At 70.9% G+C, this 113,046-nt stretch carries 111 protein-coding genes and 4 pseudogenes (2 of these 115 only partly in view); 50 read left to right on the top strand and 65 right to left on the bottom strand.

The genetic code is table 11. The features are described from left to right. The 5 genes in view from amrb99_RS07245 to amrb99_RS07225 are tightly spaced (at most 15 nt apart) and all read right to left on the bottom strand, a layout consistent with a single transcriptional unit that may run on beyond the window. Positions 1 to 1,209 carry the 5' portion of an alkaline phosphatase D family protein gene (locus amrb99_RS07245; RefSeq protein WP_190853797.1) on the bottom strand. 339 nt of this gene lie to the left of the window's left edge, so 1,209 of the gene's 1,548 nt are visible here — the first part of the coding sequence; it begins with the start codon at positions 1,207 to 1,209; the stop codon falls past the left edge of the window. Positions 1,210 to 1,221: 12 nt separating this feature from the next. Continuing rightward, positions 1,222 to 2,532, bottom strand: coding sequence for a sugar ABC transporter substrate-binding protein (locus tag amrb99_RS07240; protein ID WP_190853795.1), 1,311 nt, complete (start codon positions 2,530 to 2,532; stop codon positions 1,222 to 1,224). A 15-nt stretch (positions 2,533 to 2,547) separates the two neighbouring features. Continuing rightward, positions 2,548 to 3,357: a carbohydrate ABC transporter permease gene (locus tag amrb99_RS07235; protein WP_190853792.1), complete on the bottom strand. Its 810-nt coding sequence runs from the start codon at positions 3,355 to 3,357 to the stop codon at positions 2,548 to 2,550. A 9-nt stretch (positions 3,358 to 3,366) separates the two neighbouring features. Then, complete coding sequence (locus amrb99_RS52995) at positions 3,367 to 4,407, bottom strand: sugar ABC transporter permease (protein WP_206699846.1); 1,041 nt, start codon at positions 4,405 to 4,407, stop codon at positions 3,367 to 3,369. Next, positions 4,404 to 5,717 carry a glycoside hydrolase family 36 protein gene (locus amrb99_RS07225; RefSeq protein ID WP_190853789.1) on the bottom strand — a complete coding sequence of 438 codons (1,314 nt, stop codon included), beginning with the start codon at positions 5,715 to 5,717 and terminating at the stop codon, positions 4,404 to 4,406. The genes amrb99_RS52995 and amrb99_RS07225 overlap by 4 nt, the downstream gene beginning before the upstream one ends. A gap of 170 nt (positions 5,718 to 5,887) precedes the next feature. Here amrb99_RS07225 and amrb99_RS07220 point away from each other — a divergent pair, with 170 nt between their 5' ends. Next, positions 5,888 to 7,075: an ROK family protein gene (locus tag amrb99_RS07220; RefSeq protein WP_190853787.1), complete on the top strand. Its 1,188-nt coding sequence runs from the start codon at positions 5,888 to 5,890 to the stop codon at positions 7,073 to 7,075. Between the two features lie 890 nt (positions 7,076 to 7,965). On the opposite strand, the gene amrb99_RS07215 is transcribed toward amrb99_RS07220, so the two are convergent. Both amrb99_RS07215 and amrb99_RS07210 read right to left on the bottom strand, forming a co-directional pair. After that, positions 7,966 to 8,754: a serine hydrolase gene (locus tag amrb99_RS07215; RefSeq protein WP_190853785.1), complete on the bottom strand. Its 789-nt coding sequence runs from the start codon at positions 8,752 to 8,754 to the stop codon at positions 7,966 to 7,968. Between the two features lie 1,309 nt (positions 8,755 to 10,063). After that, the gene (locus amrb99_RS07210) at positions 10,064 to 10,831 is read right to left on the bottom strand and encodes a hypothetical protein (RefSeq protein WP_190853783.1); all 768 of its coding nucleotides are present in this window, start codon (positions 10,829 to 10,831) and stop codon (positions 10,064 to 10,066) included. 620 nt (positions 10,832 to 11,451) lie between these two features. On the opposite strand from amrb99_RS07210, the gene amrb99_RS07205 reads away from it, so the two are divergent. The 4 genes and pseudogenes from amrb99_RS07205 (at position 11,452) to amrb99_RS07195 (ending at position 17,121) form a co-directional block, all read left to right on the top strand. Continuing rightward, positions 11,452 to 12,552 carry a hypothetical protein gene (locus amrb99_RS07205; protein ID WP_190853781.1) on the top strand — a complete coding sequence of 367 codons (1,101 nt, stop codon included), beginning with the start codon at positions 11,452 to 11,454 and terminating at the stop codon, positions 12,550 to 12,552. 200 nt (positions 12,553 to 12,752) lie between these two features. After that, positions 12,753 to 13,006 (top strand): annotated as a pseudogene (locus amrb99_RS50730) (transposase family protein); the annotation flags it as partial. 1,365 nt (positions 13,007 to 14,371) lie between these two features. Continuing rightward, on the top strand, positions 14,372 to 14,737 hold the full coding sequence (locus amrb99_RS07200) for a hypothetical protein (protein ID WP_190853779.1): 366 nt from the start codon (positions 14,372 to 14,374) through the stop codon (positions 14,735 to 14,737). Beyond that, a complete protein-coding gene (locus amrb99_RS07195) occupies positions 14,734 to 17,121 on the top strand; it encodes a tetratricopeptide repeat protein (RefSeq protein ID WP_190853776.1) in 2,388 nt (795 codons plus the stop codon). The genes amrb99_RS07200 and amrb99_RS07195 overlap by 4 nt, the downstream gene beginning before the upstream one ends. Here amrb99_RS07195 and amrb99_RS07190 read toward each other — a convergent pair. Further along, the gene (locus amrb99_RS07190; RefSeq protein WP_347256578.1) at positions 17,118 to 17,654 is read right to left on the bottom strand and encodes a hypothetical protein; all 537 of its coding nucleotides are present in this window, start codon (positions 17,652 to 17,654) and stop codon (positions 17,118 to 17,120) included. The two genes, amrb99_RS07195 and amrb99_RS07190, sit on opposite strands and share 4 nt — an antisense overlap. Next, a complete protein-coding gene (locus amrb99_RS52990; RefSeq protein ID WP_347256579.1) occupies positions 17,627 to 17,890 on the bottom strand; it encodes a hypothetical protein in 264 nt (87 codons plus the stop codon). The genes amrb99_RS07190 and amrb99_RS52990 overlap by 28 nt, the downstream gene beginning before the upstream one ends. A gap of 346 nt (positions 17,891 to 18,236) precedes the next feature. Between amrb99_RS52990 and amrb99_RS07185 the strand changes: the two genes are divergently transcribed. Then, a complete protein-coding gene (locus amrb99_RS07185; RefSeq protein ID WP_206699859.1) occupies positions 18,237 to 19,685 on the top strand; it encodes a serine/threonine-protein kinase in 1,449 nt (482 codons plus the stop codon). Positions 19,686 to 20,766: 1,081 nt separating this feature from the next. Then, the gene (locus amrb99_RS07180; protein WP_190853771.1) at positions 20,767 to 21,084 is read left to right on the top strand and encodes a substrate-binding domain-containing protein; all 318 of its coding nucleotides are present in this window, start codon (positions 20,767 to 20,769) and stop codon (positions 21,082 to 21,084) included. Here the strand turns inward: amrb99_RS07180 and amrb99_RS07175 are convergent. The 3 genes from amrb99_RS07175 to amrb99_RS50720 form a co-directional block, all read right to left on the bottom strand. Further along, entirely contained in the window at positions 21,081 to 21,692 is a 612-nt protein-coding gene (locus tag amrb99_RS07175; RefSeq protein WP_190853769.1) for a helix-turn-helix transcriptional regulator, read from the bottom strand. The genes amrb99_RS07180 and amrb99_RS07175 overlap by 4 nt on opposite strands. A gap of 120 nt (positions 21,693 to 21,812) precedes the next feature. Beyond that, a complete protein-coding gene (locus tag amrb99_RS50725; RefSeq protein WP_190853766.1) occupies positions 21,813 to 23,171 on the bottom strand; it encodes a HAMP domain-containing sensor histidine kinase in 1,359 nt (452 codons plus the stop codon). A gap of 613 nt (positions 23,172 to 23,784) precedes the next feature. Beyond that, on the bottom strand, positions 23,785 to 24,090 hold the full coding sequence (locus tag amrb99_RS50720) for a hypothetical protein (RefSeq protein ID WP_241755316.1): 306 nt from the start codon (positions 24,088 to 24,090) through the stop codon (positions 23,785 to 23,787). A gap of 576 nt (positions 24,091 to 24,666) precedes the next feature. Here amrb99_RS50720 and amrb99_RS07160 point away from each other — a divergent pair. The 8 genes from amrb99_RS07160 (at position 24,667) to amrb99_RS07130 (ending at position 30,824) form a co-directional block, all read left to right on the top strand. Further along, complete coding sequence (locus amrb99_RS07160) at positions 24,667 to 25,626, top strand: RNA polymerase sigma-70 factor (RefSeq protein ID WP_347256571.1); 960 nt, start codon at positions 24,667 to 24,669, stop codon at positions 25,624 to 25,626. A gap of 274 nt (positions 25,627 to 25,900) precedes the next feature. Beyond that, complete coding sequence (locus tag amrb99_RS07155) at positions 25,901 to 27,571, top strand: MFS transporter (protein ID WP_206699845.1); 1,671 nt, start codon at positions 25,901 to 25,903, stop codon at positions 27,569 to 27,571. A gap of 125 nt (positions 27,572 to 27,696) precedes the next feature. Beyond that, complete coding sequence (locus amrb99_RS49985; RefSeq protein WP_206699844.1) at positions 27,697 to 28,017, top strand: FAD-binding protein; 321 nt, start codon at positions 27,697 to 27,699, stop codon at positions 28,015 to 28,017. After that, the gene (locus amrb99_RS49980) at positions 28,014 to 28,277 is read left to right on the top strand and encodes a hypothetical protein (RefSeq protein ID WP_206699843.1); all 264 of its coding nucleotides are present in this window, start codon (positions 28,014 to 28,016) and stop codon (positions 28,275 to 28,277) included. The genes amrb99_RS49985 and amrb99_RS49980 overlap by 4 nt, the downstream gene beginning before the upstream one ends. Continuing rightward, positions 28,274 to 28,981, top strand: coding sequence for an FAD-dependent oxidoreductase (locus amrb99_RS07145; protein ID WP_241755314.1), 708 nt, complete (start codon positions 28,274 to 28,276; stop codon positions 28,979 to 28,981). The genes amrb99_RS49980 and amrb99_RS07145 overlap by 4 nt, the downstream gene beginning before the upstream one ends. Further along, on the top strand, positions 28,978 to 29,124 hold the full coding sequence (locus tag amrb99_RS49975; protein ID WP_206699842.1) for a hypothetical protein: 147 nt from the start codon (positions 28,978 to 28,980) through the stop codon (positions 29,122 to 29,124). The genes amrb99_RS07145 and amrb99_RS49975 overlap by 4 nt, the downstream gene beginning before the upstream one ends. Positions 29,125 to 29,368: 244 nt before the next feature. Next, positions 29,369 to 29,932 carry a hypothetical protein gene (locus tag amrb99_RS07135; RefSeq protein ID WP_190853760.1) on the top strand — a complete coding sequence of 188 codons (564 nt, stop codon included), beginning with the start codon at positions 29,369 to 29,371 and terminating at the stop codon, positions 29,930 to 29,932. 271 nt (positions 29,933 to 30,203) lie between these two features. Beyond that, on the top strand, positions 30,204 to 30,824 hold the full coding sequence (locus amrb99_RS07130; protein WP_190853758.1) for a dihydrofolate reductase family protein: 621 nt from the start codon (positions 30,204 to 30,206) through the stop codon (positions 30,822 to 30,824). 54 nt (positions 30,825 to 30,878) lie between these two features. On the opposite strand, the gene amrb99_RS07125 is transcribed toward amrb99_RS07130, so the two are convergent. Together amrb99_RS07125 and amrb99_RS07120 are read right to left on the bottom strand one after the other, a co-directional pair. Further along, the gene (locus amrb99_RS07125) at positions 30,879 to 31,124 is read right to left on the bottom strand and encodes a hypothetical protein (protein WP_190853756.1); all 246 of its coding nucleotides are present in this window, start codon (positions 31,122 to 31,124) and stop codon (positions 30,879 to 30,881) included. Next, complete coding sequence (locus amrb99_RS07120; RefSeq protein WP_190853753.1) at positions 31,124 to 31,501, bottom strand: hypothetical protein; 378 nt, start codon at positions 31,499 to 31,501, stop codon at positions 31,124 to 31,126. Before amrb99_RS07120 ends, amrb99_RS07125 begins: the two co-directional genes overlap by 1 nt. 232 nt (positions 31,502 to 31,733) lie before the next feature. Between amrb99_RS07120 and amrb99_RS07115 the strand changes: the two genes are divergently transcribed. The 4 genes and pseudogenes from amrb99_RS07115 (at position 31,734) to amrb99_RS52985 (ending at position 33,973) form a co-directional block, all read left to right on the top strand. Continuing rightward, positions 31,734 to 32,174 carry a MarR family transcriptional regulator gene (locus tag amrb99_RS07115; RefSeq protein WP_190853751.1) on the top strand — a complete coding sequence of 147 codons (441 nt, stop codon included), beginning with the start codon at positions 31,734 to 31,736 and terminating at the stop codon, positions 32,172 to 32,174. Continuing rightward, positions 32,075 to 32,617, top strand: a pseudogene (locus amrb99_RS52250) (SDR family NAD(P)-dependent oxidoreductase); the annotation flags it as partial. The gene amrb99_RS07115 and the pseudogene amrb99_RS52250, both read left to right, overlap by 100 nt. A 10-nt stretch (positions 32,618 to 32,627) precedes the next feature. Further along, positions 32,628 to 32,975 (top strand): annotated as a pseudogene (locus amrb99_RS52245) (SDR family oxidoreductase); the annotation flags it as partial. Between the two features lie 137 nt (positions 32,976 to 33,112). Further along, positions 33,113 to 33,973, top strand: a complete 861-nt coding sequence (locus amrb99_RS52985; RefSeq protein WP_347256570.1) for a TerD family protein — start codon at positions 33,113 to 33,115, stop codon at positions 33,971 to 33,973. 442 nt (positions 33,974 to 34,415) lie between these two features. On the opposite strand, the gene amrb99_RS07090 is transcribed toward amrb99_RS52985, so the two are convergent. The 3 genes from amrb99_RS07090 to amrb99_RS49970 form a co-directional block, all read right to left on the bottom strand. Beyond that, a complete protein-coding gene (locus amrb99_RS07090; RefSeq protein WP_190853744.1) occupies positions 34,416 to 35,714 on the bottom strand; it encodes an erythromycin esterase family protein in 1,299 nt (432 codons plus the stop codon). Positions 35,715 to 35,759: 45 nt separating this feature from the next. Then, a complete protein-coding gene (locus amrb99_RS07085) occupies positions 35,760 to 36,416 on the bottom strand; it encodes a CatB-related O-acetyltransferase (protein ID WP_190853742.1) in 657 nt (218 codons plus the stop codon). Positions 36,417 to 36,542: 126 nt separating this feature from the next. Next, positions 36,543 to 36,989 (bottom strand): MFS transporter, encoded by a 447-nt coding sequence (locus amrb99_RS49970; protein ID WP_347256569.1) that lies wholly within the window; start codon positions 36,987 to 36,989, stop codon positions 36,543 to 36,545. On the opposite strand from amrb99_RS49970, the gene amrb99_RS49965 reads away from it, so the two are divergent. Further along, a complete protein-coding gene (locus amrb99_RS49965) occupies positions 36,964 to 37,797 on the top strand; it encodes an ATP-binding protein (RefSeq protein ID WP_241755313.1) in 834 nt (277 codons plus the stop codon). The genes amrb99_RS49970 and amrb99_RS49965 overlap by 26 nt on opposite strands. An 880-nt stretch (positions 37,798 to 38,677) precedes the next feature. On the opposite strand, the gene amrb99_RS49960 is transcribed toward amrb99_RS49965, so the two are convergent. Beyond that, positions 38,678 to 39,139, bottom strand: coding sequence for a hypothetical protein (locus tag amrb99_RS49960; protein ID WP_206699839.1), 462 nt, complete (start codon positions 39,137 to 39,139; stop codon positions 38,678 to 38,680). Positions 39,140 to 39,834: 695 nt separating this feature from the next. On the opposite strand from amrb99_RS49960, the gene amrb99_RS07070 reads away from it, so the two are divergent. The 10 genes from amrb99_RS07070 (at position 39,835) to amrb99_RS07020 (ending at position 50,545) form a co-directional block, all read left to right on the top strand. After that, complete coding sequence (locus amrb99_RS07070; protein WP_190853737.1) at positions 39,835 to 40,719, top strand: hypothetical protein; 885 nt, start codon at positions 39,835 to 39,837, stop codon at positions 40,717 to 40,719. A gap of 427 nt (positions 40,720 to 41,146) precedes the next feature. After that, positions 41,147 to 41,332 (top strand): hypothetical protein, encoded by a 186-nt coding sequence (locus amrb99_RS07065; RefSeq protein ID WP_190853735.1) that lies wholly within the window; start codon positions 41,147 to 41,149, stop codon positions 41,330 to 41,332. 959 nt (positions 41,333 to 42,291) lie between these two features. Further along, a complete protein-coding gene (locus amrb99_RS07055) occupies positions 42,292 to 42,648 on the top strand; it encodes a metalloregulator ArsR/SmtB family transcription factor (RefSeq protein WP_190853976.1) in 357 nt (118 codons plus the stop codon). A 217-nt stretch (positions 42,649 to 42,865) separates the two neighbouring features. After that, positions 42,866 to 43,351, top strand: coding sequence for an NADH-quinone oxidoreductase subunit NuoB (locus amrb99_RS07050; RefSeq protein ID WP_190853733.1), 486 nt, complete (start codon positions 42,866 to 42,868; stop codon positions 43,349 to 43,351). After that, positions 43,348 to 45,474, top strand: coding sequence for a proton-conducting transporter membrane subunit (locus amrb99_RS07045; protein WP_190853731.1), 2,127 nt, complete (start codon positions 43,348 to 43,350; stop codon positions 45,472 to 45,474). Before amrb99_RS07050 ends, amrb99_RS07045 begins: the two co-directional genes overlap by 4 nt. Further along, complete coding sequence (locus amrb99_RS07040; protein ID WP_190853729.1) at positions 45,471 to 46,427, top strand: NADH-quinone oxidoreductase subunit H; 957 nt, start codon at positions 45,471 to 45,473, stop codon at positions 46,425 to 46,427. Before amrb99_RS07045 ends, amrb99_RS07040 begins: the two co-directional genes overlap by 4 nt. Further along, positions 46,424 to 47,107 carry a hypothetical protein gene (locus tag amrb99_RS07035; protein ID WP_190853727.1) on the top strand — a complete coding sequence of 228 codons (684 nt, stop codon included), beginning with the start codon at positions 46,424 to 46,426 and terminating at the stop codon, positions 47,105 to 47,107. The genes amrb99_RS07040 and amrb99_RS07035 overlap by 4 nt, the downstream gene beginning before the upstream one ends. Beyond that, positions 47,107 to 48,588, top strand: coding sequence for a proton-conducting transporter membrane subunit (locus amrb99_RS07030; RefSeq protein ID WP_190853724.1), 1,482 nt, complete (start codon positions 47,107 to 47,109; stop codon positions 48,586 to 48,588). The genes amrb99_RS07035 and amrb99_RS07030 overlap by 1 nt, the downstream gene beginning before the upstream one ends. Then, complete coding sequence (locus tag amrb99_RS07025; protein WP_190853722.1) at positions 48,585 to 50,177, top strand: NADH-quinone oxidoreductase subunit C; 1,593 nt, start codon at positions 48,585 to 48,587, stop codon at positions 50,175 to 50,177. Before amrb99_RS07030 ends, amrb99_RS07025 begins: the two co-directional genes overlap by 4 nt. A gap of 179 nt (positions 50,178 to 50,356) precedes the next feature. Further along, positions 50,357 to 50,545 carry a hypothetical protein gene (locus amrb99_RS07020; RefSeq protein ID WP_190853721.1) on the top strand — a complete coding sequence of 63 codons (189 nt, stop codon included), beginning with the start codon at positions 50,357 to 50,359 and terminating at the stop codon, positions 50,543 to 50,545. Positions 50,546 to 50,652: 107 nt separating this feature from the next. Here the strand turns inward: amrb99_RS07020 and amrb99_RS07015 are convergent, their stop codons facing one another. Then, entirely contained in the window at positions 50,653 to 51,147 is a 495-nt protein-coding gene (locus tag amrb99_RS07015) for a flavodoxin domain-containing protein (RefSeq protein ID WP_190853719.1), read from the bottom strand. Positions 51,148 to 51,781: 634 nt separating this feature from the next. On the opposite strand from amrb99_RS07015, the gene amrb99_RS07010 reads away from it, so the two are divergent. The 10 genes from amrb99_RS07010 to amrb99_RS06965 all read left to right on the top strand — a co-directional run bounded on the left by amrb99_RS07010 (position 51,782) and on the right by amrb99_RS06965 (position 60,545). Continuing rightward, a complete protein-coding gene (locus amrb99_RS07010) occupies positions 51,782 to 52,339 on the top strand; it encodes a hypothetical protein (protein ID WP_190853717.1) in 558 nt (185 codons plus the stop codon). 37 nt (positions 52,340 to 52,376) lie between these two features. Continuing rightward, positions 52,377 to 52,742, top strand: coding sequence for an STAS domain-containing protein (locus amrb99_RS07005; RefSeq protein ID WP_190853715.1), 366 nt, complete (start codon positions 52,377 to 52,379; stop codon positions 52,740 to 52,742). Beyond that, positions 52,739 to 53,623: an ABC transporter ATP-binding protein gene (locus amrb99_RS07000; RefSeq protein ID WP_190853713.1), complete on the top strand. Its 885-nt coding sequence runs from the start codon at positions 52,739 to 52,741 to the stop codon at positions 53,621 to 53,623. The genes amrb99_RS07005 and amrb99_RS07000 overlap by 4 nt, the downstream gene beginning before the upstream one ends. Before the next feature lie 19 nt (positions 53,624 to 53,642). Next, positions 53,643 to 55,289, top strand: a complete 1,647-nt coding sequence (locus amrb99_RS06995; RefSeq protein ID WP_190853711.1) for a hypothetical protein — start codon at positions 53,643 to 53,645, stop codon at positions 55,287 to 55,289. Between the two features lie 154 nt (positions 55,290 to 55,443). Then, the gene (locus tag amrb99_RS06990; RefSeq protein ID WP_190853709.1) at positions 55,444 to 55,683 is read left to right on the top strand and encodes a hypothetical protein; all 240 of its coding nucleotides are present in this window, start codon (positions 55,444 to 55,446) and stop codon (positions 55,681 to 55,683) included. A gap of 134 nt (positions 55,684 to 55,817) precedes the next feature. After that, positions 55,818 to 57,182 carry an amino acid permease gene (locus tag amrb99_RS06985; protein ID WP_190853707.1) on the top strand — a complete coding sequence of 455 codons (1,365 nt, stop codon included), beginning with the start codon at positions 55,818 to 55,820 and terminating at the stop codon, positions 57,180 to 57,182. A 24-nt stretch (positions 57,183 to 57,206) separates the two neighbouring features. Continuing rightward, the gene (locus amrb99_RS06980; protein WP_190853705.1) at positions 57,207 to 58,415 is read left to right on the top strand and encodes an arginine deiminase; all 1,209 of its coding nucleotides are present in this window, start codon (positions 57,207 to 57,209) and stop codon (positions 58,413 to 58,415) included. After that, a complete protein-coding gene (argF, locus tag amrb99_RS06975; protein WP_190853703.1) occupies positions 58,412 to 59,350 on the top strand; it encodes an ornithine carbamoyltransferase in 939 nt (312 codons plus the stop codon). The genes amrb99_RS06980 and argF overlap by 4 nt, the downstream gene beginning before the upstream one ends. Further along, positions 59,347 to 60,246: a carbamate kinase gene (locus tag amrb99_RS06970; RefSeq protein WP_190853701.1), complete on the top strand. Its 900-nt coding sequence runs from the start codon at positions 59,347 to 59,349 to the stop codon at positions 60,244 to 60,246. Before argF ends, amrb99_RS06970 begins: the two co-directional genes overlap by 4 nt. Next, positions 60,243 to 60,545 (top strand): pyridoxamine 5'-phosphate oxidase family protein, encoded by a 303-nt coding sequence (locus amrb99_RS06965; protein ID WP_190853699.1) that lies wholly within the window; start codon positions 60,243 to 60,245, stop codon positions 60,543 to 60,545. Before amrb99_RS06970 ends, amrb99_RS06965 begins: the two co-directional genes overlap by 4 nt. A gap of 230 nt (positions 60,546 to 60,775) precedes the next feature. On the opposite strand, the gene amrb99_RS06960 is transcribed toward amrb99_RS06965, so the two are convergent. After that, on the bottom strand, positions 60,776 to 61,303 hold the full coding sequence (locus tag amrb99_RS06960; protein WP_206699837.1) for a cyclic nucleotide-binding domain-containing protein: 528 nt from the start codon (positions 61,301 to 61,303) through the stop codon (positions 60,776 to 60,778). A 327-nt stretch (positions 61,304 to 61,630) separates the two neighbouring features. Here amrb99_RS06960 and amrb99_RS06955 point away from each other — a divergent pair, with 327 nt between their 5' ends. Together amrb99_RS06955 and amrb99_RS52980 are read left to right on the top strand one after the other, a co-directional pair. Next, positions 61,631 to 62,377: a DUF6544 family protein gene (locus amrb99_RS06955; protein WP_190853697.1), complete on the top strand. Its 747-nt coding sequence runs from the start codon at positions 61,631 to 61,633 to the stop codon at positions 62,375 to 62,377. 111 nt (positions 62,378 to 62,488) lie between these two features. After that, positions 62,489 to 63,205, top strand: coding sequence for an alkyl sulfatase dimerization domain-containing protein (locus amrb99_RS52980; RefSeq protein WP_347256568.1), 717 nt, complete (start codon positions 62,489 to 62,491; stop codon positions 63,203 to 63,205). Between the two features lie 64 nt (positions 63,206 to 63,269). On the opposite strand, the gene amrb99_RS06945 is transcribed toward amrb99_RS52980, so the two are convergent. Then, entirely contained in the window at positions 63,270 to 63,818 is a 549-nt protein-coding gene (locus amrb99_RS06945; RefSeq protein ID WP_190853972.1) for a DoxX family membrane protein, read from the bottom strand. Positions 63,819 to 64,090: 272 nt separating this feature from the next. Between amrb99_RS06945 and amrb99_RS06940 the strand changes: the two genes are divergently transcribed. After that, the gene (locus amrb99_RS06940) at positions 64,091 to 64,642 is read left to right on the top strand and encodes a hypothetical protein (RefSeq protein WP_190853695.1); all 552 of its coding nucleotides are present in this window, start codon (positions 64,091 to 64,093) and stop codon (positions 64,640 to 64,642) included. Positions 64,643 to 64,646: 4 nt separating this feature from the next. Here the strand turns inward: amrb99_RS06940 and amrb99_RS50705 are convergent, their stop codons facing one another. Together amrb99_RS50705 and amrb99_RS50700 are read right to left on the bottom strand one after the other, a co-directional pair. After that, positions 64,647 to 65,159: an ATP-binding protein gene (locus amrb99_RS50705; RefSeq protein ID WP_241755358.1), complete on the bottom strand. Its 513-nt coding sequence runs from the start codon at positions 65,157 to 65,159 to the stop codon at positions 64,647 to 64,649. A 76-nt stretch (positions 65,160 to 65,235) separates the two neighbouring features. After that, a pseudogene (locus amrb99_RS50700) lies at positions 65,236 to 65,457 on the bottom strand (histidine kinase); the annotation flags it as partial. 110 nt (positions 65,458 to 65,567) lie between these two features. Between amrb99_RS50700 and amrb99_RS06930 the strand changes: the two are divergent. Together amrb99_RS06930 and amrb99_RS06920 are read left to right on the top strand one after the other, a co-directional pair. Then, positions 65,568 to 65,864, top strand: coding sequence for an SHOCT domain-containing protein (locus amrb99_RS06930; protein WP_190853692.1), 297 nt, complete (start codon positions 65,568 to 65,570; stop codon positions 65,862 to 65,864). A gap of 181 nt (positions 65,865 to 66,045) precedes the next feature. Next, positions 66,046 to 66,693, top strand: a complete 648-nt coding sequence (locus amrb99_RS06920) for a universal stress protein (RefSeq protein WP_190853687.1) — start codon at positions 66,046 to 66,048, stop codon at positions 66,691 to 66,693. A gap of 269 nt (positions 66,694 to 66,962) precedes the next feature. On the opposite strand, the gene amrb99_RS06915 is transcribed toward amrb99_RS06920, so the two are convergent. The 3 genes from amrb99_RS06915 to amrb99_RS06905 are packed head-to-tail and all read right to left on the bottom strand — an operon-like array spanning position 66,963 to position 68,477. After that, positions 66,963 to 67,388, bottom strand: coding sequence for a VOC family protein (locus tag amrb99_RS06915; protein ID WP_206699857.1), 426 nt, complete (start codon positions 67,386 to 67,388; stop codon positions 66,963 to 66,965). A gap of 23 nt (positions 67,389 to 67,411) precedes the next feature. Then, positions 67,412 to 67,921, bottom strand: coding sequence for a pyridoxamine 5'-phosphate oxidase family protein (locus tag amrb99_RS06910; protein WP_190853682.1), 510 nt, complete (start codon positions 67,919 to 67,921; stop codon positions 67,412 to 67,414). A 13-nt stretch (positions 67,922 to 67,934) separates the two neighbouring features. Continuing rightward, the gene (locus amrb99_RS06905; RefSeq protein WP_190853679.1) at positions 67,935 to 68,477 is read right to left on the bottom strand and encodes a cysteine dioxygenase family protein; all 543 of its coding nucleotides are present in this window, start codon (positions 68,475 to 68,477) and stop codon (positions 67,935 to 67,937) included. Positions 68,478 to 68,583: 106 nt separating this feature from the next. Here amrb99_RS06905 and amrb99_RS06900 point away from each other — a divergent pair, with 106 nt between their 5' ends. From amrb99_RS06900 to amrb99_RS06890, 3 genes are all read left to right on the top strand, one after another. Continuing rightward, complete coding sequence (locus amrb99_RS06900; protein WP_190853677.1) at positions 68,584 to 71,253, top strand: LuxR C-terminal-related transcriptional regulator; 2,670 nt, start codon at positions 68,584 to 68,586, stop codon at positions 71,251 to 71,253. A 178-nt stretch (positions 71,254 to 71,431) separates the two neighbouring features. Further along, positions 71,432 to 72,232, top strand: coding sequence for an SAM-dependent methyltransferase (locus tag amrb99_RS06895; protein ID WP_347256567.1), 801 nt, complete (start codon positions 71,432 to 71,434; stop codon positions 72,230 to 72,232). A 63-nt stretch (positions 72,233 to 72,295) separates the two neighbouring features. Then, positions 72,296 to 73,867, top strand: a complete 1,572-nt coding sequence (locus amrb99_RS06890; protein ID WP_206699835.1) for an AMP-binding protein — start codon at positions 72,296 to 72,298, stop codon at positions 73,865 to 73,867. Positions 73,868 to 74,083: 216 nt separating this feature from the next. Here the strand turns inward: amrb99_RS06890 and amrb99_RS06885 are convergent, their stop codons facing one another. From amrb99_RS06885 to amrb99_RS06875, 3 genes are all read right to left on the bottom strand, one after another. Beyond that, positions 74,084 to 74,743, bottom strand: coding sequence for a hypothetical protein (locus amrb99_RS06885; protein ID WP_190853675.1), 660 nt, complete (start codon positions 74,741 to 74,743; stop codon positions 74,084 to 74,086). Positions 74,744 to 74,840: 97 nt separating this feature from the next. Further along, on the bottom strand, positions 74,841 to 76,361 hold the full coding sequence (locus tag amrb99_RS06880) for a serine/threonine-protein kinase (RefSeq protein ID WP_206699834.1): 1,521 nt from the start codon (positions 76,359 to 76,361) through the stop codon (positions 74,841 to 74,843). A 236-nt stretch (positions 76,362 to 76,597) separates the two neighbouring features. Continuing rightward, entirely contained in the window at positions 76,598 to 77,341 is a 744-nt protein-coding gene (locus amrb99_RS06875) for a helix-turn-helix domain-containing protein (protein ID WP_206699833.1), read from the bottom strand. A gap of 64 nt (positions 77,342 to 77,405) precedes the next feature. Here amrb99_RS06875 and amrb99_RS06870 point away from each other — a divergent pair, with 64 nt between their 5' ends. Then, positions 77,406 to 77,975, top strand: coding sequence for a TIGR03086 family metal-binding protein (locus amrb99_RS06870; RefSeq protein WP_190853673.1), 570 nt, complete (start codon positions 77,406 to 77,408; stop codon positions 77,973 to 77,975). Between the two features lie 133 nt (positions 77,976 to 78,108). On the opposite strand, the gene amrb99_RS06865 is transcribed toward amrb99_RS06870, so the two are convergent. Then, a complete protein-coding gene (locus amrb99_RS06865) occupies positions 78,109 to 78,309 on the bottom strand; it encodes an acyl-CoA carboxylase subunit epsilon (protein ID WP_190853671.1) in 201 nt (66 codons plus the stop codon). A gap of 64 nt (positions 78,310 to 78,373) precedes the next feature. Here amrb99_RS06865 and amrb99_RS06860 point away from each other — a divergent pair, with 64 nt between their 5' ends. Next, a complete protein-coding gene (locus amrb99_RS06860) occupies positions 78,374 to 78,805 on the top strand; it encodes a PPOX class F420-dependent oxidoreductase (RefSeq protein ID WP_190853668.1) in 432 nt (143 codons plus the stop codon). 7 nt (positions 78,806 to 78,812) lie between these two features. Here the strand turns inward: amrb99_RS06860 and rfbB are convergent, their stop codons facing one another. The 35 genes from rfbB to amrb99_RS06685 form a co-directional block, all read right to left on the bottom strand. Beyond that, positions 78,813 to 79,790: a dTDP-glucose 4,6-dehydratase gene (gene rfbB, locus amrb99_RS06855; protein WP_190853666.1), complete on the bottom strand. Its 978-nt coding sequence runs from the start codon at positions 79,788 to 79,790 to the stop codon at positions 78,813 to 78,815. Continuing rightward, the gene (locus tag amrb99_RS06850) at positions 79,787 to 80,854 is read right to left on the bottom strand and encodes a glucose-1-phosphate thymidylyltransferase (RefSeq protein ID WP_190853664.1); all 1,068 of its coding nucleotides are present in this window, start codon (positions 80,852 to 80,854) and stop codon (positions 79,787 to 79,789) included. Before amrb99_RS06850 ends, rfbB begins: the two co-directional genes overlap by 4 nt. Continuing rightward, positions 80,851 to 81,363, bottom strand: coding sequence for a DUF4188 domain-containing protein (locus tag amrb99_RS06845; RefSeq protein ID WP_190853662.1), 513 nt, complete (start codon positions 81,361 to 81,363; stop codon positions 80,851 to 80,853). Before amrb99_RS06845 ends, amrb99_RS06850 begins: the two co-directional genes overlap by 4 nt. A gap of 14 nt (positions 81,364 to 81,377) precedes the next feature. Then, a complete protein-coding gene (locus tag amrb99_RS06840) occupies positions 81,378 to 81,725 on the bottom strand; it encodes a nuclear transport factor 2 family protein (RefSeq protein ID WP_190853660.1) in 348 nt (115 codons plus the stop codon). After that, positions 81,722 to 82,978, bottom strand: a complete 1,257-nt coding sequence (locus amrb99_RS06835; protein ID WP_190853658.1) for a polysaccharide pyruvyl transferase family protein — start codon at positions 82,976 to 82,978, stop codon at positions 81,722 to 81,724. Before amrb99_RS06835 ends, amrb99_RS06840 begins: the two co-directional genes overlap by 4 nt. Before the next feature lie 55 nt (positions 82,979 to 83,033). Further along, positions 83,034 to 83,999: an acyltransferase domain-containing protein gene (locus amrb99_RS06830; RefSeq protein WP_347256566.1), complete on the bottom strand. Its 966-nt coding sequence runs from the start codon at positions 83,997 to 83,999 to the stop codon at positions 83,034 to 83,036. Continuing rightward, positions 83,996 to 85,210 (bottom strand): MFS transporter, encoded by a 1,215-nt coding sequence (locus amrb99_RS06825; RefSeq protein WP_190853656.1) that lies wholly within the window; start codon positions 85,208 to 85,210, stop codon positions 83,996 to 83,998. The genes amrb99_RS06830 and amrb99_RS06825 overlap by 4 nt, the downstream gene beginning before the upstream one ends. Further along, positions 85,210 to 85,950, bottom strand: coding sequence for a 3-oxoacyl-ACP reductase FabG (gene fabG, locus amrb99_RS06820; RefSeq protein ID WP_190853654.1), 741 nt, complete (start codon positions 85,948 to 85,950; stop codon positions 85,210 to 85,212). Before fabG (amrb99_RS06820) ends, amrb99_RS06825 begins: the two co-directional genes overlap by 1 nt. 162 nt (positions 85,951 to 86,112) lie before the next feature. Then, positions 86,113 to 86,373, bottom strand: a complete 261-nt coding sequence (locus amrb99_RS06815; protein ID WP_190853652.1) for an acyl carrier protein — start codon at positions 86,371 to 86,373, stop codon at positions 86,113 to 86,115. 56 nt (positions 86,374 to 86,429) lie between these two features. Next, positions 86,430 to 87,944, bottom strand: coding sequence for an acyl-CoA carboxylase subunit beta (locus tag amrb99_RS06810; protein WP_241755333.1), 1,515 nt, complete (start codon positions 87,942 to 87,944; stop codon positions 86,430 to 86,432). A gap of 66 nt (positions 87,945 to 88,010) precedes the next feature. Continuing rightward, entirely contained in the window at positions 88,011 to 89,090 is a 1,080-nt protein-coding gene (locus tag amrb99_RS06805; RefSeq protein WP_190853648.1) for a beta-ketoacyl synthase N-terminal-like domain-containing protein, read from the bottom strand. Then, positions 89,087 to 90,316: a beta-ketoacyl-[acyl-carrier-protein] synthase family protein gene (locus amrb99_RS06800; RefSeq protein ID WP_190853646.1), complete on the bottom strand. Its 1,230-nt coding sequence runs from the start codon at positions 90,314 to 90,316 to the stop codon at positions 89,087 to 89,089. Before amrb99_RS06800 ends, amrb99_RS06805 begins: the two co-directional genes overlap by 4 nt. Continuing rightward, on the bottom strand, positions 90,304 to 91,281 hold the full coding sequence (locus amrb99_RS06795; RefSeq protein WP_190853644.1) for a Gfo/Idh/MocA family oxidoreductase: 978 nt from the start codon (positions 91,279 to 91,281) through the stop codon (positions 90,304 to 90,306). The genes amrb99_RS06800 and amrb99_RS06795 overlap by 13 nt, the downstream gene beginning before the upstream one ends. Then, complete coding sequence (locus amrb99_RS06790; protein ID WP_190853642.1) at positions 91,278 to 92,027, bottom strand: SDR family oxidoreductase; 750 nt, start codon at positions 92,025 to 92,027, stop codon at positions 91,278 to 91,280. The genes amrb99_RS06795 and amrb99_RS06790 overlap by 4 nt, the downstream gene beginning before the upstream one ends. Positions 92,028 to 92,049: 22 nt before the next feature. After that, positions 92,050 to 93,324: a nucleotide disphospho-sugar-binding domain-containing protein gene (locus tag amrb99_RS06785; RefSeq protein WP_190853640.1), complete on the bottom strand. Its 1,275-nt coding sequence runs from the start codon at positions 93,322 to 93,324 to the stop codon at positions 92,050 to 92,052. 185 nt (positions 93,325 to 93,509) lie between these two features. Continuing rightward, positions 93,510 to 93,971, bottom strand: a complete 462-nt coding sequence (gene soxR, locus amrb99_RS06780) for a redox-sensitive transcriptional activator SoxR (protein WP_190853961.1) — start codon at positions 93,969 to 93,971, stop codon at positions 93,510 to 93,512. Between the two features lie 2 nt (positions 93,972 to 93,973). Next, entirely contained in the window at positions 93,974 to 95,887 is a 1,914-nt protein-coding gene (locus tag amrb99_RS06775) for an ABC transporter ATP-binding protein (RefSeq protein WP_190853638.1), read from the bottom strand. Then, positions 95,887 to 97,620: an ABC transporter transmembrane domain-containing protein gene (locus amrb99_RS06770; RefSeq protein WP_190853636.1), complete on the bottom strand. Its 1,734-nt coding sequence runs from the start codon at positions 97,618 to 97,620 to the stop codon at positions 95,887 to 95,889. Before amrb99_RS06770 ends, amrb99_RS06775 begins: the two co-directional genes overlap by 1 nt. Positions 97,621 to 97,684: 64 nt before the next feature. After that, positions 97,685 to 98,500 (bottom strand): hypothetical protein, encoded by an 816-nt coding sequence (locus amrb99_RS06765; protein WP_190853634.1) that lies wholly within the window; start codon positions 98,498 to 98,500, stop codon positions 97,685 to 97,687. Beyond that, positions 98,497 to 99,453 (bottom strand): 3-oxoacyl-[acyl-carrier-protein] synthase III C-terminal domain-containing protein, encoded by a 957-nt coding sequence (locus tag amrb99_RS06760; RefSeq protein ID WP_190853632.1) that lies wholly within the window; start codon positions 99,451 to 99,453, stop codon positions 98,497 to 98,499. Before amrb99_RS06760 ends, amrb99_RS06765 begins: the two co-directional genes overlap by 4 nt. 1 nt (position 99,454) lies before the next feature. Next, a complete protein-coding gene (locus amrb99_RS06755) occupies positions 99,455 to 101,203 on the bottom strand; it encodes a biotin carboxylase N-terminal domain-containing protein (protein ID WP_190853630.1) in 1,749 nt (582 codons plus the stop codon). A 110-nt stretch (positions 101,204 to 101,313) separates the two neighbouring features. After that, complete coding sequence (locus amrb99_RS06750) at positions 101,314 to 101,766, bottom strand: beta-hydroxyacyl-ACP dehydratase (protein ID WP_190853628.1); 453 nt, start codon at positions 101,764 to 101,766, stop codon at positions 101,314 to 101,316. Beyond that, the gene (locus tag amrb99_RS06745; protein ID WP_206699832.1) at positions 101,763 to 102,119 is read right to left on the bottom strand and encodes a hypothetical protein; all 357 of its coding nucleotides are present in this window, start codon (positions 102,117 to 102,119) and stop codon (positions 101,763 to 101,765) included. Before amrb99_RS06745 ends, amrb99_RS06750 begins: the two co-directional genes overlap by 4 nt. Continuing rightward, positions 102,116 to 103,195: a beta-ketoacyl synthase N-terminal-like domain-containing protein gene (locus amrb99_RS06740; RefSeq protein ID WP_190853625.1), complete on the bottom strand. Its 1,080-nt coding sequence runs from the start codon at positions 103,193 to 103,195 to the stop codon at positions 102,116 to 102,118. Before amrb99_RS06740 ends, amrb99_RS06745 begins: the two co-directional genes overlap by 4 nt. Continuing rightward, positions 103,192 to 104,478 (bottom strand): beta-ketoacyl-[acyl-carrier-protein] synthase family protein, encoded by a 1,287-nt coding sequence (locus amrb99_RS06735; protein WP_190853624.1) that lies wholly within the window; start codon positions 104,476 to 104,478, stop codon positions 103,192 to 103,194. The genes amrb99_RS06740 and amrb99_RS06735 overlap by 4 nt, the downstream gene beginning before the upstream one ends. A 17-nt stretch (positions 104,479 to 104,495) precedes the next feature. Beyond that, on the bottom strand, positions 104,496 to 105,878 hold the full coding sequence (locus tag amrb99_RS06730) for an NDP-hexose 2,3-dehydratase family protein (protein WP_190853622.1): 1,383 nt from the start codon (positions 105,876 to 105,878) through the stop codon (positions 104,496 to 104,498). Positions 105,879 to 106,022: 144 nt separating this feature from the next. Then, positions 106,023 to 106,619 (bottom strand): NAD(P)H-dependent oxidoreductase, encoded by a 597-nt coding sequence (locus amrb99_RS06725; RefSeq protein WP_190853620.1) that lies wholly within the window; start codon positions 106,617 to 106,619, stop codon positions 106,023 to 106,025. Positions 106,620 to 106,739: 120 nt separating this feature from the next. Further along, positions 106,740 to 107,705, bottom strand: a complete 966-nt coding sequence (locus tag amrb99_RS06720) for an ABC transporter ATP-binding protein (RefSeq protein WP_347256565.1) — start codon at positions 107,703 to 107,705, stop codon at positions 106,740 to 106,742. Between the two features lie 108 nt (positions 107,706 to 107,813). Beyond that, entirely contained in the window at positions 107,814 to 108,752 is a 939-nt protein-coding gene (locus amrb99_RS06715; RefSeq protein WP_190853615.1) for an aromatase/cyclase, read from the bottom strand. 11 nt (positions 108,753 to 108,763) lie between these two features. Continuing rightward, complete coding sequence (gene fabG / locus amrb99_RS06710) at positions 108,764 to 109,549, bottom strand: 3-oxoacyl-ACP reductase FabG (RefSeq protein ID WP_190853612.1); 786 nt, start codon at positions 109,547 to 109,549, stop codon at positions 108,764 to 108,766. Positions 109,550 to 109,567: 18 nt separating this feature from the next. Continuing rightward, positions 109,568 to 109,831 carry an acyl carrier protein gene (locus amrb99_RS06705; RefSeq protein WP_190853609.1) on the bottom strand — a complete coding sequence of 88 codons (264 nt, stop codon included), beginning with the start codon at positions 109,829 to 109,831 and terminating at the stop codon, positions 109,568 to 109,570. A 30-nt stretch (positions 109,832 to 109,861) separates the two neighbouring features. Continuing rightward, on the bottom strand, positions 109,862 to 111,082 hold the full coding sequence (locus tag amrb99_RS06700; protein ID WP_190853607.1) for a ketosynthase chain-length factor: 1,221 nt from the start codon (positions 111,080 to 111,082) through the stop codon (positions 109,862 to 109,864). Continuing rightward, a complete protein-coding gene (locus amrb99_RS06695; protein WP_190853605.1) occupies positions 111,079 to 112,350 on the bottom strand; it encodes a beta-ketoacyl-ACP synthase II in 1,272 nt (423 codons plus the stop codon). Before amrb99_RS06695 ends, amrb99_RS06700 begins: the two co-directional genes overlap by 4 nt. After that, positions 112,347 to 112,694, bottom strand: coding sequence for a TcmI family type II polyketide cyclase (locus tag amrb99_RS06690; protein ID WP_347256564.1), 348 nt, complete (start codon positions 112,692 to 112,694; stop codon positions 112,347 to 112,349). Before amrb99_RS06690 ends, amrb99_RS06695 begins: the two co-directional genes overlap by 4 nt. Positions 112,695 to 112,705: 11 nt before the next feature. Continuing rightward, positions 112,706 to 113,046, bottom strand: the 3' portion of a protein-coding gene (locus amrb99_RS06685) for a class I SAM-dependent methyltransferase (protein WP_190853603.1). 436 nt of this gene lie beyond the right edge of the window; 341 of the gene's 777 nt are visible here — the last part of the coding sequence; its start codon lies off the right edge, out of view; its stop codon occupies positions 112,706 to 112,708.

The following is a 113,046-nucleotide window of genomic DNA, read 5'->3' as shown; positions in this document are numbered from 1 at the left end:
GACCCCGTTGCGCTTGTTGTCGCCGATCGCCGCGGCCACGCGGTCGCGGCTGGCGGTGTAGCCGTCCCAGCCCTCGTTGGAGTAGCCCTTCGCCTCGCCGTTCGTCCAGTCCATCTCCATGAGGAAGACCTGCTGGACCAGCAGGTCCCAGGTGGCGCCGGACTCTTTCAGCTGACCGGCGAGCCAGGCCTCCTGCTCCTGGCCGAGGATGGTGCGGTTCGGAGCGAGGCGTTCGGTGCAGTCGGCGCCGATCGTCCCGGACTTGCCGTCGTTGCAGGCGTACAGGTCGCGGTACTGGCGAGTGTCGAGCATGTGAAGGTTGGCGACCGATCCCCACCGCACCGTCCGGTACAGATGGAGCGCCGCGCCGACGGGCTTCTGCGCGCGGCGCAGCGGCATGTTCTCGTAGAACGCCTGGAACGCGGCGGCCCGTCTGGGCAGGAACGGCGGGTCGGGCTGTTCGGGCACGTCGCCTGCCCAGGCGTTCTCTACGTCGTGGTCGTCGAAGACGGTGACCCACGGCGCGATCGCGTGCGCGAGCTGCAGCTCCGGGTCGGTCTTGTGCTGGGTGTGCCGCAGCCGGTAGCCGGCGAGGTCGAAGCACTCGCCGCCCGCCTGGTCCCGCACCGGGTATTTGTAGTCGCCGTACTCGTAGATGTAGTCGCCTAGGAAGGCGATGAGGTCCGGGTGGTCCTCCGCCATCCTCCGGTAGGCCGTGAACCAGCCGACCTGGTAGTCGGCGCAGGAGGTGAAGGAGAGGTTGAGGTCGCGGCCGCTCGTGCCGGGCGCCGGCGCGGTGAGCGTCCGCCCGACCGGGGACACCTGTCCCCCGGCCTTGAAGCGGTAGAAGTACTCGGCGCCGGGCCGCAGGCCGTCGAGTTCGACGTGCACGCTGTGCGCGGACTCGGGGCGCGCGACCTGCGTGCCCCGCCGGACGACCGTGCGGAAGCGCTCGTCCTCGGCGACCTGCCATTCGACGGGGACGGGCTGGTGCGGCATGCCGCCGAGGCCGTCGGGGGCGAGCGGGTCGGTGGCGAGGCGGGTCCACAGGACGACGCCGTCGGGGGACGGTTCGCCGGAGGCGACACCGAGCCGGAACACCTCGCCAAGCGGGGCGCGCCGGGCCGCCGCGCGCACGGGTGGGACACCCAGTGCGGCGGCGATGCCCAGGCTCGCGCCCCCGGCGAGAAGGGAACGCCGGGTGATCATGGGGCTCCTCGACTACTTGACCAGCGCGTCGCCGTCGCGGACGGCCTGGTCGGCGGCCTGCTGCGGGGTGAGCTTGCCGAGGTACATGTCGTTGAAGGTCTGGTTGAGCTTGTTCTCGAACGCGGTGAAGCCGGTCGTGACGGGCAGGTTGAACGTGGCGCCCCGCGACTCCTCGAGGAAGGGCGAGACGTCCAGGCCCTTCTGCTTCCAGTAGTCGAGGTAGCCCTGGGAGAGGCCGTTCAGCGCGGGGAAGACGTAGCCGCCGTCCGCCATGATCTTCTGTGCCTCGGGCCCGGAGAGGAAGCGGGCCAGTTTCATCGCGGCCTCCTTGTGGGCGCTTCTGGAGTAGACGGCCTCGGAGAGCCCGTTGATGTTCACGACGCGTCCGGCGGGGCCCGCCGGCATCGGCGCGATGCCGATCGTGAAGTTCGCGCCGGGGGCGACGAACGGCAGGAGCGCGTTGTTGGCGGGGAACATCGCCACCCGGCCCTGCTTGAACATCTCGTTGATCTTGTCGCTGGGCGGGTTGGTCTGCGCGGCCGGCGGCGCCACGTGGTACTTGTTCACCAGGTCGACGCCGAACTGCAGGGCCTGCACCGAGGCGGCGTCGTTGAAGGCGTACTTGCCGAACGGCTTGTCGACCAGCTTGCCGCCGTTGGAGCTGACCCAGTTCATCCACTGGGTCTGGTAGTGGTTCCAGGACGCGAAGCCGTACTGCTTCACCTTGCCGGCGTCGAATCCCGCCTGGTCGGGATGCCTGCCCTTGTCGTCGACCGTCAGCTTGCGGGCCGTCTCCAGCAGGGTCCCCGAGCCGTCGGGCGCCCAGGTGAGCTTGTCCGGCATCGTGACGCCGGCCTTCTTGAACAGGTCCTCGTTGTAGAGGAGGCCGACGATGCCGAAGTCCTTCGGCACGCCGTACAGCTTGCCCTTGTAGGTGTAGGACTGCACGACGTTCGCGTTGTACTTGGTGGTGTCGAGCTTGAGGGCGTCCAGGTCGGCCAGGATCCCCTTGGTGACGAACTCGGGGAACTGCGAGGTCTGCATCCAGAAGACGTCCGGGGCGGTGCCCGCGACCGCGTCGGCGGTCATCTTGGTCCAGTACTGGTCGTACGGAAGCAGCTCGATCTTCACGTGGACGCCGGGGTCGGCCTTCTCGAAGGCGGCCATCACCTTCTGGTAGCCGGCCTTCTGCTGGTCGTCCCAGAGGCGGTAGGTGAGCGTGACGGAGCCGCCGGAGCCGCCGGAGCCGCCGCAGGCCGTCGCGGTGGACAGGAGTGCGGCGCCGAGCACGGCCGCGATCGTGCGGATTCGGGGGGATGTCATTGCGGCTGACCTCTTCTACTTGAGGCCGGTGAGGACCACCGAGCGGACGATGTATCTCTGGAAGGCGACGAACACCGCGACCATGGGCACCAGGGCGATCAGGGCGGCGGCGGTCATCTGGTTGGGGTCGACCCCGATGGAGCCCTTCAGCCCGGCGATCCCCACGGTGACGACCCTGGTGTCGTCACCGCTGGTGATGATCAGCGGCCACATGAAGTTGTTCCAGGACGAGATGACGGTGATGATCGCGAGGGTGCCGAGGGCGGGGCGCGACAGCGGCAGGACGATGCGCAGCAGGATGGTGAGCGGCCCGGCGCCGTCGATGCGCGCCGCGTCCTCCAGCCCTGCGGGCAGGGCGCGGAAGAACTGCCGCATCAGGAAGATCCCGTACGGCGTGCCGAGCAGGTACGGCGCGAGCAGCCCCCACCAGGTGTTGACCAGGTGCAGCTCGCGCATGATCAGGAAGAGCGGGATCATGGTGACCGCGCTGGGCACCATCATCGTGGCCACGTACAGCCAGAACAGCACGTCACGGCCGCGGAAGCGCAGCCGCGCGAACGCGTAGGCGGCGAAGGTGGTGAACACCAGCTGCCCGGCGGTCAGCGCGGCCGTCATCAGCAGCGTGTTGCCGAGGTAGCCGGCGAAGCCCGAGTGCAGCACCCGGTCGAGGTTGGCGAAGGTGGGCGGCAGCCCGGGCTCCCACGGCTCGGTGCCGCTGAGCTGCCGCGGCGTCTTCAGCGCGGTCAGCGCGACCAGGAGGTAGGGGAAGACGGAGACGAAGGCGCCGACGACCAGCGTGGCGTAGAGCGCGGTGCGCTTGACCATGGTCCCTCCTCAGCTCAGGTCGTACGTGGTGCGCTTGGCGAAGAACCGGACCTGGGCGAGCGTCACCGCGAGGATGAGCAGGAACAGCAGCGCGGCCAGCGTCGAGGCGTACCCGAAGTCGAACCGGCGGAAGGCCGTCTCGAAGATCCTGAAGTTGAGCACCTCCGTACTGCCGCTCGGCCCGCCGTCGGTCATCGCGTAGACCGTGTCGAAGATCTGGAACGCTCCGACCAGGTTCGTCACGGTGACGAAGAACGTCGTCGGGTTCAGCAGCGGCAGGGTGATCTGGAAGAACCGCTGGACCGGGCTCGCGCCGTCGGTGGCCGCCGCGTCGTACAGCTCCTGCGGGATCCCCTGCAGCCCGGCCAGGAAGAACAGCATGGTGTAGCCGCTGTACTGCCACACGTTGACGAGCGCGACCGACGGCAGCGCCCACGACGGGTCGGTCAGCCAGTCCGGCCCGCTCACCCCGGCGACGCCGAGCAGCTTGTTCAGCGCGCCGTCCCGCGGGTCGAAGATCCACGTCCACACCAGGCCCATCACGATCGGCGTGGCCATCCACGGCACGACGAACAGCGCGCGGTAGAACGCCACGCCCTTGACCCGCTGGTTGAGCAGCAGCGCCAGCAGCAGGCCCAGGACGGTCTGCGCCGGGATGCTCAACAGGACGAACAGGACGGTCACCCATACCGAGTGCCACGTCTCGCCGTCCCCGGCGAGACGCCGGTAGTTCGCCAGGCCGGCGAAGGACGGGCTGGAGAGCAGCTCCCAGTGGAACAGGCTCAGCCCGAGCACGATCAGCAGGGGCAGCAGCAGGAAGGCGAACACGCCGAACAGGCTCGGAGCGACGAACAGGTAGGCGTACCAGTTCGTGCGCCACAGGCGGCGGCGCGGACGGGCGCCGGCTCCACGCGCGGCCGGCCGGCCGCGGGCCGGCTCCTCGGGCGTGCCTGCGGCCGGGGCGGCCGGGGCGGTCACGGCGGCTCGGCCGCGCTCGGCGCCGTCCGCCGGGTCGGCCCGTCCCGGGAGGTGGTCGGCGCTGCTCGTCACGACGGCTCCGTCCGGGTCGGCACCATGAGCCGCCGGGTCGTCTCCAGGCCCCACGCGTCCAGCGCGGCGATCGGGTCGCCGGATCCGCGCAGCCCGCCGCCGGCCTCGATGTGCTCGGCCCACTCCTCGCGCGCCTCGACCTCCGGCCGGGCCATGATGCAGTCGGGGTCGTTCACCCACCAGCGGGCGTGCAGGAACTCGCGCGCGGCTCCCGTGAGCCGGGCGCCGAGCTGCGACGGCTGGCTGAGGTCGCCCGCCTTCGGCAGCACTCGGGGCGCGGTGTCCGGGCTGACGCGCATGATGTCGGCCAGGCCGATGCTCGGCAGCAGGGGCGCACCGCAGGCGTGCAGCGCGGCGTCCGGGCCGATGGCCGTGCGGATCAGTTCGAGACCGCGCCGGTAGGCGGCGATCGAGCCCATGTCCTCGTGCCGGCGCCCGGGCAGCGCCCCCGCGTAGAGGTAGTCGAGCTTGAAGTGGCTCAGGCCCAGCGCCCGGAACCGCGTGAAGACCTCGGCCAGGTGCGCGGCGGCGTCGGGGTGCGTGACGTCCAGGACGGCGAGGTCCTGGTCCCACATCACGCCGGCGTGCGCGCCGCCGACGAGCCAGTCAGGATGGTCCCGGAAGGTTCGGCTGCGCCGGCCGACGAGGAAGGGCGCCACCCAGATGCCCGCGCGCCGGCCCGACTCCAGGACGGCGCCGACGGACCGTTCCAGCGACCCGAACCCGGGGCGGAGGTCCAGCCAGTCGCCGATCTCGGCCTCGTAGCCGTCGTCGATCAGGAACATGTCGGCCTCGATGCCATGCCGTTCGGCCAGGGCGAGATTGTCGAGGATGTCGGCGTCGGTGACCTTGTCCCAGTACCCGTACCAGGAGCACCACATGGGCGGCACGGCCGGGATTCGATCGGGGGCGTGGCCTGCGGCGACGCCGTCCGCCCACCACCGCAGCGCGGCGTCCAGGCCGCCGCCGACCTCATGGCGCGTGACGGGCCCGTCGGCGGACACCACCAGCCGGCCGTCCGCCCCGCGAGCCCGGATCGAGGGCACCTCCCCCGGACCCGGGCCCGAGAAGACCGACACCGGGCCGCCGTCACCGGGATCGACCGCCAGCAGGCCCTCGCCCTGGAACGCCCCGGCCGGAACGGGCGTCTCCGGGCGGTAGCAGATGGTCTGCACGTTGTCGTCCGCGGGACGCGGCGGCGTCTCGCCGAGCCGGTAGGCGCCGGTCGGGCTCCATGACTGCCAGCCGAACTCGAAAACCCGCGTCCGGGGCGAGAGACCGGTGATCTCTCCGACATCGGTGAACGGCATCGGATGCTCTCACTTCCAGGAGAGTTACAGAGGAGACCATCATTAGTACACTGGCCGAAGGTGGATGGCAATGGGTGCTTTGCGCTGGGCCTGGCCTCCACCTAGGCTGGCCGGGTAGGCCGGTAACCGCCCCGCCCTCTGCTTTTGAAGGGGACCTTCTGATGTCGACGATGCCGCCGATGGGTGGCGACCTGTCCCGGTTGCGGCAGCTCAACGCGCTGACCGTGATCAAGACACTGCGCGGGGCCGAGGCGGCGACCTTGTCCGCGCTGGCCGAGCGCACCGGACTGTCGCGGCCCTCCACCAAGGAGGTCATCGACGAACTGAGCGCCATGGGATGGGTGGAGGAGGTCCCCCCGGCGCCCGGCACGATGGGCCGACCCGCCCGGCGCTACCGGTTCCGCGCCGACGGCGGGCACCTCATGGGCCTCGACATCGGCGCCTACCACATCCGCGCCGCCCTCGCCGACCTCGACGGCAACGTCCTCGCCGAGACGCGCCGCCCGGCGCACCCCGCCGCGCCGCTCGAGGACCGGCTCGCGGCGATAGAGCAGGCCGCCGCCGCCTGCCTCGCCCTGGGCGGCCTGACGATCGCCGACCTGTGGACGGTGGCGGTCGGCACCACCGGGCTCGTCGGCCCCGACGGCCGGGTCATCATGTCCGCGTCGATCCCGGCCTGGCGCGACCTCGACCTCGAGGGCCTGCTCGGCGAGAGGTTCCCCTGCCGGGTGCTGGTCGAGAACGACAGCCGGCTCGCCGCCCTGGCCGAGACCAGGCGCGGCGTGGCCCGCGACGCCAAGGACGTGGTCTTCCTGCACATCGGGCGGCGCATGGGCACCGGCCTGATCATCGACGGCCGGCTCCATCGCGGCTTCGGGGCGGCCGCGGGCGAGATCGTCATGCTTCCCGAGGCGGGCTGGCGAGACGGGCCGGTGGACCTCAACAACGCCGCGATCGTCCCCGACGGCCTACCGCCCGAGGACGCCGCCGGATTCACCCTCGCGGCCGCGCGCGACGGCGACCCCACCGCCCTCGACGCCGTCGCGCGCTTCTCCGACAAGCTCGCGATCGGCACCGCCGCGGCGGTGCTCCTCCTCGACCCTGAGATCGTGGTGCTCGGCGGAGGCTTTTCCCGCTCCGCCGACGTCCTGCTGCCGCCCCTGCGCTCCCGCCTCGAACGAGTCTGCCTGCGCATGCCGAGGCTCAGCGGATCCACCCTCGGCGACGAGTGCGTCGTGCTCGGCGCCATCGACTACGCGATCGAGCACCTCGACCAGCTCTTCTTCGCCCCCGACGCCCCGGCCCTGCGCCCGCCGGTCCGTCCCGCGCCCTCGCCTGCGAGCCTCGACCCCGCGTGAACCTCGAACTGTCTCCCGCCGCTCATGACCGGACGGGGCGACAAACTGGAATATGCCGAGCCCGCACCGCGGCATTTCATCCGCCCTCAACTCCGCTTCGAACTATGCAAGCCCCAGAGCCGGCCTCGTTCGCCCGTACTTTTCTCCTGTGTCGTCTACCAGCGAGGAGCAGCTCGGACGGCTGGCCCTGAACCGGATTCGACCAATCATCAAATCCGGCATCCTTCGATCGAACGCATTTCCCCGACGGCCTTACCCTCCGCGGCGGGGCGCGGAGGGTAAGGGACGGGCACCCTGACCAGGTGTCAGGCCAGGCCGAGTCTGGGCCGGACCCAATCGGCCAGCCTGCGGATCGCGTCATCGGCCTCCGGCGCGCGTCCCGCGGCCATCTGGAAGGCGTGCTGCTGCCCTGGGAAGACGTTCGGCCCGAAACGTCGACACCGGCCCTGCGGGCGTTCTCCTCCAACTGAAGGCTCCCACCGAGCACTGCGAGCGCCCCGACGACCTCCTTGAAGAAGAAGGCCTCCGCTTCGCTGCAGATCCGTCTCCTCCCAGTCCACCGGTCCATCAAGGATGATGACGGCCGCGGGCCGGGCTCGGGATGGGTCGACGGGAGCTAACCCCGCCCCCACCCCAAATCCGCGCTGCTCGTCGCGGGTCTGTCGGCGAGGGGACTGCTCACCGGGCTGCTGCCGCGGCCCGTCGCGTGGATCGGGCTGGTGATCGCCATGGCCTGTATGGCCAGGACGCTGACGCTGGTGGGCTCCGGGGTTCACCTTCCCCGTCCCCGTCGTCCGCTTCGGCGGCCAGCAGTGGCTGATCGCCGCGGCCGCGTTGCAGCCGCGGACCCGGCACGAGGCGCGGTCCTGGGGACGAGTCGGCGTGACCGGCTATCGCTGGGAGGCGCGGCCGGACGAGGTCGCGCGGGCGAGGGCGGCGACGACGCTCGCGCACGCGTGCTCGACGGCCGCGATCCCCTTCTCCAGCGTGGAGTCGCGCTCGGACACGGCCGCGACCAGGAACAGCCGGCCGGCGTCGCGGATCAGGCCGATGCTGTTGACCGTCCAGCGCCCGTCGTGGATCTCGCGGGGCAGCCAGCCGTTCTTGAGCGCGACTTCCGCCCCGTCCCCGGCCGCGGCGCTCACCCCCCACGCCTGCTCCGGCGTCACGTCCGCCATCAGTTTCCGCAGGTAGCGGCGGCCGGAGGCGTGCAGGGCAGAGCGGTCAGAGGTGAGCGCGGCCAGCAGCCGGACCTGGTCGGCGGCGCCGGTCGTGGTCGCTCCCCACGCCCCGCCCCCGCCGGGGATCGTGTCGCGCAGGCCGAGCCTGCGGTTGGCCGACGCCAGCCCGGACGCCCCGCCGATCTCGTTCCACAGCGCGCTGGCCGCGCCGTTGTCGCTGATCCGGATCGCCTTCTCGGCGAGCGTCCGCTCCGATGCGGTCAGGGCGCGCTTCTCCCGCTGGGCGCGCAGCAGCAGGGCGATGACGATGTCGACCTTGACGATGCTGGCGGTCGCCGTCCGCAGGTCGCCGTTGTAGGTGAAGCCCAGGCCCGTGGTGACCTCCCGCACCGACACCGACAGGTCGCCGGGCATGTCGCGGAGGTAGCGGTCGAGCGCGCGGGTGAGGGACGCGCGCTCCGCCCGGCCGAACGCGGGGGACCTGGACGGTGCGGGCATCGGGCTCGCGGTGGGCGGTGGGGTCATCGCGCGGGGCGGGACCGTCTCCCGGACAACGACCGATGAGCCTGCCGCCAATAGGACGGCGGCACCAGCGAGCACCGCCACCAGGAGCGCGATCGGCCTCATGACGGCGGGGACGGAACGTCGGAATCCATGATCGCGAGTGTTCCGAGCCGGCCGTTACCCTGCCGTTAACAGATTTGCATGCCACGGCTCGCTCACGTTCGGACTGACCGCGCACGCTGAGCATTCCGGCTCCACGCTTCGACCACGCCATTGCGGGACGAAGACACTTCGGGAGTCGGTGAGTTCGGCGGGGAATCCGATCACGACCCGCTCACGGTAGGGGTCTGCGGCGACTTGATTGCCTCCGCCCGGCGACCCGGCGACCGCGGGGTACGGTCACGGCATCGGTCCCGACGACTGCGACGAGTGGCCGTGCCCCCATAGGGGCCGTGCGGCCGCTGGAACGGCGGTGTCGCCGGATTTGTCGCGAGCCGACGGGCTTTGTGTGGCGAGTGGGGCCGGATCTGATCGGTATTCACCTGTCCAAGTGGTGCTTTCCGACATATTGGGGTTATGCGGATCGGGGTGCTCATCGGCGGAATCTTGCTCGCCGTGGGGTGGGCAGCTTGATCTATGGCGCGGCGGGGTGGGCGTTCGGGCTTCCGGTGGTGGGGCAGCCGTTGTGCTGGTTCTGCTCGACAACGCCTTTCATGCGGGTCGGTGGGCGTCGCATTGGTGGCGGCGCGCAACGAGCGGTCCGCAGCGGGCGGCGTGGAGGCCCGACCCGTCGGTGCGTCGTCCTGGTGACTATCCCGGGGTGCTGCCGCGGCCGTCGGGAGATGATCCGGTCGCGGCGCAGGGGGCGTTCCGGGCGGCCGGGGTGAGGCTGGCGGTTCTGCCGTTTTGGCGGTGGCGCTGTCGACTGGCCAGACGGTCTTTTTGAAGGGCGGTGGGCCGCTGGCGCTACCGCGAGCTGGCCATGAGCCTGTCCGAGCTGGCCCTTGCTCGACCGGGCATGTCCAGAGCGATACCGCGGGCTTCGCGCGCCACCACGCCGTGGGACGGCCGTGGCGCCGAGATGACGAGCCGACGGTGCGCCGCCGGGCACCGTCAGTGGCCTGACCCGTCGCTTCGCCCCTGTTCGGCCTCTGCGGTCATGGGGGAACCCGCGGCTGTCCGCGGACCAGCCGGATCCGCGGGAGGGGCTGACCCGGAGGTCTCGGTCGGCACCGTCGACAGTGGGGTGCTCCCTTCGCCCGGGAGCGCCCCCACCGTCTCCGTCCTGTTGGATTCGGGTGGCCTACGAGGTGAGGGACGCGTACGACTTCGTCCCGAGGTAGCCCTGCAGCGAGGCGGAGTTGTTGCCGGACGCCGAGGGCAGGCCGGACCGCCAGTCGGCGATGCCGCCGAGGAGGCCGCAACCGGACGTGGCGGGCACGGAGAACGTGGTGTCGTTGAACGTCGCGCCGATCGCGCTCGTGTAGAACTTCAGCGTGGACGTGTCGGCCAGCGTCTTCAGGTGGACGGGCTGGTCCTTCGTTCCGATGTAGCAGGTGTCGCCGAGCAGCGGGTTGATGACCTTGATGCGGATGTCCATCGCGGTGCTGTAGGTCCCGCTGGTCTGGCCGAGTTCGAGCCCGCCGACGTACTCGGTTTGGACCTTCAGGCCGAGGAACGGGATGTCCTCGGTGCCGGGGACGCCGAGCACGCCGCCGGGTACGGACATCGGCGCCGACTCGAAGCTCCCGAAGAAGTTGCGGCGCACGCCGGTGTCGGGGTCGGGGCCGTTCTGCAGCACGATCGTCATCGGCGAGGTGATCGGCTGCTCGATCTTGCCGATCTTGATCGTGCCGGCGGGGACGACCAGGACGCCGCAGCTCCACTGGCTCGGGGTGGCGCCGGCGGGCAGGGGCGGGCACTTGTCGTAGCCGATGGTCACGGGCGGGTCCTCGGCGGCGGAGGCCGGCACGGCGGCACCGCCGAGGACGGCGGGGACGGCGGCCGCGCCGAGGGCGAGGACGGACAGGAGCCGGGCGGGCAGCGCGCGCAGGCAGGAGGGGGTCTTCACAGGGGTGGGCCTTTCCCGGAGAACATCACACGGGATTGAAACACTCGGGGGTGTGTCAATGATCAGTGGCAGGGTAAGGCGCGACACCCCGACGATCAAGGCCTCGGACCAAGGTTGGCGATCAACGTCCAGAGGGTCACCCTGCGTTGATCAAGCCGGGCGTCCCGCGAAAGCCGTGCAGAAGGCTGGGCGAATCCGGTCGCCTGACACTCCCCTACGCGTGGCCACTGATCAAGTCCACAGAGCTCAAGGCGAAGCCTGCCCATCGCATCCGGTCGAGAGGCTCCGGCACCTATGCACAATGCTGAACGATCTGCCGCCGGCATCACGCAGGCCCACCCGCCCGAGCCCGGCCGTCCGGTCGGGCTGGCCGACCTCGCCACCCAGATCCACATCCGGAGAACAGAGATGAGATCGACTGCTTACGCGATCAGCCTGAGATGTCGGACGGACGATCAAAACGAGCGGTTGACGCGGTGGCCGTTTCCGGCACCGATCGCTACCGCCGGGACGCCCCAAGTGTCCTATAGATGACTGTTCAGCCCTCTCTCGAGCGGGGAAGCATGAGGGATTCACGCAGCACCTTCACCCACAAACTCCGCCGTCTCATGCCAGTGCCCATGTTCGCGCTGGGACTGGCCCTCGTGGGAGCGATACCGCTGGCGCGAGCCGCACAGCCGCAGCCCTGGCAGCTGGTGAAGACCAACGACTTCAGCCCGTACGACAGCATGTCGGCGGTCACGGCCACCGGCCCGCGCAACGCCTGGACGTTCGTTAGCGGTGACCAGCACGACCGGATCGTCGCGCAGCACTGGAACGGCAGGGCCTGGCGCAACGTGGCAGTGCCCGCCGGGCTGCCCGGGGAGATCCGAGAGGCCAGCGCCACGTCCACTTCCAACACCTGGGCGGTCGGCGACAGCGACAACGCTTCCAGCGGTTCGTACGCACTGCGCTGGAACGGCGGCAAATGGGTGGTGGCGCACCGATGGGCCACCGGCGTCGTCAGCGGCGTGACCGCGGCGGGCCCCAACAAGGCATGGGTCTTCAGCGACAATCGCCGCGACGCCGGCGTAGGCACCTGGCATTTCAACGGCCGCCGGTGGATCCAGATCCAGTTGCCGTACAGCATCGAACGGGCAAGCGCGGTCTCAGCCCGCGACATCTGGGCGATCGGCAATGACTCCTCGGACAGCTTCAAGGTGATCGCACATTACGACGGCACGGCCTGGACCCAGGTACCGGCCGGTGACGGGCTGCCCGACGACATCCGGGGCGGCGACGGAGAGCCCTCGCAGCAAGTCTTCCTGTCGGACGTGGTCGCGGTGTCGGCCACGGAGGTCTGGGTGACCGGGACGGTGTCGCGTAGCGACGACCTTGGGGTAACGGAGTTCCCGGTGGCCGCACGCTGGGACGGCAACCGGTGGCAGAAGGTGGACGTGCCGGGGACCTGGCGTCCGCGGGTCGCCGCGGCCGACGGCCGCGGTGGGCTGTGGGTCTCCGGGGACGGCGACCCGCGGGAGTCGGGCCGCGACGCACCGGTGCTGATGCACCGCTCGTCCGACGGCACGTGGTCGAGTTCGGTCGTCCAGGCCGGAAACCGTACCGCCTACGTCGACGGCATGGCCCTGGTGCCGGGGACCACCACACTGTGGGGCGTGGGGCAGCTACGGCCTGCGGATGAGTCCTCCTCTGACGGAGCCATCTTCCGCCAAGGACAATGAACCGCCGACCCGGATGGAACGCGGCGGGGCGATCTCCCCAGGGAGATCGCCCCGCGTCCGAAGGACCCTTTTCATCGGTCTGAGGTGATGGTGATCACGGAGTGATCGCGATGCTGGCGTTCGGCCGGTGAAGTGAACAGGCCCTGGTAGACGGGTTAGGGGTGTCGACGAGTACGGCCTGGCGGTATGTCGAGGAGGCGGTGGCGCTGCCCGACAAGGGCTATCAATGCGCCGAGGCCTCGGTGGTCATCACCCCGTACAAGGGACACAACAAACCCGAGTCGCAGAAGCAGGCCGACCGCTCGCACGCCAAGCTCCGCGGACCCGGCGAACGCGCGAACGCTCAGCTGAGTCATGGAAGCTGCTCCGCAAGCTCCGCTGCAGCCCCTGCAAGGCCGGCCACCTGGTCAAGGCCATCGCCGTCCTACAGAACTACGAGATCACCCGAGGGTGAAAAGGGGTCAAGGTGCCGTCAACGCGCGACTGGCTCGCCAAACTCCACCTCGTCGCCGCGGCCTCGGCATCACCGCCGTCCCGCCGCCCTCAAAACCGACCTCTCACCTTGACACCGGCCCCTGCCCGGCCAGCACGCCGCAGCCGCCCGCGGGAACAACACCTTGCGGCGGATGCTGCACGAATCGGCAGCCTGCGCCAATGAGCATCGAGGACCCGGACCTGGCCAACAAACGCGGCCAGACCACCGGCAAGAGCCCCCGCAGCCGCCGGCCTGCGCCCTCACACCGGCCGTGGCCGGCTGGCGGTGGTCGGCGCCGCGCTCGCCGACCAAACACCCGTTCGTCGGCGCCGCTGACCGCAGCGAACACCGAGCCATGGCCCCTTTCTGTCGTATTCCGGCCGCCCCCGGATGAGCGCCGCTAACAGCAACCCGTCGCCCCCCGCGCGCACGCGCTGACCCCCTTCCGCGCAATCTCCGAAACCGAAGGTCGCAGGTACACCGCCACCACCTTCCGCGCGCCCGTATCAGGGCTGCGAGCGGATGATCCGGATGACCAAGGCGGTCGGCTACCTGGCCGACTCGTTCGAGGAATCGGGCCCGCCTCCGTACGCGGTGCTGGACGTCCTCGACAGCGACGGCGACATCGTGCAGGACTTCATCATCCCGCACGCCCGCGCCTTCCGGTGGTGGTACCGCAAGCTCGGCCTGGGGCGGAGCGCGATGACGATCCCGACAACCAGTCCGCGCCGCGGCCCCTCACCGCCCGCCCCGGGATGCGAGCACTCCCCGCTCGGGCACCCGCGCCGCACACGACCGCCACGCCGTCCTGGACCAGGACCTGCCGGACGACTGCCGGCTGCGCCGCCGCCGTGGCAACGCCTTGTGCAGACCCGCCGCCCGGTTCACCGAACTCACCGACGCAGGCCCACACTCGGCGGCAGATCCGAGGTCGTCTTCCCACCCAACCCCGCCGCCGCCTGATCACCCATCCCGAAACCTCCACCTTGCCCGAGCCGATATCCCGCCGGAACCTGCCCCCGGCCCCGCCCCAGCCCACCTCACCGACCACAGCCTTGACGAACACCAAAGCATTCGTTGACATTCAGCAGAATCATCCATTTGACGGCAGATTGGTCGTCAGACCACGTCGCCCACCTTGGCAGCACGCTCGCGGGCGCGTTCGTCATCGATGTCGATGGTGGCCCGCCGGCAGAGCCTGACCACGGCGTCGGCGGTCAAGAAGTACCGCGTGCTTTGGTGACCTTGCAGAGCTGGTAGCCCAGCGACTCACACGCGTTGGTGATGAAGAGGAGCAGCCGGTGGACCGGTCGGATAAAGGCCAAGAGAGGAATGGGTGACGCCATGAGGGCGCGTGCGCTGATCTGGGCGGTGATCGGGGCCGCGGTGACGGCCGCCGGGACGCTCGTGGTGTTCTGGCTCGTGCGGGGACTGGAGCAGGCGGGCTGGCTGGCCGGCGTGTTCGGCGCGTTCGCCGCTCTGGCCGCGCTCGTGATGGCCCTGCCCCACCCTGCCCCGGCGCCCGTCCCGCCGCCGACGCCCGAGCGGCCCGGCGAGGAGCACGGCGCGACCGTCAACACCTTCAGCGGCGGGGCCGCCCACGGTCCGGTGGTCATGGGCCGCGACATCACCTTCACCGGCAGGCCCGCTCCCGCCACCGGCTCCGGCGCGGACGAGGAGCCCCGGGACGGCGCCGGACCGTCCCGGTGAGCGGCGGGACCCGCAACGAGATCACCGGCGGGATCTTCTTCTCCGCTGTGGTCCAGGGGCGTGACATCACCGTGCAGTTGCCGCCCGCCGTGACCCCGGCACTGTCCGGTCTGCCCGCCGGGTCGGGCGCCTTCACCGGCCGCGAGGACGAGCTGCGCCGCGTGCTGGCCCCGCTGGCCCCGCAGGCCCCGGGGAGCCAGGACGCCGCAGGCACGGCGGTCGTCGGCGCGGCGGTCAGCGGGATGGCGGGGGTCGGCAAGACGGAACTGGCCGTCCAGGCCGCCCGGACCGCTCTGGACGACGGCTGGTTCCCGGGCGGCGTCCTGTTCGTCGACCTGTTCGGCTACGACAGCGTCCGGCGCGTCGAACCCGAAGTGGCGCTGGAGGGGTGGCTCCGCGCCCTCGGTCTCCCCGGCGAGCACGTCCCGCCCGGCCTCCAGAACCGGTCCCGGCTGTTCACCTCGATCCTGGACGCCTACGCCCGGGAGGGCCGCCGGATCCTCGTCGTGATCGACAACGCCGCCTCGCACGAGCAGGCCGGGACGCTGCTGCCGGCCGACGGCCGCACGGCGGCGATCGTCACCTCGCGGCACCGGCTCGGCATGCTGAACACGCGGAAGGTCGATATCGGTGTCCTGCCCGCCGAGGACGCGGTGACGCTGCTAAGGCGCGCCATGGCCATGCTCGATCCGGGCGACACCCGGATCGACGACCATCCCGGCGACGCCGCCGCGATCGCCCGACTATGCGGCGGGCTGCCGCTGGCGCTGCGTATCGTCGCGGCACTGCTGGCGGACGAGCCGTCCCGGCCACTGGCCGGGACGGTCGCCGACCTGTCGGAGGCCGGGGCGCGCCTGGAGGAACTGCAGTACGCCGACGCCGACGGTGAGATCGCAGTACGGGCGGCGTTCGACCTGTCGTACGCACGCCTCGCCCCGGAGCAGACCCGGCTGTTCCGGACGCTGGCGCTGAACCCCGGCGCCGAGTTCGGGCTCGACGCGGCGGCGGTCCTCGCGGACTCCTCGCGCTCCGGTGTCCGCAGGACGTTGCGCCGCCTCCGCGCGGCCCATCTGATCGAGGACGGTTCGGCGGACGGCAGGTACCGCTTCCACGACCTGATGCGCGACTACGCCCGCGAAAGGCTGGCCGACGAAGACGCCGAGCCCGACCGCGTCGCCGCGCATGGCCGGCTCACGGAGTTCTACCAGCGGACCGCCGCATCCGCCGCCCGCCGGCTCGGCGGATCCGAGGACGACCGTTTCGCCACCCGGGAACAGGCCCTGTCCTGGCTGGACACCGAACGCGCGAACCTGCTCGCCGCCCTGTCCGAGGCCCACGAGTCAGGCCAGTGGCTCCGCACGTTCGCGCTCGCCGCCGACCTGAGCGCCTACCTGGAGTTCCGCCACCTCATGGACGACTCGATCGCAGCACAGACCCGTGCCCTGGACGCGGCGGCCAGGCTGGGCCCGAGGCAGCAGGCCGTCGCCGCGGCCAACCTGGGCAACGCCTACCGCATCGGAGGGCAGTACGACCTGGCGGAATCCCATCTCAGGCGCGCACGCGAACTCTTGCGCGGAGTTGACCTCGTCTCAGAGGGCGATGTCCTGCACAATCTCGGCCTCGTCTACTTCCGCATGGGCAGGTACGCCAGGGCCGAATCATGCCACCGGGCCGACCTGGACATCTGCACGGCCACGCGGGACCGGCGCCGTCAGGGCCAGGCCCTGACGGCCCTCGGCGACGCTCTGCGCATGCAGCGCCGCTATGCGGAGGCCGCCAGAACCCTCGACACGGCCATCCATCTCTTCGAACGCCTGGACGCCTCCGCCGATGCCATGCTCGCCCGCGTCAACCACGCGCTCGCCTGCCTCGACTGGCGTCCTCACGGCTCAGCGTCCTTCATCATCTGGCAGCTGTGTCGGGCGCTCAAGACGGCCGAGGAGATCGACGCGCGCCCCGTCAAAGCAACGATCTTCCTGAACCTCAGCGCGGCCTATACGATCCGCTGCGGCACCTGCCACCGGGACGCGGCGATCCACTGGGCTCTGGAGGCGGCGGCCCTGTTCAGATCGCTGCGCGACCCCCGCCAAGAGGCCGGGGCCCTCCGAAATGCGGGCATAGCGCACCGCAGCGCCGGGGAGACGGCCGAGGCAGATCGCCACCTGCGGCAGGCACTGGCGATTTTCGCAGGGCTGGGCGCGTCCAAAGAGGTCAAAGTCCTGAAGGCACTGCTGGCGAAACCGGCCCCGCAACCTCTCCGCCATGAGCAGCACTCACGGGACGAGGACGCACGCTGGCTGACGAAATGGTGCGACGACCTGCCCCACGCCGTGTTGCGCGGCGATACCGCACGGCTGTCCGACGTCGCCTTCGCGCTCTATTAGCTACCCACGGTGAGGTGGGAACTCATCGACGAACTCGGAAATGACGTCACCTGCTGGATACAGCTCTCTCCCCCGCTGGGCGGAGGTCCTGCGTCTCGCACATGGAAGGCGTTTGCACCCGCAGGCCGACTCGTTCGGCGAGCAGCAGCAACACGGTGTCGAAGAAACCACTCCTCGTCCTCGACGACGGGCAGCAGCGCCTTGACGACCTCCGTCCGGGCCGCCTTGAACCCGCATCGGGCATCGGAGAACCGGGCGCGCATCACGGCGCGCAGCAGCAGGTTGTAGCAGCCCGAGATGATCTCCCACTTGGGGCCGCGGGCCGTGTGCGCTCCGCGCGCCAGCCGCGACCCGATAGCGAGTTCGCTGTGCCCCGACAGCAGCCGCGTCACCAGCGGCAGGAACCCGTTGAGGTCGGTGGACAGGTCCACGTCCATGTAGGCGACCACGTCGGCGACGCGGACCGACCAGACGTGCCGCAGTGCCCGACCCCGCCCCCTTGCGGTCAGGTGGACGGCCCGGACCGGCGGCAGCGCGTCGGCCAGCCGCCTCGCGACGTCCCAAGTCCGGTCGGTGCCGGCATTGTCGGCGATCTGACGAAGTCGTAGGAGAGCCCGGTCTTCAGGAAGTCGTGCAGCCCGCGGACGCTGCGCTCCAGCACGTGCTGCTCGTTGCAGACCAGCACCACCACCCCGACCAGGCGCCGGCGCGGCCCGCGCGGGGACCGCCGCTCTCGCGGGAACAGGATCGGTTCGCTTATGGCCCCCACGGTCGGGCGACCGTATTCGCGTGCCGCGAACCACCCTTGAAACGAGCCTCAAGCTGCGGACGGCGTGCCCACCCCCGGTTAACCCGTCTCTCACACGCCTCTCATCGCCCCAGCAACAGCGGCGCCGAGACGGCCGCACTCGTGGCAGTTGCGCTCAGGGACATCAGCGATTGCAGAATCAGCGTCGTTGTCGTGTGGTTCTGATCCCTACCACCTCGGGAGCCACTTTCGGGAGCCAACGCCTTCCGCCGAGCCTGCGCACACGGGATCATCGGATGGACGACTCGGTGCACCATGCCGACAAGGACTCAGAGTGGATCCTCTTGGCCCCGACGACCCACAGACCATGGGCCGATACTCACTGACCGCGCGGCTCGGATCGGGCGGGATGGGAACCGTCTACCTCGGTCTCTCGCCGGGCGGACGCCCGGTAGCCGTGAAGGTCGTCCGTGCCGAGTACGGCAGTGATCCGGAGTTCCGGCGCCGGTTCGCCACGGAGATCACCGCGGCCCGACGCGTTGGCGGGTTCTACACCGCCAACGTGGTGGACGCCGACCCCTACGGCGACCCACCCTGGATGGTCACCGCCTACGTCGACGGCCCTTCCCTCTACCGGACGGTCATCGACCAGGGCCCGCTCCCGCCGGACCGAGTGGCGCGCCTCGGCGCCGGCCTGGTCGAAGCATTGGGCGCCATCCACGGGTGCGGCCTTGTCCATCGTGACCTCAAGCCCACCAACATCCTGATCGCATCGGACGGTCCCCGGGTCATCGACTTCGGAATCGCCCGCGCCCTCGATGTCACCTCTGCCACCACTACCAGCGCGATCGTAGGCACTCCGAGCTACATGTCCCCGGAGCAGATTCTCGCCGGCCGGCAGATCGGCCCGCCCAGCGACGTCTTCTCCCTGGGATCGGTCCTGACGTTCGCCGCGACCGGAACGGTTCCCTTCGGCGTCGGCCATCCTCAAGCGGTGCTCTTCCGAATCGTGCAAGACGAGCCGGACCTCTCCCAGGTCCCCATCGGCATCAGGGACATCGTCGCCGCCTGCCTCGCCAAGCAACCAGCATTGCGCCCGACTTTAGGCGAGTTGCTGACCGCCTTGAGCGCCGATGGCAGCACCGTCACGGCGGACTGGAAGCCACGTCCGGCCGCAGAAACGATCAACCGGCACGTCATGCCGACCGGCACCCAGCCCAGCAGCGAACCTTCCCGTGCGGCCATTCCAGAAGGCAGCGAGCTACCGGCCGATCTCCGCGACCTCGTTCGGCGGGCCCGCAGCCGCACCATCGACGCCATCAGCCGCCGCCGAGCGGCACTTGAGGTGACCGAAAAGGACTCGGCGCTCGGGGTCGCGCTGCTCAGCGAACTCGCTCGAGATCGCTCCGCCGAGCCCTTCGACCGCCGGCTGGCCGCCAAGACGGCGAGCGACTGGGATCTCCGGCAGGGCATCGCACTGCTCACCGAACAGGCCCGTGACAGACGGGACGACAGCTACGACCGGCTCGACGCGGCCAGTGATGTCGCCGGGGTCGACCAGGCCGCAGGAGTCGCGCTGCTCGTCGAGCAGTGCCGCGATCCGGCGCTCCCCCCGAGCGCCAGACGGGACGTCGCCAAGAAGCTCGCCGTCTTCGACATGGACGCGGCGATCACGATGCTCACCGAACAGGCACTGGACACGGCCTTCGACCGAGACGACCGCCTTCGGGCGGGTGTCGAAGCCAAGGCATTGGATTACGCCCGAGGATCGGCCCTGTTGGAGCGGTTGACCGACAGTCTTCGCGACGGACGCTGACGCTTCCAGCCATGCACACGCCGCGAGAACCATCACCGATCATTTGTCCCGGCTGGTCATGATCGCCCTGACGAATCGACAGCCGAACCAGAGCAGGCGTCGGTGATCTGACACAGGTCCAAATTCGCCTCGTCTGCAGACCTCGATCGGCGCTCGCACCCGACCCCCTTCGCGATGCGTGCCACCGAGGCGTGACGTATTGCCCCCGCCCCCAGCCGTCCAGGTCCAGGGGGAAGGCAGATGGACCGTCTGGCCGCCTTGGCGAGAGCTCTAGAGTGCCGGTGTGGCAAGCAGACGCAGGGTCCGCCGCTTGGTGGTGGACGGAGCCGTCTACGTCCCGCGATTTTGAGCACTCTGTGAGCACGAGGCGGACAGTGTGTCGCTCCCCGAGTGCTTATGAATTGCTTGTGCGCGATCACAGTCGGAGGCAACCCCCAGGCAGGCGACGAAGTCGTGCCGGTCCCGCACGGCGGGCTGGAGGCGAGCAGGGGCACAAGGACCCGCGAGGAGGCGGGCGCCGGGCCCGCCCCCTGCGGTCCGTGGACGCTACGCCTCGCCGGCAGCGAGCAGTTGAACGGGTGCGGTTCTACAAGGCCGTGGTGATCGACTGGGCAACGGGGCGCCCGCGTTCCTTGGTCCCGTTCGGGCGATCCTACGAGCCCGGCGTATGGAACGACGCCTCGTGCGACGCGGATTGGTGCCCCCGGCCAGCCAGTGGCGGTCCATGAGCGGCTCGGGTTTCACGTCCAGGGCAACTGCGGGTTCTGGTCATTCGCTGAAACCCGCCAGTTCAGCGGCTTCTTGCCGTTCGGTCCTGGCAGCGTCAACCGGGCCCTCTACGAAGTGGAAGTGGATCAGTACGTCGCCGTGGAGCGGGTGCGCCTCGGCCGTCGTCGGCCTGGAGCCGTTCGGCGAGGACGCCATTGAGGCCCTCCACCGCGCCGGCGCCGATGTCGTGCTCCCCGTCCAAGACGTCTCATCCGCCATGCAGCAACTCGGTCGCATGCAGGCGGACCACCGCATCTGCGCGGACATCGACGCCTTGGCTACGTGATGCCCGCCGATCCCGCCCTCACCCCCGATGGCCGAAGCACGCCTGCAGGGCGTCACCGCAACCTGCGCCGCCGCCGAACTCGCCCCGCCCGTCGTCCTAGCGGTGAGCCTGGACGACCCCGACGCCGCTCCCGTGGTCACCGGGTGGACCGCACGCGAGGTCACTGGCGTGTGCGCCTACAACGACGAGATCGCGATCGCCGTCCTGGCCGGTATGCGCGACCAAGGACGCACCGCGCCCACTGACCTCGCCGCCATCGGAGCCGACGACATCCTCACCGCAAGATTCGCCAGCCCGCCGCTCGTCCACTCCGCCCTCCACCTCATCGAACGCTCCTCCACCTAGCCGAGCCCGGCGATCGCTCGGACGTCGGCTTCTGACATCCCCAGAGCCTTGGCGATCTCCTTGGCGAGAACCGGATGCGGGTTGAGGCTCCCGCTGCGAAGCATGTGGATGGTGGACATCGATCGCCCGGTCTGCATTGCCATTTCCTTGATCGGAACGCCGCGCAAGTCCATCAGCCTGGTGAACACCGCTGCGAACGGATGCGGCTCCGGCTTGCCTGCGGGAGCGTCCGCGGGCCCCACAACCACGTCGCCGATCTTGGCCTGGAAACGGATCAGTCGGTCGCGCTCGAACCTGACCTTCGCCACGAAGGGCAAGTTCCCCCCGGAGCCGGAGCTGACAACGCCGGGTACCGACACCTCGGTGAAGCTTGTTCGGGAACGGCCGTGATCGCTGGCGATCTCCAAGGGGACGCCTGGCTCGACGTGGCCGACGGTCCAGTCGTGGTTCCACCAGGGCAGTTCTTGCAACATCTCGTTGAAGAACGGAGGAAGGACCGCGAGGTCCACTGGATCCGGCGGATTCTTCTGGCCCCCGTAGAGGATCCCGGGCCAGTACGTCAGTGCCGCGATCACTTCTGTCGTGAGCGTGCGGTGGGCGGTCTGCATGGCGCCACTTTCCCACTGGCCGCACGGGTGCAGCGAGCCCTTCCCCGGCCGCAGGAAAGCGATCGAATACGGCACAGCCGGATACGGCAGGGCACCGGTGGGGCCGCCGGCGATGGCATCTCACCGCCGGGTGTTGCTGAGAGGGAGGCGCATCGTGAAGCGGGCGCCTTGTCGTGAATCCTCGATGGTCAGGGTCCCGTTGTGGGCCTCGGCGACGGCCCGGCAGATCGCCAGGCCGAGGCCGCTGCCCGCGGGATCGCGGCGGCGGCCGTCTCCCAGCCGGACGAACGGCTGGAAGACACGTTCCCGGTCCTCGGGGGCGATCCCGTCGCCGTCGTCCTGGACGGTCACCACCGCTCGGTCACCGGATCGCTCCACGGTGACCTCCACGGCGGTGCGAGTGTGGCGTTGAGCGTTGGCCAGCAGGTTGGCCAGGACGCCCGCGAGCTGGACGCGGTTGCCTACGACGGTGACCTCGCGGCCGGTGTGCAGACGCACCGGCGCACCGTCCCTGCTCTTGGCGGCCTCCTCCTCGGCCAGGCCGGCGAGGTCGACCGGTTCCACGGTCCGCGTACCCGTGCTGATCTGCGCCAGCATCAGCATCTCCTCGATGACGGCCTGCATGTGCTCGGCCGTCGACAGAGCGTCCTGGAGGGCCCTGCTCTGGTCAGCGTCGGGGAACAGCAGCGCCTCCTCCAACTGCGTGCGCAGGCCCGTGAGCGGCCGGCGCAACTCGTGGGAGACCATCGAGCCGAAGCGGCGCTGGCGTTCCATCGCGTGCTCCAGCCTGGCGAGTGTCTGGTTGGCGGTGCGGGCCAGGCGTGCGATCTCGTCGTCGCCGGGCGGCTGCGAGACGCGCCGGCTGAGATCGCTGACGGTGATCTCGGCGACCTGACCGCGCATCGCCTCGACCGGGCGCAGAGTGCGGCCGACCAGCACCCAGACGGCCCACGCGGTGAGGATGGTGGCTGCTAGCACACTGGCGGTGATAAGGAACTCCAGCCGGGCGGTGCCCAGCAGGTCGGGCCGCGACATCGCCGCGTAGACGATGTGGGTGTCGCCGTTCCACAGCTGGTCGGCCTCCTGCTGGGAGACCCGGCTCGCCGTGAGCATCAGGCACCGCCCGTTGGCGCACTGGGTACGGCTCTGGATGCGGTTGTTGTAGGGCGGCCGCAGCGTGCTCATCGGCGGCCAGCCCTCCGCGCCTTGGCTGGCCGTCACGACGCTTCCGAGCGAATCGACCAGTTGCAGGTAGGGGACGCGAGAGGAGGTGACCGGCTGCGCCGGGACGGGCGAGCGCATGGCCCCGATCCATTCGGTGGCCGCGCGCTGGGTGTCTTGGAAGGAGTCCCGTTCGATCGTGGCGCGGACGATGACGTCCACCCCGATTCCGATCGCCGTGTAGCCGAGCACCGACAGGACCACCATCACGAGGGTGTAGCGCGCTCGGATCGAGGTCGGCAGTAACCGCCGGTCCACCCTTCTTCCCCCGCTCCGATCGCCGTCGTCTCCCCTTACCCCTCCATTAGGCGATACCGCGGAACAGCCGGTGGTTCACCCGCCCTAAAAGCTGGGTAACGCCTCGGCCAGCCGATCTCCCCACCCCGCGCGGGTTCTATCAGCGGTGAGGAGCCGAAGCTGGAGCACCGCGACAGTCCTCAGGGGCAGAACTCCTGCACTCGACGCCTGGCCGGACGCCCCGTCTGAGCAGCGGCTGTCCGCCGTGGATGGCCCGCAGAACGCTTGCACTCAGAGGGCAGCTGCGCCACCAGCCTGGATGGCCACGCGAATCGCACTTGGAAAACTGACGCACCAGCCGGACGACCGACGCTGCGAGGACGGGTTGCCGTGGATGGCATGGGTGTCGAGGACGCGGGGGCGCGCAAGCCGTATCGCAGTGATCTGTCCGATGAGCGGTGGGCGTTGATCGAGCCGGTCATCACGGTGTGGAAGGCACGGCACCCGTCGATGTCAGGGCATTCGGCCGGTATCGGATGCGGGAGATCGTCAATGCGATCCTGTGTCAGGAACGCACCGGCTGCGGGTGGGAGCACCTGCCGCATGACCTGCCGCCCCGCTCGGCGGTGTACTACTACTCCGCGCCCGGTGGCGCGATGACGGGCTGCCCCAGACCATCCACGATCTGCTGCGCAGCCGGTTCCGCGAGGTCGCGGGACGGGCCGAGGACCCCTCGGCGGTGGCGATGGACTCCCCTCTGAGCGTCCTGGTGGCGACGGCGGTCGGCATTGTGTTCGCCCGGCCGCACACCGCTTATCTGCTCATTCTTGGCGGCCTCGCGCTGGCCACCGCCGGGCAGGGTTTCACCGCCCCGCCGCAAACGGCGGCAGGGTTGGCACGGCCACCACATCACCGCCATGGCGGCCTCGTACATCACCATGCTGTCCGCCTTCTACGTCAACAGCGGCCCCGGCTTCCGCTGTGGGAACTGCTGCCCCTGATGAGGCTTCTGGTTCCTGCCCGCCGTGGTCGGCCCGCCCATCCTGATCCGCCCCCTGCGACGCCATCCGACAGGGCCCGGCCGACGACACGACTCCGCGCCTGTCGGCGGCCCGGACGTCCCCAGTCTTCGACGGGTTGTTTGCTGGCTGTCGTCCCGCCTGATGGTGAAACTCCCGGACTGTGCGCACGACCGGAAGAACCATCCCTGCGTGCGCAGGGCCAACGCGCCGCGGTCCCCGCACACGCGGGGATGGACAGACCACGCCGGACCTGAGTTGCGTCAGGTGTTCCCACCGGCCAGTAACGCGATCTATCCGCGCCGCGACTGCAGGGACGCGCACAGCATCCTGGAACCGTCCTTCGGCCGACGGCGACATGCGGCCGTCGGCGGTCCTGTGAGCATCGAATCGTAGGCGGCCCGATGTCACACGCGTGCACCAGTCGGTGTCTTGATGTCGACTGCACCAACCCGTTGGGCCGAGCCCAATGGCTATCCCCGAAAGAGGATCGTGTCGTGGACGCACAGCTCGAGGGTCGCCGGCAGCCAGGGCCGCTGGATAAGGAGAAGGCTCGGGATGTGAGCGAGTACGCCACCGACCCGGAGACCGAGGCGTTCCTCGCCCACCGGAACATGCTGTTCACGGTCGCCTACGAGATGCTCGGATCGGCGGCCGACGCGGAGGACGTTCTGCAGGAGACCTGGCTGCGATGGGTCAAGGTCGACGTGGGGCAGGTGCGCGATCAGCGCGCCTACCTGGTCCAGATCACGATCCGCCAATCGATGAACCGTTTGCGCAGCATAAGGCGCTGCAGGGAGGCCTACGTCGGTCCCTGGCTGCCCGAACCGCTGCTCACCACACCGGACGTGGCCGAGAACATCGAGCTGGCCGAGAGCGTGTCGATGGCGCTGATGCTCGTTCTGGAGACGTTGTCACCGACCGAACGCGCCGTGTTCGTGCTGCGCGAGGTCTTCGGGTTCGGCTATGACGAGATCGCGGCCGCCGTCGGGAAGACCTCCGTGGCCGTCCGCCAGATCGCGCACCGTGCCCGCAGGCACGTGGACGCTCGCCGTCCGCGCGAAGCGGTGTCCCCAAGCCAGGCCCGGGCGGTCGTGGAGGCGTTCCGGCGGGCGTTGGTCACTCGGGACCTGCAGGCGTTGTTCGACGTGCTCGCCCCCCAGGTCGTGGCCATCAGCGACGGCGGTGGCGTAAAGCAGGCCGCGCCTCATCCGATCATCGGCGCCGAGAAGGTGGCCCGTTTCATCATTGGCGGCCTGGCCAAGACCGATGCCGCTCTCACCGTTGGGCCGACCGTGGCCAACGGCAACCCGGCACTGATCGTGCGCGTGGACGGCGAGTTCGACGGTGTCTTGGCGGTGCGCGTCGAGGACGCCCGCGTCACCGGTCTCTACTACGTCCGCAACCCCGACAAGCTGACCCATATCGATACCAAGACCTCACTCACTCTGCGATGAGCACGGTCGCGGAACAGGGGCGGGCACCCCACTGAGACACCACGCCTCGGTTGATGTTGCACCGATCAGGTAGCTCCTCACGCTCCGGTCATCGACCCCATCGCAGGCGATGGCAGCCCGAGGGATCTGCTCGGCACGGTCGGGTTCCGCTTTCCCCTTCACCTGGCGACAGACCGGCCGGTCCTGCCTCGCCGCTGATGCTGCATGCCCATTTCGAGAGGAATCCATGAGTACGAAACCTTCACAGGCCGCGCTCGCCGACGGCGGCGGGGACGTGCCGGACGCGCGTCAGCTGCGCGTGGTCCTGATCGCCGTCTCGATGGCGCTGATGGCCGTCATCGCGTCGGTGTCCGGGCTGACCGTCGCCCAGACGCAGCTGGCCGTCGACTTCGACACCTCGCAGGACACGGTCCTGTGGATCATCAACATCTACACCCTCACCCTGGCCGCGCTGCTGCTGCCGCTCGGCGCGATCGGTGACCGCCTGGGCCGCAAGCCCACGCTGATCGCCGGGCTGGCCGTCTTCGGCATCGCGAGCATCGCGGCGGGCCTGGCCCCGACCGCCGAAATCATGATGGCCGCGCGCGTGGCCTGCGGTATCGGCGCCGCGACGATCATGCCCATCACCCTGGCCGTCATCACCTCCACGTTCCCCGAAGAGCAGCGCGGGAAGGCGATCGGCGTGTGGACCGGCGTCGCCGGAGGAGGCGGCATCCTGGGCATGTTCCTGTCCGCCCTCCTGGTCGACGTCGCCGACTGGCGCTGGATGTTCGTCCTGCCCGTGGCCCTGATCGTCATCGCCCTGGCCATGACACTGAAGTCGGTCCCCAACTCCCACGAGCGCCCCGCTCACGCCTTCGACGCCGTCGGCGCACTGGTCTCCATCATCGCCGTGGCCGCCCTCACCTTCGTCCTGCAGGAGGGACCGCGTCGCGGCTGGGCCGCACCGGCGACGCTGGTCAGCCTCGCCGCCGGCCTCATCGCCACGGCCGGGTTCGTGTCATGGGAGCTGCGCCGCCGGGACGCCTCGCTGCTGGACGTGCGCCTGTTCGGCCAGCGCGGCCTGGCCGGCGGCTCGATCACACTGCTGGTGGTCTTCGGTGTCCAGTCGGGCATCTTCGTGGTCCTCTTCCCGTTCTTCCAGGCCGTGCTCGGCTGGTCGGCGCTGCTGTCCGCGGCGGCGCTGATGCCCATGGCGGCCGCGATGATGACGGCCTCCGGCCTGGCCCCCAGGCTGGCCGCGCGAGTCGGCTCCCGCCTGACCATGAGTTCGGGAATCGCTTTGACCGGCGTCGGTCTGGCGCTTCTGGCCCTGTTCGTCTCCATCGACGGCGGCTACCTGACGATCCTGCCCGGCATCGTCGTCATGGGCGTCGGCATGGCCCTGTCCATGGTGCCCTCCACCGAAGCCATCACCCGTGCCCTGCCACAAGACAAACAGGGCGTCGCCTCCGCTCTCAACGACGTCACCCGAGAATTCGGCACCGCCCTCGGCGTCGCCATGCTCGGTGCGATCCTGACGGCCGGCTACCGCAACGCCATCGACGACAAGCTGGACGGCATCCCCCAGGGGGCCGCTGACACGGCCCGCGAGGGCATCGCCAACGCACTCCAGGCCTCGAACGGCGCAGGCTCACAGGCTCAGACCCTGGTGGACGCCGCGAAGCAGTCCTACGTCGACGGATGGCAGCAGTCCATGTGGGCAGGCGTCGCCCTCATGGGCCTGCTGCTCGTCTACATCACTGTTCGCGGTCCGAAGAACACCACCTCCGCAGCCGCATCGGACAAGGCAGAGGCTGCCGAACCTGCCTCACCCGCTTCCCCGTTCCCTGCTCATGACCCCGATCGTGAGGCGGCGATCGCATCCGGGCGGGTCGCCGTAGGAGGAGATCGCGGCCACTCCGGGGGCGGTAGCCACCGCGCCGACGACCTGACCAGCCGGTAGCCGGAAGAGGCATCGCTCGGGCGACGCGGCCGGGCGCGCCTTCCCGAACGATGAGGCGCACCGATCCGACCACGTCGTCCGGCCCCGAGACCCGGATCAGATCGCGGCCGCGCTCGCCCACGCCCGTGCGGCACGACCTGGCGGTGTCGGTGCGGTCGGGCGGACACACCCCGCTCGGCCACGGCACCAACACCGGCGGAATGGTGATCGACCTATCGCGCCTGGCCACCGTCGAGATCCTCGATGCCGAGCGCCGCCTCGTGCGCGTGGGCGGTGGCGCGACCTGGGGCCAGGTGGCCAGGACGCTCGATTCGCACGGCTGGGGTCTCACCGCCGGCGACACCACGGGCGTCGGCGCCGGCGGGCTGACCTTGGGCGGGGCGTCGGCTGGATGGTGCGGCGGCACGGCCTGGCGATCGACAACCTGGCCGGAGCGCGCGTCGTGACGGCCGACGGCCGCCTGCTCACCGCATCGGCGCAGGAGAACCCGGACCTCTTCTGGGTGCTGCGTGGTGGCAGCGGCAACTTCGGCGTGGTCACCGACTTCGACGTCATCGCCCTGCCGGTCACCACCGTCCACTACGGGCCGGTCGGCTACCGGCTCGACAACCCCGCGGACCTGCTCTTGCGCTGGTTCCTGTCAGCGATCGGGTCGCTGTCCCGCTCAACTCCCGACAGCAAGCGAACCGACGGGAGCATCGCATGAAGCACCGCATCGTCGTCCTCGGCGCCGGCTATGCCGGGGCCTACACGGCCGGGACCCTGGCCCGCCGGCTGTCCCCGGCAGACACCGAGATCACTGTGGTCAACGCCGTGCCGGACTTCGTCCAGCGGCTGCGGCTGCATCGGCTGGCGGCCGGACAGGAGATCGAGGCACCCAAGCTCACCGACGTGTTCGCGGGCACGGGGATCCGGCTGCGCGTCGCCCGCGTCACCGCCGTCGACCCCGAGCGCCGAACCGTCACCGTGGCCGACGCCTACGGCGGTGGCGAACTGGGCTACGACACGCTCCTGTACGCGCTCGGCAGCCGCGGCGCCGACCACGGCGTGCCGGGCGCGGCCGAGCACGCCTTCGACGTCGCCGCCAGGCCCTCGGCACTGCGCCTCCGCGAGCGCCTGGACGGCCTGGCCAGGCAGGGCGAAGGCGGGCGCGTGCTGGTCGTCGGCGACGGGCTGACCGGCATCGAGACCGCCACCGAGATCACCGAGTCCGCGAGCCAGCAGCACCTCCAGCGGCCCGGCGCCGCGTCACCGCCGCGCGGCGCATCGCCGCCGTCGCACGGGCCGGCGTCACACCCACGGACGCGAAACGACGCTTCGCCGGCGGCACGCCCGCCGTCCACTACGCACTGGCCAACGGCGGCCCCGCTCTCCTCTTCGTGGTCGGCGACCAGGTCATCGGCTCCGTGACGTTCGACCTCGCGGGCGGCAGGATCGCGACCGTGCACGGCATCGCCGCCCTCGCCCGCTTGGCCCGCCTCACCGAAGCCTGGCGGCGGCACAAGCCGGACACCACCGCCCATCGACCAATGGTGACGCGCCCGCGTTCATAGGCACCCGGTGTGGAATACCGCGTCGCGCGACCATCACACTGCGGGTTTCGTGTTCACGAGTCGTCGCAATCGAATGGAGGCCTGAAAGACCCTTTTGCGAACAAGTCCTGGGCTGCGAACCGACGACTTCAAACACGGGGATTGCAAAAACTGCCCGCCGTCGACCTGTGCTAGCCCCGCCGATGAGAGTAAAATCGCTCACAGCCGGGAGAGAAAGGCGATAGTCGCATGCGTCAGACATCCGGTGATTCTCATTCTGCGGAAGGATTCGAGGGCAGGATGGAGCAGGCTGCTCCTCCTGCTGGTACCTGCCGCGGGTTTGACCGCACGCGCCTACCTCACCGAGGGTTGGGAATGGGCTTTGGGTACGGCGGTCGCAGGCACCTCAATCCTCCTCGTGGCGGCTTGGGGTGTGCATCGCTCAAGAATCATGCTGACGGCGGACGAGATCCTCGTGAGAGGGTTGGTCTTGCGGCGGCACCGGGCACGGACGCATGCCACCAAAGTGGTTCGCGCGAGAGTCCTCGGACCCAAAAACACTTCCGTCGACACTCTGTTCGTGCTGGATGCACGGGACAAAGTCCTCTTGAGGATCTATGGGTCCGGATATCGGACCCGGGACTTGGACCGGCTGGTCGACGCACTCGGACTACCGGAAAGCGGCCCCATCGATCCCGTGACGGTACCGGAACTTGAAACCGAGTATCCAGGCCTGGTGTCATGGGCCGTAAAGAACCAGTATGAGGTTGGAATCACAGCCGCCGGCGCCGTCATTGTCGCTTTGGCCGCTGTCGTCTTCGCGCTCTAAGGCGGCCCGCGGCCGGTGAAAGCGCCGAGCGGGTCAAACGAGCTGCCACGACCGGACGGGCCAAGACCACGGCGGCACAGTGCGGCGCGGCGATCGGCGCTGCGGGCGCCGCGGCCGCCTCACGACGTTGCCAGAACAGCATGGTCTTCCGGACGGACAGGATCAACTCATCTCCATGCCATCCGGAGAAGGCCGCTCAATTGCGGCCGCGCTGTTGCCGTTTCGGCACGCATGGTTGCCCCGGCACGTCCGGCGCGCCCACGATGGGCGCATGAGGCTGACGACGATGACGCAGATCACCGTGGACGGTGTGATGCAGGGCAACGGTCACGCGACTCCCGAGGAACTGGCCAGCGGATTCACCCGCGACGGCTGGGCGCTCGGAGCATTCGCCGATGACACCGGCGAGATGATCACCGCCACCTATCAGCGAGCGGATGCGTTCCTGTTCGGGCGGCGCACCTACGAGATGTTCGCCGAAACCTGGGGCACCCGGCCGGAAATGCGGGCGCACCCCATCGGGGTCGCGCTCAACGGGGCACAGAAGTACGTCGCATCCAACAGTCTCCAGCAACCGTCGTGGGGACCCGTCACACTGCTGCCCGGGGACGCGACCGCGGCGATCAAGGAACTGAAGGAATCGTCATCGGGCGAAATCCAGGTGCACGGAAGCGCGACCCTGATCCGCTCGCTGCTCGCCGCCGGCCTCATCGACGAACTGACGCTGCTGGTCGTTCCCGTGCTCCTCGGACAGGGCATGCGGCTGTTCCCAGACGACGGCCCCGCCGCCGCGCTCGAGGTCATCAGCTCCCACACCGACGCAAGGGGCGTCGGCGTGCACGTGTACCGGCCGGCCGGACAACCGGAGCTCCACCCGGCGCGACCGACGTAGACAGACCCGGCCCGGGCCGGTGGCCGGGTGGAGTTGGTGGCCATTGGCGCGCCTTCAGCCGCCGCGGCGGGCACTGTACAGCTCGCCCTTGGCCTGGTCGATCATGCTCTTGGCCGCACTGATCAGGTCCATCGCGCGGATGCGGGCGTCGTCGGCGCCGGGGGGCAGTGCGCCGCCCAGCGGCCGCCAATCCGACCGCAGCCAGTCCGCGGCGTCACTCAGCCCGGTACGGGCGTTGTTCAACTCGCCCAGCGCGCTGTCCACGATGCCGTTCCATGTCGGCAACTCGTGCTCATCCATTACGCGGGTCCTTCCATAGTGGTGGGGGGCGGTGCCGGTCGGGAGCCGAGGGCGGTCTCGGCGATGGTCTCGGCGATCTCGGCCCACCGGCGCCGCCGGGCGACCTCGACGCCGGCGCCGGGGTCCGCGTCGTCGCCAGCGGCGATGGCCTGGGCAACGTCATCGGCCTCGCCGCGCTGCCGGTGCGCGAACTCCCGCAACGCCTCGGTGGGGACGAACGAGGTGTCGGCGTCGTCCAGGTCGACCCCGGGCAGCACCGCGCCACCGACCACCTTGGGCGCGTCCTGGACGGCGGTACCGGTCCCGGTGTCGGCTGCGGTGGCGGTCGTGGTGTCGGCGGCCCGGGCGGGCGCCTCGGCATAGGCCTCGGTGGACATCCCGATGGGGCCGCCGGGCTCGCGGGCATTGAGCTGGCGCTGGCCTGCTTGCCGACCTGCTCCGGCGGTCCGGCGCCGAGATCCTGTCCGACCTCGACGTCGCGGTCGGCTACGCCCACCGTCACGTCGACGACCACGGTGTCCTGGTGGGCGCGGACCCGCGACGCGAGATCTCCGAGCTGTGGCAGCGTGTCCTCGCCCGAGTCCAAAGCGATCGGCAGGTAGTCCAGGTATGACCACCGGGCGTCAGATCGCCGCCGATATCGGGCCGGTCGGTTACGCGCTCGCCCGCGCCACCCGGGCGCACCGCTCGGTGTTGCAGCGCCGGATGGCGCAACTGGGCCTGCACCTGGGCCAGGAGCTCCTCATCGTCGACATCCACCACAACCCCGACACCACCCAGGCCGAACTCGTCGAGCGGATCGGCCTCGAACAGCCCACCATCGCCAAGGCGCTCACCAGGATGGAACGGACCGGGTTCATCCAGCGCACCACCGACCCCGGCGACCGCCGCGTCACACGCCTGCGGCTGACCGAACGCGGTGCGGCCGTCGTGGACGCCGTGACCGCCGCATGGGCGGACACAGAGGCCCAGGCCACCGCCGGGCTGACCGACGCCGAGGCCCAGCAGCTCGCCCGCCTGCTGACCGCCCTCCGCGACAACCTCGAATAACCCCACTGACCGAGACAGAACATCAGGAGATGAACGTGGACCTCGGCCTGGCAGGAAAGGTCGTGCTGGTGACCGGCGCCAGCTCGGCGATCGGCAGAGCCACCGCATTGGCGTTCGCCGAGGAAAAGGCGCACATCGCCGTCGGCTACCACTCCAACGCCCACGCCGCCGGCGAGACGGTGGCCCTGGCCGAAAAGCGCGGCGCCCGCGCGATCTGCTGGTAACTCGACCTCGGCCGGCCCGACTCGCTGGAGGCCGCGGTCGAGCACGCCCGCGAAGAACTCGGGCCGATCGACGTCCTGGTCAACAACGCCGTCCGCTGGCCGGACCGACCCAAGCCCGACGAACTGTTCGAAACCGCACCCCCGCAGCGATTCACCGCCTCGATGAGCGCCAACCTCGTCGGCCCCTACCTACTCGCCCGCGCGGTCGTCGCCGACATGTCGCGCCCGCAGCTGGGGCCGCATCGTCAACGTCTCCACCGGCCTGGTCGAGGACGGCTTCCCAGGCAACGTCTCCTACATCGCCGCCAAGGCGGGACTGCACGGCCTCACCCGCGTCATGTCCCGAGAACTGGCCGCCTCCGGCATCCTCACAAACGTCGTCATGCCCGGCTTCACGCCTGCGGACAAACCCATGCCACCCGAACTCATCGAACAGGCCGGGAGCGCTGCGGCGACCCGCAGAGTCACCCACCCCGACGACGTCGCCCGAATGATCGTCTTTCTCTGCTCGACCGCGAACACCAACACCACCGGCGAAGCCATCAGAACCGACGGCCACTTCCTCAGCCCTGGCTGACCCACCCACAGTCCCAAGACCGACACGGGGGGGCGACCAGCCTCGGAATGAAAAGTCGCGGCAGGCGGTCACCAGCAGCTGACCGCCGAGGCGGCGCACTGGTGGCAGGCACTGCTGGCCAACGATGAAGCGGCCGTGTGCGAGGCGGTGAACACCGCGTTCGCCGACAACCCCGCCGCCGGCTGCGCCGTCGGCGTCCAGGACCGGATCCTGTCGGTGGTCATACGCCAGCCGGACCTGGACTCCCTGCCCGACCAGACCCCCGCCATGACGCCCGCCGGGCGGCCCACGTTGAAGAAGCTGACCCAGCGCGACCGCATGCTGTGGTGGCTGACCACCCTCGGCTCCAACATCATCGCCACCCTCAAAGAGGCCTTCGCCACCGCACCCGCCATCACCGCCATCGACCTGGCCGCCCTCACCCGCATCCCCGACACCCAAAGCCTGGGCATCATCGCCTACGGCCGCTGGACCCGCCACGCCGTCGACACCCGACAAGGTGGCAGGACTGCGCACCCTGCTGGAAAGCCTCCAAGACGAGGCCGAACCCGCCACCGCATCACTGGCGCGCATCGACACCGACATGGCCGCCGCTCCGGCACCGCAGCCGCCCGCCGACCCCTACCAGCTCACGCCCTTCGACCAGTGGCATCAGTGGAAGCAGCAGACGGCGCCACCGCCGCCCCACCCGCAGCCCTCCCCCACGCCGTCCGCGCCGAGCCCACATCCACCGCGTGGTGGTCTCGGTCAACATGGACGTCGACACCGGCCTCACCTGCGCAGCCCTCACCAACGCCTACCTCGAAGCCAGCTGCATCACCGGCGCCGCATGGCACTTCCCCGTGCCCGCCGACCCCACCATCAAGGCCATGGTCACGGCCGAGTTCTACCGACACACCGCCAACGATGTCCTGGTGTGGAAGCTGCGCGCCGTAGGCCAAGGCTGGTCCGACGGCCTAGACGGACTGGCCCGCGCCTACGGCGTCCAGGTGGACTGACAACCCAGTCAGATCAGCGCCGTGCCTCGGATCTCGATGCCCGGGGCGCCCATGGATCGATCGTCGCCAGGTCGTCCACGACGAAGGCGACTGTGCTGCCTTGCTGGATGTTGCAGAACTTCTTCGTCCTGCCCAGTGCGCCGCCGCCGATGACGATCGTGCCGGTGGTCCCTCAGTGGTTCGTGGTGGCGGCCGCGGCGAGTGTTCGCCAGTAGGTCTGCTTGGGCGCAAGCAGCTCTCGATAGTCGCTTCCTGTTCGGGACAGGCCGTTCCTCGGACAGGTGCCGCTGGTCGGCCATGACGCCGTGTTCGGTGTCGGCGGGACACCGGTCAAGAAGACCTTGGACGGTCGCTGAAACTTCAGGGCATGCCGCCCACCAGAGCGACTGGCCCTGGAACGGTTCCCGCCCCGGGGACACCTGGTTCCACGGAGAGGGGTTGCTCAGCTTTCGATGTCGTCGGCCGCGGTGGAGGTCGGGGTGTTGAGGACGCCGTCGAACGCGTCGAGGACGGGTGTGTGCAGGTAGGTGCTCTGCATCCGGATGCGGTCGGGGCCCGGGGCGAGACGGGCTCTGTCGGGGCCCTCGCGGCGCGTCCAGCGAAGGTCGGCGATCGCGGGCTGCCCGAGGCCGGCCTCGGCGAAGGCGGCTTCGATGCTTCCCTGTTCGGGCGGTTGTAGTGCGGTGTGGTCGATGGTGAAGCCGAAGCGCGCGCTCTCGTCGCGGCGCATCTCCGCGGTGTGCCCGGTCGTGCTGGTCAAGCCGAGGGCGAAGTAGTCGTCGCCGAGAGCGCTGTGCAGGTGCTGTCCCATTGGTAGCCCGGTGAGGTGGCCGTCGAAGGAGACCGGCGTCTTCTGGATGTGGGCGTTGTGGGCCACGAGCACGATGCGGGCTCCAGGGTCGAAGTGCTCCAGGTGCCAGAGGACCGATCCGGCCATGTAGAGGTCGCGCGCGGAGGTGTCGGCGGTCAGGCCGTTTCCGGCGAAGAGGCCGGCCATGGCGCGGAAGGTGTAATCGGCGTGGCAGGCGCCTTCGAGGCGGCGCAGGGCGATGTCGTAGCCCTGCTGGTCGCCGCGGGAGACGTACAGGGGCTGGAGGGAGCGGAACCGGATGAGCAACCGTGCCAGAACCGCGCTGAGGGCATCCTGCTCGGCGGTGGGCAAGCGCGCCCACGCGGGCGCGGCCACGGCCCCGGAGCCACCGGCGAACGTTTCCGCGATCCGCATCGCCGTCTGGATGGTCGGCAGGGTTTCGGGGTCGATCCGGCGCAGGTAGTCGGCGACCGGGGCCAGGGCGGGAAGCAGCGACCCGCCGGCCGCCGGAATGTCGATCCCGGCGAAACGCACCGCCCGCGATGCCGTGCGGTTGTACCTGCGGACCCAGCGCAGTGGCTCGGCGACTCCGACGGGGATGGTCCCGGCGAGGTGGGCCGACAGGTCGTCGTCGGTGCCTTCGCCTTGGGCCCAGGCGTCCAGGGGGAAGCCTTCGCTGAAGCCGTACTCGAAGGCCAGGACGGTGAAACCGCAGCGTTCGACCAGGAACCGCACGATCCGCCGGCGCATGAGCGCGAACTCGTTGATGAAGTGGGAGTGCTCGCCGATCGCGACGACTCGTGCATCGCCGATGATGCCGCGCAGCGGCTCCAGGTCGTCGAGCGGGGCGTCAGGGTCGAGGTGGGTGAGCGGGACGGCGTGGTCCCCGAGCCAGTCGGCGAACGGGTTCGGGTGGGATGAGGCGGACATGCTGAAAAGCTCGATTCTGATGTGCTGGATGGGCGGGAGGACAGGTCAGCGCTTGCGAGGCGGCGTGGGGGCTGCCTTCTCCAGGTCCTCGATGCTGCCGGACATGATCGTGCGCAGATGCTCGGTGATGTGTGGCAGTGGCCAGTCCCACCAGGCCAGTGCCAGGAGGCGGTCGATGTCCTCGTCGGGGTAGCGGCGGCGCAGGAGCTTGGCCGGGTTGCCGCCGACGATGCCGTAGTCGGGCACATCACGCGTGACCACCGCACCGGTCGCGATGATGGCCCCGTGCCCGATCCGGACACCGGGCATCACGGTCGCGCCGTTGCCGAACCACACGTCGTTGCCCACCACGGTGTCGCCGGGGTTCGGCAGTCCGGTGAGCAGGTCGAAGTGCTCGGCCCAGGAGCCGCCCATGGTGGGGAAGGGGAACGTGGACGGACCGTCCATGCGGTGGTTGGCGCCGTTCATGATGAAACGCGTGCCCGTGCCCAGTGCGCAGAACTTCCCGAGGACGAGCCGCTCGGGCCCGTAGTGGTAAAGCACGTTGCGGGTCTCGAACGCGGTGGGGTCGTCCGGGTCGTCGTAGTAGGAGAACTCACCGACCTCGATCAGCGGGGACTTCACCAGCGGCTTGAGCAGCACCACCCGGGGCTGTTCCGGCATGGGATGCAGGACGGTCGGGTCGGCCGGTACGGGGGGCATCGTGGAAATGGTTCCTCTCGGTCTGGCCGGCAGGCGTCACTATTGCGACATGCGTCGCTTTAGCATGTTCTCACAGTCCAGACTGTTGATCCACTGCTCGGCACGACGAAGGCGCTGTTCGAGCCCCTACTCGAAGGAGGCGCCGCCGGACTGCCGGGCGCGGACGACGGCCCCGAGGACCGCGCCGATCTGCCGGGTGGTGCTGCTGACGCCCGACGCCAGGCCGCCCTCCTGCGGGCTGACCGACTGGATGGCGGCGCCGGTCAGCGGAGACATGGCCAGGGCGAAACCGATGCCGACGACAGCCAGCCGCCACACGTTCGTGTAGCCGGTGTCGGCGTGCACGAAGCCCAGGGCCAGCAGTCCCAGCCCGGCCGGCGTCAGCCCGAGGGTGACCATGATCCGGAAGCCGTACCGGGCGGCGAGCCGTCCCGCGAACGGGCTGACGACGACCATCGCGAGCGTGGCGGGCAGGGTCTGAACCCCGGCTCGCAGGATCGAGCCGCCCTGGACGTAGACGAAGAACTGGGAGAAGAAGAACGAGCCCATGAGCGCGGAACCGACAACGATCATCGCGGTGTCGGAGACCGTGAACAGCCGTTGCCGGAAGAGCCGCAAGGGCAGCATCGGTGCCGAGCCCCGCCCTTCGACCACCTCGAAGGCGGCGAGAATGACGGCTGAGTCCGGCCCACAGCCCGATCGCCCTGACCCGCTCCTGCGAAACCGGATACGCGGCGGTGAGCAGGCTCAGCGAGGCCGAGCTCCGCGCCGCGTCCCCGATGCCCTGCAGCACACGCCCGGCGATCAGCCAGCCGATCGTGGGCGCGGCCGAGCACACCACGGACACGGCGGTGAACACCACGACACCGGCCAGGAACAGCTTCTTGCGGCCGAAGCGGTCGGCGAAAACGCCGCCGGACAGCAACAGCATGGCGACCAGCAGCACGTAGGCGTCGACGATCCATTGCAGCCCCGTCAGCTGGGTGTGCAGCCGCTGCTGCATGTCGGGCAGCGCCGCACCGAGGATCGTGTTGTCGAGCAGCACCATGAACTGCCCCAGGCAGCGTTGATCGTGTGGGGGCTGACCGACGCCCAGACCGTGGACGTTGAGTTGGTGGTGTCGGAGCTGGTGACGAACGCGGTCAGCCAGGCGCGACACGAGAAGTTCAGAGTGCGGATCTGCGAAGAGATCCCCGGCACGCTCACCATCGAGGTCTGGGACCCCGTCCTGGCGCCGCCGTACCGCAAGTTTCCGAACCGCTATGCCGGGACCGGGCGTGGACTGCTCATCGTGGAGGCGCTCGCCGCCCACTCCGGCTGGCGTCCGGTTGACGGCGGCAAATGGGTCTTCACCGTTGTGGAGGTACCCCCGTATGTCTGACAGCTCCGCGATCGTCGCAGGCGAAACCCTGATCTCGGTCCCGGCCGCTCTGGAGATCGCCCATGGTGCTTACGAGCAGGCGATGGTGCAGCACGGCCTGTTGCCTGACTCCATCAAGACCATCCGGGCGATGGCCGAAAACAACGTCCAGGAGTTGGGACCGAGGAGTGGCCCTCACAAAGACGCCTCCGGACCGCGCTCGGGGGTCTCTGTCCGGCCCCTGCGCCCCGGCGCGGCTCGGAGGGCACCAACGGACGCAACGGCAAGGAGAGGAGGGAGGGTTCCGCGAGAAAGGCGGATGGGGCCTGCCGACTCGGCCAGCGGCGAGCCACCGCCGCGCCCAGTGGCCCAAGGAGAGCCAATGTCGATTTGGAGACGAGAGTCGGCAACCGAACGGCGAAACTGCGCCTCTGTGCGGGTGAGAGAGTCTCTGAGAACGAGTTGCACCCTCCGCGCATAGCGCGCCACGGCTGCTGCTGTGGGCGCGTAAGGGCGCTCTACGGGCTCGTGGGCGAACTGCGGAAGACGCTCTGTTCTGAGGCGGAGGTCGCCGACGTTCCCGCAATGGTCTGCGGTGAACCTCTCGTCGCGCTGACCGAGGCCGTGCGACCGGGGTCCTTAGTCCGGCGGGGCGGTTGATCCATGCGACTTGGCTCGATGGGCGGACGTTGCGGGAGTACGCAGCCGAGCCGGGGGTGTCAGCGGAGCGGTCGTACAAGCAGCGGCGGATGGCGGAGACCGCGTTGGCCCAGGCGATCGACGAGGGTCATATCTGGACCAATCCCGACGATCGGGCTCCAGTCCAGGAGGATGAGACGCCTCACCGAAGCATTCCGGCCTCGATCCGCCGGGGAACGGTTCCTCGGCGGTAGCCCCGGCCTCAAAGATCCCGGCCACGCCGTCCTTCTTCGGGAGCGACCGGGAACCCGGACGCGGCGGAGGGCGTTCTACTCTGAGAAAGGGATCTATCCGCAGAGAGCGCCCTCCGCCGCGTTTGACACCATCGTTCCACCCGTACACGGCATCGAGCCAAGGGGGCACGGATGCACGAATTCGGCATGGACTCCTCCAGCGATTCCTTCTCGGCACCGAGTTTCTCGGACCCTTCACCGGTCTCCTCGGCCGAAACCTTCAGCCAACCACCCGCATCCTCATCCGAGACGTTCTCGGCGAGCCCTCCGACCGGGTTCGATACCTGCGCGCAGGACATGAGCGGTGGTGGCGCCGCTGCGCAGGGCACCGAGAGCTCGAGTTGGTTCGGCTCGTTGCTGAGCCAGGTCGCATCCTCCTTCAGCAGCGGGGAGGCGAGCGCCGCCGAAAGAGCTGCGGCGTCGACCGCCACCTCCTTCGACGCGGCGGACCCGCCTCCGGCGGCCGGGCCGGTCGTCGATGCTGCACCAAGTGGCGTGTCCGGGCCGGCAGCGGATCCTTCTTCCATGCGATCGGCGGGTGAGGCCGTCTCCACCGGCGGCGAGAGCTCCGACGGGACCGAGCGGGCAGAAACCCCACCCAGGTCCCGGACACGGCAGTTCTTCGCCGACCTCCAGCAGAAGGGCCTCGAGCAGACCCTGCTGGACCGCTACCGGGACTCGCACCTCAAGGCACGCATCGAGGATTACATGGAGAAAGGCGAGAAAGCCTGGGCGAAGCTGGACCTCAAAGGCAGTGAAGGGGCGGGCCGGAACGGCGAGTTGGCGACTCCCTACGGCGGTTCCGACTATGAGGTGGCCGTCGATCCTGATCTCGAACCCGTCATCGTCTTCGACGACGACACGATCACGGTGCGTCCGGCCAAGAAGCCGCCGAAACCCGCCCCGTCCCATGAGCACGACCACAAATCCTCCGGCGCGCATGTGACGTCCCCGCCAGAGCCACGGGCTCACTCGGAAGCGCCGCCCCGGACACCCCCCGGAGGGCCACGACCAGGCGCAAGCCTACTCCGCACCGGACGGCCCCGCCGAGGAGAACCTCCGGCACGCGCTCAACCGCGCGGCAATGAAAGAAGGGCTTCTCCCTGCCCCGTCGCCGGACTTCCAGATGACGGAGTTCGAGCAGAAGATCGAGGGCAACGCCTTCTTCCACAAGATCTTCGACGCGCAGACCGGCGACATCATCGGCTACCGGTACGACTCGAATGGGTTCTGGCAGGTCCTCGACCGGCAGGGGCACGTGCTCCGTGCAGGAGAGAAGATGCTCGAGGAACCGCTCGTGGATCCGATCGACTTCGTCGATCCCGAGGCGTTCGCGGAGATGGCCGCCGAACGCGCCGCCACCGAACGGATCCGGCGGGCTCTCTCTCCCGAGCACGTCGCCGTGGTGGAACACGCCATGGCAGGAGATCTGCGGAAAAGCATCGGCGCCGGCGGGGAGGCCAGCGCCGCTGCGATCCTGCGTTCTGAGGGCCGGACAGTGATCGACCTGAACAGGATCAAGCCGAACCACGTGCTCCTCGACCTGTCTACGGGGCACTCCTTCATCTCGGTCAAGACGCGCGGGATCTACGAGGAAAGGCTCTCTCCCGGCACCCTCAACGCCTACGGGCGCGACCTCATCGCCCTGCTGGAAAGACCCGAACCGGGTATCGCCCCCAACCCTGCACAGAAGGCCGCCGAGGTCCTGTGGTCCAACCGGGAGCGCCTGGCCGAGGCCGGCGCGTGGCCTCGCGGCCTGCGCCCGGACGCCTCCCCCGAGGAGATCACCGCCTTCATCAACAAAGAGGGCAGGCTCCTGGTGCCCGAGGACCAGGTCGCCGTACTGCGCGAGCACATCAGAGCCCGCGCCCTCACCTCACCCACGATCTTCGAACTCGAGCCCGGTCCCGACCTGGAGCGCCGCGTGGACCACCTGCTCTCCCGAATCGAGTCGTCGGGAATGACCACGGCGGAGTACCGCTCGCTCAACGACCGCGCCCACCGCCACTGAGCCCTGTTGACGATCGTGCCCTCACGGGCCAGCGAGAAATGCGCCCCCTTGACCTCCGGCGCCCGTCCCTCAGACCGGCGGACACGGTGGCCGACAACGTGCGCTCCTGCTGGTATCGATCCCTGCGCAGCACCGGCGAAAGCCAGCAACCGAACCGCAGAACCGCGCGTCTATGCAGGTGAGAGAGTTCCTGAGAACGAACTGCACCCACTGGAAGAGCGTCCGCACCGACCTGCTGGAGTCCCGCGAGACCGGAGCAGGCCCTGGACTACATCCGCCGGCACGGCCGCCTCACCACCGACCCGGGCGGAGGTGTTGACGACGGCGTACGCGGTGTACTCCTGGCTGTTCCGCCCCGAGCACCTGGCGGACCCGTCGCTGCAGCGCATGGGCGTCAGCACCGCCCACCTGCGCGGCCGGGGTCGAGATGGGCACGATGATGGCGCTCAACCGCGTCGAGCTGTCCGGCGAGATCACCAACGTCGGCCCCGCCTGGATGTTCGGCGAAGCCGCCAAGGTCGTCTTCGGTCTCACCACCGCCGAGGCCGAGATGATCGACGAGCTGTACCGCGGCTCGTGGTTCAACGAGCCGCGCAGGGTGGAGCAGGTCTAGGCGCACGTCGCCCTGGGCGGGCGGCTGGTCCACGGCTGCCGGTCCGGCGCCGAGGTCGACATGGCCGGCGGATGCGTCGCGCCGTTCGGCTTCGACCGCTTCCGATCGATCTACCACGCCGCGGCCTGCACAAATCGTGCCGCGCGACATCCAGTAGCCAGCGTCGGAACGGCGGGTGCGTCGCGGCGGAGATCAAGCCGGCCGCGTCGAACCCGATCATGCCATGAGCACCGCGTCACGCACCGAGTTCTCTCATGTCCTGACGATCAACGAGGTCGGCCACCGAGATCGGCTGTCACTCGACCACCGTCCGCAGCAGGACCCGATCAGGTCATAAGGCGATGTGCGAGGTCGAGGAGTTCCAGTGGCCGCAAGACACCGTCACCGTAGCCAGGCGAGCGGACGTGGAGCGGGTCGGTCCAGCCGTTCGGGATCGCGTCGAGACCGTAGCAGGTGCCGACGCGGGCGCCGATGCCCGCCGCGACGGTGTCGGTGTCGCCGCCGCGGTCGGTCGCAGCCCGTGCCGCCTCCTCGTATGACCGCGCCCTGCACAGCCCAAGGCAAAGGGTTCGGTCCTGCACGACCACCGGCCAGGAAGAGCCAGGAGGCCTGGAGCTCCGGGGCTTCGGCCGCACCGGATCTTTGCTCAACACCGCCCTGGTGCCAGGTCCGACGCGGTCATCGTTGCGAGCTGGGTCGTCCCGCCTCTCGTGATTGCCAATCTCAGCAATTGCCTATGTAGTCAGCTCGATGATGCCCTGTAGACTGCGCGCTCGTTCAGGCTCACTTCCGTTGAGGCTCGCGCGTCAAGACGTACGTTGGCGCTTGGGCGGGCGGATGTCTGAGGATCGGCCTTGATGGCGGGAACGAACTGCTGAGCGCCGGCGGCGGGCCGGTGAGCATGCTGGACCGGGGCACCTGGCGCCGCCGTCTTGGAGCGGTGAAGGGAGATGGGCAGTGTGAGCGCGCCGCTTTACCAGTTGAAAGCAGAGTTCTTCAAGACGCTGGGGCACCCGGCCCGGATCCGGGTGCTGGAACTGCTCAGCGAGCGCGACCACGCGGTGTCGGAGATGCTTCCCGAGGTGGGGATCGAGCCGGCGCACCTGTCTCAGCAGCTGGCGGTGCTGCGGCGGGCCGGTCTGGTGGTGTCGCGCAAGGAAGGGTCGACGGTGATCTATTCGTTGACCAGCCCGCGTGTGGCGGAGTTGCTGGCGGTCGCCCGGGCGATCCTGACCGGGGTGCTGTCGGGGCAAGCGGAGCTCTTGGACGATCTGCGGGCGGCCGGTGTCGGCTCCGAGGGATCCGAGCAGGCCTAGGGTCTCCGTGTGACACCGAGGGGGCTCCGGTAGGACGAGCCGCAATCGCCTCGCTGAGCCCTCCTCGGCTTCAAAGCGGCATCTCGCAGAGCTAGTGGCGCCGCCGCTCCCGACCCACGGAGCAGCTTGCTGCACAGTTGCCAACATTGGCAATTGCGCAAGGCTGTAGTCTTCCTGATGGTCGGCCCCCTTTCGGGCTCTCATACAGAGGAAGTTCGTGAAAGATCTGCTGCGCAAGATCCTCAAGACCGGCCGGGTGGCCGAGGATCGGCCCGACCGCCCTGAGGCGGCCTTGTCGGCCGGAACCCGTGCTCTGGGCGGTTCCGTGCAGGTCCGGCATGTTGATGCGGGGTCGTGCAACGGGTGCGAGGTGGAGATCGCCTCGGCGTTCGGGCCGGTGTATGACGCGGAGCGGTACGGGGCCCGGCAGGTGGCCTCGCCGCGGCATGCCGATGCGCTGATGGTGACCGGGCCGGTGACCCGCAACATGGAGGTGGCGTTGCGCCGCACCTATGAGGCCGTGCCGGAGCCGAAGGTCGTGGTGGCGGTCGGTGATTGTGCCCGCAACTGCGGGGTGTTCGCCGAGGCGTACGGGGTGGCCGGCGCGGTGGGGGACGTGGTTCCGGTGGATGTCGAGATGCGTGGTTGCCCCCCGGAGCCGGAGGCGATCGTGGCGGCGCTTCGGGGACTCACCGGCCGATGAGCCTGACGGGTGCCGCGTTCGGTGTGGCGATGGGGTCCAGTGCGCTCGCCGCCGCGGCAGGGACGGTGCTGCCGCGGCGAGCCCGCCGCATCACCGTTGGTGTGGGAACGGGCGCCGCCGGTGCGGCCGCGATGGTGGCGGGGGCGGCGGCGATGGCGGGCCACTCCTGGGGTATATGGCTCCCGGACGTGCTGCCCCTGGCGGGGGTGCGGTTGGCGGTCGATCCGCTGAGCGGAGTGTTCCTGGCGGTCACGGGCGCGGTCGCGGTGTGCGCGGCGGTGTACGGCGTCGGGTACACCCGCCGCCACCCTGCTGGTCATGAAGCTGCTGGTCATGAAGCTGCTGGTCATGAAGCTGCTGGCCACGGCTCGGGTGGTCTCGGGGTGGACGGCCGGGTCGCTCAGGTGATGGTGCCGCTGTTCGTGGCGGCGATGCTGCTGGTGCCCGCTGCGGCGAGCGTGAGCACGTTCCTGGTGGCGTGGGAGCTGATGGCGCTGGCCTCGCTGCTGCTGGTGGCGGCCGAGCATCGGCGGCGGGCGGCGGTGGCCGAGGCCGGGCTGTGGTACGCGGTGATGACGCATCTGGGCTTGGTGGTCATCCTCGCGGGACTGGCGGCGTTCGCGGCCGAGGCGCACGGCGAGACGTTCGCCGCCATACGGGCGGCCTCCGCCGGCCTGTCGCCGGCGGTTCGCGGGGCGGTGTTCGTGGCGACCTTCGCCGGGTTCGCCTCCAAGGCGGGCATCGTGCCGTTGCACGTATGGCTGCCGCGCGCTCACCCGGAGGCGCCGAGCCATGTGTCGGCGTTGATGAGCGCGGCGATGGTGAATCTGGGCGTGTACGGGATCGTGCGGGTCGGGTTGGACCTGCTAGGCGGCGGACCGGCCTGGTGGTGGCTGCTGGTGCTGGCGGCGGGCGCGGTCTCGGCGCTGTACGGCATCTTGCAGGCGGCGGTGGCCACCGATATCAAGCGTCTGCTGGCGTACTCGACCTGCGAGAACATGGGGTTGGTGCTGATCGGTGTCGGCGCCTGCGGGTTCTTGGGGTCCTCGGGCGCGGGTGCGCTGGCTGCGCTGGCATTGACCGCCGCGCTGCTGCATGTGGTCAACCATGCGGGGTTCAAGACGTTGCTTTTCTTGGCGGCGGGATCGGTGCTGCACGCCACCGGGACACGCGATTTGGACGCGCTCGGCGGGTTGCGGTCGCCGATGCCGGCGACGACGGCGCTGTTCGGGGTGGGGGCGTTGATGGCGTCGGCGCTGCCGCCGGGCAACGGGTTCGTCTCCGAATGGCTGCTGTTGCAGAGCCTGATTCACGCCCTGCCGTCGGGAGGGACCCTCGCCGCGGTCACGATGCCGGTGGCGGTGGCGGTGGTGGCGTTGTCGGCGGGGCTGGCGATCGCGACGTTCGTCAAGGCTTTCGGGGTGGGTTTTCTGGCCCGTCCGCGCACGCCTGCGGCCGGACGCGCTCACGAGAGTCCGCCGTCGATGGTGACGGGCATGGTGGTGGCCGCGGTCTGCTGCACCGGGCTGGCGCTGGTCCCTGGCCCGGTGGCCGGCGGGCTGTCGCGTGCGGTGGCGGTGGCGGTGCCAGGGCACAAGGCGGGGTACAAGGCGGTGACCGGTCCGGTGGCGGATGCGGGGACGCTGCATGTGGCGGGGTTGCCGAGCACGATGTCCCCGCTGCTGATCGTCGGCGCGTTGCTGGTGGCGATGGTCGCGCTGACCGCCGTGCTGCGCGGCGCCGCCTCGCGGCGTACCGAACGTCTCGCGCGGAGGCGGGCGCGGCTGTGGGATTGCGGGGCGGGGCCGATGTCGGCGCGGACGGAGTACACCGCGACCTCGTTCGCCGAGCCGTTGCAGCGGGTGTTCGACGACGTGCTGGCCCCCGAGACCGATGTGGACGTCACACCGGTGGCCGAGTCGGCGTATCTGGTGGACAGCGTGACCTACCGGGCGCGGGTGGGCGACCGGGTCGAGCACCGGCTGTACCGGCCGGTGCTGGCCGCGGTGGCGTGGGCGGGACGGGCGGCCCGGCCGCTGGCCAACGGCAGTGTCCACCGCTACGTCGGGTACGGCTTCTCCGCCTTCACCGGCGTGCTGATCGCTTTGGCGGTGCTGCGATGAGCGTGACGGTCGCCGGTTCGGTCGGCGCGGCCGCGCAAGTGGTGCTGGTGGGGGCCGGGGCGCCGCTGCTGGTGGGCCTGATGCGGCAGATTCGGGCCCGTTCGGAGGGACGCGCCGGGGCCGGTGTGCTGCAGCCGTGGCGGGATCTGCGCAAGCTGATGCGCAAGCAGCCGATCACGCCGGACGGGACGGGCCTGGTGTTCCGGGTGGCGCCGCTGCTGCTGGCCGGGACGGCGCTGGTGATCGCCGCGGTGATCCCGATCGCCACGACGGCGTCGCCGCTGGACGGCGCCGCGGACCTGTTCGCGGTGACGGCGCTGCTGGCGCTGGGCACGGTGGCGCTCGCGCTGGCCGGGCTCGACACCGGTACCGCCTTCGGTGGAATGGGCGCCAGCCGCGAGATGACGGTGATGGCGCTGGTGGAACCCACCATCCTGGTGTCGGTGTTCGCGCTGTCGGTGCGGGTCGGCTCCACCAACCTGGGCGCGATCGTCACCTCGACGCTGCACGAACCGCAGCGGGTGATCTCGCCCGTGAGCCTGCTCGCCGCGATTGCGCTGGCGGTGGTGACCATCGCCGAGACCGGACGGATCCCGGTCGACAATCCCGCCACGCATCTGGAGCTGACGATGATCCACGAGGCGATGGTGCTGGAGTACGCGGGCCCGGACCTGGCGATGGTGGAGTGGGCGTCGGCGGCGCGGCTGACGCTCCTGCTCGGCCTGGTCGCGAACCTGTTCGTGCCCTGGGGCATCGCCGGAGCGTCGATGGTGATGCTGCCGCTCGCGGTGGCGGCCTACGCGGTGAAGGTCGCGGTACTGGGCGGCGTGCTGGCCGCCGGTGAGGTGTTCATGGCCAAGCTGCGCATGTTCCGGGTGCCCGAACTGCTGGCCGGCTCCTTCGTCCTGGCCCTGCTGGCCGTCGCCGCTTCCTTCTTCCTGGCGGGCACGTGAACCACACGCTGTATGTGCAGCTTCTGGACCTGGCGTGCGGCGCGTTCCTGCTCGCGGGCGTGCTGGTGCTGTGGCGACGCGACCTCGCCGCGATCGTGCGGCTGTTCGCCGTTCAGGGCGCCGCGCTGGGCGCGCTGGTCGCCGTCCTCGGCGTTCACAAGGGCGACGCCGAAGTGATCGGCCTTGCGGTGGGGATCGGGCTGCTGCGCGCGGTGCTGCTGCCCTGGCTGCTGCGGCGTGCTCTGGCTGCGAGCGGTGGTGCGGCCGGTCCTGCGGGGGGTGCGAACCGGGAGAGTAAGCCGCTGGTGAATGTGGCTACCTCTCTGGTGGTCGCGGCGCTGCTGGCGCTGGTGGCCTACGCGGTGACCCGTCCGGTGGTGGCGCTGGATCCCTCACCGGCTGCGCACGCGGTCCCGGTCGCGTTGACCGTGGTGCTGATCGGGTTCTTCGCCCTGGTGACCAGGCGGCGGGCGCTGTCTCAGGTGGTGGGGTTCCTGCTGGTCGACAACGGCATCACCGCGGTGGCGTTCCTGACCACCTCGGGGGTGCCGCTGATCGTGGAGGGCGGCGTCTCTCTGGACGTGCTGCTGGCGGTGCTGGTGCTGCAGGTGCTGACGGCCCGGATCCGGGCCGCGTTCGGCGATACCGATCTGGACGACTTGCGGGAGTTGCGGGACTGATGACCGTGATGTTGATCGTCCCGATCGGGGCACCGATCGTTGCCGCAGGCGCCTACGCGGCGCTGGGATGGCGGCGCTCCACGGCCTGGCTGGGCGCCGTCGCCGCGGCCCTCGTGCTGGCATCTGGGATCGTGCTCGCCGCCTGGGGCGCCGGCCGTCCGCGTACCGGCCTGGGTGGGCTACTGCGGGCGGACGCGTTGAGCGCGTTCATGCTGGTCGTCATCGGCGCGGTAGCGCTGCTGGCCATGCTCGCCAGCCCCGGATACCTGGCCGCCGAAAAGGCCGCTGGACATGCCACCGGCCGCGACATGCGCCGCTACGGCGTCCTCACCCAGGCGTTCGTCGCGGCGATGGCGCTGGGCGTGCTGGCCGCGAGTCTCGGCGTGCTGTGGGTCGCGGTCGAGGCCACCACGATCTTGACGGCGTTCCTGGTCGGGCACCGCCGCACCCGCAACGCCACCGAGGCCGCCTGGAAATACGTGGTGATCTGCTCCACCGGTATCGCGCTGGCGTTCCTGGGCATCGCGCTGCTGCACTTCGCCGCCCAGCATGCCCAGGTGCCCTCCTCCGGATCGCTGGACTTCACCCAGCTCACCGCCCACGCCCGGCAACTGGATCACGGCGTCACGCGGATCGCCGTCGCGCTGCTGGTGCTGGGATTCGGCGCCAAGGCGGGCCTGGCCCCGCTGCACGCCTGGCTGCCCGACGCGCACAGCCAGGCGCCCGCACCGGTCTCCGCGCTGATGTCGGGAGTGCTGCTGTCGGTGGCCTTCTACGCCGTGCTGCGAGTGAAGGTGATCGCCGACCTCGCGCTCGGCGCCGGGTTCGTCCGGGTGCTGCTGCTGATCACCGCGCTGGCCTCGCTCATGTTGGCCGCGGCGCTGCTGCTCGCCCAACGCGACTACAAGCGGATGCTCGCCTACTCCAGCATGGAGCACATGGGCCTGCTGGCTCTCGGCGCCGCGATCGGGTCGCGACTCGCCGTCGCCGCGGTGCTGCTGCACGTCCTCGGGCACGGGCTGGCCAAATCCGTGGCGTTCCTGGCGTCGGGTCAGATCCAGCAGGCCGTCGGCGGCAGCCGGATCGACGCCGCCCGCGGACTGGCCACCCGCGCCCCTCTGGTGGCCGGCGGGTTCGGCGCGGCCGTTGTGGCACTGCTCGGCTTCCCGCCGTTCAGCCTGTTCGCCAGCGAGATCGGCATCTTCCGCGCCGGCTTCAACGCAGGACTCGGCTGGGCCGTCGCTGCCGCCCTGGGGTTGCTGCTGCTCATCACCGCGTCCCTGGCCGCCCGGACCGGCCGGATGCTGCTCGGCGCCCCCAAGTCCGGCCCCGGCGCCGCCACCGTCCACTTCCGCCCGGCCGCGGCGGCCGCAGCGGCTCTCGTTGTGGGGCTGGTGGCCTGCGCCGCGGTCGGCATCACCGTCTGGCCGCTGCATTCTCTGCTGGACCACGCGGCCGCGATCCTGGAAGCACACCGATGAACTCGCCTGACGACAACCCGCCCGACCCGCACCCCGGCCAGGCCCGCGGCCGGACCGAGGGTCCACCGGTCGATCCGTCGACGCATCAGCCCGAACGGGTGAGAGCCGACGTCGACGCCCGCGTACTGCCCGGCCGCGCCGCCGCGCTGCTGGGCGACGGGTTCCGGCTGGCCCTGACCGCGGCTCACCAGGACCCCGACACCCTGCGCGTGGTCTACCTGTTCACCAAGGCGAGACACGGCCAGAACGAGCCCGAGCGCCGTACCGAACTGCACGTGCGGCTCGACCCGGCCGACCCGGTGCTGCCGAGCCTGGCCCGCCTCAGCTTCCCCGCCGGCCGGTTCGAACGCGAAATGCACGATCTGTACGGAATCGTCCCGCAAAACCACCCGCTCCCGCGCCGCCTGGTCCGCCACCACCACTGGCCCCGCGGCTGGTACCCGATGCGCGACGACGCCGGCGCGCCGCCCCCGTTCGGCGACCCGGAGGGCCCCTACCCGTTCGTCCAGGTCGAAGGCCCCGGGGTCTATGAGATCCCGGTCGGGCCCGTGCACGCCGGAATGATCGAACCCGGCCACTTCCGGTTCTCGGTCGTCGGCGAGACCATCCTCAAACTGAAGGCCCGCCTGTGGTACGTCCACAAAGGCCTGGAGAAGCTGTTCCACGGAAAATCCCCCGCCGCCGCCCTGCCGATCGCCGAACGCGTCAGCGGCGACACCACCGTCGGCCACACCCTGGCCTTCTGCCTGGCCGTCGAAGACGCCCTCGGCCTGCAGGTCTCCCCGGACGCGCAGCGCATGCGGGCGACCCTGCTGGAACTCGAACGGCTCTACAACCACGTCACCGACCTGGGCGCCCTGTGCAACGACGTCGGCCACTCCGTCCTCAACGCCCAGTTCGGCCGCGTCCGCGAGCAGCTCCTGCGCCTCAATGCCCTGACCACCGGACACCGGCTGCTGCGCGGCGGGATCGTCCTGGGCGGCGCCATCGTGCGCGTCATCCCCGACCCGCAGGCGCTGCGAGCGCTCGAGGCCGACATCACCGAACTCGTCGACCTGGCACTCGGCCACACCGTCGTCGCCGACCGCTTCACCGGCACCGCCCCGCTCACCGCCCAAGCCGCCCGCGACCTGGGCGCCCTCGGTTACATCGCGCGCGCCAGCGGCATCGACACCGACGCCCGCCGCGACCACCCCATGACCGACCTGCAGCCGGCGCTGACCGTCCCCACCGCCGCCACCGGCGACGTCCTGGCCCGCTTCCAGATCCGCACTCGCGAGATCACCACCTCGATCGCCGTCATCGACGACCTCACCTACGGCATGTCCCCAGGCGCGGCGTCCTCCTGGCCGCCGCTCACCCCGCGAACCGAGCCGGCATCCGGCGTCGGCATCGTCGAAGGATGGCGCGGCACCATCGTCCACCGCGTCGAGCTCGCCCCCGGCGGCACCCTCACCCGCACCAAGATCGTCGACCCCTCGTTCTTCAACTGGCCCGCCCTACCGGTCGCGCTGACCGGCGCGATCGTCCCCGACTTCCCGCTGGTCAACAAGAGCTTCAACCTCTCGTACGCCGGCAATGACCTGTGAACGTAGGCAACACGGGCTGCGGGGGCAGGTCGGCTTTGGCATGGTGGGTACGGACGAATGCTGCATCCGTCCTCCGGCCGCCCGATGGGGACGGGAGGTCGCCTCCGGTGCTCCGGACGAAAGGCACGAGGGTGAGCTCATCTCAGCTGTCGCATCGCCACCCCGTCGAGGGCGTCACAGTGATCATCGTGACCGGATACGTCAGCGCGGCGATGGCGGACGACTTGGGCACCTACATCCAGCAGGTGCACCGCCGGCCCAGCGACCAACTCGTGTTCGACCTCTCCCAGCCCGGTGGTCTGGATCCCGCGCCCCGCGAGGTAGCGGCGCGCGGGGATCGACGGACACGTCGAACGGCCACGGTGTGATGACGTAGAGGGCTCCGCATCGGCGCGTTTCGGCGGACCGCCTCGTCCGCCGCCCAGTCAAGGCGAGCAGGCTCTGCTCGGATCCGTCGCTCCCGACGACATGCCGTTCATGCGCTCACCGCCCGCAGGTCCGCGGCGATGCCGTCCGTCCACGCGCGGACGCGGTCGCGATCGCGGTGGTCACCGCCCGCCCGCTTGGCGATCCTCTCGGCCAGGAAGCCGCGGGCGCCGGGGTCGAGCCGGCCGCCGAAGGTGGTGTGCCCCCGCGCGCCGACGCGGCGGGCGAGCTTCGCCACGCCCGGCACCGGATCGAGCCCGCCTTCGTCCGCCGAGCGGTCGAGGGGCCCGCTGCTGAACAGCCACACGGGCCGCTCGGCCAGGGCTCCGGCGTGGTGGCGGACGAAATGGCGCGCCTCCCGATGCCAGCGCCCGGCATAAAGGGCGCCGCCGAGGACGACGGCGCCGAAGCCGTCGAGCGTCGTGACGTCCCCGGCCGGGCTGACCTCCGCGTCCACTCCCGTGCGGAGCAGTTCGGCGCCGATCCACTCGGCGATCTCCGCGGTGCCCCCGCGTTCGGAGGCGTACGCCACCAGGACCTTCATGTTCTCTCTCCTCACCAGTCGCGGCGTGCGCCGCCTCGGCAGAGTCGGTCGGTGCTCGCCGACAGCTCCAGCGTGGACAGGCGCGGACCCGCGCGCAGGGGACGAAGGTCCCTGCTTCGCCGGTGCCTACGTCCCCGCCGGGCTCGCACGCAGGATCCACCGCCGCCCACGCCCTCGCCCTCCCCGGCGCCGCACCCGGCTCCGGGGTGGCGGCGCACGCCGCAGCGCCAGGCGCGCGAGCTGCCCTACACCGCCTTCTCCGCCAAGGTCGACGCCGGCCAGGTGAAAACGGTCGGCATCGACGAAGAAGGCGGCGTCGACGGGAGACTCGCCGGCGGGACCAGGCTCACCTCCCGCCCCTGCTCGCCCACCGGCCGGCGCTCGATCGGCTGGCGTCCCTGCTGATGGAGAAGGAGACCGCCGACGACGGCGCGGTCCTGGACGCGCTCCGCGCGGAGCGTCCCGGGAACGGCGCCGCCCGCGCGGACGTGCGCCCCGCCACGGTCGCTCAAGGGGTCGTCTGAGGCCGAAGGTCGCCCTGACCCACGGGGGTCCTATGGCCCTGTCCCTTAACCGCTCCGCGGACTGCAATGGAGATGAGAGAGGCACTTCCGGCCGAGGGGGCGAGGAACCCATGAGCGAAGGCCTCGTGAGAGAGACGGCGGGCACGGCCCAGCCGCCCACCACGCAGATCGTCATCCTCATCGGCGGGCCCGAGGAGGCGCGGCGCACCGGCGCCAAGGTGATCGCACCGGCGCGGCTGCTGCGCGCCTGGCGCCGGCTCACGATGCTCGACCGTGAGGTGCACGCCGGCCGCCACGACGACGCGGAGAGCCGCCGGATCGGCCGGCTCTTCGACCAGGTGCGAGGGGAGATCCTGGCGTCGGTGTCGGCGCCGCTGGCCGAGGAGGCGCACCGGCTGATCCCGGCGCTGGGCGAACGTCCCGGACCGGCCGACACGCGGATCGCGTGCTCGGGCACCCTGTCCTGGCTCGACAGCCTGGTGACCTCCATGCTGCTGCAGCTCGGGAGCGAGGCGGCGCCGCGGCCGGTGGTCCCCCGCCCCGCCCCGGCCGGCCTCGCCGCATCGGGGGCGTCTGAAGCGGCCGGCGCTCCGGAAGACCCGGACTTCCACGGAAGCGCACGGGACCTTGGTCCCTGGAGTCGGCTCCGCCTCTCACCGGAGGCTTGAGACGGCCGCTCGGCGAGCGGGACAGGAGACGATTCGCATGAACACGACGACCGGATGGCCCACGCCGTCCGCACAGCTGCGCACCACGGTCCGGCCCGGGCCGCCCCGATGCGTCATCGTGGCCGGAGAGCTCGACATCCTCACGGCCGCCCGCCTGGAGGACCTCCTGACCGAGATCGTCGAGACGGGCTCACCGCGGGTCGAGATCGACGCCCGCGACCTGAGGTTCTGCGACGCGACCGGGCTGGGGGCACTGGTCGCCGCCGACGAGATCGCGGTGCGGCGCGGCGGCGGCCTGACGCTGACCGGCGCCCAGCCGCTGCTGCGCACGATCCTGCGCGTCACCGGCCTCGACCGGCGCTTTCCCGCGGGCGAGCGGACCGGAAGCGGGCGGCCGGTATGACCACGGTGATCGAGACCCGGGGGCTCACCAAGCGCTACGGGCGGACGACGGCGCTCGACGCGCTCGACCTGGAGGTCGAGCAGGGCGAGGTGTTCGGGTACCTGGGGCCGAACGGCGCCGGCAAGTCCACGACCGTCGGCCTCCTCCTCGGCTTCATCCGCCCGACCTCGGGTTCCGCGACGATCTTCGGGCTGGACGTCCGGAGCGCGGCCCGGGAGATCCATCGGGACCTCGCCTACGTGCCGAGCGAGGCGAACCTCTGGCCGTCCCTGACGGGCGCGGAGACGCTGCACTTCCTGAACACGGTCCACGGTTCGGTGGACGAGCCCTACCGCGCCGAGCTCGTCCGCCGCTTCGAGCTCGACGTCGACAAGAAGGTCCGCTCCTACAGCCACGGCAACCGCCAGAAGGTCCTGCTCGTCGCGGCGTTCGCGGCCCGGCCGCGGCTGCTGGTCCTGGACGAGCCGACGACCGGCCTCGACCCGCTCATGGAACAGGTGTTCCGGCAGTGCGTGCGGGAGGCCCGGGACCGGGGGCAGACCGTGCTGCTGTCGTCGCACATCCTCAGCGAGGTCGAGGCCGTGTGCGACCGCGTGGCGATGCTGCGGGCCGGCCGCATCGCGGAGACCGGCTCGCTGGAGGTCCTGCGCAGGCTCGCGGCGACCCACGTCCGGGCGCGCCTCGACTCCGCCGTCCCCGACCTGTCCGCCGTTCCGGGCATCCGGAACGTCGCCGTCGACGGACGCCTCGTCGAATGCGACGTGTCCGGGCCCATGCGCCCGCTGCTCCACGCCCTCGCCACCGCGGGGCTGGAGAAGCTGACGACCCGCGAGCCCTCCCTGGAGGAGCTGTTCATCGCCCAGTACGGCACGGCCGGCTGACCGGCGCCGAGGAGACGAGATGCAGGACGCATTGACACCGCTCGCCGTCCACGCGAGCCGCAGCGGCGCCGCCGAGCCCGCCATCGCCCGCAGCGCGCTGAGGAGGACGTGGGTCGCCGCCACGGCGTGGGCGCTGGTGTTCGGAGGTTCCGCCGCGGCTTCGGCGGTCACCTACGCCGGCACCTATCCGACGTCGGCCGAGCGTCAGGCCATCGCGTCCACGACCGGGCGGGACAGCGGGTTCGCGGTCCTCCTCGGCCCCGTGGCCGACATCGGGACGGTCGGCGGCTACACCGTCTACAAGAACTTCGTCTTCCTCACCACGATCGGCGCCATCTGGGCGCTGCTCGCCGCCACGCGCCTGCTGCGCGGCGAAGAGGACGCCGGCCGCCGGCAGATGCTCCTCTCCGGCCGGACCACCCCCGTCCGCGCCACCGCCGCCACGCTGGCGGGGCTCATGGCCGCCGTCGGGATCGTCTTCACGGGGGCGGTCGCCGTCCTGCTGCTCGCGGGCCGCGACTCGCGGCTGGAGTTCGGCACGGGCTCGACGCTGCTGTACGGGCTGAGCCTGGTGATCAACCCCGTGCTGTTCGCCGCCATCGGCGCGTTCACCTCGCAGCTCGCCGCGACACGGCGCGGCGCGGCCGGGATGGGGTTCGGTGCGTTCGCCGTGCTGTTCGTCCTGCGCATGCTCGGCGACAGCGGCCCCCACATGCACTGGCTGCTGTGGCTGACCCCGTTCGGGTGGTCCGAGCTGCTCCGCCCGTTCACCCGCGACGCCCTGCTCCCGCTCCTGCCGGCCGCCACCGCGGCGATCGCCCTGACGGCCGCGGCGATCGGGCTGTCGGCCCGCCGCGACACGGGGGCCGGGCTCCTGGCGTCGCGCGACACGGCGCCTCCACGGCTGTCCGGTCTCGGCTCCCCCACCGCCCTCGCCGCGCGGCTGGAACTTCCCACGCTGGCCGCATGGTGCGCCGGCGCGGGCGCGGCCGCCCTCTCGCTGGGCAGCCTCGCCAAGGTCGTCACCGACACCTCGACCCGATCCCTGGCGAACGCCCTGGACAAGTTCACGCCACAGGGCGCCCTGGTCGACCGCTACCTGAGCGTCGCGTTCCTGTTCGTCGCCGCAATCGTCGCCCTGATCCCCGCCGGCCAGCTCGCCGCGATGGCGGCGGAGGAGACCTCCGGCCGGACGGCCCACGTCCTGGCCGGTCCCGCGTCCCGGATCTCCGTGCTCGTCGGCAGGCTCGCCCTTACCGGCGCCGCGATCACGACCGCGGGGCTGCTCTCCGGCGTCGGTGCCTGGCTCGGCGCCGCGATGCGCGGCACCGGCGTCGGGTTCGGCTCGATGGTCGTCACCGGCCTGAACCTCGTGCCGACGTCCCTCCTCGTCCTCGGCATCGGCGCCTGCGTGCTCGCCCTGGCGCCCCGCGCCGCCGGCGTCGCCGTCTACGCCGCCGTCATCGGCTCCCTGCTCGCGGACATGCTGGGCTCGCTGGAACCCGGCACCCACTGGCTGAGGAGGGCTTCGTTCTTCCACTACATGGCCTCGGCGCCCACCGAATCCCCGGACGCCCTCACGGTCGTCATCACGGTCGCCCTGGCGGGGGCGCTCTGCGCGCTGGCATGCGTCCTCTTCCAGCGCCGAGACCTCCAGCTCTCCTGACCCCAAGCCCCCAGCACGCTCCTCTGAGCCCGTCCGGTCGCCGGCTGCTGAACACCGACTGCTGCACTTGTTCGAGTAAACGTTCAACGGGCGGGGCGGGCTCGTCGGTCAGCACCATGGTCGACGCCGTGGACCCGTTGTCGCCGGTGACGACGTGGACGCGCAGGTCCGCGTCGTTGCAGCGGCGGACCACGGCGGCCACCTGGAGGTGCGGCGGGTCGTACAGGCCCACCAGCCCGATCAGCCGCAGGCCCCTCTCGGCATCCTCCCGCTTTCCTGGCACCGGCCGCCCGGAGGGCAGCTCGCGGGCCGCCACCGCGCCCGGCAGCCGGCGCCGCGCGCGGACCGCCCGCGCGGCGACCGGCGGCGGCGCGCCCGGGGCCGGAGCCGGTGATCCGGGGGCCGATGGTCTCGGCCCGTTCGGGACTTTGGTCCGCGCGTGCGCGGGACCGATGCCCGGCGCGCGCCCGGGCCGGCCGGTGATCAGCTGATGGCGCGGCACGCGGGCCGCTCATCGAGGAGGCGCTCATGCGCACGCAACCCGTCCGCCGGAGACTGGGGCCATGGATGGCCTCGGCCCTGGTCGTGGGCAACATGATCGGATCCGGCGTCTTCCTGCTGCCGAGCTCGCTGGCCAAGTACGGTCCCGTCTCCCTGGTCGCCTGGGTCTTCACGGCCGCCGGCGCCGTCCTGCTGGCGTTGGTGTTCGCGCGGCTGGCGCGCGCCTACCCGGAGACCGGCGGGCCGTACGCCTACGCGCGGCGGGCGTTCGGCGACTTCGTCGGGTTCCAGACCGCGTGGGGCTACTGGATCGCGGTGTGGGCCGGGAACGCGGCGATCGCGGTGGCGTTCGTCGGGTACCTCGCGCACTTCTGGCACGCGCTCGGCACGGACAAGCCCCTGGCCGCCGGCGTGGGGCTGGCAGCGATCTGGGCGCTGACCGCGGTCAACTCCTACGGCGTCCGGCAGGGCGGGCTCGTCCAGGTCGTGACGACCGCGGTGAAGCTGGTGCCGCTGCTGCTGATCGCGGTCGGCGGGCTGTTCTTCGTCGAGTCCGCCAACTTCGGTCCGTTCAACGCCAGCGGGACCAGTGCCTTCTCGGCGGTGACCGCCGCCGCGGCACTGACCCTGTGGTCGTTCATCGGCCTGGAGTCGGCGACCGTCCCCGCCGAGGACGTGGAGGACCCCGAGAGGACGATCCCCCGCGCCACCATGGCCGGCACCGTCGTCACCGCACTCATCTACATCCTCGGCACCGTCGCCGTCCTCGGCCTCGTCCCCGCGGCGGCACTGGCGACCTCGACGGCGCCGTTCGCGGACGCCGCGGACGCCGCGTTCGGCGGCTGGGCGGCCGACCTGGTGGCGGCGGGCGCCGCGATCAGCGCGTTCGGCGCGCTGAACGGCTGGATCCTGCTGCAGGGGCAGGTGCCCTACGCGGCTGCGCGCGACGGGCTGTTCCCCCGCTTCTTCGCCCGCACCGGACGCGGCGGGACCCCCGTCGCCGGGCTCGTGGTGTCCAGCGTCCTGGTCACCGTGCTGATGGTCATGAACTACAACAGCAGCCTGGTCGACCAGTTCACCTTCATCATCCTGCTGGCCACCCTCACCACCGTCATCCCCTACGCCTACGCGGCCGCCGCCGAGCTGGTCCTGCTGGCCACCGACCGCGCCGCGTTCTCCGGGCGCCGTCTCGCCCGCGACGCGGTGATCGCGCTGCTGGCGTTCGGGTACTCGGTCTGGGCGATCGCCGGCGCCGGGTACGAGGTCGTCTACAAGGGCACCCTGCTGATCTTCGCGGGGATGCCCGTCTACGCCTGGCTGAAGTACCGCGAGAACCGCACCCCGATCAAGGCCGTGGGCAGCGGGCCCGAGTCGCCCGCCAAGGCCGCCTGACCCGCCCCCTGAAAGGACGTCTCTGTGTTCACCGTTTCCTCCGAGGTCGGGCGGCTGCGCCAGGTGCTGCTGCACCGCCCCGACCTCGAACTCCTCCGCCTCACCCCCGACAACAAGGACGACCTGCTCTTCGACGAGGTGCTCTGGGCCAAGCGCGCCCGCCAGGAGCACGACGTGTTCGCCGACACCCTGCGCGAGCGCGGCGTCCAGGTCCACTACCTCGGCGAACTGCTGGCCGAGACCCTCAAGATCGAGCAGGCACGGGCGCACGTGCTCGACCACACCGCGTCCGAGACCGCGCTCGGCCCGACGCTGGCCGGCCCCGTCCGGGCCGCGCTCGACGGCATGGACCCCGACACCCTCGCCCGGCACCTCGTCGGCGGCCTGACGAAGGCGGAGATGGGCCTGGCCGTCCACAGCCTGCTGCTCGCCTCGCTCGACGACGGCGACTTCGTCCTGCCGCCGCTGCCGAACCACCTGTTCACCCGGGACCCGTCCGCGTGGGTGTACGGCGGGGTGACGCTGCATCCGATGGCCAAGCCCGCCCGCCGACGCGAGACCCTGCACCTCAGCGCGATCTACCGGTTCCACCCGATGTTCGCCGAGCGGCCCCCGACCGTCTGGTACCCCGGCGCGGACTTCACCCTCCCCACGATCGAGGGCGGCGACGTCCATGTCCTCGGCAACGGCCTCGTCCTGATCGGCATGAGCGAGCGGACCGCCCCGCAGGCCATCGAGTTGCTCGCCCAGCGCCTGTTCGCCGCCGGAGCCGCCGAACGCGTCATCGCCGCCCGGCTGCCGCGCCGGCGGGCGTTCATGCACCTGGACACCGTCATGACGATGGTCGGCAAGGACGTCTTCACCGTCTACCCCGAACTGCCTCCGCTGCGCTCCTACACCCTGACGCCGGGGCGCGCGGGCGAAGTCGCGGTGCACGAGAACGAGGCGCTGTTCCCCGCGATCGCCCGCGCCCTGGACCTCGCCCACGTCCACGTCCTGACCGCCGAACAGGACGTCCGCGCGGCCGAGCGCGAGCAGTGGGACGACGGGAACAACGTCCTGGCCGTCGAGCCGGGCGTCGTCGTCGCCTACGAGCGCAACGTCACCACCAACACCATGCTCCGCCGCCACGGCATCGAGGTCGTCACCATCCCGGGCGGCGAGCTCGGCCGCGGCCGCGGCGGCCCCCGCTGCATGACCTGCCCCCTCCACCGCGACGAGGTGACCCCGTGAAGGACCTGCTGCGCGTCGCCGACCTGAGCGCCGACGACCTGTCCCTGCTGCTGAAGCTGGCCGCCGGGTTCCAGGACGAGCCCGCCGCCGAACCCGGCCTGCTCACCGGGCGGATCGTCCCGATGTACTTCGCCAAACCGTCCACCCGGACCCGGCTGTCCACGGCGGCGGCGGTCACGCGCCTCGGCGGCACCCCCGTCACGGTCGGCCCGGACGAGCTGCAGCTGCGGCGCGGGGAGACCATCGGCGACACCGCGCGCGTCATGGGCTCCTACGCCGCCGCCGTCGTCATCCGCACCTTCGCCGACGCCGACGTCGCGGACCTGGCCGCCGCCGCTCCGATACCGGTGATCAACGCGCTGACCGACGGCCATCACCCGCTTCAGGCCGTCGCCGACCTGCTGACCATCCAGGAGCACTTCGGCGACCTGCGCGGCCACCGGATCGCCTACGTCGGCGACGGCGGCAACAACGTCGCCCGCAGCCTGATCGAGGCCGCGACGCTCGCCGGCATGGACATCGCCATCGCGGCCCCCGACGGCTACCTGCCCACCGGCGAGACCATCGCGTCCGCCGAGGCCGAAGCCCGTCGGCGCGGCGGAAGCATCATGGTGACGCAGGACCCCGTCGCGGCCGTCAGCGGCGCGAGCGTGGTCTACACCGACGTCTGGCTGTCCATGGGCGACTCCGAGGACGAACGCAGGCACCGCAAGGACGTGCTCGCCGCCTACCAGGTGAACCAGTACCTCATGGACCGCGCCGCCGAGGACGCCGTGTTCATGCACTGCCTGCCCGCCCACCGCGGCGAGGAGGTCGCCGCCGCTGTCATCGACGGCGGCCGGTCGCTGGCCTTCCGGCAGGCCGCCAACCGGCTTCCCGCCGCCCAGGCCGTCCTCTACGCCCTCCTGACCGACCGGCTGGAAGGACACCGATGAGGATCGTCGCCGCGCTCGGAGGCAACGCGCTGCTACGGCGCGGGGAACCCCTGGACGCCGCCGTCCAGATCGCCCACGTCCGCGAGGCCGTCCGCGGCCTCGCGGCGCTGGCCGGCGGCAACGAGCTGATCGTCACGCACGGGAACGGCCCGCAGGTCGGGCTGCTGGCGATCGAGAGCGCCGCCGACCCCGAGCTGTCCGCGCCGTACCCGCTCGACGTCCTCGGCGCCGCGACGCAGGGCATGATCGGCTACTGGCTGATCCGGGAACTGCGCCGCGCCCTTCCCGGCCGCGAGGTCGTCGCCCTGCTGACCGAGACCCTGGTCGACCCGGCCGACCCCGCCTTCCGGAACCCGACCAAGTTCATCGGCCGCGGCTACCCGCCGGCCGAGGCCAGGCGGATGCGGGAGGACCGGGGCTGGGCGATGCGGCAGGACGGCCGCATGTGGCGAAGGGTCGTCCCCTCCCCCGAACCGCGCGACATCCTGGAGCTTCCGACCATGCGGCGGCTCGTCGACGGCGGCTGCGTGGTCATCGCGGCCGGTGGCGGCGGCGTCCCGGTCGACCCCGACCACCACGGCGTCGAGGCCGTCGTCGACAAGGACCTCACCGCCGCCCTCCTCGCGGAGCGCCTGAAGGCGGACACGCTGATGCTGCTCACCGACGTCCCCGCCGTGATGCGCGACCACGGCACCGTGAACGCCCGTCCCATCCGCGCCATCACCCCTGACCGGCTGCGCGCGATGGATCTGCCGAGCGGCTCCATGGGGCCGAAGGCGGAGGCGGCCTGCGGCTTCGCCGAGCACCGGCCCGGCGCCGTCGCGGTCATCGGCTCCCTCGCCGACGCGCCCGCCCTGCTCGCGGGCGGCGCGGGCACCAGAATCGAGGCGCCATGACCACCCGACTCCAGACTCTCGACACCGGCGCCTGCCTGACGTTGCTGCGCGGCGCCGCGGTCGGCCGGATCGCGTGGGCCGGGGACGACGGCACCGCCTCCGTCCTGCCGGTGAACTTCGTCATGGACGGCACCGCGGTGGTGTTCGCCACGGCGCCCGGCGCCAAGATGGACGCGGTCCAGGCGGGACGCCCCCTGACCTTCGAGGCCGACGACCTCGAACCGGCACTGCGGACCGCGTGGAGCGTCATCGTCACGCGGTGGGAGGCGATCGAGGAGATCAGCGGCCGGGCGGGATAGGCGCCGCCCGGATCTTCTCGGGGGTGAGCCGGACGAAGAACCAGCAGCCGCTGCTCCGCGCCCGGCTCCACCGCTCGGGCCGCCTCGGAGAGCGCGGCCCCGACGAGGCGGTGCTCGTGCACGAGAGCCTCGAAGTGGTCGGGGAAGCCGACGGCCCTCGCCGGGGGCCCTGGTCCACCGCGCGGCCGGCGGAACGCACCTCACCGATCAGGTCGACGACGAGATCGTGCTCATGGGTCAGCCGCTTGATCGACTCTATGGCCTGGCATCCGCAGTGTTCGCACATGACGTACCGCTGTACCGCTCCCCTGGTCTGTCGTCCCGCCGAATCCCCCGGCGGCGCGGAGGCGCGCGACGACGAGTTCCGCGAACCGCCGCGTCAGCTCGTACCCGAGGGCCGTGTCGACCGCGCAGAGGGTCCGCACCAGCCGGGCATCGAACTCGATGGCGTCGACACGCGTGCTCGCCACGGCCCCGTGCGCCCAGCGCCGCGGCTGGAACAGCCACGACCAGCCGAGCACGGACCCGGGCCCGAGGGTCTCGACGATCGAGCACCGATCGGGCAGCAGCCGGTCGACCGTCACCGTCCCGCCGTCGATGAGCCAGAACCGATCCGCCGGCCGCCCCTCCGCGCACATCCGCTGCGCGGCCGGGATGGTGACACGGCGACCCGCCGTCGCGAGCCTTGTCAGATCGGCCTTCCTCATGCCCCGCAGGAACGGCTCATGAGCGAGCTCTTCCCCGGTCAGTACGCCCACCGCGCTCACCTCCCCCGCCATGGCGGGCCGCTCCACGGTCCGCGGGGCCAGCCCCGATCAGAGATCGACGACGCCACTTCGCCGCCATGACCAGCACACCACCGCGGGGAGGCACCGCACAGGGCCGAAGGACCCGCCCGGACCACCCCCGGAAGGCGCCCGGCGAACGGGACCATCCTCCGCGGGGCAAGGGACCTACGACCGTGCCCGCCGGACGCGTCCGGACGGTCCCCTGTAATCGGTCGTCGACGGAGGAGGATCGCGATGGACACGAGTCGCCCCGAGCCGGTTCCGGTTCATCCCCGTGCGGTGCCGCCGCCTGCGTGGTTGACGAAAGCGGCGGGGCGCGACTGGACGGACCTCGCGGCGGTCCCGGAGTCCGGGACGCCCTTCGACCCGGAGATCACCCGGTACCTGCCCGAGCCCGCCCGCCGCTGGCTGGGCCACGCGATCCGACCCGGCACGCCGCTGTCGCCCGCTGCGCTGCTGCACATGCGCGGGCGGATACGGCTCGGGTCCTGGCGGGCCTTCCGCGCGACCCAGATCCTGCGTCCCCCGCACGGCTTCGTCTGGGCCGCCCGCGCCCGGGTCGCTGGGCTGCCGGTCAGGGGTTTCGACCGCTACAGCGGCGGCGACGGGGAGATGCGCTGGCGGCTGCTCGGCGCGGTCCCCGTCATGTCGGCCTCCGGACCCGACATCACCCGCAGCGCCGCGGGACGGCTGGCGAGCGAGTTCGTCTTCGCCCCGGCCGTGGCGCTGTCTCCCACCGTGACGTGGGCTCCGGTCAGCGGCGACCGCGCTCGCGCCGACCTGATCATCGGCGGCACAGCGCACGCGGTCACCGTGACCGTCTCGCCGGAGGGTGCGCTGACCGAGCTGACGCTCGACCGGTGGGGCGCCCCGGAGGGCGGGGCGTTCGGGCGGCATGTCTTCGGCGCCCGTTTCAGCGGGGAGGCTTCCTATGGCGGCTACACCGTCCCTGCCCATGTGCGGGCCGGATGGTGGTACGGGACCGGGCGTTGGGACCGCGAGGAGTTCATCAGGTTCGCCCTCGACCGGGCCGAGTTCCTGTGAGTCCCGGGCGGGCCCCGCCCGCCGTCCCGGCGGGCCCAAGAGGAGTTCAAGCCCGACGACGCTGGCGAGCGCCCGCTGCGGGGCGGCCACCGGCACCGCCTATCCGAGGGCGTGAGACGCGATGCCCGACCAGGTGGGCGCCGTGAGCGAGACCGACAGCGGCGTCGTCTTCTCGTCGGAGACCGGGCCTCCAAGCTGAAGAAGCCGCTCGACCCCGGCTTCCTCGACTTCGGCACCCGGGAGCGGCGCGAGCACGCCTGCCACGAGGAGATCCGGCTCAACCCGCGCAACGTGCTGACCTGCGACGCGCGCTGGTGCGGGACCCGGGTGTGTGGGCTCCGGGCCTTCGACCGCAAACCCACGCACCTGCGGGAGCTGCCGCCGAAGGAGTCGGCGAGGCAGCACGTCGAGTTCATGGGCGGCGCGGACAGCATCATGCCCAAGGCCAGATCGGCCCTCGAAGCCGGTGAGACGCGCTGGGCCGCGCAGGTCCTCGACCTCGTCGTGTTCGCCGACCCGGGAACCCGAGGCCCGCGACCTCCTCGCCCAAGTCCACGACCGGCTCGGGCGGGGCAGCGAAGGCGGCATCTGGCGCAACTTCAACCTGCAGGGCGCGGCGGAACCGCGCGGGAAGAAGCCCACGAATATCTTCGCCACCCTTATCGCGCTCCTGAACGTTCCCGACCGCGACTTCGACCTCGTCCCCCTGAGGCGCTCGATACGGCCAGGCGCCGGGCGGCGAGCGTCGTCGCGTCCCACACCGCCCGAGACGCCTGCCCCTGGTGGTCTCCCCGGTCGCCGACCCGCTCGTGCGCCGGGGGAAGGTGAAACTCGACCGGCACGCCGCAGGGGCGCTCACCGGAGTGAGCGCCCCTGCGGATCCCGCTTCGGGTCACTTGAGGATCGGGAGGCGCTCGACCAGCGGGATCTTGGCCCACCAACGGCCCAGGCCGAGGGTGTCGCCGGCGCTGACCAAGGCCAAGCCGATGATCACGACCGCGTAGACCAGGTGGTCGTCCATGAACAGGTTGTTGGCCGGGGGCAGGACCGCCGACCACATCATGACCAGCAGCGCCGCGCCGCCCGCCGCCGCGATCCGCATGCCGATCCCCAGGACCAGCGCCGCACCCACACCGGCCAGCCCGATCATGAACAGCCAGTCGGCCCAGGCCGCGCCGGCGATGTCGTGGTAGAACCCGGCGAACGGGCCCTTCGGCGAGAACTTCAGGAACCCCTCGGTCGGGCTGCCGCCCTTGGTCCACGCCTTGGCGGCCGGAGTCTCATGACCCAGCCCGAACAGCTTGTCCAGGAACGCCCACAGGAAGACCCAGCCCAGGGCCAGCCGCGCGACCGCCCACACGTACCGGGCCGCGGGCGACTCGGTCAGCGGCTTGGGGGCCACCACCCGCACCAGCGCGTGGTGCCCGTGCCGGGTGCTCATCTTGTGCTCGGAGACCGCCATCGCGTCTCACCTTCCATCGCATCGCCTTTTCTCTATCCACCCCGAACTCAACACCTCGGCAAACACGCGCTGTAGGACCGTTCGGCGCATGATCGACGGGACCTAAGTCCTGTCTCCCGGCCGTTTCCACGCTCATAAAGCGTCCATTTTCAGGCCGGACGGCCCTGCCGCACTGAGGGCCGGCGTCTTAACTTCGCCGAGGTGGACTTGAGCGAGAGGACATTATGAGACCGGCAAGGATTGAGCGCACGATGGATCGCCGGCGCCGCAGCTGCGGCTTCGATCGGAACGACTTGCGACGCGGAATTGACCGGTGGCAGTGGTCGATCGGATTGATTCTGCTGATGGCCGGGGCCGCCGTCGCCTCGGTCGCGGCCGTTCGTGTCAGCGGCGCCATTTACGAGTCGGGTGTACGAACCGAACGTCACGAGGCAGCCGTCTTCAATGCGACCGACGCGACGGTCGTGAAGGTCCACGAAGCGAGTCGCACCCGCGGAGTGACGGTGTCCTGGGTCGCCCCGAACGGGTCTCACCGGACCGGCAGTTACGAGACCTGGCACGGAGCGTCCGTGGGCGATCACGTGCGGGTCTGGGTCGGCCCGGCGGGTGTCAGGGAGGACCCCCCACGGCCGCACGCGCGGACGATCGGTGACACCACCGCCTACGCCGTGGGCACGGTGGCCGCGACCGCCACGGTCTTCTTCTGCGCCTACCAACTCCTCCGGCGCCGCTTCGACGAGATCCGATACAAGCGTTGGGACGCCGCGTGGGCCGATTTCGACCGGCATCGCATCGGGCCGTGAGCGGTCAGCCGTTCTTGAGCGGGACGCGCCAGGCCAGGATCGTGCCGCCGCCGGGCCGGGGCCGGGTGGTGCAGGAACCCCCGCACGCCTCGGCGCGGTCGGTCATGTTGCGCAGACCGCTGCGGCGGCCGCCCTCGCCGATGCCGACCCCGTCGTCCTCCACGCGCAGCGTCAGGTCGTCGCCGACATCGATGGCGACGACGGCCTCCCCGGCGTGTGCGTGCCGCGCCACGTTCGACAGGGCCTCGCGCACGACCGCGAGGAGCTGCTCGCCGGTCTCCTCATCGACGGCGGTGTCGAGCAGGCCGTCGAGCCGGACGGACGGAGAGAACCCCAACTGCTCGGCGGCGCTGTCGACCAGGGCGTGGACGCGGCTGCGCAACGACTCCTCGTCCCCGGTCGCCTGCAGCGCGAAGATCGACGAGCGGATCTGCCGGATGGTGTCGTCGAGATCGTCCACGGCCCGCTGGACCCGGACCGCGACCTCCCGCTTCTGGGTGATCTTGATCGCGGCCATCTCGCCGCTCGGCCAACTCCAACGCCACCGCCGCCTGCCCGGCGAACGCCTCCAGCAACCGCTGCGTCCCCTCGGAGAACGGCGGCTCGCCGGGCGCGTTGATGACCGTCAGGACACCGCGGGCGGACGACCCGACGCCCAGCGGCACCGCCAGCAGCGGACCGATCTCCACCTCGACCGGGTGCCGGCCTCGCTGACGCCGGGCGCGGAGCCCATGCGGAGAAGCGGGGCGCGTCGAAACCCGCGAGAACGCACTGTCGGTCCATGGTGCCGTCCTCCCTCCGATCCCGAGGACCATCAGTCGACCCTCGCCGGGCGAGGGGCCGAGGGTCGCTCGTTCCGGGGACCTTCGCCCCTGCCGGGCGGCCTGCCCGCCGGGAGACGGTGGAGCCGTCAGGAGGTACGGCCATGAACATCGGGTACGTCCTCGCCGCCGCCGCTTCCGGCGACGGATGGGGGCACATGGGCAACGGCGGCTGGTCCGGCTGGATGTGGATCTGGGGGTCGATGATGATCATTTTCTGGGTCGTCCTCATCGGTGCGGTCGCGTGGATGATCGTGCGTGCGGCGACGTCGCGGCGGGACGCTCCGGCGATCAGCGAGCAGACGGAGCACCGGCACGCCCGGGAGATCCTCGCCGACCGCTACGCGCGCGGTGAGATCACCTCGGAGGAGTACGACGAGCGGCTGGCCAAGCTCGGATGACGGCCGCGCAAGCGCCGTACCGCACTCAGGCGGACGAGGTCGCGGCCGCGCTCGGCACCGACGCCGAGCGCGGTCTCGACGGCCCGGAAGCGGCGGACAGGCTGACGCGGGACGGACCAAGCGAGTGAACGCCGGGTCGTTCGTCCCGCCGGCGCGGGACGTCCGCTCCTGCCGTCCCTTCATGACGCACCTTCCCGAGACCGATCGGATCGTCGTAGGCGTGGACGGATCGGCGGCCTCGCTGGCCGCACTGCTGTGGGCGGCCGACGAGGCGGAGCTACGGCATGCCGAACTCGTCGCCGTCCGCGCCTGGCGGGCCAGCCGGGAATGGCTCGCCCCCTACGCGGTGGCAGCCGCCCGGCCGTCCCCGGAACAGGAGCGCGAACGGGCCCGGAGCGGGCTGGTCGCGGATGTCCGCAGGACCCTCGGCCCTGCCCCCCGCATATCCGTCCGGCAGGAGCTGGTTCGCGGTGCGGGCGCGAGCGCGCTGATCAGCCGCGCGGCCGGCGCCCGGCTGCTCGTCCTCGGCGGACGCCCCGACGGCCATTCGCCGGAGGTGCCTCCCGGGCCGGTGGCCTCCGCCTGCCTGAGGCACCCGCCGTGCCCGGTCGTCCTCGTCCCGCCCGTCTACGTGCCGGAGGTGAGCGCGGACGGCGGCGCCGATGGCCGGAAGATCACCCAGTCAGAGCCTGGCCCGGCCCCTGGTCTCCTCACCCGGGACCGGTCGGACTCACCCACCTCCGGAAGGGAGTCGGCGTGCGCGTCAGCCACAGGGACGCGTGGGCGATGCACACGTGTGTCGATCAACCAGTGCGGCGACCTGCGATGATCTCCCGGCAGAAGGCACTGCACCTAGATGTTGGCAAGCAGGCGACTACCAACAGTAGCCGACTCAGCATGAATCGATGCCGACACGGGTGAGGAGCGGTAGTGCCCGAAGGCCGTGAAGGGCCTGCACCGCTGCTCGGCCCGGTGCCCACGTGCGGGGTCGTCACGCGATGTCGCCTGGGAGAAGGCGTCGGATGCGACGGAGGTGGAGAGGATCGCCACTGGAATCCTCGTCACTTCTGACGTGGCGCGGATGTCGGTGATGACCGCTCACTGAAGCTGCTCGGCGAGCGCGACGATGATGCCCTGGGGGCCGCGGAGGTAGCAGAGCAGGTAGGCGTCCTCGTACTGCGCGATCTCGCCGACGAGTTCGGCGCCGTGGGGGCGCAGGCGGGCGACGGTGGTCTTGAGGTCGTCGACCTCGAACATGATGCTGCGCAGGCCCAGCGTGTTCGATGGTGCGGGGTCGGGGTCGGCGCTTATCGCGGCCGGCGAGCGGAACGTCGTCAGTTCGAGCTTGCCGTGGCCGTCCGGGGTCCGCATCATCGCGATGTCGGCGTGGAAGTCGTCGAACCCGTTGACCCGCTCCGCAGCGCGGCCCTGGATCGGGGCCCTGCCCTCCAGCTCCATGCCGAGTTCGGCGAAGAAGGCGATGGCGGCCTCGAGGTCGGCGACGACGATGCCGACGTGGTCCATGCGAAGTGTCATGTCTCGTGCTCTCAGGAGTCGGTGGCCTGGCGTTCGGCCTGCTGCTGGATCAGTTCTTCGACGGCGGTCGGAAGGGTCGTCTCGAAGTCGATCAGTTTCGCCCAGGTCGGTGTGACGACGATGCGGACCATGCCCTCGCGGTAGAGCGACCGCACCCCGGCTTCCCATTCGACCCGCTGCTCGGGCGTCATCTGGTAGGTGGTGTTCATCTCGAGGTATTCGTCTGGGATGCCGTCGGTGACGTCGAGTTCGGCCCGGCCGCGGATGAGCAGGATCTTGGGCGGGTGCACCTCGGTGTCGATCGTCAGGGCGACCGCCGGGTTCTGGCGGAGGTGGGCGAGCTTGGGGGCGTTCTTCGCGGTGCACATGACGATCTCGGTGCCGTTCCAGCTGAACCCGACGGGGACATTGCGCGGCGTGCCGTCCTTGGCGACGTAGGCCAGGCGGGTGATGTCGCGGGCCAGCAGCTCCCGGCTCAGCGGGCGGTTCAGGATCTCGGTGGTCTCGTCCGGTGTGGTCAAGGCGTGTCTCCGGTCAGTTCTGGACGGGGAGGTCGTAGAAGCGGCGGGCGCTGGAGTCGATGCGGTTCAGGTCGGTGCCGTAGATGTGCAGGGAGACGGCGGTCTCGTCGCCGATGTTGCGGACGCGGTGGATGTCGCCGGGCGGGGCGAAGGCGCTGACGTCGCCGGTTCGGTTCGGGTTGTGGCCGGCCTCGATCAGGGACGTGCCGTCGTCGGAGAGGGTGTACAGCTCCTCGTGCTCAACACCGGTCAGGACGCCGAACACGCACCAGGTCACGTGGTCATGGATGCGGGTCAGCGCGCCGGGATGCCAGGCGATGGCCACCATCGAGAACGAGCCGTCCGGCTCCACATGCAGGCGGTGGCTGCGGTAGGTGCCGCGCTCGCCGGCGAGCTGGTCCGCGGTGAGCAGGGCGGGCGAGGGCAGGTGCTCGCGGAGTGCGTCCCCCACGTACGACGCGGTGTCGCGCCAGCCGGCGTCGCGGGCGACGGCCGCACGGACCGCGATGACCAGTTCGTCCAGCTCCGCGGCGGGGCGCGCGGTTAGGGTGTTCATGGTGCCTCCCTGGCGGGTGTGCTTCCAGCGTCCGCCCCGAAGGGACCTGTGGTCATCCGTGCCGACCGCAGAGCACCACGGATGCCACCACGGAAAGGGGACATCGGTGGCTGAGCGGATCTCCGAGCGGGAGGCCGAGGTGCTGGCCGCGCTGGGCGCGCGGCTGTCCAACGCGCAGATCGCGAATCGACTGCACATCTCCGTGCGCACGGTAGAGAGCCACGTGTCGTCGCTGCTGCGCAAGTACGGCATGGCCGACCGGTGGGCGCTGGCCGAGCTGGCCCGCGCCGGCGAACGGGAGCCGGGCCGAGTGGCCGGGCTGCCGGTGCCCGGGACGACGTTCGTGGGCCGTGCGGCCGAGCGCGCCGCCGTCCTGGCCGCGGTCGAGCAGGCCCGGCTGGTGACGCTGTTGGGCCCAGGCGGGGTGGGCAAGACCCGGCTGGCCGCGGTGGCGGCCGGGGAGGCCGTGGCGCTGTTCCCGTCCGGCGGGGCCTTCGTGGACCTGGTGCCGGTGCGCGAGGGGTTCGTGGCCCGCGCGGTCGCGACGACGCTCGGGGTGACCGAGGGCTCGCATCAGCCGCTGGAGGAGGCGGTCGCAGCGCGGCTGGGCACCGGGCGGTCGCTGCTCGTGCTGGACAACTGCGAGCACGTGATCGACGAGGCCGCCGCGTTAGCCGAGCGGATCCTGGCCGCCTGCCCTGGCACCCGTGTCCTGGTCACCAGCCGCGAACGCCTCGGCGTCCCGGGCGAGCGCACCGTGCCGATCGCCCCGCTGCCACTGGGCTCGGACGCCGAGCGGCTGTTCCACGACCGGGCGCTGGCCGCGGATCCGGAGTTCGTGGCCGAACCCGCGGTGGTCGCCGACTTGTGCGCGCGGCTGGACGGCATGCCGCTGGCGATCGAGCTGGCCGCAGCCCGGAGCGCGTCGCTGGGCCCCACGGGACTGCTCGCGGCGCTCGACGACGCGCTGCGGCTGCTGTCGGGCGTACGCGGCGGCGATGAGCGGCACCGTTCGCTGCGCGCGGTCCTGTCGTGGAGTTACGACCTGCTCGATGAGGAGGAGCAGGCGCTGTTCCGGCGGCTCGGGGTGTTCGTCGGGGCCTTCGACCTGGACGCCGCGGCCGCTGTCGGCGGCGACCGCGCCTGCGTCGCGGACTTGCTCGGCCGGCTGGTCGACAAGAGCCTGGTGGTGCACGTGCGCGGGCGGGTCAGCCGCTGGCGCCTGCTGGAGACAGTCCGGGCGTTCACGCTGGCGCAGATGTCGGCCGCGGGCGAGGAGGACAAGACCCGGGCGCACCACCTTCGCTGGGCCGCCGGCGCGGCATCCGCCGCGGAGAGCAGGATCAGCGATCCCACCTGGCGCGAGGACTTCGACGCCATGGCCGCGGACCTGCGCGCCGCGCTCGCCGCGGCCGGCGGCCCGGGCGAGGTGACGCACCGGCTGGCGAGCGCGCTGGCGCACCTGACCTACGCCCGCCGCCACCTGCTGGAGTCCTACGCCCACCACCGGACCGCCGCCGCGGTCGCGCCGAGCGCCGCGTCGGCGGCACGCGACCTGCGCGCTGGAGCCGGGTGCGCGCACGTCAGCACCACGTCCAACCAGCACGTGTACGAGCTGCTGCTGGAGGCCGCCGAACAGGCGGCACGGGCCGGCGACGACCGCGGCCGGGCGATCGACCTGGCCCGCGCGGTCGAGACGGCCTGCCGGTTCCCCGAGGCGTTCGAGACCAGCGTCCCCTACGAGCGTCTGCGCGACCTCCTTGGCGAGGCGGCCGCCGCCGCACCCGCCGACGACCCGGAGGTCACGGCGCGCCTGGCGCTGGCCCGCGCCTGGCTGGCCGGCCCCGGCAAAGGCGCACCCGACCCCGCCCTCGCCGCCACCGCCCTCGCCGCCACCCGGGGAACCGCGGACCCGGTCCTGGTCAGCGCCGGCCTGTGCGCCGCCGGGACCGCGGCCCTGCACGCCGGACGAGTGCGCGAGACCGACCGCGTGACCCGCGAACGCCTGGCGCTGCTGCCGTCCATGGACCGCCACGACCCGTACTGCGCACCGGAGATCTGCAACACCTACGGCCGCGCCTGCACCTACGCGATCATGACCGGCGACCTGCCCGGCGCGATGGCCGCCGCCCGCGCCGGCATCGACGACGACCTGCTGCGCGACACCCACATCACGGCCAGCCGCCTCGTCCAGCCGCTCGCGCTGACCGGCCGCTTCCACGACGCGATCGAACACGCCGAACGGATGCTGGACCAATGGGAACGCGCCGGACGCCCCGCCCCGCTCTGGATGCTGCCGGCCGTGAGCCTGACGGTGCTGGCCACCGGGATGCTCGACGAGCCGGGTGCGGGGCCGGGGCAGGTGGCGCGGTGGCGGGCGCACGCCGTGGAAATGGCCGGTAGAGCGCTCGACACGGCACCGGTCGCGGCGTTCGTGAACGCCCGCCTCGCCCTCCACGACGAGCGGTACGACACCGCCGAACCCCTCGTACGCACGGCCTTCACCGTCGACACCCCACTGGACAACTACCTCGCCTACGCGCGGGCGGCGGGCGCGGAACTGGCCGTGGCCGCAGCCCTGCCCGACGCGGCGGATCTGCTGGCGGCGGCCGCCCCGCTCGCCGAAGAGAACGCCTGGGCCGCGGCCTGCCTCGCCCGCGCCCGCGGACGCCTCCACGACGACCGCGACGAACTCGCCCACGCCCTCACCTCGTTCGAACACCTGGACGCACAAGCCGAACGCGCCCACACCCACGCCCTACTGGCGCGGCTCTAAGAGCGTGTCTCATGTGGATTGTTCGGCATCCCGCCCGCCGGCCTCGACCTCGCCCCGATCATCGACCGCGCCACCCCGAAGACCGGCCAACCCCCTTCAAGATCGTTTTTAGCCCCACGAAGCCGCGCATGGCATCATAATGATCACAATCAGCACCCTCTCTGTTGAGGAGTAGAAGGTGGGCGAACGGCCTCAGGCCGTCAGAGGCTTCGATCCGGGTGTGCCCAGCATCGCGCGGATGTACGACTACTACCTCGGCGGGAAGGACAATTACGAGGCGGATCGGCGCCGCGCCGAGGAGGCGATGGAAGCCGACCCGACGCTGCTGACCACCATCAACGGGAACAGGGCGTTCCTCGGGCGCGCGGTGCGCTACATGGCGTCCCAGGGCATCGACCAGTTCCTCGACATCGGCACGGGCCTGCCCACCCAGCAGAACGTCCACCAGATCGCCCAGGCGGTCAACCCCGGCGCCCGGGTCGTCTACGTGGATTACGACAAGCAGGTCGTCGCCCACGGGCGGGCGCTGCTCGCCGGCTCGGACACCACCAGGATGATCCATGCCGACGTGCGCGAGCCGCGGGACATCCTCGAGCACCCGGAGATCAAGCTTCTGGACTTCGACCGGCCGGTGGGGCTCCTGCTGGTGGCGGTCCTTCACTTCATCTCCGACGAGGACGATCCGCCCGGCATCATGGCGGAATTGCGCGCCGCCCTGGCGCCGGGCAGCCACCTGGCGCTCACTCATGCCTCGGCCGACGGCATCCCCGACGTCGTCGCCAGGGTCGTCGAGGTGTACAGGCAGACCTCGGCGCCGGGGACGCCGCGCACCCACGCCCAGGTGACCGGCCTGTTCGGCGACTTCGAACTGGCCGAACCGGGCCTGGTCTGGGCTCCGCTGTGGCGCCCCGAGCACCCGGTGAGCGCCGAAGAGGCCAAGCGGACCTGGTTCTACGGAGGAATCGGCCGCAAGAACTGACAACCGGCGGCGCGGGGACCGACCATGTGATGGTCTGAACGATCACCGGTCTGGGAGGACGGCATGCGGGCTATGACGGTCGGGGCGGTCCTGGAGCACGCGGCGACCAGGGACAAGGCGTTCTTGCACGACGGCGGCGAGACCGTGACGTTCGCGGCCTTCGACGAGCTGACCGACCGCGTCGCGACCGGACTGCTGGCGCGCGGGGTCGGGCATGGTGACCGCATCGGGCTGCTGGGCCTGAACACGCCGCAGTGGCTGGCCGTCTTCTTCGCCGCGGCCCGGATCGGCGCCATCGTCGTCCCGCTGAACGTGCGCTACCGCGAGAACGAGCTGTCGTACATGCTCGGCCAGAGCGGCGCCCGCACCGTCATCAGCGTGGACAGCGCGGGCGGCTTCGACTTCGCCGCGTTCTTCGACGGGTTCCGGGAACGGACGCCCAGGGTGACCGACCATGTCTTCTTCGGCGAGGGCTTCGCGGGCAGCGGCACCTTCGACGAGCTGGCGGCGGCACCGCCCGCCCCGTCCGCACTGGCCGAAGCGCGCGGGAGCGTGACCCCCGACGACCCCTTGATGATCCTCTACACATCGGGGACGACCGGGCGTCCCAAGGGCGCGGTCATCACCCACCGCAGCATCCTGGCCTCGGCGTCGGCGCAAGCCGCCCACTTCGGGACGGACGACGCCGATGTCCTGCTCGGGCACCTGCCCTTCAACCATGTCGGCGGCATCACCTGCACCATCATGGCGGCACTGGTGAGCGGCGCCTCGGTGGCGCTCCTGCCCGCGTTCAGCCCGGACGGAGCGCTGCGCGCCGTCGAGCAGCACCAGGTCACCCTGCTGAGCGGGGTGCCGACGATGTTCGTGCTGATGCTCGGCCACGAGACGTTCGCCGCCCGCGACCTGTCCTCGGTGCGGAGATGCGTGGCTGGTGGCTCGAACGTGGAGCCCGCACTGGTCGAGGCGATCCGGCGCGGCTTCCCGCAGGCTTCGCTGCATGGGCTCTACGGCCTGTCGGAGTCGTCGGGAGCCTGCGTGCTCTCGCCTTTGGAGGACGCTCCGGAGACGGTCTCGCGCACGCTCGGCAAGGTGATCGGGGATTTCGAGGCCCGGGTGACCGGACCGGACGGGGCGGCCCTCCCGCCCGGGGAGGCCGGCGAGCTCCACATCCGCGGGGCCTGCGTGGCCGCCGGGTACTGGGACATGCCGGAGGAGACGGCCGAGGTGTTCCACCGCGACGGCTGGCTGGCCACCGGCGACGTGGTCACGATGGAGCCGGACGGGCACCTGGTCCTGCGCGGGCGCAAGAAGGAGATGTACCTCCAGGGCGGATTCAACGTCTATCCCGTGGAGATCGAGAACCTGCTGACCGCACACCCCAAGGTCGCGCTGGCCGCCGGGATCGGAGTGCCCGACGAGGTCCTCGGCGAGGTCGGACGGTTCTACGTGGTGCCGAGGCAGGGCGGCGAGCCGCCCACCGCCGAAGAGCTCACCGCCTACTGCCGGGACCGGCTGGCCGGCTACAAGGTGCCCCGCCAGTTCGTCATCACCACCGAAGTGCCGCTGACCCCGGTCGGCAAGATCCACAAGTCCCTGCTCAAAGAGCGCTACCTCGCCGGAGAGCACCTTCGCTAAGGAGTCCGGCCGCGGTCGACGAGGAACGCGATCGGCTTCCGTTTCCGGTGATGTGTGTGTCGCCCTCGTCCAGCAGATCACTCTCGTCTACCTGCGCCGCGTCCTCGGCATCGACAGTTCCGCATGGACGGCGGCGCCAGCGGAACTCACCGGCGCGCCGCACCCGATGGGTCGACTCGAATCCAAGTGAGGCGCCGCAAGATGTCGATTTTCAGTTCAGGCTTCGTCGATCACGCGAACGCCGGGTGGTCGCAGGGTCCTCGGATCGATGGTCAATGCGATGCGCTCGCCATTTCGAATGTCGATGAGGTCTTCTTCCCATCCACCGTCGCGCAGTTCGGCATTCGTCATGAACAGGTCTTCGCCATCGCGGCCGGTGGCGGCCAGGTGCCCGATGAACCCGAGTGGCAGGCGCTCGACGGTCCAGCCAGGCCATGCGGCGGACACTTTCGCCACGAGTTGAGGCGGGACGCTCTCCGTCGTCCAGTAGCGAAGCCGGCGTGAGGGAAGATCGACCACCGCGCCGGCGTGAACGGTTTCCTCGGCCGGCCTGGCCTCTGAAACCACCTCGACGAGACCCTCGCGTCCGCTCCATGCATAACCGACATCCCAGCCCGACCATCCAGGAGCCGAAGCCACCCGCACGGCGGTGCTTTCGAGGTAACTCACGCCCGGCTGCAAAGTTTGGAGGTCGCAGCCGAAAAAGCGATACCGGTGCGTGACGAGATCGAGGACGACGCCACGGCAGAACCACGAGTCCACGAGACCCTGTGCGGAGTCGTCGTCCACCGCCACGCCACCGCGCAAGATCGACTCGACGATCCGAATGCGATCGCTTTCCTTGGCGAGGCACCAGTCTCCCCACTTCTCGCCCATCGTCCAGCAGGAGCCGTCTTCGGCCCGCAAGACGTAAGCGGTCCAACAACCCATTCCCTACCTCTCCGCAGTGTCTTCGAGTGGGTCGTTGGAATCGCTACGGCAACGACATCTCGGTGTCGGACATGCGATGAGCGTCCGCCGCCCGGCGGGTCGCTATCTCGCGGACGCAGTACATCGCGATGGTCAGGACCGCAGGGAGGACCGTGCCCGGTTCCGGGCGGACGAAGGCGATGTAGGGGGTGACGGATACGGAGCGGTCCACCAGAGTGGCTCCGGAGTCGAGCACCGCGACGGTAGTGAAGGCCGCGAGTGCATAGCCCGCTCTCCGGGTCCAGAGTCCGGTCCGCGGTGTGAGCGCGGCGGCGAAGGCGAGCAGGCTCACGAGAGCGACGGTCGAGATGGCCAGTGTCCACCAGTACCGCCCGTAGCCCCCCTCTTGCCCAGCCGTACCGGCGATCACTGCGCCGTAGACGCCGAACAGGAGCAGTGGCAGGACGAACCGGGTCACCTTCGTCACCGCCGCACGCCGGCCCGGACGTGACATGAGAACGAAATGCCCGATGAGCCAGGCCGTGGCGAGAGTGACCGCGAGGGCGCCTGTCGCTGCGTCGCGGGCGTCGGAGACACCGTTCACGTTGATCGAGACCAGTACTGCGGTCGCCACGACGATCAGGAGCCATACCGTGCCGGGCAGCCAGGGGCCGCCCACCGGCGTGCTTTTGGGGGTCGGAAGCGGCGAGACGTCGTTCGGCCGTGTGAGCGCCTTGGTGGGCGCCTGGTCGAGTTGCCGCAGGGCACGGGAGACGTCAGCGGCGGTTTGGTACCGCTCGGCCGGGTCCTTCCTCAGAAGTCCGTGTAGGAGACCGTCCCACGAGCCGGGGATGCCGGGCCGCACCGAACTGGGAGCAGGTGGTTCCTGGCTGAGGTGGGCGGTCAGATAGCCGACACTGTCGGGTGCGCGGAAGGGCAGCCGGCCGGTGATCAGCTCGAACAGCAGACAACCGAGCGCGTAGAGGTCGCTCCTGGGCTCGGGGTAGCCGCGTGCCTGCTCAGGGGCCATGTACGAGGGCGTGCCGACGATGAACCCCGTCTGGGTGAGACGGTCGGCGGTGGCGTTGGGATCGACCGCTCGCGCGACGCCGAAGTCCAGGACCTTCACCGCGCCGGTGTGCGTGATGAAGATGTTGGACGGCTTGATGTCCCGATGCATGACGCCCGCCGCATGCGCCTCGGTCAGTGCTTCGCAGACCTGCGCGCCCCACCTGGCCGCCTCTTCCAGGCTGACATCGCCCCGGGCCAGCTTGGCGTCCAGCCCCTCGCCCCGGACCAGTTCCATCACCAGAAACGGGGCGTTGCCGTTCTCGGGGCCGCTCTCGCCGAGATCGTGGACGGTCACGATGTGCGGATGCTGCAGACGAGCCGTGATCCGGGCCTCGCGCAGGAACCGGGCACGCGCCTCGCTCGCGCGGCTTCCGCCCCCGCCGAGCAGCGAGATCACCTTGACCGCGACCCGCCGATCCAGGGTCTCGTCCTGTGCCTCCCAGACCTCGCCCATGCCGCCCTCGCCGAGCTGCCGCACCAACCGGTAGCGGCCTCCCAGGAGTTGATCCTGCACAATGGCCCCTCACCCTCGGTTTCGCCCCGCCTGATCTTGCCACGGCACCCGGGACCGGACCGTACGGTTTCCGGCTCTGTCGCGCCTGACGGAGAAGCTCGCCGAGGCGCCAGGGCCAAGGGTCTGGAGAATGCCATCTACCTTTACGGCCTGGAAGACGTCGGCCCTTGCGCGGCCCTGACGGCGCTCGCACGCAACACCCGCACCTGCGGCTAATGGTCCGGCCCGAACAAGCCTCAATACCGCTGCGCGTACCAGGTCGGTTGCTCGCCGAACATGCCCTTGAAGTCGCGAATGAAGTGGCCCTGGTCGGCGTAGCCGAGGTCCGCCGCCAGCGCGGCCCAGTCGATCGTCCCACCGGCGGCCATGCGTGCGGTCACCTCGTGCAGGCGGAAGCGGCGGATCACCCACTTGGCCCCGATGCCGACATACTCCGCGAACAGCCGTTGCACCCCCCGCACGCTCAGCCCCAACTCGCCGGCGAGGCGTTCGACCCTGGTCACGGCCTTGTCCTTGGCGATCAGCTCGACCGCGGCCACCGCCTGGCGTACCCGGGGGTCGTCGTCTGGCAGGTGCTCCAGCAGGAACGCCTCCACGGCCGGCACGTCGAGCGTCGCGGGCAGGTCCGGGCCGAACACCTCGGTCGCCGGGACGACGCGGTCGGTGATCGCCGAGACGGAGGCACCAAGGAACGGGCGGAAGCAGCCCGGCCGGAACGCGACGCCGAAGACGTGGTCACGGCCCTCGAGGACCTTGATCCGGTAACCGCTGCACACGCCGTTGACGTCCGCACGTCCGCCGCCGAACGACAGGTGCACGTTCGGGTACGGCACGATCTTCTGCCGGTAGGGCTCGGCGTAGTCCCAGCGAGCCTCCCAGTACCGCTCCACCCATGGCGCGAGCGCCGGCGACGGATCGTGGAACGTGTGGCGCTGATACCTGCTCCAAGCACCGCGCAGCTCACGAACGTCCCGCTCCACGCGGCAGAGTGTACGTCGCCTTTGTCCAATACCCCTCCCGCCCCGGCCGCCTAGCGTCGCCGCCATGTCACATCTGTCCAACGCCGCCGAGGCCATGGCCGCGATCGCCCGCACCATCACCGACGACCAGCTCGCCAACAAGACTCCATGCACGGAGTACGACGTGCGGGCATTGGTCAACCACCTCCTGTTCTGGGGCCCGTCGCTCGCCGGCGGCGGCCGCAAGGAATCCGTCCCGCAGCCGGCGGCCGCCGAGTCCGATGTGGACCTGGCGGCCGGCGACTGGCGCGGCCGCCTGCTCGCCCTGCTGGACGACATCACCTCGTCGTGGGCGCCGCCGAGCGCCTGGGAGGGCGAGACGGACATGGGCACGCCGCAGACACTGCCCGCGCCCGTCCTGGGCGACATGATCACCGGCGAGCTGGCCATGCACGGCTGGGACCTGGCCGTCGCGACCGGGCAGCGGCTGGAACTACCCGCCGACCTGCTGACGCATCTGCACGACACCGTGTTCGCCGGCGTGGAGCAAGGGCGGGAGATGGGCATGTACGGACCACAGGTCACGGTGCCGGCCGACGCACCCACCCTGGACCGCATCCTCGGCCTGACCGGCCGTGATCCCGCCTGGGCCTAGGTCGTGTCCGGTGGATCATGCGTTGATCCACAGCAGTGCTGTGACCGCTCTCCGGAGACACCAGGCGCGATGTCAAAGGTCTGGGGGCGACGCCGGTGCCGGTCACGTTTTCGGTCGCTTCGCACTCGTAAGATCAATCTGAGGCGGCCACCTGCCAACTCCGTGGGCTACAGCGTCCGACGCGGTGCTCCGGCCGCCCCCAGCGCGCACGGCGCCGCCGCCCCTGGCCGACGGCGCTTTCGGCCGCGGCCGGCCAGGCCCGGAGCAGCAGTACGGCGATCACGGCGGCCAGTTCCTCGTCGGTGACCTCGCCCTTCTCGATGCGGATGTCCATGTGGGGCTCCTTGAGGTCAGGATGCGGTTGACATGAACCTTGGTTGAGGTATCAAGCTGGAGACATGACCTTCACCAAGAGCGAGCGCGAATACCTTGCCAAGCACCGGCGCGGGCATCTGGCGACCATCGGGCCCGACGGGGCGCCACAGGTCAAGCCCGTCGCTTACACGCTCAACAGCGACGACACCATCGACATCGGCGGGCCCGACCTGAGCGCCTCGCAGAAGTACCGCAACATCCAGGCCGACGCCAGGGTGACCTTCGTGCTCGACGACGAGGCGGACGAGCCCGTCGGGCCCGGCGGACAGACCGGCCGCGGTCTGGAGGTCCGCGGCACGGCCGAGCTGTTCTCCCTGGAGGAGGAGCTCCTGCCGGGCTTCAGCCGCGAGGTGATCCGGGTCCGGGCCCGCCGGGTGATCGCCTGGAACATCGACGGCCCAGGCCCCAACATCCGCGACGCCGGGGACGGAGGGCGCGTCCGGCAGCAGGCGTGACGGCCGATCAGGTGGCGGGGGTGAGCTTGTTCTCCTGCCACCACCAGCGGTTGTCGCGATACCAGGTGACCACGTCGGCCAATCCCTGGTCGAACGGCACGGTGGGCTCGAACCCGAGTTCCTCCCTGATCTTGCCGCCGTCCAGGGAGTACCGCCGGTCGTGGGCCTTCCGGTCCGGTACCCGCCGCACGCGTTCCGGACCGGCCCCGCACAGCGTCAGCAGCCGTTCGGTCAGTTCGAGGTTCGTGAGCTCGGCTCCGCCGCCGATGTTGTAGACCTCGCCCGCGGCCCCGGCGGTCAGGACCAGGTGGACCGCGCGACAGTGGTCGGTCACGTGCAGCCATTCGCGCACATTGCGGCCGTCACCGTAGAGCGGGACGTCGAGGCCGTCGATCAGTCTGGTGACGAACAGCGGGATGACCTTCTCGATGTTCTGATGGGGCCCGTAGTTGTTGCAGCATCGGGTCACGGAGACCGAGAGGTCGTGGGAGCGCCAGTAGGCCCGCGCGAACAGGTCCCCGGCGGCCTTGGAGGCGGAGTACGGGGAGTTGGGTGCCAGCGGGAACGCCTCGGTCCACGAGCCGTGCGCGATCGAGCCGTACACCTCATCGGTGGAGACGTGCACGACCCGCTCCACGCCCACGTGGCGGCAGGCCTCCAGCAGCGTGTGGGTGCCGGCGACGTTGGTCATGACGAACGGCGCCGCGTCCGCCAGGGACCGATCGACATGGGACTCCGCGGCGAAGTGAACGACCGCGTCGTGCCCCGGCAGCAGATCGGCCAGCAGCGCGAAGTCGCACACGTCGCCCTTGACGAACGTGAGCCGCGGATCGCCGGTGGGGAGGTTCCGCAGATCGCCCGCGTAGGTCAGCTTGTCCAGCGCCGTCACCCGGACGTCGCGCGTCCCCGGGTAGCGGCCGTCCAGCAGATCCCGGACGTAGGCCGAGCCGATGAAGCCGGCGGCGCCGGTGACGAGGAGGTTCATGCGGGCACCTCGACGCGGCTGTCGTCGCCGACGATCAGCCGGTGGGCCCGCAGTTCCTGGCGCCGCCCGCGCACGCCGGCCTGCTGGCCGATCACCGAGCCCTTGACGCCGCGCACACCCTGGACCGAGGACCGATCGAGCATGATCGTGTCCTCCACCGCCGCGTCCCGCACCGAGCAGCCGCTGCCGATCGCGGTGTAGGGGCCGATGTAGCTGTCGACGACGGTGCTGCCACGGCCGATGATCGTCGGTCCGTCGATGCGGGAGGCGGTCACGCTCGCCCCCGGCTCGATGACCACCGACGCCCCGATCTGGGTGAGCGCGTCCACCGAGCCGGAGATCCGGGGCTCGACGTCGTCCAGCATCGCGCGGTTGCAGTCGAGCAGCTCCGGGACGGTGCCGGTGTCCTTCCAGAACCCCGCGCACATGTGCGCCCGCACCTCGTGGCCCTCGCTCACCAGCCGCTGCACGGCATGGGTGATCTCCAGCTCGTTGCGCCAGCTCGGCCGGATGGCCCGGACGGCCTCGTGCACCTGCGAGGTGAAGAAGTAGGCGCCGGTCACCGCGAGGTTGCTCCGCGGGCGCTCCGGCTTCTCCTCGAGTCCGAGGACGTGGCCGGAGTCGTCGACCTCGGCCACCCCGTACGCGGACGGATCGCTGACCTTCACGAGGATGAGCTGGGCCGCGGGCCGGGTGTCGCGGAACTGCGCCGCCGGTACGGCCAGGCCGTCACCGAAGATGTTGTCACCCAGATACATCAGGAAATCGTCGTCGGCGAGGAAGTCCTGGGCGATCAGCACGCAGTGGGCCAGTCCCCGGGGCTCGTCCTGCGGGATGCAGGTGATGGTGAGGCCGAACGCCGACCCGTCACCGACCGCCGCGCGGACGGCCCGGTCATCGGCGTTGATGATGAGCCCGACCTCGGTGACCCCCGCCTCCCGCAGGGTCTCCAGGCCATGGAAGAGCACCGGCTTGTTGGCGACGGGAACGAGCTGCTTGGGCATGTTGTAGGTGAACGGGCGCAGCCGGGAACCGGTGCCACCCGCGAGGATGAGAGCCTTCATGCTGTCCTTTCCGGGGTCGTGGCCGCGCCGAGCCGCGTGCGGGCGCCGTCGTTGCGGCGGCCCACCGGCAACAGGGTGCGGAAGGACGCCAGGCCGAGCGGCGGAACGATGCCGTAGATCGCCTCGTAGCGGCCGGCGGGGACCACATAGGTCTCGTGCCAGAGCCCGACCGCGGCGCCGTCCGTCGCGAGCGCGTAGAAGTCCCGCCAGGCGCGGCGGTGGGTCGCGCCGTCGGCGAACGCCATCAGGTCGTCAAAGGTGCGCCAGTACTGCAGCGCCACGGTCTCGCGCCTGCCGACGCGCAGCACGCGGTAGCCGAGCAGGCCGCTCTCCGTGTCGGCCTCGGCCTGCCGCAGCATCGGCCGCAGCGCCCTGATGACAGGGACCCACTTGCGTACGGCTCGCAGCTTGTTGACGCGGATGCCGACCAGGAACACCACCACGTCCTGGTCGTTCTTGACGCTGAACCGTCCGTTGCGAACCTTCCGGTCCTTCTCCTTCTCCTTCATCACGCCCTCCTGCATCAGTGGAAGAACCCATGGATCGCCTTGATCCGCTCTCCGTCGAGGAGCGCGACGTCGAGCCCGGCGACGATCGATTCGGCGTCCGGCGGCCCGCACTCCCAGCCGAAGAGGATCTGGTCGTGGTGGCCGTTGACGGGGTCCCGGGGCACGAACCGGCTCCCGGCGAAGTGACGTCTGGTGGTGCCGATGTAGTCCGACAGCTCGGCGAGCCCGCGGGTCGCGACGAGCGGATCGACATAGAGGACGTCCGCGGTGAACACGTCCGCCATGGCGCCCGGCCGTTCCTCGTCGGGCAGGTTCCAGACGGCGATGTACGCGCTCACCAGCGCCTTGGGAGCGACGGTCATGGCCGTCCCCCGCGGGAAGCGCCGTAGATGGACTCGGCGACCGACCGTTTGCGTCCCTGGAGCTCCGCCAGCACTCCGGGCGGGTAGCCGCCCGACCGCGGCCGGTCCGGGATCTCCTGCCGCCGGTCGAACGGACGGTAGTGGGCGAGGGACCACCCCGATCCCTGCTCGATCAGGGAGCCGTGTTTGGTGTCGTAGTAGCCCTTCATCAGGTTCACGGCGACGCCCGAGGCACCCGCGGCGGCGGCGAAGAGATGGGGATGGAACCGGGTGGACAGCCACGTCTGCCCGGGGACGGCGGGGAACCCCTCGTGCAGCACGTCGCGCAGCGGGTAGCGACGGACGCTCGGCGCCAGATCGTCGGCCATCTCCCAGGCCCGCCGGTCCGCGTCGGGCCAGCACTCGATCAGGCCGACCTCGTCGGCGCCCCACGCGGCGAGCGTCTTGGCCGCGAAATCGATGAGCATGCGCATCCCCTGTTCGGACCGCGCTTCCCTGACCCGCAGCTCGCGTTCGTCCGGCTCCGCCGCGCCGCGCGCGGTCCCCGGCGTCCGGGCGGACGGCGGCGGGAACAAGGTGACGGGCGGCTGGGTGGACTGGATGGAGACCATGACCTCCGGCAGGTCCGCGCCGGGTTCGGCGAGCCAGGCGTCCGGGAGGAGGAAGACGTCGTCACAGGAACGCGCCCCTGGCCGGCCGAGGAGCCGGGACGACGGCTCGTCGCGGACATCCAGCACGTCGAACCCCGCGGTCAGCTCGGGCATGATCTCCCCGGTGCCGCCGATGGCGGGGTACAACCCGAGTCCGGTCGCGGCTGCGGTCCCGCCGGAGATCCCGGTCGCCGCGGTGATGCCGGACAGGAGCCCGGCGAATGCGGGCCAGATCCCGTTCAGGAATCCGCCGCCGGTCAGGTGGACGACATCGGCCCGCCGCAGCAGCTCGACGCCCGCGGCGAGGTCGCCCGCCAGGGACGGATCGGCGATGACCTCGCGCGCGATCTCGCGGGTGCGGGCGCCCGCCTCCCAGTTCCGGAAGCAGATCTGCCAGAGGGTGGAGGTCAGGCGCAGGCGGGGGTGGAGACCCGCCAGCGGGGCGAGCGACGCGGCCGGGTCGATGCAGTCGAGCACGACGTCGGCCTCAGGATGCCGCTCGGCCAGGTGTTTCAGCCAGGTGGCGGCGATGAGCTCGTCGCCGAGATTGGGTATCCCCGCCGTCGAGACCAGATAGTGGAGCGGACGGTGGTCAGGGTTCATCGGCACTCCCGGTCGGCATGGGCCGACGGTCGGATGGGCGAGTCGGACGGGCGAGTCAGATGGGCTGCCCGGCGGCGCGCGCCGCGACGCGCTCAAGGACCGCCTCCAGCGCGGGCAGTTCGGGCTTGTTGCGGCGGAGTGTCCCGCTGACGAAGGGGGCGTCGACGCCCATCTCGGCGAGGGTCCGCGAGATCGAATGGGTGACGACCGGGTGCGGGGAGATCTCCAGGAAGGCGCGGTGGCCGTCCTCGGCCGCGGCCGTCACCGCGGCCACCAGCCGGACGGGGTTCCGCAGGTTGGCCGCCCAGTAGGCGCCGTCCGCCCCGGGCACCGTCCGTGGGTCGGGCAGCGCCGTGGAGTAGACGGGCACCGCGTACGGGCGGGGCGTCAGATCCGCGCCGGCCGCACGGAGATCGTCCACCAGCGGGTCCATGTGCGGGCTGTGGAAGGCGACGTCGGAGGCCACCCGGAAGATCCCGACGCCCTCGTCCCGCCAGCGCGCGACGAGATCCTCCAGTGCGTCGGGTGTGCCCGCCACGACGCTGGCGGCGGGTGCGGCGGCGATCGCGGCGACCACGTCCGAACGGTCCGCGAGCCGCCGTGCGGCCTCGTCGAACGGCAGCGTCGTCATGACCATCGCGCCGTGGCCCGCGACCCGGCGTAGCAACACCGACCGCCGGCAGATGAGCCGGGCGCCGTCGGCCAGCGACAGTGCCCCGGCGGCGACCGCGGCGGCGATCTCCCCCACCGAATGCCCGATGACGGCGCCGGGCTCGATGCCGCGGTCCCGGAGCAGCCCGACCAGGCCGACCTGCATCACGAAGATCATCGTCTGGACGCGGTCGACGCCGTCCAGCTCACCGGTGAGCAGCACCTCCCGCGGGGAGAAGCCGATCTCCTGGAGGAAGACGGGTTCGAGGGCGCTCACCACTGCGGCGAACGCCGGCTCGCCCAGCAGGTCGCGTCCCATGCCGGGCCATTGCGAGCCGTGCCCTGAGAAAACCCACACCTCGCCCTTCACACGGTCCTCCTCACGGGGATCACTCCGGTGAGCGCGACGAGGAATCCGAGGAGCCCGACGAGGGTGAGGGCCACCGGGTTCGCCGTGACCGAGACCAGCGCCAGGACCAGGACCCCGCCGAGCTGCACCATGGTCTGGTAGGCGGCCGAGGCCGCGCCGTGCCGGGCGGGTTCGAGCCCGCTCAGCGCCTGGATGTGCAGGCTGGAGAAGCACATCGCGAAACCCGTCCCGACCAGGAGCAGCCAGGGCAGCACGTCCACCGCGTAGGCCGCCGGGGAGCCGGTCCGTTCGTGCGCGGCCGACCAGGCCAGCAGGCAGCCGAGCGGCACCAGGGCCGCCCCGGCGGTGATCTGCCGGGCCGTTCCGAAGCGCCGGACCAGCCGTCCCGCGACGGGGCTGACAAGGGCGGCGGGCAGGCTGGCCGGCACCAGCGCGATCCCTGCCTGCCACGACGTCCAGCCGAGTTCGTCCTGCAACCGGAACGTCCACTCGACGAGCAGCCCCCAGACCGTGCCGTTCAACGTGGCCGCGCCCAGCGCCGAACGCACCAGCGGCGCATGGACGAGCAGGGCACCGATCTGGAGCCGCGGGGGCGGGCCGCCGGGCGTCGCGGGGAGGAGGCGGAGCCCGGACACCAGCAGCACCAGCGCCACCGGCGCCGGGAGCAGGAACGTCCAGCGCCAGTCCGCGGCTGTCAGGAGGCCGGAGATGATCAGCCCCAGGGTGAAGCCCCAGGCTCCGAGGAACGTGTAGACCGAGATCGCCCGATGGCGCGGCGGTCCCTCCGGGAAGTACCGGGCGATGAACGCCAGCCCGGCCGGCGCGGTGAGCGCCGCGCAAGCACCCTTGACCAAGCGGGCCGCGACGAGGATCGCGGGGGCGTCTGCCAGCGCGCACACCACCGAGGCGGCGGCGAACAGCGCCAGCGCGGCCAGATATGCCTGCCGCTCGCCCCATCTGGCGGCGAGGTTCCGGAGCACGATCAGCAGGCCGCCGAAACCGAGCGCGAACGCCCCGACCACCCACGTCGCCCCTGCCGCGCCGATCCCGAGGTCGGCGGCCAGCGCGGGGAGGGCGACGATCGCCGTCGACACCTCCAGGGCGTCGAGAAGCATCGTCCCCGACAGCACCGCCAGCAGTCCCCACGAACCGCGGGTCTCCGCGGCCGTCTCCCGCGCCGTCAGCGAACGCGTCGTCAGCGAACGCGCCATCAGAGCACGATTCCGCCGTCGACCTGGAGCACCGCTCCCGTGACGTAGCGCGCCCCCGCCAGATAGCCGACGGCTTCGGCGACCTCCTCCGGATCGCCGAAGCGCCTCAGCGGGATCGCGCCGAGCACGCTGTCCCGGCGTTTGCCGGCCAGCGCCGCGGTCATGTCGGTCTCGATGAGGCCGGGCGCGACCACATTGACGCGCACGCCGTAGCGCCCGACCTCCTTGGCCAGGGCGCGGCTGAACCCGATGATCCCGGCCTTGGCCGCCGAGTAGTTGGTCTGCGTGGGGTTTCCGAGCACGCCGGAGACCGAGGAGATGTTGACCAGGCACCCGGCCTTGCGTTTCATCATCGGGAACACGGCGGCGCGGCAAACGTTGTAGGTCCCGCTCAGATTGGTGTCGATGACCTGCCGCCAGTCGTCGTCGGGCATCCGGACCAGCGGCCCGTCGCGGACGATCCCGGCGGACGTCACGACGACCTCGACCGGTCCCTGCCGCTCCTCGGTACCGGCGACCCATTCCCGCACGGCCGCCGCGTCGGTCACGTCGACCGCGGTGGCGACGGCCTCGCCGCCCGCCTCGGCCGCCTCCTTCTCCAGGCCGCGCGCGGCCGCCTCTTCGGAACGGAAGCAGAAGGCGATACGGCGTCCCTCCCGGGCGAACCGCAGCACCGTGGCGCGGCCGATGCCCCGCGATCCACCGCTCACCAGGACGACGCCTGAACTGTCGTTCGGCATGAACGGACTCCTTCGGTCGTGTGTGGGCGAACGTGGGACGAAACGTGGTGGGAACGAAACGTGGTGGGGGTGAGGGTGGCGAGGGTGAGCGTGATGTGGGTGAGCGCGGCGAGGGGCGCCGCGGTCATCCGCGGCGCCCCTCGTCTGCGACATACGGACGGCCTAGGCGGCCGTACCCGCCAGGCGGTCGCCGAGGACCTCGTACACGCCGGCCAGATTGACCATGCGCTCCAGCTCGGACTGGTCGATGACCACCCCGAAGTTGATCTCCAGGGAGGCGAGGATCTCGATCGCCCGCATCGAGTCGGCGCCGTGCTCCTCGACGAACAGGCTCGTCTCGGTCACCTCTTCGGTCTCCAGTTCGAGGATGTCGCACACGATCTCCTTGACCTTCGCGCGCGTGGCATCGGTGAGTGCGGTCATGGGTTACCTCCTGGTCGGGTTCCTTGTGATGCGGGGAAGTGAGCCATGGGCAGAGGTCACTGCGGTGAGTTGCCGTGCTTGCGGGCAGGCAGGTCGGCGTGCTTGCTCTGGAGCATCTCGACCGAGCGGATCAGCACCGCCCGGGTGTCCGCCGGGTCGATCACGTCGTCGACCAGCCCGCGCTCGGCGGCGTAGTAGGGATGCATGAGTTTGGCCTTGTACTCCTTGACCAGCCGGGCGCGCGTCTCGTCCGGGTCGTCGGCGGCGGCGATCTCGCGGCGGAAGATGACGTTCGCGGCGCCCTCGGCGCCCATCACCGCGATCTCGTTGGTGGGCCAGGCGAAGCCGAGGTCGGCGCCGATGGACCGCGAGTCCATCACGATGTAGGCGCCGCCGTACGCCTTGCGGAGGACGAGCGAGATTCGCGGGACCGTGGCGTTGCAGTAGGCGTAGAGCAGCTTCGCGCCGTGCCGGATGATCCCGTCGTGCTCCTGTCCGACGCCCGGCAGGAAGCCCGGCACGTCCACGAGCGTGACGATCGGGATGTTGAACGCGTCGCAGAACCGGACGAACCGCGCCGCCTTCTCCGAGGCCTTGATGTCCAGGACCCCCGCCATCGACAGGGGCTGGTTGGCCACGATCCCGACGATGTGCCCGCCGAGACCGGCCAGCGTGCAGATGACGTTGCCGGCCCAGCTCTCGTGCACCTCGATGTGCTCGCCGTAGTCGACGATCTCCTCGATGACGCGGCGCATGTCGTACGGCAGGTTGCCGTGCACCGGGACGAGGTCGGCGAGCGCGTCGCACCTCCGGCCGGCCGGGTCGTCGCAGTCGGACCGCGGCGGCGCCTCCCGGTTGTTGGCGGGCAGGATCGCGATCAGCTGCCGCACCTGCTCCAGGCAGGTCTCCTCGTCGTCGAACGCGAAGTGGCACACCCCTGACGTCCCCGCGTGCACGTCCGCGCCGCCGAGGCCGTTGTGGTCGATCTCCTCGCCCGTCACGGCGCGGACCACGTCCGGACCGGTGATGAACATCTGCGCCGTGTCGCGCACCATGAACACGAAGTCGGTCAGCGCCGGGGAGTAGGCCGCGCCGCCCGCGCAGGGGCCGAGCATCACGCTGATCTGCGGGATCACCCCCGAGGCCCGGGAGTTGCGGCGGAAGATCCCCCCGTAGCCGGCCAGGGCCGTGACGCCCTCCTGGATGCGGGCGCCGGCGCCGTCGTTCAGCGAGACCAGCGGAGCGCCCGCCGCCACCGCCATGTCCATGATCTTGTGGATCTTCTGCGCGTGCGCCTCGCCCAGGGCCCCGCCGAAGATGCGGAAGTCGTGGGCGTAGACGAAGACGGTCCGGCCCTCCACGGTGCCCCAGCCGGTGACGACGCCGTCGGTGTACGGGCGCCGGTCCTCCAGGCCGAACCCGGCGGCCCGGTGCCGGCGCAGCGGCTCCACCTCCTGGAACGAGCCGGGGTCGAGGAGCAGGTCGATCCGTTGCCGGACGGTCCTCTTGCCCTTCGCGAGCTGCGCGGCCGTCGCTTGTTCGCTCGGGCCGTCGAAGGCCAGCCGCTTCAGGCCCGCCAGCTCCTCCGCCGGCCCGGTCGCCGGCGGGGCTTGGTCTTCAGCCACCTGCCTCTCCTCTCACTGGGTGCCGCCGAGCCGCAGGATCGCGGCCGCGACCGTTCCGCTCGCGGGGTCGACCGAGGTGAGCACGGCGGCGCGGCGGGCCGCGGCGGGCGTCCGTCCGGCCAGGGCGAGCACGGCGGCGAGCTGGAACGCCGCCGAGACCGCATGGGTCTCGCCGAGAAGCCCGGTCAGCGCGGGCAGGGTGACCTCGGCGTCCACCTCCGCGTCGAGGGCGGCCGACTCGGCGGTCCCCGTGGATCCGGCCGCTCCGGAGGCGCAGGCCGCCCAGACGTCCGCGGCGGCCGGCCCGGCCGCGGCCAGGGCCCGCCGCGTCACCCGCGCCACGGCCGCCTTCCAATCGCCGTCCACGCACACGCCGAACTCCGTCGCCGCGATCTCGGCGAGGACCGGGACATCGCCCCCAGAGCCATCGGTGAGCGCGAAAATGGCGCAGCCCTCACCGAGCGGTCCGGCGTCTCCGGCGTGGAACTCCAGCCACGAGCGGGCGCGGCTGTACTCCTCGGCCGCGCCGAACAGCACGGTGCGGGCCCGGCCGGTGAGCAGCAGCCGACGCGCGTAGCTCATGGCCGACAGTCCGGTCGGCCGTCCCGCGGCGATCGTGGCGTTGGGTCCCTTGAGGCCCTGCCAGATGGCGCACTGCCCGGCGGCGCCGTTCATCACACCGTAGGGCGTGGTGGCGGGGTCGGTGTGGTAGGGCAGCGCGGCCTGCAGCGCGGTCCGGATGGTCTCCATCATCGTCTGCGCGCTGCCCGTCGTGGTGCCGAGGACCAGCCCGGTCGCGGCGTCGGCCGCGACCTCCTCCTGCAGGCTGCGCACGGTCGCGACGGCCAGGCCGGAAACCCGGTTCATGCCGCGGGTGCCCTTCTTGCCGAGCACCCCGCGCGTCTCGAAGCCGGGCACCAGCCCCGCCCGTTCGTCGGGGGTCCCCCACATGGCACGGTCGATGGCGGTGACGGCCGTGCGCCGGCCGGCCACGCCCGCGGCGAACGCGTCGCGGCCGGCGCCGAACGCCGACAGCGCCGTCCACGCCGTGATCACCGGCGTCACGATCTTCCGGGGCGAAGTTCCCGTCATGCGGCCCTCCCTCCGTGGGCACCGAAGATCACCACGGCGTTGTTGCCGCCGAAGGCGAGCCCGTTGCTCTGGACGACCCGCAGGTCCGCGGGGGCCGACCGGTTGGGCACGCAGTCGATCTCGCAGTCCGGATCGGTCTCCTCGTGATGGATGGTGGGCGGGATGAAACCGCCCGTGATGGCCAGGCAGCAGGCCGCCGCGGCGATCGCGCTCGCCGCGCCCATGGTGTGTCCGAGCATGGACTTCAGGGAGACGGTCCGCGGCGGCCGGCGCTCGAACACGTCGTTGATCGCCCGGCACTCGGTGACGTCGTTGGCCTTGGTGCCGGTGCCGTGCGCGGAGATGAGATCCACGTCCGCGGCGCGGACGCCCGCGTCGGCGAGCGCGGCGCGCATGCAGCGGGCGATGCTTTCCTGGTCCGGCGCCACCGGATGGAAGGCGTCGCAGTTCAGCCCGTACCCCAGCACCTCCGCGTAGATCCGGGCGCCGCGGGCCTGGGCGGACTCGAGGCTCTCCAGCAGGAGCACCGCCGCCCCCTCGCCGGTGAGGATGCCCTGCCGGTTCCGGTCGAACGGGCGGCAGACGTCCGGGCTGATGGTGCCGAGCCGATAGAACGCGGTGAAGGTCTTGCGGCAGACGGCGTCGGCGCCTCCGCACAACGCGTAGTCGGTCTCGCCGAGCCGGATGGCGTCCAGCCCGTTGCCGAGCGCGTAGTTCCCCGCCGAGCAGGCCGTGGCGAAGGTCGCCGCGTCCGCGTCGGGCAGGTCCAGTTCCAGGGCCACCGCCGCCGCCAGCCGGGCCGCCGGGATGCTCCCGACGATCTCGGGGTCCCACGCCTCGGGGCCCGCCGCGACCTCGGCCTCGGTGAGCTCGTCGATCTCGCGGGAGCCGCCGTCGGTGGTGCCGATGGAGATCAGACCGCGCCGGTCCCGCAGGGCGTCCTCGTCCAGCCCCGCGTCGGTCACCGCCATGCGGGCGGCGGTGGCAGCGAACCGGGCGGCCCTGCCGGGTCCGTCCGCCGGGGTACGGCGCAGCCACTCCGCGGGCTCGAAGTCCGTCACCTCGCAGGCGTTGACGTGCTCGAACCCGGTCGTGTCGAAGGCGGTGATCGGTGCGGCGCCGCTGCGTCCCTCCCGCAGTCCGGCGGCGAACTCCTTCGGCCCCACGCCGATGCTGGAGATCACCCCGATCCCGGTGACCACTACGCGGCGATCTATCGCGGACATGAGACTCCCCTGGTCGTACGGATGTCGTCCAGCAGCTCGGCCTGCCGCAGGCAGTCGGCCGCGCCCGGGGCGAGCGATCCGTTCCGGACGGCGGCGACGAAGGCGGCCACGGTGCGCGCGACCTGGTCGTCCGGTTCGAGGACCAGCTCTTCGGTACCGGACGGGCGTTCCAGCAGCAGCGCCGGGCGATGGTCGGCGGGCGGGGTGAAGGCCCGGTCCACGATGATCTTCCCCTCGCTGCCCCACAGCGCGTACCCCGAGGTGTAGGCGTTGTCGAGCCCGAAGGTGAGATGTGCGGCGACGCCTCCCGACGAGCGCAGCAGCGCCGTGCCCCAGGTGTCCACCTCCCGGCCGGGCCCGCGTTCCGCGGTGGCACCCGCGACCGTCAGGTCCGGCCCGAGGAGATGCAGGGCGGCGCGGACCGGATACAGGCCCGTGTCCCACAGCGCGCCGCCGCCGAGGTCCGCCCGGTGGCGGATGTCACCGTCGGGCCGCCGCGGAATCGCGAAAGCCGCGTGGAACGAGCGCGGCTCACCGATCCGTCCCTCCGCCACCAGCTTCTGGACCACGGCGTGCTGCCCGTGATGGACGAACATCACGTTCTCCATCAGGACCAGGCCCCGTTCGGCGGCCAGCGCGAGCAGCCGCCCGGTCTCGGCCGCACTGGTGGTCAGCGGTTTCTCCGCCAGCACGGGCCGGCCGGCCCGCAGCGCGGCCTCGACCCACCGGGCGTGCAGCGCCGGCGGCAGCGGGACATAAATCGCCTCGACGTCGGCCAGTTCCAGCAGCGCCTCGTACCCGTGGACGGGGCGGCCGCCGAACCGCCGCGCCGTGTCGGCGGCCCGGGCGGCGTCCCGGCCGGCGACCGCGACCAGCTCGGCGTCGGGCGCGGCCGCGATCGCGGGCAGCACGCGGCGCCGGGCGATGTCCGCACAGCCCATGAGCCCGATGCGCAGCGGCCTCATGCGGGCTGCCTCTCCGCCAGGAAGGAGTCGATCACCCTGCGGTGGTAGCCGGCGTCGAAGCCGAGGGCCGCCACCTGGCCGGGCAGCAGCGCGCGCAGCCGCTCGACGCTGACCAGGTGGGCCGCCCCGCCGGCGATGTACTCGCGGCGCGCGGCGACCCCGATCCGCCGTTCGAGGTGGTCGACGATGTCCCCGACCGGAACGGCGTGGCCGGAGGCCAGGTTGACCGTCCCGCCGCGTTCACCGCGGGAGAGCAGCGCGTCGATGAGCGTGACCGCGTCGCGCACCCCGATCAGGTCGCGGGTGGCGTGGCGCTGCACCCGGACGGGGCCACCGGCGCGAACCAGCCGTGTCAGGCTGGGCAGTAGCTGATGCGGCGGCTGCCCCGGCCCCACCACGTGGGAGAGCCGGAGCACCAGATGGGCGGTGCCCGATTCACGCAGCAGCCGTTCCAGCGCCAGCTTGTGGTCGCCGTACGGAGTGTGCGGAACGGCCGGGTCGCTCTCCCGCCCGGGGCGGTCCGCGCCGTAGACCGCCGCCGACGACGTGGAGAAGAACAGCAGTGTGCGGCCGGTCTCCCGGCACCGGGCGGCCGTGTCCCTCACCAGCGCGGTCTCTCTGCCGAACGCGGTGTCGGAGGTGTCGGCCGCCCAGGACACGCCCGCGGCCAGCGCGACCACGTCGGCGTGCCGGTGCGCGATCGCCCGCAGATGCCGAGCGAGGAAACCCCTGCCCACGATCTCCATCCGGCTCACCTGTCCCCGCGCGTCACCGGTGCTCCGCGGCGAGGTTCTGCAGCAGCGGAACGGTCTCCGCCGGGCTCGGCATCGCCATCAGGTCCCGGTAGAGCTCGTCGACGCCCGGCGTGAACACGGGGTCGTTCAGCACCTGGGCGAACTGGCTCTTCACCATGTCCCGCTCGAACGCGGCGTCGTCGATGACCAGCCCCGCGCCGCTCAGGCGGACGGCCCTGGCGATGTCGTCGTAGTACGGGCCGCGCTCCGTCCACACCAGATGGGGCAACCGGTTGTGCACCGCGGTGGCGAACGTCCCGCTGCCGCCGTGGTGGATGAGCGCCGCGCAGGTCGGCAGCAGCACGTTGAGCGGGAGGTAGTCGACGACCCGGACGTTGTCCGGCACCGACCGCACCGCCTTCAGCTGCTTGGCGTTCAGCGTGGCCACCAGCTCGACCCCGAGGTCGGCGGAGATCTCGAAGAGCTCCTCGATCCCCACCTTGCTGGTTCCGTCGGGGAAGAAGCTGCGGATCCCGGCACCCAGCGACACCGCGACCCGCGGGCGCCCGGGATCGGTGTGCACCCAGTCGGGGACGACCGCCGAGCCGTTGAAGGCCACCAGGCGGGTGTGGACGTAGCGCTGGTCGGTCTGCAACCGCAGCCGCGGCGCCGGGTACTGGTCGATCGTCCACTGGCCGAGCAGAAGGTCCTCGCTGAACTCCAACCCGAAGCGGTCCAGCATCGGCGCCATGACCTCGGCCATCGGGTCGGGCTTCGCCGTGCCGCGCAGCCGGTCGAGCACTTTGCGCCGGGTCCAGGCCACGTCGTCGATCGACCAGAGCACCCGGGCGTGCGCCGCGCCGGTGGCGCGCGCGGCGATCGCCGCCGGGAAGGAGATCGAGTCCCAGAGAATCAGGTCCGGCTTCCAGCTCCGGGAGAACTCCACCAGGTCGTCGGTCATCAGGTTGCCCTGCGCGCCGGGCGGATCGATGTTGGAGTAGCGGTCGAGCGCCCGGATGACGAGGTTGGAGGGCGGCCGCCCGCTCCCGTCGGCCGCCCCCTGGGCGACGTCGGGTTCGATGAGGTCGAGGATGCGATGGTAGAGATCGTCGCTGCCGACGGCATTGGCCTTGGGGAAGTCCCGTTCGCCGACGGGCACCGCCGGCACCCCGAGCCGGCTGACGATCTCGGTCATCTCGGGGTGGGTGGCCAGCCGCACCTCGTGTCCCGCGGCCTGGAACGCGCCGGCGAGCGGGATCATCGGGTTGATGTGGGCGTGCGACGACGGGGCAACGAACAGGACTCGCATGTGGCACTCTTCCTGTCGATCGGACGGCATGACGAAGCGCATGCCGCAAAAGGGCAATGAGGGCATGACGGCACGAGCGCATGACGGAATGACGGAATGACGGAATGACTCAGCCGGCGGCGGGCATGACGTTCGAGCCGCCCGATCTGGCGATCGAACGGCTCGGAACGGGTCTTCTCAGGAGGTCAGGGCTCGCGCATCCGGACGGCCCCCGGCCCCTCCTCCGCAAGCCGATCTCCGGGATTGAGAAGCGCGCACGCGTCGACCGACAGGCAGCCGCAGCCGAAACAGCTCGCCAGCCGGTCGCGCAGCCGTTCCAGATAGTCGATCTGCTTCTGCAATTCCTGGTGGTAGCAGAACGACGCCCGCGCCCAGTCCTCCTGGGTGGGCGTGCGGCCTGCGGGGAGCAGCGAGAGATAGAAGCGGATCTTCTCCAGCGGCGCGCCCACCTGCTGGGACGCGCGGATGAACGCCACGCGGCGGAGGGTGTCGCGGGTGTAGCGCCGCTGGTTGCCGACCGTCCGGGTGCTGGAGATGAGCTTCTGGCGTTCGTAGTAGCGGAGAGTGGAGCTAGGCACACCACTGCGCCGCGACAACTCTCCGATGGTCAGTTCCTTGGCCTGCGCGGGTAGCGGTAACTCGGTGATGGCTAACCTCCATCGGCTACCTTGAGGACGCCGTCATCGGAAGCCTCTGTCAACGTGCCGGCAAACTGGCTGTTGTACAGACGAGTGTAAGCGCCGCCGGAGGCGACGAGCTCTTCGTGCGTTCCCTTTTCCACGATCCGGCCGGATTCCAGCACCAGGATCAGATCGGCGTCGCGGATGGTGGAGAGGCGATGGGCGATGACGAAGCTGGTGCGGCCCTCTCGCAATGAGCTCATCGCGCGTTGGATGAGCAGTTCGGTCCGGGTGTCCACGGAGCTCGTGGCCTCGTCGAGGATCAGGATCGCGGGATCGGCGATGAACGCGCGGGCGATGGTGATGAGCTGCCGCTCACCCGCGCTGACGCTCTCGCCCTCGTCGTCGAGCACGGTGTCGTACCCGTCCGGCAGCGTGCTCACGAAGTGGTCGACGTGGGTCGCACGCGCCGCGTCGATGATCTGGTCCCGCGTCGCACCGTCCCGCCCGTAGGCGATGTTGTCGGCGATGGTGCCGCCGAACAGCCAGGTGTCCTGCAGCACCATGCCGATCCGGGAACGCAGGTCCGCGCGGGTCAGCTCGGTCAGATCGATGCCGTCGAGGGTGATCCGGCCACCGGACAGCTCGTAGAACCGCATGAGCAGGTTGACCAGCGTGGTCTTGCCCGCGCCGGTCGGCCCGACGATCGCCACCGTCTGCCCGGGCTCGGCGGTCAGCGAGAGGTCCTCGATCAGCGTGCTGTCCGGGTCGTAGCCGAAGCGGACGTGCTCGAACGCCACCCTGCCGCGGACCGTGCCGAGCCGGTGCGGCTCCGCCGGGTCGGGCCGCTGCTCGTCGGCGTCGAGCAGCTCGAAGACCCGCTCGGCCGAAGCCAGGCCGGACTGGATCAGGCCGAGCATGCCCGCCGCCGTGTTCACCGACTGCCCGAGTTGCTGGGAGTACTGGATGAACGCCTGGACCTCACCGAGCGTGAGCGCGCCCGCCGAGACCCGCAGCGCGCCGACCACCGCCACGACCAGGTAGTTGAGGCTGCCGAGGAACATCATCGCCGGCCTGCCGAGCCCGGAGACGAACTGCGCCCGGGCGCTCGACCGGTACAGGCCCTGGTTGTACTCCTCGAAGGTCCGGGCGGACTCCTCCTGGTGACCGAACAACTTGACCAGTACATGCCCGGTGAACATCTCTTCGACGTGCCCGTTCAGCTTGCCCGTGGTGCCCCACTGGTCGAGGAACCAGGGCTTGGACCGCTTGGCCAGCCACTTGGTGGCCAGCACGGTGAACGGCAGCGTCGTCATCGCCACCAGCGCCAGCAGCGGCGAGATCACGAACATCATGATCAGGACGGCGACGAACTGGAGCAGCGAGTTGAGCATCATGCTGAGCGTCTGCTGCAGCGACTGCCCGAGGTTGTCGATGTCGTTGGTCGTCCGGCTGAGCAGGTCGCCGGTGGGCCGCCCGTCGAAGTAGCTCAGCGGGAGCGCCGAGACCTTCGCCTGAACGCGTCGCCGCAGCCGGAACATCGTCCGCTGCACGAAGATCGTCACCAGGTAGGCCTGGAGGATCATCAGCCCGATGGCCCCGGCGAACAGGACGACGGCCCCGAGCAGGGTGCGGCCCAGCGCGCCGGTGTCGAGGGGCTGATGGGCGCGCACGCTGGTGAACACCAGGTCGGTGGCGTGGCCGAGGACACGCGGCCCGAACAGGTAGGCGGCGACGCTGGCGATCGTCAGCACGACCGAGCCCACCAGGAACGGCAGCTCGGGCCGGGTGACCCCGGCCAGCCGGCGGGCCGTCGCCACCAGGTCCCTGGTCCGGTCGAGGTTGGGCCCGGCGAGGAAGGCCGCCGGCCCGACCCGGATCCGGGAGCCGGTGGCCTGTGAGGGCGTGGACTTCGGCGTGGGCTGCTTCGGCGTGGTGGACATCAGGCCGCCTCCCGCACCGAGAGCTGGGAGTCGACGATCTCGCGGTAGACGGCGTTGCCCGCCACCAGTTCCTCATGGGAGCCCGTTCCGGCGATCCGGCCCTGTTCCAGGACCACGATCCGGTCGGCGTTCCGGATCGTGCCGACGCGCTGCGCCACGATGAGCACGGTCGCCTCGCTGGTCTCCCGCGCGAGCGCGGCGCGCAGGGCGGCATCGGTCGCCGCGTCCAGCGCGGAGAACGAGTCGTCGAACAGATAGATCTCTGGTCTGCGGACCAGCGTGCGCGCGATGGCGAGTCGTTGCCGCTGGCCGCCCGACACGTTGGTCCCGCCCTGGGAGATGGGCGACTCCAGGCCTTCCGGCATGCTCGCGACGAAGTCGGCCGCCTGGGCGACCTCCAGCGCGTGCCACAGTTCCCCGTCGGTCGCGTCGGGCCGTCCGTACCGCAGGTTGGAGGCGACGGTGCCGCCGAAGAGATACGACTTCTGCGGCACGTAACCGACGATCTCGCTGAGCCGGTCGGCGGCCAGGTCACGGACGTCCACGCCGTCCACCAGGACCGCCCCCTCCGTGGCGTCGAACAGCCGTGGGATCAAGTGGAGCAGGGTGGTCTTGCCGCTTCCCGTGCCGCCCGTCACCCCGATCACCTCGCCCGGGCGGGCGAGCAGGTCGATGTCGCTCAGCACCGCGTTCGCGGCGCCGGGGTAGCCGAACGCCACGCCGCGCAGCTCCAGGGTGCCGGTGAGCGAGGTGGTGCGGACGCCCGCGACGGCGGGCGGCACACTCGTCCGGGTGGCCAGCACCTCCTCGATCCGCTCCGCGCACACCTCGGCGCGCGGCATCATCAGGAACGTGAAGAGGGCGACCATGGTCGTCATCAGCATCGACTGCACATAGCTCATGAAGGCGGTGAGCTCGCCCACCTGCAGCGAGCCGCCGTCGACCATCCGGCCGCCGAACCACAGCACCGCGACGCTCAGCATGTTGGCCACCAGCAGCGCCATCGGGAAGAACGAGGTCATCAGGAACCCGAGGCGGCGCGAGACGGCCATCACGTCCCGGCTGGTGCGTTCGAAGCGGCGCCGCTCCGGTTCCTCGCGGACGAACGACCGCACCACCCTGATCCCGGTGATCTGCTCGCGCATGATCCGGGTGATGCCGTCCAGATGGCCCTGGAGGCGCCGGAACAGCGGCCGCATCCAGGCGATGGCCGCCCAGCAGGCCAGCACCATGATCGGCAGGACGACCAGCAGGATGACCGAGAGCGCCGGGCTCGACCGCAGCGCCAGTGCCGCCGCGCCGACCGCCACCACCGGCGCGCTCAGCATCATGGTGAGCGCCATGAGCACCATCATCTGCACCTGCTGGACGTCGTTGGTGGTCCGGTTGATGAGGGAGGGGGCGCCGAACCGGCCCATCTCGCGGGTGGAGAACTCCTGGATGCGGCCGAAGAGAGCCGACCGCAGGTCCCGGCCGACCGCCATCGCGACCCGCGAGCCGACCCGGACCGCCCCCACCGTGCCGGCGAGCTGGACGATCGCCGCCGCCAGCATCACGCCGCCGATCTCTCCGATCCGGCCGGTGTCGCCCTTGACCAGCCCCTCGTCGACGATGTCGGCGTTGAGCAGCGGCAGCGCGAGCATCCCGAGCCCCGACACCACCTGCATCGGCACGAGCAGCAGCAGCTGCTTCCAATACGGGCGCAGTTGCCTGCGCAAGAGCCGGAGCAACACGAGCGGTCTCCTTGGAGCCGGCGACGACGATGGACCCACGCTGCAAGTTGAACCATGGTTCAAGTCAAGCCCCGAGGACGGCCAGGTGGCCGTCCCCCGACCGGGGGTCACGGTCGCAGAGCACCAGCCGGTCGTACTCGGCCGTCCAGCGCGCGCCGTGCTCGGCCAAGGCGAGCCAGACGCTCGTGCAGTAGTGGCCGGGCCCGACCGGGTGAACGTCGGCGGCGACCTCCAGGGGCTTCTCCAGCCGGGACGCCCATGGCCCGACCACGACCAGCGTGTGCCCCTCCGTGCCCGCGGCCTCGGCCACCTTGTCCCACAGGCCACCGGGCTCCACCGGCGCGGGCACCGCCTCGACCACGCCCGGGCCGGGCGACACGTCGAAGACGAGCAGGACGCCCGAGCCGTGCAGCCGCTGGTCGTGGACCACGGGGTCGCGGCTCGGCACCCGGGCCTGCTCGACCGCGGCCAGCACGAACCGCTCACACCGGCCGACCCGGGCGAACGCGGCCGCGGTGCGCAGCGCGGTGAACGGGGCGCCCAGCCCCTGCTCGGTCACGGCGAAGCCGATCGCCCGCCCGCCGGTCAGATGGTTCAGGTACGGGGCGACGCTCACCGCCGGGCTGAGGTCCGGCAAGCCGTACGCGAGGAGCACGAGGTCCGGGTCCATCGCCGTCTCCGGGGCCTCCCCGACCAGGCGTTCGACGAGGTCGGTGTAGGAGACATGCCCGCCCGGGCGTTGCAGGAGGTCCTCGTCGACCTTGGCGCCGAACGGCTCGACCAGGTCGCCGAAGTACTCGCGTCCCGCCGGGGTGAGCTGGATCGCCTGTTCCGGGACCTCGGCGATCGCGGCGGCACCGTGCAGCCGCAGGCCCCTCATCGGTCACCCCCGACGTGGGTGATGACCATGGCGGCCAGGGTCATGCCGACTCCCACGGTCCAGAACAGCTGATGGCGTCCCGGCTCGAGCCGTTTCTCATCGCGCAGCGTCACGTAGTTGATGAACGGGTCGGCGGCGAGGCAGTGGCTGTATCGGGGGACGTTGTCCATGAAGACCATTCCGGGCCGGAATTCCATGTACTGCGTCATGTCGCCCAGGAAGACGATGTTGGAGTTGGTCGAGATGACGGTCTGGATGTCGGCGAGATCGCACCCTGCCCGCGCCGCCGCCTCCTTCATCACCGAGCCGAACAGCGTGGCGCGGTCCTCGGGGATGCGGTTGGCCACTGCGCCCTGCACGCGCTGCGGCCTGGAGTGCTCGCCGTGCGTGCGGGCGACGAACGAGCGGACGGGGTCGCCCGGGCCGTTCCACGACACCAGGCAGGCCGCCGCACCCTCGGCGAGAAGGCAGGCGTTGTAGATGACCTGGGTGCCGCGGCTGTAGTTCTTCTCCCCCGCCACGATCAGCGCGGTGGCGGACGGGTCGCCGTCGGCCTGCAGGAGCGCCCCGGCGGTGTCGATCGCGCTCAGGCCGCCCGCGCAGCTCTGATGGGTGAGCGCGAACGCCGTGGCGTCCCGAAGGCCCAGCGCGTCCCGGATCTCGCGGGCGGGGTCGACCGTGGACGGCCCGATCTCCTGCGCCGCGTGCACGTAGATCAGGTAGCGGACGGACCGGGGGTCGGCGGCGGCGAGGGCCTCGCGCGCGGCCGGCAGCAGCAGGTCGTAGAGATCCATCTCCGGGTCGATCCGCATCCGGTCCAGCCCCTGGATCCGGCGGAACAGATGGGTCTGCGCCGCGTTGAGCCCCAGCTCCGCGGCCCGTTCCTCGACCGTGACCGTCCGTTCCGGAAAGTGCGACGCGACGGCGTCCAGTGTGAGTGATCCGCTCAGCATCTCAGTCCTTGATCTCGCAGATGACCGTGCCGCTGGAGACGGTCTGGCCGACCTCGGCGGCCAGACCGGTGATCGTTCCGGCCTTGTGGGCGGTGAGGGGCTGCTCCATCTTCATGGCCTCCAGCACGGCGACGGTGTCGCCGGCCGCGACGGCCGCGCCCTCCACCACGAGGATCTTCACGAACGTGCCCTGCATCGGGCTGACCAGCGAGTCCCCGGACGCCCGGGGGTCACTGCCCTTCTTGGCGCCGCGCCGCCGGACGGGCGCCGCTCTCCCGTTCGTGGGCGGCGCCGCGGCAAGGGCGGGGACGAGCACCTCGATGCGCCTGCCCGCCACCTCCACCGTGATCCGCTCCCGCCTGACCTCCTCAGCGGCCTCGGGCGGATCACGCGGCAGGATCCGGTTGTCGAACTCGGTTTCGATCCAGCGGGTGTGGACGGTGAAGGGGGTGTCGTCGGCCGGGGTGAAGGCGGGGTCGTTGAGGACGGCCTGGTGGAAGGGCAGCACGGTGGGCACGCCTTCGACGCGGAATTCCGTCAGGGCGCGGCGGGCGCGTTGGATGGCCTGGTGGCGGTCGGCTCCGGTGACGATGAGTTTTGCGATCAGTGAGTCGAACGCCTGGGGCACGGTCTGGCCTTGCGTGTAGCCGGTGTCCAGCCGCACGCCCGGGCCTGTCGGTGGTTGCAGGGTGGTGAGCGTGCCGACCGCGGGCAGGAAGCCGCGGCCGGGCTCTTCGGCGTTGAGGCGGAACTCGATGGAGTGGCCGTGTGGTTCGGGGTCGGTGTAGCCGAGTGGTTCGCCGTCGGCGATCCGGAACATCTCGCGGACCAGGTCGATCCCGGTGACCTCTTCGGTGACCGGGTGCTCGACCTGCAGCCGGGTGTTGACCTCCAGGAACGAGATCGTCCCGTCCTGGCCGACCAGGAACTCGCACGTGCCCGCCCCGACGTACCCGGCCTCCCGCAGGATGGCCTTGGAGGAGGTGCGAAGCAGGTCGACCTGCTCGCCGGTCAGGAACGGCGCCGGAGCCTCCTCGACCAGTTTCTGGTGGCGGCGTTGCAGCGAGCAGTCGCGGGTGGAGACGACCACGACGTCGCCGTGCCGGTCGGCCAGGCACTGGGTCTCCACGTGCCGGGGCTTGTCCAGGTAGCGTTCGACGAAGCATTCGCCTCGGCCGAACGCGGCGACCGCCTCACGGACCGCCGAGTCGTACAGTTCGGGGATCTCCTCCAGGGCACGGCCGACCTTCAGGCCGCGACCGCCGCCGCCGTAGACGGCCTTGATCGCGATCGGCAGGCCGTGCTCGACGGCGAACGCGACGACCTCGTCCGCGCCCGAGACGGGGTCCTTGGTTCCGGCCACCAACGGCGCGCCGACCTTGGCCGCGATGTGCCGGGCCTGGACCTTGTCGCCCAACGCGGTGATCGCGGCGGGCGGCGGCCCGATCCAGGTCAACCCCGCGTCCCCGACCGCGGCGGCGAAGTCGGCGTTCTCGGCCAAGAACCCGTAACCGGGGTGCACCGCGTCCGTACCCGCCTCGGCCGCGACCTTCAGCAGCTTGTCGATGTCCAGGTAACTGTCGGCGGCGGACGCACCGCCCAGCGCATACGCCTCGTCGGCGACCCGAACGTGCAACGCGTCCAGATCGGGATCGGCGTACACCGCGACACTCGCCAAACCCGCATCGCGGCAGGCGCGAGCGATACGAACCGCGATCTCACCACGGTTGGCGATCAGAATCTTGCGCACGCGGCCTCCGGAAATTCGCCCAATAAGGACACTTATCGGGAGATACTTGATGCTCTCTTCGGCGCACCTCGGCACACAAGAGCGCCGGCTCTAAGATTGCGTTAATTGCACTAAATGGGCTTTATGGAGCGCACGGCCATCGTCGCCCTGCCGACCTCCATCACGGGCCGGTCCGCCACGGTGGTCCCCCCGGCGAAGATGAGCGTGTCGGCCACGTCCCGGATAAGCCGGACATGGTGCGTCAGCACGTCGCCCGGCCGCACCCGGCCGACCAGCCGCACGTCCGAGACGCCCCCCAGGAGCGGCACTCGGCCCGCCTCGCGGCCACCGCCGCCCGCCAGCACACCGGCCGCCTGGCACCATGATTCGACCAGCAGGACGGCCGGGTAGTCGTGCGCGAGATCGCCCGCCCCGTCCGGCAGCGCGGCATACCACGGTTCGTTGCAGGTCACCGCCTTGAGCGCGGTCAGCCGCTCGCCGGGCACGACCTCGGTCACACGATCGACCAGCAGCATGGGATAGCGATGCGGCAGCAGTCCCTTGAGCCCGTCCGCGCCGATCACGTCGCGTCCTCCCGCACGAATCGGATCCTCACCCTCGCGGTGACGCCGCGTTCCGTCGAGACCGTGGCCGAGCAGCGCCGGTCCGGCCCCTCGTCCGACCAGGTCCACTCGATCGTGAGCCGGTCGGCGGGCAGCACCGGCTGCAGGAACCGGCTCGACTCGATGTCCGCCAGCCGCCAGCCCGGCGGTGCGGTGGCCAGCCGCACGTACTCCACGACGCAGACGCCCGGCAGAATCGGCTGCCCGGGGTAGTGCCCGGCGAACACGGTCTCCGCCGGGTCGACGGTGACGCTCGCCCGTGTCTCCCCTGCCACGGGCACCGCCACGACCGGGCTCGCCACGTCCGGCGTCACCGCCGCTCCCCCAATCGCAGCAGCGCCGCGGCGACCGTGCCGCTCGGCGGATCGACCGAGGTGATCACCGCGGTCCGGCCGGCCGCCTCAGGGGTCCGCTCGGCCAGGCCCAGCACGGCGCCGAGCTGGAACGCGGCCGAGGCGGCATGGGTCTCCCCGATGAACTCCGGCAGCGGGGTGAGGCGGGTCTCCGCGGGCGCGGCCTCGTCGAGCGCCGCCTGCTCGGCCTTCCCGGCCGGCCCCGCGGCGCCCGAGGCACAGGCGACCCAGACGTCCGCGCCGCTCGGGCTCAGGACCGTCCGCACCGAGCGGTCGACGGCAGCGCCCCACTCCCCGTCCAGGCAGATCCGGAAGTCCAGCGCGAGCACCTCGGCCAGCACCGGGCCGCCGTCCGCGGGCGGCAGGCCGACCGCGAACATCGCGCAGCCCTCGCCCAGCACCGTGCCCTCGACGCCGTCTTCGCCGTGGGACTCCAGCCACGAACGCGCATGGCTGTAATCCTCGGCAGCGCCGCACACCACGGTCCGCGCCCGCCTGGCGCGCAGCAGCCGCCGCGCGTAGCCGAGGGCCGCCAGGCCGGTCGGCCTGCCGGCGGCGATCGTGGCGTTGGGACCGTGGTAGCCGTGCCAGATCGCGCACTGGCCCGCGGCACCGTTCATGACGCCGTACGGGATGGCGGCGGGGTCGATGAGATGGGGCAGCGGCGCTGTCAGCCCGGTCCGGGTGATGTCCATCATCGTCTGGGCGCTGCCCGTGGTCGTGCCGAGCACCAGCGCGGTCGTCGCGTCGCCGGGCCGCTCCGCGTGCAGGTCGCGCACGGTGGCAACGGCGAGCCCGGCCAGCCGGTCCATGCCGCGGGTGCCCTTCTTGCCGAGCACCGCGCGCGTCTCGAAGCCGGGCACCAGCCCCGCGCGCTCGTCCGGGGTGTCCCAGCCGTCCCGGTCGAGCACACCGACGGCCGTCCGCCCTTCTGCGACCCCCTCGATGAAGGCCGCTCGGCCCCGCCCGTACGGGGAGAAGGCCGACCAGGCCGTGATGACCGGCCGGAGGGCGCCGCCGCGCGCCGAGTCGTTCATGAGCCCTGCCCCTTGTATTTACCGAAGAGCACCACGCAGTTGTTGCCCGCGAAGGCCAGCCCGTTGCTCTGCACGATCTCCAGGTCCGCCGGCACGAAGCGATTGGGGACGCAGTCGATGTCGCACTCCGGATCGGTCTCGCGATGGTTGATGGTCGGCGGGACGAAGCCGTGCGTGAGGGCGAGCGAGCAGGCCGCCGCCGCCAGCGCGCTCGCAGCGCCCATGGTGTGGCCGAGCATCGACTTGAGAGAGACCGTGCGTGGCGGGCGGCCGCCGAACACCGCGTGGACGGCGCGGCATTCGGTGACGTCGTTGGCCTTCGTGCCGGTGCCGTGCGCCGAGATGAGATCGACCTGTTCGGGGCGCACGTCCGCGTCCTTGAGGGCGAGTTCCATGCAGCGGGCGATGCTGTCCTGGTCCGGCGCGACGGGGTGATACGCGTCGCAGTTGAGGCCGTAGCCGAGCACCTCGGCGTAGATCCTCGCTCCCCTTCGCCGTGCGGACTCCAGGGTCTCCAGCACCAGGACGGCGCCGCCCTCGCCGGTGATGATGCCCTCCCGGTCCTTGTCGAACGGGCGGCAGACGTCGGGCGCGATCGTGCCCAGCCGGTAGAACGCGGTGAACGTCTTCCGGCAGACGGCGTCGGCACCGCCGCACAGGGCCAGGTCGGCCTCGCCGAGCCTGAGCGCGTCGAGGCCGGAGCCGATCGCATAGTTCCCCGCCGAGCACGCTGTGGTGAGCGTGCTCGCGTCCACGTCGGACATGCCGAGCTCGGCCGCGATGGCCGCGGACAGCCGGCCCGCAGGGACGGCCGCCGCGGCCTTGGGGATCCACGACCGCGGCTCTTCCGCGAGCTGTGTCGCCCGTGGAGGGACGGCCCCCCGCACCCCCCGCTGCGGCTCCGCCTCGAGAAGGTACTCGGTGAGCAGGTCCAGCTCACGGGACTCGCCGTCGGTGGTGCCCACGCAGATGTGCGCCCGGCGGCCGGCCAGCTCCGGGTCGGTCAGGCCGGCGTCCGCGACCGCCATCCGGGCGGCCGCCACGGAGAACCGGGCGGCCCGGCCGAGCGTCTCCACCGGCGTGCGGCGGATCCACTCGGCGGGCATGAAGCCGTGCACCTCGCCGCCGTTGACATGCTCGAATCCGGTGGTGTCGAACGAGGTGATCGGCGAAATGCCACTGCGGCCCTCCCGCAGGCCCCGGGTGAACTCCTCCGCGCCCGTCCCGATGCTCGAGATGACGCCGATCCCGGTGACGACCACGCGGACCGCGGCTTCAGACATGTGGCTCCCCATCGGCGCTACGCGGACATGGAGTTGAGGCACGCGAGCAGCGTGCGGGCCTGGACATTGAGGTAGTGACCGTGCCGGACCAGCAGATTGAGCTGGCCGTGCGTGACCCAGCGGTAGTTGGGCGGGGGTGCGAACGGCTCGTCGACGTCGATCACCAGGTACCGGTTGTCGGCGTTCAGGAACCGGCCGCCCTCCTCCGACTGCACCGCCGAGTAGCGGACGCGCGCCGGATCCGCCGTCAGCACCTGGTCCAGGAACGCGGGCCGGTCCGCGGTGTCCGCGTGCTGGCCCGGCGTGCACTGGACGGTGGGGCCGATCTCCACCGAGTCGGCGAACCCACCCTCGGATCGGGCGTGCGCGAGGACGTGCGGGACTCCCTCGATCCGGCAGGAGAGGAATGCGATGACCCCTGGCTCGACGGGCTCCAGCAGCGGCTGGGTCCAGCCGGCGACCTCGCGGCTGCTCGCCTGGACGCCGACGCCGACGATGCGGAAGTAGCGGCCCGTCTCGTGCTGGATGACCGAGTCGGTGCGCACCCAGCCCGGCACGTCCGCGAGCGGCATGCAGGAGGAGCGCACGTCGTACCGGCTGCGCACGCCGGTGAACCAGGAGAGCACGTCGGCGTCGGCGTGCAGAGCGCCGGCCTCGACCCGGTCGAACGGCAGGCAGGAGAGCACCGACCTCAGGTCCATCGAGACGATGGTGTCGCGGCGCAGCAGCGCCCCGATCTGCCCAAGGGTCAGCCAGCGGAAGTCCTCGTGCGGTGGGACCTCGCCGGTCACCTCCACGATCACGTTGCGGTTGACCTTGCGGAAGAACCACGAGCCCTGCTCGGACTGCAGCACGTCCGCGAGCACCCGGCCACGCTTGGGCCCGTTGAAGTACTCGAGGTAACCGACCGCGGTGCCCTTGTGGACCCGGTTGTAGTTGCTCCACGTGGCCTGCACGGTCGGCGAGAGCTGGAGCAGGTTGGAGTTACCAGGCTCCATCTTGGCCTGCAGCAGGATGTGCGGGACTCCGTCGAACTCCTTGACCAGCAGCCCGAGGATGCCGATCTCGGGCTGGTTGAGGATCGGCTGCGCCCACTCGCGGTCCGGCACGACGCCGGTCGTGTCGTTCACCCGGGCCCGCAGCCCTTCGACGGAGAAGAACCGCCCGCTGCGATGGCGCAGGTCTCCGGTGGCCGCGTCGAACGACCAGCCGTCGAGCTCGGCGAAGGGGATCCGGTCCACCTTGAAGTCGTGGGTCGCGACGCGTTCGGCCATCCAGCCGAACACGCCCTCGGTGGTCAGGTCCGCGCCCTCGGTGACCGCGGCGGCGGACCGGGCGAGCCGCGCGGCCAGCCCGGATTCGGCGCGCGGCCGGAGCGGGGAGACGGTCGGGGTGCTCATCGGTTCCACTCCCAAATCAACGAGAAAGACCCCCGGAAACGCAGAGGAGGCGCGAGCGCGTCGCGCCTCCTCTGGGTCCCCTGTGACAGGGGATCGGCGAGACCGAGCGGGGGCCGTGAGGTCGGTCTCGTGCGGGGCCGGCTGTCAGGCCGGGTAGGGCGTCTTCTCCTTGGCGTCCGCGAGTACCCGCGCCCACCAGTGCAGCTGGACCAGGAGCCTCTTGGCCGCGTCGCGGCAGATCTCGGGCTCCTTGGGCCCATTGCCCTCCTGGTCCCAGTGTTCCCAGGCGTTGGTGAAGCTGACGGTCTCGCGCACGGTCACCGTGTGCAGCTCGGCGAACACCCCCCGCAGGTGCTCGGTGGCGCGCAGGCCACCGGAGACGCCGCCGTACGAGACGAACCCGACCGGCTTGGCCGCCCACTCGGTGAGGTGCCAGTCGATCACGTTCTTGAGCGCGGCCGGGTAGCTGTGGTTGTACTCGGGTGTGACGACGACGTAGGCGTCCGCCCTGGCCACCCGCTCTGTCAGCGGTTCCTGGACGGCCTTCACCTCGGGCGGGAGCTCCTCACCGAACGCCGGCATCGACAGCGGCAGATCGACGTCCGCGAGATCGAGCAGATCGACCTCGAACTCACCGAATTCCTTCGTCTCCGCGGCGAACCAATTGCCGACGGTCGGGGCCAGGCGCCCACCCCGCACGCTTCCGACAATCACAAGGAGACGCAGTTTCTTTTCGGCCATGACGGTCCTTTCGGAGGATCTTCGAATGCGTCTGTGATCTCGAGGCTAAAAGTTGAACTGAGGTTGAGGTCAAGCCTCCGGGCCAGCATTCGTGCGACGCTCTGAGCCGTCCCCGTTCACTCACTCCGCCTGCCGTTCGTCGAGCTGGGACTGCGCGGCCCGCCGGTAGACGCCGTTCTCCGCCATCAGTTCGTCGTGCGTGCCGATCCCGGCGATGCGGCCCCTGTCGAGCACCACGATCCGGTCGGCATGCCGGATCGTGCCGATTCGCCGGGCCGCGATGATGACCGTCGCGTCCTCGGCGGCGAGCGCGGCGCGCAGGGCCGCGTCGGTGATGTGGTCGAGCGAGGCGAACACGTCGTCGAAGAGGTAGATCTCCGGCCGCTGGACCAGCGCGCGGGCGATGGCCAACCGCTGGCGATGGCCGTCGGGCAGGCCTGCGCCGCCCTCCGGGATCTCCGTCTCCAGGCCCTGCAGCAGACTCACCACGAAACCCGTACCCTGCGCGATGTCCAGCGCGTGCCAGAGCTCGGCGTCGGTCGCATCGAGCCGCCCGTACCGCAGGTTGGCTCCGATCGTCCCGCCGAACAGAAAGGCCTTCTGCGGCACGTAGCCGACGATCTCGGCGAGGCGGCCGGGGGCCAGGTCCCGCACGTTCACGCCGTTGATGAGCACCTGCCCCTCGCGGGCGTCGAACAGGCGCCGGATGAGCTGGAGCAGGGTGCTCTTGCCGCTGCCGGCGGCGCCGGTCACCGCGACGATCTCGCCCGGCCCGGCCACCAGGTCGATGTCCTGGAGAACGGGCAGGCCCGTGCCCGAACACCTGAACTCCACGCCGCGCAGCTCGACCAGGCCGTGCGGCGGCACCACGCCGGGCCCGGCACCGGGTTCAAGGCCGGGTTCAGGGCCGGGCCCGGCACCGGGTTCAGGGCCCGGTTCGTCGTTGTGGATCTCCTGGACGCGCTCGGCACGGGCGGCGGCGCGCCGGGTCTTCGGGACCGCGATCACGGCGAGCGCGATCGTGACCAGGCCGAGGCCGAGCACCGCCACCGCGGTGCGGGTGTCCTGCAAGAGCCGGAGCAACACGGGGTCTCCAAGGTCCGTCTCGGGCGACAAACCTCACCGTGCGACTTGAACCGAGGTTCAAGTCAAGGCGCCGAGTCAAGGCATTGAACTCGGTTCCGTTCTTCACCGTCACCTCGCGCCCTCGGCGTACTCCTTCGCGTAGCCGAGGGTGGCGGTGCTGTTTCCGCTGAGCGCCTTCCGCACGAACGCCTTGGCTTCCGCGACACCCGCCCCGGCGCCGAGGACCGTCGCGATGTTGGCCGAGTCGATGACGACGGTGTGCTCGGCGGTGACGGTCACGCCGTCGCCTTCCGGCCGGATCAACCAGTAGCCGGTGTGCAGGCTGAGCAGCGCGGGCAGCCCGATCTGCTTGTAGACGATCCGCTCATGCGGGAAGCACACCCGGATCGACTTGGTGGTGTGCGTCGAGCCGTCCTTGGTCCGGGTGTCCATCTCCAGGATCTGGACGCCGGGCTCGTCCTCGGTGAGCTCGACCCTGGCCACGTGCGCCAGCCGTTTCTCCCAGAGCTGCGCCTCGTTCAGGAAGTCGTAGACGTCCTCAGCCGAACCGTCCACCCGGAGCGTGTCCTCGAACGACAGCAGCAGGTCCGCCTCGACGGCGATGGCCGCCTCGACGTTGGTCTTGAGGGCGGCCAGCTCGGACCGGCTGTTGCGGTCCACCGCCTCGTCGATCCAGGCCAGCCCGGCGGGATCGTCGTCGATCGCACGGTAGTCGTGCAGCAGCCGGATGCGGCTGCGGCCCTCGCCCGCGGGTTCGATCACCCAGGTGCCGCCCATCGAGGCCACCGGCGGGGTGCTCTTCTCCTGGCGAAAGGTGATGCACAGCCCATCGGGATCGAGGCTGCGGCGCGACGTCCAGGTCTTGGGCTCGCCGTTGGCGGTGGCCCAGATCTGGATTCGCTCCGCGCGGTCGCCGCGTTCCAGGTGGGCGACATGGACGGTCGGCGGAAAGATCCGCGGCCAGTTCGCCACCTCGGCGATGAGCCGGTAGACGTCCGCCGCCGGGGCGTCCACGGTGATCTCGTGCTCGACCTCGCGCGTCGTCATCATCTGCTCCCTTAGAAGTTGCCGAGGCCGCCGCAGACGTTGAGCGCCTGGGCGGTGATCGAGGCCGCGGTGTCGGTGACCAGGTATCCGACCAGCCCGGCCACCTCCTCCGGGGTGGAGTAGCGGCCGAGCGGGATCTTGGCGGAGAACTTCGCCATGACAGCGTCCTCCGTGATGTCCCACGCGGCGGCGTAGCCCTGCCGGACCCTTTCGGCCATCGGGGTCTCGACATAGCCGGGGCACACCGCGTTCACCGTGATGCCGGTCGGGGCGAGCTCGTTGCCCAGCGCCTTGGTGAACCCGACCACACCGTGCTTGGACGCCGAGTACGGGGCGCCGAGCACGACGCCCTGCTTGCCCGCCGTGGACGCGATGTTGACGATGCGGCCGCGGTCCCCGGCCCGCATGCCACCCGCGTTCAGCACCTCGCGGGTCATCCGGAAGACGCTGTTGAGGTTGGTGTCGATGACGTCGAACCACAGGTCGTCGGAGATGTCCGCGGTGACCCCGCCGCCGCTGCGGCCGACGTTGTTGACCAGCACATCCACCGGGCCGAAGCGGTCCACGGCCGCCCGGACGAGCCGGGCGATCTCGGCGGCGTCGCGGACGTCGCACGCGGCCCCGTCGACCTCGAGTCCCTCGTCGGTGAGCCGTTTGGCGACGGTGGTCACGTTCTCGGCGCTTCGGGCGCAGATGAAGACCCGGTGGCCCTGCGCCGCCAGGGTCCGGGTGACGGCGAGGCCGATCCCGCTGGTCGCCCCGGTGACGATGGCGTGCGGACGCGATGTGGTGGGCATGTCGGTTCCTCGGGTCGCTCAGGCCGCACCGGCGGCGGGAAGGGTGGCGTTGACGACCGCGAGCAGCGCCCGCGGCGTCAGGGCGTCGACGAGTGCCGATTCCTCCAGCCGGATGCCGTGCTCGCGTTCGATGCGGCCGGAGGCCTCCAGCAGGGCGAGCGAGTCGTAGCCCAGTTCCTCGAAGCCGACATCGAGGATGTCGCCGTCGAGCCCGGTCACCTCGCCGGCGGCCTGTACCAGCACGCGCCGGAGGTCGGGCAGGGTGAACTCCTGGTCAGCCATGGATCGATCCTTCTTTCGTGTGTTCCGATATCAGGCACGCAGCACGATCGCGGAGTTGAAGCCGCCGTGGCCGCGGGCCAGCACCAGCGCGGCCCGCAGGTGGGCCGGGCGGGCGGCGCCGGCCACCAGGTCGAGCTCGTACTCGGCGGCCGGGGTCACGTTCACCGTGGGCGGGATGACCTGGTCGCGCAGCGCGAGCAGGGCGGCCGCCAGATCGAGCGGGCCCGCCCCGGAGTAGAGGCGGCCGGTCATCGTCTTGGGCGCGGTGACCGGCACCCCGCCCGGGCCGAAGACCGCGCCGATCGCCGCGGCCTCGATCCGGTCGAGCTCGGGCACCGCGGCCGCGTCGGCGAAGACGACGTCGATGTCGGTGGGGGCCAGCCCGGCGTCGGCGAGCGCCAGTTCGATCGCGCGGCGCAGCCCGGGCGACCGCCCGCTGCCCGGCTTGGGGTCGAACGTGGCGGCGCAGCCCGCGATCTCGCCGTAGCGGGGGGCGCCCCGTTCGGCGGCGGACGCGGAGTCCTCAAGGACGAGGATCGCGCCGCCCTCGCCCGCGACATGCCCGCGGGCCGCCCGGTCGAAGGGCTGGTAGGCGCGGTCGGGGACGTCGCCGCGGCTCAGCCGCCCGGAGGCGAGCTGCGCCACCCAGCCCCACGGGCACACCGAGCCGTCGACGCCGCCGGTGAGCATCAGCCCGGTTCCCTTGCGGATCTGCCGCCTGGCCTGGGCGACGGCGTCCAGCCCGCCCGCCTGGTCGCTGACGACGACGCTGGACGGGCCGCGCATGCCGTTGCGGATGGAGATCTGGCCGGTGTTGACGGCGTAGAACCAGGCGAACGACTGGTAGCCGCTGACGTGCCGGCTCCCCTTGCTCCACAGGTTCTGCAGCTCGCGCTGGCCGAACTCGAACCCGCCCGACGACGCGGCCGTGGCCACCCCCATCCCGTACTCGGGCAGATCCGCCGGGACGGCCCCGGCGTCCTGGAGCGCCCAGTCCGCCGCGACCAGGGCCAGCCGGGTCATGTGGTCGGTCTGCGGGAGCAGCCGGCTCGGCAGGTGGTCCTCGGCGACGAACCCGGGCACCTCTCCGGCGAGCCGGGCCGGGTAACCGGCCGCGTCGAACCGATTGACGGGCGCGATCCCGCTCGTGCCGGCGCGCGTCGACGTCCAGAACGCCGCCGTGCCGAGACCGTTGGGCGCCGTCACACCGATTCCCGTGACGACCGCGCAGCGCCCCTTCGGCTCACTCACGTCGCGTCGACCCGTTCGGGATCGGCCAGCACCATCGCGCTCTGGAACCCGCCGAAACCGCTGCCGACCGTCAGCACCACGTCGGTGCGCTGCTCGCGGGCTGCGAGCGGCACGTAGTCCAGGTCGCACTCGGGGTCGGGCGTGTGCAGGTTGGCGGTCGGCGGTACCACGTCCTGGTCGATCGCCAGCAGCGACGCGGCGATCTCCAGCGAGCCGATGGCGCCCAGCGAATGGCCGATCATCGACTTGATCGAGCTGACCGGGGTCCGGTAGGCGTGGGCGCCCAGGCTGCGCTTGAACGCGGCGGTCTCGTGCCGGTCGTTCTGCTTGGTGCCCGAGCCGTGCGCGTTGACGTAGTCCACGCTCCCACCGGGCAGCCGCGCCTCCGCCAAGGCACCGTCGATCGCCTCGGCCATCTCCCGGCCGTCCGGCCTGAGACCGGTCATGTGGTAGGCGTTGCAGCGCGTCGCGTACCCCGCGATCTCGGCGTAGATCCGGGCCCCGCGCCGCCTCGCGCTCTCCAGTTCCTCCAGCACGAACATGGCCGCGCCCTCACCGAGCACGAAGCCGTCGCGCGTCCCGTCGAACGGCCGCGAGGCCGTCTCGGGGTCGTCGTTGCGCGGGCTGGTCGCCTTGATCGCGTCGAAGCAGGCGAGCGTGATCGGGGAGATCGGGGCGTCGGCCGCCCCGGCGATCATCAGGTCGGCGGTGCCCTCCCGGACCAGCTCCGCCGCGTACCCGACCGAGTCCAGCCCGGAGGTGCAGCCGGTGGACACCACGGCGGCGGGTCCCTCGGCGCCGACCGCCCACGCCACGTCCGCGGCGAACGAACTGGGCACCAGATAGTTGTAGAGGTGCGGGACGACGTAGTCGGGATCGACGTTCCAGAGCCGGCCGTCGTCGCTGACGACGCGGTACTCCTCCTCGAGCCCCATGGTGGCGCCGACCGCGCTGCCGACCGTGACGCCGGTGCGGGTCAGGTCCTCCTCGCCGAGCTCGATCCCGCTGTCGGCGACCGCCTCCCGCGTGGCGACCACGGCGAACTGCGCGGCCCGGTCCATCCGCCGGATCTCCTGCGAGGTCAGGCCGTGCGCGGCGGGCTCGAAGTCGCACTCGGCCGCGATCCGGGAGCGGAACGGCGAAGGGTCGAAGAAGGTGATGCCGCGGGTCGCGGTGCGCCCCTCGGTGAGCAGGCTCCAGTAGTTCTTCACGCCCAGGCCGCCCGGGGCGAGCACCCCGATCCCGGTGACGACGACGCGCCGGGTCACCGCGGATCCCACCGGTAGAAGCGGGCCGCCATGGCGTCCGACGGCGTGCGCCAGTTCGGGTCGTACGGCGTGATGAACGGCCGGAGGTCCTCGCTGATCTGCTTGAACAGCGGGTGCGCCTTGGCCTCCTCGATGGCGTCGCCGCCGCTCTCGGAGTCGAAGTCCTGCAGGTGGAAGTACAGGCCCTGGTACTTGAACAGCTGCCGGCGCCGGGTTCCCATCAGGTGCGGCATGTCCGTCCGGTCGAACTCGGCGAAGAGCCGCGCGACGTCGGCGCTGTCGTCACCGGCCATCTTGGCGACGATCAGGGTGCTGTGCATGGGCTGGGTCCTCTTCTCGGTCACGGGCTCCTCCTTCACCGGCTCGGCCGCCGGCCCCACACGGAGAACAGCAGGGTGGTGACGTCCCGCCCCTCCGGCCGGTCCATCGCGCCGACGAACTCGCTGATCTCCGCGGCGGTGAGCAGCCCGTTGTCGATCAGCGGCTGCCCCTGGAGCTCCATCCGGGCCCGCATCAGGGCGTTCTCCGTCTCGCCCGTGCCCGGGCCGAGCGGCCGCACCTTCGTCTCCACGTCGGTCAGCCCGGCCGTCGGCAGGAGGTGCGGCAGGCGCCGCCCCACCCGGGGGTCGGCACCGCCGAGCTCGAACGCCCTGGTGTACGCGCCGACCACGGCCCGTCCGTTCTCGGTCGGGCTGT

The sequence above is a fragment of the Actinomadura sp. RB99 genome (assembly GCF_014706005.1).
In the GTDB taxonomy this organism is placed as follows: Bacteria; Actinomycetota; Actinomycetes; order Streptosporangiales; family Streptosporangiaceae; genus Spirillospora.
The sequence above is the reverse complement of the archived record's forward strand: the minus strand, read 5'-3'. Positions and strand labels throughout refer to the sequence as shown.

Coding starts and splice junctions, on each gene's coding strand:
- amrb99_RS07005 (WP_190853715.1), top strand. CDS start 52,377: ATGAACACGACGACCGGATGGCCCACGCCGTCCGCACAGCTGCGCACC.
- amrb99_RS06915 (WP_206699857.1), bottom strand. CDS start 67,388: ATGGACCACGTCGGCATCGTCGTCGCCGACCTCGAGGCCGCCATCGCC.
- amrb99_RS06825 (WP_190853656.1), bottom strand. CDS start 85,210: ATGGCGCGTTCGCTGACGACGCGTTCGCTGACGGCGCGGGAGACGGCC.
- amrb99_RS06735 (WP_190853624.1), bottom strand. CDS start 104,478: ATGTCTGAAGCCGCGGTCCGCGTGGTCGTCACCGGGATCGGCGTCATC.
- amrb99_RS07220 (WP_190853787.1), top strand. CDS start 5,888: ATGCCGCCGATGGGTGGCGACCTGTCCCGGTTGCGGCAGCTCAACGCG.
- amrb99_RS07070 (WP_190853737.1), top strand. CDS start 39,835: ATGACGGAGTTCGAGCAGAAGATCGAGGGCAACGCCTTCTTCCACAAG.
- amrb99_RS07045 (WP_190853731.1), top strand. CDS start 43,348: ATGAGCCTGACGGGTGCCGCGTTCGGTGTGGCGATGGGGTCCAGTGCG.
- amrb99_RS07115 (WP_190853751.1), top strand. CDS start 31,734: ATGACCACCGGGCGTCAGATCGCCGCCGATATCGGGCCGGTCGGTTAC.
- amrb99_RS06930 (WP_190853692.1), top strand. CDS start 65,568: ATGAACATCGGGTACGTCCTCGCCGCCGCCGCTTCCGGCGACGGATGG.
- amrb99_RS07180 (WP_190853771.1), top strand. CDS start 20,767: ATGGCCGAAGCACGCCTGCAGGGCGTCACCGCAACCTGCGCCGCCGCC.
- amrb99_RS06705 (WP_190853609.1), bottom strand. CDS start 109,831: ATGGCTGACCAGGAGTTCACCCTGCCCGACCTCCGGCGCGTGCTGGTA.
- amrb99_RS06885 (WP_190853675.1), bottom strand. CDS start 74,743: ATGGGCGAGAAGTGGGGAGACTGGTGCCTCGCCAAGGAAAGCGATCGC.
- amrb99_RS07185 (WP_206699859.1), top strand. CDS start 18,237: ATGGGCCGATACTCACTGACCGCGCGGCTCGGATCGGGCGGGATGGGA.
- amrb99_RS06800 (WP_190853646.1), bottom strand. CDS start 90,316: ATGTCCGCGATAGATCGCCGCGTAGTGGTCACCGGGATCGGGGTGATC.
- amrb99_RS06850 (WP_190853664.1), bottom strand. CDS start 80,854: ATGAAGGCTCTCATCCTCGCGGGTGGCACCGGTTCCCGGCTGCGCCCG.
- rfbB (WP_190853666.1), bottom strand. CDS start 79,790: ATGAACCTCCTCGTCACCGGCGCCGCCGGCTTCATCGGCTCGGCCTAC.
- amrb99_RS07085 (WP_190853742.1), bottom strand. CDS start 36,416: ATGCCCCCCGTACCGGCCGACCCGACCGTCCTGCATCCCATGCCGGAA.
- amrb99_RS06985 (WP_190853707.1), top strand. CDS start 55,818: ATGCGCACGCAACCCGTCCGCCGGAGACTGGGGCCATGGATGGCCTCG.
- amrb99_RS06730 (WP_190853622.1), bottom strand. CDS start 105,878: ATGAGCACCCCGACCGTCTCCCCGCTCCGGCCGCGCGCCGAATCCGGG.
- amrb99_RS50720 (WP_241755316.1), bottom strand. CDS start 24,090: ATGGTGATGTACGAGGCCGCCATGGCGGTGATGTGGTGGCCGTGCCAA.
- amrb99_RS06940 (WP_190853695.1), top strand. CDS start 64,091: ATGGATCGCCGGCGCCGCAGCTGCGGCTTCGATCGGAACGACTTGCGA.
- amrb99_RS06795 (WP_190853644.1), bottom strand. CDS start 91,281: ATGAGGCCGCTGCGCATCGGGCTCATGGGCTGTGCGGACATCGCCCGG.
- amrb99_RS06860 (WP_190853668.1), top strand. CDS start 78,374: ATGACCTTCACCAAGAGCGAGCGCGAATACCTTGCCAAGCACCGGCGC.
- amrb99_RS06845 (WP_190853662.1), bottom strand. CDS start 81,363: ATGAAGGAGAAGGAGAAGGACCGGAAGGTTCGCAACGGACGGTTCAGC.
- amrb99_RS07125 (WP_190853756.1), bottom strand. CDS start 31,124: ATGGATGAGCACGAGTTGCCGACATGGAACGGCATCGTGGACAGCGCG.
- amrb99_RS07145 (WP_241755314.1), top strand. CDS start 28,274: ATGAAGCACCGCATCGTCGTCCTCGGCGCCGGCTATGCCGGGGCCTAC.
- amrb99_RS06740 (WP_190853625.1), bottom strand. CDS start 103,195: ATGAACGACTCGGCGCGCGGCGGCGCCCTCCGGCCGGTCATCACGGCC.
- amrb99_RS07215 (WP_190853785.1), bottom strand. CDS start 8,754: ATGCCCGCACCGTCCAGGTCCCCCGCGTTCGGCCGGGCGGAGCGCGCG.
- amrb99_RS06765 (WP_190853634.1), bottom strand. CDS start 98,500: ATGAGGGGCCTGCGGCTGCACGGTGCCGCCGCGATCGCCGAGGTCCCG.
- amrb99_RS07205 (WP_190853781.1), top strand. CDS start 11,452: ATGTTCGCGCTGGGACTGGCCCTCGTGGGAGCGATACCGCTGGCGCGA.
- amrb99_RS06965 (WP_190853699.1), top strand. CDS start 60,243: ATGACCACCCGACTCCAGACTCTCGACACCGGCGCCTGCCTGACGTTG.
- amrb99_RS07120 (WP_190853753.1), bottom strand. CDS start 31,501: ATGTCCACCGAGGCCTATGCCGAGGCGCCCGCCCGGGCCGCCGACACC.
- amrb99_RS07090 (WP_190853744.1), bottom strand. CDS start 35,714: ATGTCCGCCTCATCCCACCCGAACCCGTTCGCCGACTGGCTCGGGGAC.
- amrb99_RS07040 (WP_190853729.1), top strand. CDS start 45,471: ATGAGCGTGACGGTCGCCGGTTCGGTCGGCGCGGCCGCGCAAGTGGTG.
- amrb99_RS07175 (WP_190853769.1), bottom strand. CDS start 21,692: ATGCAGACCGCCCACCGCACGCTCACGACAGAAGTGATCGCGGCACTG.
- amrb99_RS06870 (WP_190853673.1), top strand. CDS start 77,406: ATGTCACATCTGTCCAACGCCGCCGAGGCCATGGCCGCGATCGCCCGC.
- amrb99_RS07065 (WP_190853735.1), top strand. CDS start 41,147: ATGGGCACGATGATGGCGCTCAACCGCGTCGAGCTGTCCGGCGAGATC.
- amrb99_RS06995 (WP_190853711.1), top strand. CDS start 53,643: ATGCAGGACGCATTGACACCGCTCGCCGTCCACGCGAGCCGCAGCGGC.
- amrb99_RS50705 (WP_241755358.1), bottom strand. CDS start 65,159: ATGGCCGCGATCAAGATCACCCAGAAGCGGGAGGTCGCGGTCCGGGTC.
- amrb99_RS06785 (WP_190853640.1), bottom strand. CDS start 93,324: ATGCGAGTCCTGTTCGTTGCCCCGTCGTCGCACGCCCACATCAACCCG.
- amrb99_RS07130 (WP_190853758.1), top strand. CDS start 30,204: ATGAGGCTGACGACGATGACGCAGATCACCGTGGACGGTGTGATGCAG.
- amrb99_RS06970 (WP_190853701.1), top strand. CDS start 59,347: ATGAGGATCGTCGCCGCGCTCGGAGGCAACGCGCTGCTACGGCGCGGG.
- amrb99_RS07025 (WP_190853722.1), top strand. CDS start 48,585: ATGAACTCGCCTGACGACAACCCGCCCGACCCGCACCCCGGCCAGGCC.
- fabG (WP_190853654.1), bottom strand. CDS start 85,950: ATGCCGAACGACAGTTCAGGCGTCGTCCTGGTGAGCGGTGGATCGCGG.
- amrb99_RS07030 (WP_190853724.1), top strand. CDS start 47,107: ATGACCGTGATGTTGATCGTCCCGATCGGGGCACCGATCGTTGCCGCA.
- amrb99_RS06815 (WP_190853652.1), bottom strand. CDS start 86,373: ATGACCGCACTCACCGATGCCACGCGCGCGAAGGTCAAGGAGATCGTG.
- amrb99_RS06840 (WP_190853660.1), bottom strand. CDS start 81,725: ATGACCGTCGCTCCCAAGGCGCTGGTGAGCGCGTACATCGCCGTCTGG.
- amrb99_RS07235 (WP_190853792.1), bottom strand. CDS start 3,357: ATGGTCAAGCGCACCGCGCTCTACGCCACGCTGGTCGTCGGCGCCTTC.
- amrb99_RS06760 (WP_190853632.1), bottom strand. CDS start 99,453: ATGCTGAGCGGATCACTCACACTGGACGCCGTCGCGTCGCACTTTCCG.
- amrb99_RS06715 (WP_190853615.1), bottom strand. CDS start 108,752: ATGACGACGCGCGAGGTCGAGCACGAGATCACCGTGGACGCCCCGGCG.
- amrb99_RS06865 (WP_190853671.1), bottom strand. CDS start 78,309: ATGGACATCCGCATCGAGAAGGGCGAGGTCACCGACGAGGAACTGGCC.
- amrb99_RS49965 (WP_241755313.1), top strand. CDS start 36,964: ATGAGCGCGGAACCGACAACGATCATCGCGGTGTCGGAGACCGTGAAC.
- amrb99_RS06890 (WP_206699835.1), top strand. CDS start 72,296: ATGCGGGCTATGACGGTCGGGGCGGTCCTGGAGCACGCGGCGACCAGG.
- amrb99_RS06725 (WP_190853620.1), bottom strand. CDS start 106,619: ATGGCCGAAAAGAAACTGCGTCTCCTTGTGATTGTCGGAAGCGTGCGG.
- amrb99_RS06790 (WP_190853642.1), bottom strand. CDS start 92,027: ATGGAGATCGTGGGCAGGGGTTTCCTCGCTCGGCATCTGCGGGCGATC.
- amrb99_RS07015 (WP_190853719.1), bottom strand. CDS start 51,147: ATGAAGGTCCTGGTGGCGTACGCCTCCGAACGCGGGGGCACCGCGGAG.
- amrb99_RS49970 (WP_347256569.1), bottom strand. CDS start 36,989: ATGATCGTTGTCGGTTCCGCGCTCATGGGCTCGTTCTTCTTCTCCCAG.
- amrb99_RS06835 (WP_190853658.1), bottom strand. CDS start 82,978: ATGAACCCTGACCACCGTCCGCTCCACTATCTGGTCTCGACGGCGGGG.
- amrb99_RS06805 (WP_190853648.1), bottom strand. CDS start 89,090: ATGACGGGAACTTCGCCCCGGAAGATCGTGACGCCGGTGATCACGGCG.
- amrb99_RS06920 (WP_190853687.1), top strand. CDS start 66,046: ATGACGCACCTTCCCGAGACCGATCGGATCGTCGTAGGCGTGGACGGA.
- amrb99_RS07010 (WP_190853717.1), top strand. CDS start 51,782: ATGAGCGAAGGCCTCGTGAGAGAGACGGCGGGCACGGCCCAGCCGCCC.
- amrb99_RS07240 (WP_190853795.1), bottom strand. CDS start 2,532: ATGACATCCCCCCGAATCCGCACGATCGCGGCCGTGCTCGGCGCCGCA.
- fabG (WP_190853612.1), bottom strand. CDS start 109,549: ATGCCCACCACATCGCGTCCGCACGCCATCGTCACCGGGGCGACCAGC.
- amrb99_RS07000 (WP_190853713.1), top strand. CDS start 52,739: ATGACCACGGTGATCGAGACCCGGGGGCTCACCAAGCGCTACGGGCGG.
- amrb99_RS06905 (WP_190853679.1), bottom strand. CDS start 68,477: ATGAACACCCTAACCGCGCGCCCCGCCGCGGAGCTGGACGAACTGGTC.
- amrb99_RS06775 (WP_190853638.1), bottom strand. CDS start 95,887: ATGTCCACCACGCCGAAGCAGCCCACGCCGAAGTCCACGCCCTCACAG.
- amrb99_RS07200 (WP_190853779.1), top strand. CDS start 14,372: ATGAGGGCGCGTGCGCTGATCTGGGCGGTGATCGGGGCCGCGGTGACG.
- amrb99_RS06945 (WP_190853972.1), bottom strand. CDS start 63,818: ATGAGCACCCGGCACGGGCACCACGCGCTGGTGCGGGTGGTGGCCCCC.
- amrb99_RS07225 (WP_190853789.1), bottom strand. CDS start 5,717: ATGCCGTTCACCGATGTCGGAGAGATCACCGGTCTCTCGCCCCGGACG.